General features: G+C 73.8%; 87 protein-coding genes, 1 tRNA gene and 2 pseudogenes (1 of these 90 only partly in view). 34 read left to right on the forward strand and 56 right to left on the reverse strand.

What is annotated here, in order from left to right:
• Positions 1 to 154: 154 nt before the first annotated feature.
• Positions 155 to 370, forward strand: a complete 216-nt coding sequence (locus ACH4C6_RS08095; protein WP_398107680.1) for a dodecin — start codon at positions 155 to 157, stop codon at positions 368 to 370.
• Positions 371 to 409: 39 nt separating this feature from the next.
• On the opposite strand, the gene ACH4C6_RS08100 is transcribed toward ACH4C6_RS08095, so the two are convergent.
• Complete coding sequence (locus tag ACH4C6_RS08100; protein WP_398107681.1) at positions 410 to 904, reverse strand: hypothetical protein; 495 nt, start codon at positions 902 to 904, stop codon at positions 410 to 412.
• Positions 905 to 1,023: 119 nt separating this feature from the next.
• Between ACH4C6_RS08100 and rpmF the strand changes: the two genes are divergently transcribed.
• The 3 genes from rpmF (at position 1,024) to ACH4C6_RS08115 (ending at position 4,655) form a co-directional block, all read left to right on the forward strand.
• The gene (rpmF, locus tag ACH4C6_RS08105) at positions 1,024 to 1,194 is read left to right on the forward strand and encodes a 50S ribosomal protein L32 (protein WP_398107682.1); all 171 of its coding nucleotides are present in this window, start codon (positions 1,024 to 1,026) and stop codon (positions 1,192 to 1,194) included.
• A gap of 67 nt (positions 1,195 to 1,261) precedes the next feature.
• Positions 1,262 to 2,260, forward strand: coding sequence for an LLM class flavin-dependent oxidoreductase (locus tag ACH4C6_RS08110; RefSeq protein WP_398107683.1), 999 nt, complete (start codon positions 1,262 to 1,264; stop codon positions 2,258 to 2,260).
• Positions 2,261 to 2,270: 10 nt separating this feature from the next.
• Positions 2,271 to 4,655: an ATP-binding cassette domain-containing protein gene (locus ACH4C6_RS08115; protein WP_398107684.1), complete on the forward strand. Its 2,385-nt coding sequence runs from the start codon at positions 2,271 to 2,273 to the stop codon at positions 4,653 to 4,655.
• Positions 4,656 to 4,671: 16 nt separating this feature from the next.
• On the opposite strand, the gene ACH4C6_RS08120 is transcribed toward ACH4C6_RS08115, so the two are convergent.
• Both ACH4C6_RS08120 and ACH4C6_RS08125 read right to left on the reverse strand, forming a co-directional pair.
• On the reverse strand, positions 4,672 to 5,487 hold the full coding sequence (locus tag ACH4C6_RS08120) for a lysophospholipid acyltransferase family protein (RefSeq protein ID WP_398107685.1): 816 nt from the start codon (positions 5,485 to 5,487) through the stop codon (positions 4,672 to 4,674).
• Positions 5,484 to 6,251, reverse strand: a complete 768-nt coding sequence (locus ACH4C6_RS08125; protein WP_398107686.1) for a GNAT family N-acetyltransferase — start codon at positions 6,249 to 6,251, stop codon at positions 5,484 to 5,486. Before ACH4C6_RS08125 ends, ACH4C6_RS08120 begins: the two co-directional genes overlap by 4 nt.
• A gap of 193 nt (positions 6,252 to 6,444) precedes the next feature.
• Between ACH4C6_RS08125 and ACH4C6_RS08130 the strand changes: the two genes are divergently transcribed.
• Positions 6,445 to 6,765, forward strand: a complete 321-nt coding sequence (locus ACH4C6_RS08130; protein ID WP_398107687.1) for a gas vesicle protein — start codon at positions 6,445 to 6,447, stop codon at positions 6,763 to 6,765.
• Positions 6,766 to 6,945: 180 nt separating this feature from the next.
• Here ACH4C6_RS08130 and ACH4C6_RS08135 read toward each other — a convergent pair whose 3' ends face one another.
• Genes ACH4C6_RS08135 through ACH4C6_RS08145 form a run of 3 tightly spaced genes read right to left on the reverse strand, consistent with a single transcriptional unit; the run spans position 6,946 to position 10,308 of the window.
• Entirely contained in the window at positions 6,946 to 7,692 is a 747-nt protein-coding gene (locus ACH4C6_RS08135) for a succinate dehydrogenase/fumarate reductase iron-sulfur subunit (RefSeq protein WP_398107688.1), read from the reverse strand.
• Positions 7,689 to 9,638, reverse strand: coding sequence for a fumarate reductase/succinate dehydrogenase flavoprotein subunit (locus tag ACH4C6_RS08140; RefSeq protein ID WP_398107689.1), 1,950 nt, complete (start codon positions 9,636 to 9,638; stop codon positions 7,689 to 7,691). Before ACH4C6_RS08140 ends, ACH4C6_RS08135 begins: the two co-directional genes overlap by 4 nt.
• Position 9,639: 1 nt before the next feature.
• Positions 9,640 to 10,308: a succinate dehydrogenase gene (locus tag ACH4C6_RS08145; RefSeq protein ID WP_398107937.1), complete on the reverse strand. Its 669-nt coding sequence runs from the start codon at positions 10,306 to 10,308 to the stop codon at positions 9,640 to 9,642.
• 130 nt (positions 10,309 to 10,438) lie between these two features.
• Here ACH4C6_RS08145 and ACH4C6_RS08150 point away from each other — a divergent pair, with 130 nt between their 5' ends.
• Positions 10,439 to 11,323 (forward strand): LysR family transcriptional regulator, encoded by an 885-nt coding sequence (locus tag ACH4C6_RS08150; RefSeq protein WP_398107690.1) that lies wholly within the window; start codon positions 10,439 to 10,441, stop codon positions 11,321 to 11,323.
• 120 nt (positions 11,324 to 11,443) lie between these two features.
• Here ACH4C6_RS08150 and ACH4C6_RS08155 read toward each other — a convergent pair whose 3' ends face one another.
• The 3 genes from ACH4C6_RS08155 to ACH4C6_RS08165 form a co-directional block, all read right to left on the reverse strand.
• The gene (locus ACH4C6_RS08155) at positions 11,444 to 13,585 is read right to left on the reverse strand and encodes a putative bifunctional diguanylate cyclase/phosphodiesterase (protein ID WP_398107691.1); all 2,142 of its coding nucleotides are present in this window, start codon (positions 13,583 to 13,585) and stop codon (positions 11,444 to 11,446) included.
• The gene (locus ACH4C6_RS08160) at positions 13,582 to 14,394 is read right to left on the reverse strand and encodes an SAM-dependent methyltransferase (protein ID WP_398107692.1); all 813 of its coding nucleotides are present in this window, start codon (positions 14,392 to 14,394) and stop codon (positions 13,582 to 13,584) included. The genes ACH4C6_RS08155 and ACH4C6_RS08160 overlap by 4 nt, the downstream gene beginning before the upstream one ends.
• Before the next feature lie 274 nt (positions 14,395 to 14,668).
• Complete coding sequence (locus ACH4C6_RS08165; protein ID WP_398107693.1) at positions 14,669 to 15,649, reverse strand: SCO0930 family lipoprotein; 981 nt, start codon at positions 15,647 to 15,649, stop codon at positions 14,669 to 14,671.
• A gap of 851 nt (positions 15,650 to 16,500) precedes the next feature.
• Between ACH4C6_RS08165 and ACH4C6_RS08170 the strand changes: the two genes are divergently transcribed.
• The 3 genes from ACH4C6_RS08170 to ACH4C6_RS08180 all read left to right on the forward strand — a co-directional run bounded on the left by ACH4C6_RS08170 (position 16,501) and on the right by ACH4C6_RS08180 (position 18,179).
• On the forward strand, positions 16,501 to 16,632 hold the full coding sequence (locus ACH4C6_RS08170; RefSeq protein WP_333936356.1) for a hypothetical protein: 132 nt from the start codon (positions 16,501 to 16,503) through the stop codon (positions 16,630 to 16,632).
• A 21-nt stretch (positions 16,633 to 16,653) separates the two neighbouring features.
• Entirely contained in the window at positions 16,654 to 17,418 is a 765-nt protein-coding gene (locus ACH4C6_RS08175) for a DUF4239 domain-containing protein (RefSeq protein WP_398107694.1), read from the forward strand.
• 227 nt (positions 17,419 to 17,645) lie between these two features.
• Positions 17,646 to 18,179, forward strand: coding sequence for a hypothetical protein (locus tag ACH4C6_RS08180; RefSeq protein ID WP_398107695.1), 534 nt, complete (start codon positions 17,646 to 17,648; stop codon positions 18,177 to 18,179).
• 110 nt (positions 18,180 to 18,289) lie between these two features.
• On the opposite strand, the gene ACH4C6_RS08185 is transcribed toward ACH4C6_RS08180, so the two are convergent.
• Positions 18,290 to 18,949 carry a hypothetical protein gene (locus ACH4C6_RS08185; protein WP_398107696.1) on the reverse strand — a complete coding sequence of 220 codons (660 nt, stop codon included), beginning with the start codon at positions 18,947 to 18,949 and terminating at the stop codon, positions 18,290 to 18,292.
• A 353-nt stretch (positions 18,950 to 19,302) separates the two neighbouring features.
• On the opposite strand from ACH4C6_RS08185, the gene ACH4C6_RS08190 reads away from it, so the two are divergent.
• The gene (locus ACH4C6_RS08190; protein WP_398107697.1) at positions 19,303 to 19,971 is read left to right on the forward strand and encodes a class F sortase; all 669 of its coding nucleotides are present in this window, start codon (positions 19,303 to 19,305) and stop codon (positions 19,969 to 19,971) included.
• A 36-nt stretch (positions 19,972 to 20,007) separates the two neighbouring features.
• On the opposite strand, the gene ACH4C6_RS08195 is transcribed toward ACH4C6_RS08190, so the two are convergent.
• The gene (locus tag ACH4C6_RS08195; protein WP_398107698.1) at positions 20,008 to 20,853 is read right to left on the reverse strand and encodes a polysaccharide deacetylase family protein; all 846 of its coding nucleotides are present in this window, start codon (positions 20,851 to 20,853) and stop codon (positions 20,008 to 20,010) included.
• Positions 20,854 to 20,942: 89 nt separating this feature from the next.
• Positions 20,943 to 24,227, reverse strand: coding sequence for a bifunctional lysylphosphatidylglycerol synthetase/lysine--tRNA ligase LysX (gene lysX, locus ACH4C6_RS08200; RefSeq protein ID WP_398107699.1), 3,285 nt, complete (start codon positions 24,225 to 24,227; stop codon positions 20,943 to 20,945).
• A 109-nt stretch (positions 24,228 to 24,336) separates the two neighbouring features.
• Here lysX and ACH4C6_RS08205 point away from each other — a divergent pair, with 109 nt between their 5' ends.
• On the forward strand, positions 24,337 to 24,801 hold the full coding sequence (locus ACH4C6_RS08205; protein ID WP_369199112.1) for a universal stress protein: 465 nt from the start codon (positions 24,337 to 24,339) through the stop codon (positions 24,799 to 24,801).
• Between the two features lie 107 nt (positions 24,802 to 24,908).
• Positions 24,909 to 26,354, forward strand: coding sequence for an amino acid permease (locus tag ACH4C6_RS08210; protein ID WP_398107700.1), 1,446 nt, complete (start codon positions 24,909 to 24,911; stop codon positions 26,352 to 26,354).
• On the opposite strand, the gene ACH4C6_RS08215 is transcribed toward ACH4C6_RS08210, so the two are convergent.
• Complete coding sequence (locus ACH4C6_RS08215; protein WP_398107701.1) at positions 26,351 to 27,502, reverse strand: CapA family protein; 1,152 nt, start codon at positions 27,500 to 27,502, stop codon at positions 26,351 to 26,353. The two genes, ACH4C6_RS08210 and ACH4C6_RS08215, sit on opposite strands and share 4 nt — an antisense overlap.
• 222 nt (positions 27,503 to 27,724) lie before the next feature.
• Here ACH4C6_RS08215 and ACH4C6_RS08220 point away from each other — a divergent pair, with 222 nt between their 5' ends.
• From ACH4C6_RS08220 to ACH4C6_RS08235, 4 genes are all read left to right on the forward strand, one after another.
• Positions 27,725 to 28,273 (forward strand): sigma-70 family RNA polymerase sigma factor, encoded by a 549-nt coding sequence (locus ACH4C6_RS08220; RefSeq protein ID WP_398107702.1) that lies wholly within the window; start codon positions 27,725 to 27,727, stop codon positions 28,271 to 28,273.
• Positions 28,274 to 28,424: 151 nt separating this feature from the next.
• Entirely contained in the window at positions 28,425 to 28,937 is a 513-nt protein-coding gene (locus ACH4C6_RS08225) for a hypothetical protein (RefSeq protein WP_398107703.1), read from the forward strand.
• A 151-nt stretch (positions 28,938 to 29,088) separates the two neighbouring features.
• The gene (locus tag ACH4C6_RS08230) at positions 29,089 to 29,742 is read left to right on the forward strand and encodes a zf-HC2 domain-containing protein (RefSeq protein WP_398107704.1); all 654 of its coding nucleotides are present in this window, start codon (positions 29,089 to 29,091) and stop codon (positions 29,740 to 29,742) included.
• A gap of 107 nt (positions 29,743 to 29,849) precedes the next feature.
• On the forward strand, positions 29,850 to 31,031 hold the full coding sequence (locus ACH4C6_RS08235; RefSeq protein ID WP_398107705.1) for a PP2C family protein-serine/threonine phosphatase: 1,182 nt from the start codon (positions 29,850 to 29,852) through the stop codon (positions 31,029 to 31,031).
• 10 nt (positions 31,032 to 31,041) lie between these two features.
• Here the strand turns inward: ACH4C6_RS08235 and ACH4C6_RS08240 are convergent, their stop codons facing one another.
• Entirely contained in the window at positions 31,042 to 31,905 is an 864-nt protein-coding gene (locus tag ACH4C6_RS08240) for an Fpg/Nei family DNA glycosylase (RefSeq protein WP_398107706.1), read from the reverse strand.
• Positions 31,906 to 31,927: 22 nt separating this feature from the next.
• A complete protein-coding gene (locus ACH4C6_RS08245) occupies positions 31,928 to 34,018 on the reverse strand; it encodes a SpoIIE family protein phosphatase (RefSeq protein ID WP_398107707.1) in 2,091 nt (696 codons plus the stop codon).
• Between the two features lie 180 nt (positions 34,019 to 34,198).
• On the opposite strand from ACH4C6_RS08245, the gene ACH4C6_RS08250 reads away from it, so the two are divergent.
• A complete protein-coding gene (locus tag ACH4C6_RS08250; RefSeq protein ID WP_398107708.1) occupies positions 34,199 to 35,620 on the forward strand; it encodes a lipase maturation factor family protein in 1,422 nt (473 codons plus the stop codon).
• A gap of 25 nt (positions 35,621 to 35,645) precedes the next feature.
• On the opposite strand, the gene ACH4C6_RS08255 is transcribed toward ACH4C6_RS08250, so the two are convergent.
• The 7 genes from ACH4C6_RS08255 to ACH4C6_RS08285 all read right to left on the reverse strand — a co-directional run bounded on the left by ACH4C6_RS08255 (position 35,646) and on the right by ACH4C6_RS08285 (position 46,273).
• Positions 35,646 to 36,680, reverse strand: coding sequence for an aldo/keto reductase (locus ACH4C6_RS08255; protein WP_398107709.1), 1,035 nt, complete (start codon positions 36,678 to 36,680; stop codon positions 35,646 to 35,648).
• A 174-nt stretch (positions 36,681 to 36,854) separates the two neighbouring features.
• Complete coding sequence (locus ACH4C6_RS08260; RefSeq protein WP_398107710.1) at positions 36,855 to 39,869, reverse strand: alpha-mannosidase; 3,015 nt, start codon at positions 39,867 to 39,869, stop codon at positions 36,855 to 36,857.
• Positions 39,870 to 39,895: 26 nt separating this feature from the next.
• Entirely contained in the window at positions 39,896 to 41,899 is a 2,004-nt protein-coding gene (locus ACH4C6_RS08265) for an endo-beta-N-acetylglucosaminidase (RefSeq protein ID WP_398107711.1), read from the reverse strand.
• Positions 41,896 to 43,143, reverse strand: a complete 1,248-nt coding sequence (locus tag ACH4C6_RS08270) for a glycosyl hydrolase (protein WP_398107712.1) — start codon at positions 43,141 to 43,143, stop codon at positions 41,896 to 41,898. Before ACH4C6_RS08270 ends, ACH4C6_RS08265 begins: the two co-directional genes overlap by 4 nt.
• 35 nt (positions 43,144 to 43,178) lie before the next feature.
• The gene (locus ACH4C6_RS08275; RefSeq protein ID WP_398107713.1) at positions 43,179 to 44,087 is read right to left on the reverse strand and encodes a carbohydrate ABC transporter permease; all 909 of its coding nucleotides are present in this window, start codon (positions 44,085 to 44,087) and stop codon (positions 43,179 to 43,181) included.
• Complete coding sequence (locus ACH4C6_RS08280) at positions 44,084 to 44,977, reverse strand: carbohydrate ABC transporter permease (RefSeq protein ID WP_398107714.1); 894 nt, start codon at positions 44,975 to 44,977, stop codon at positions 44,084 to 44,086. The genes ACH4C6_RS08275 and ACH4C6_RS08280 overlap by 4 nt, the downstream gene beginning before the upstream one ends.
• Before the next feature lie 6 nt (positions 44,978 to 44,983).
• Entirely contained in the window at positions 44,984 to 46,273 is a 1,290-nt protein-coding gene (locus ACH4C6_RS08285; RefSeq protein WP_398107715.1) for an ABC transporter substrate-binding protein, read from the reverse strand.
• A 277-nt stretch (positions 46,274 to 46,550) separates the two neighbouring features.
• On the opposite strand from ACH4C6_RS08285, the gene ACH4C6_RS08290 reads away from it, so the two are divergent.
• The 4 genes from ACH4C6_RS08290 to ACH4C6_RS08305 all read left to right on the forward strand — a co-directional run bounded on the left by ACH4C6_RS08290 (position 46,551) and on the right by ACH4C6_RS08305 (position 50,753).
• Positions 46,551 to 47,564, forward strand: a complete 1,014-nt coding sequence (locus ACH4C6_RS08290) for a LacI family DNA-binding transcriptional regulator (protein WP_398107938.1) — start codon at positions 46,551 to 46,553, stop codon at positions 47,562 to 47,564.
• 90 nt (positions 47,565 to 47,654) lie between these two features.
• The gene (locus tag ACH4C6_RS08295; RefSeq protein WP_398107716.1) at positions 47,655 to 48,686 is read left to right on the forward strand and encodes an alpha/beta hydrolase family protein; all 1,032 of its coding nucleotides are present in this window, start codon (positions 47,655 to 47,657) and stop codon (positions 48,684 to 48,686) included.
• A gap of 109 nt (positions 48,687 to 48,795) precedes the next feature.
• On the forward strand, positions 48,796 to 50,130 hold the full coding sequence (locus tag ACH4C6_RS08300) for an amidase (RefSeq protein ID WP_398107717.1): 1,335 nt from the start codon (positions 48,796 to 48,798) through the stop codon (positions 50,128 to 50,130).
• A 215-nt stretch (positions 50,131 to 50,345) separates the two neighbouring features.
• Complete coding sequence (locus ACH4C6_RS08305) at positions 50,346 to 50,753, forward strand: VOC family protein (RefSeq protein ID WP_398107718.1); 408 nt, start codon at positions 50,346 to 50,348, stop codon at positions 50,751 to 50,753.
• A gap of 38 nt (positions 50,754 to 50,791) precedes the next feature.
• Here ACH4C6_RS08305 and ACH4C6_RS08310 read toward each other — a convergent pair whose 3' ends face one another.
• From ACH4C6_RS08310 to ACH4C6_RS08345, 8 genes are all read right to left on the reverse strand, one after another.
• Positions 50,792 to 51,274, reverse strand: coding sequence for a GNAT family N-acetyltransferase (locus ACH4C6_RS08310; protein ID WP_398107719.1), 483 nt, complete (start codon positions 51,272 to 51,274; stop codon positions 50,792 to 50,794).
• Positions 51,275 to 51,330: 56 nt separating this feature from the next.
• Entirely contained in the window at positions 51,331 to 51,504 is a 174-nt protein-coding gene (locus ACH4C6_RS08315; RefSeq protein ID WP_333936385.1) for a hypothetical protein, read from the reverse strand.
• A gap of 450 nt (positions 51,505 to 51,954) precedes the next feature.
• Positions 51,955 to 53,457 carry an SDR family NAD(P)-dependent oxidoreductase gene (locus ACH4C6_RS08320; protein ID WP_398107720.1) on the reverse strand — a complete coding sequence of 501 codons (1,503 nt, stop codon included), beginning with the start codon at positions 53,455 to 53,457 and terminating at the stop codon, positions 51,955 to 51,957.
• Positions 53,458 to 53,562: 105 nt separating this feature from the next.
• Positions 53,563 to 54,906, reverse strand: coding sequence for a wax ester/triacylglycerol synthase family O-acyltransferase (locus tag ACH4C6_RS08325; RefSeq protein ID WP_398107721.1), 1,344 nt, complete (start codon positions 54,904 to 54,906; stop codon positions 53,563 to 53,565).
• 143 nt (positions 54,907 to 55,049) lie between these two features.
• Positions 55,050 to 57,668 carry a PA14 domain-containing protein gene (locus ACH4C6_RS08330; RefSeq protein ID WP_398107722.1) on the reverse strand — a complete coding sequence of 873 codons (2,619 nt, stop codon included), beginning with the start codon at positions 57,666 to 57,668 and terminating at the stop codon, positions 55,050 to 55,052.
• 100 nt (positions 57,669 to 57,768) lie between these two features.
• The gene (gene glgC / locus ACH4C6_RS08335; protein WP_333936389.1) at positions 57,769 to 58,992 is read right to left on the reverse strand and encodes a glucose-1-phosphate adenylyltransferase; all 1,224 of its coding nucleotides are present in this window, start codon (positions 58,990 to 58,992) and stop codon (positions 57,769 to 57,771) included.
• Positions 58,993 to 59,044: 52 nt separating this feature from the next.
• Positions 59,045 to 60,196 (reverse strand): glycogen synthase, encoded by a 1,152-nt coding sequence (gene glgA / locus ACH4C6_RS08340; protein WP_398107723.1) that lies wholly within the window; start codon positions 60,194 to 60,196, stop codon positions 59,045 to 59,047.
• 39 nt (positions 60,197 to 60,235) lie between these two features.
• Positions 60,236 to 60,991, reverse strand: a complete 756-nt coding sequence (locus ACH4C6_RS08345) for a (2Fe-2S)-binding protein (protein WP_398107724.1) — start codon at positions 60,989 to 60,991, stop codon at positions 60,236 to 60,238.
• 210 nt (positions 60,992 to 61,201) lie between these two features.
• On the opposite strand from ACH4C6_RS08345, the gene ACH4C6_RS08350 reads away from it, so the two are divergent.
• Positions 61,202 to 62,473: a DMT family transporter gene (locus tag ACH4C6_RS08350; protein WP_398107725.1), complete on the forward strand. Its 1,272-nt coding sequence runs from the start codon at positions 61,202 to 61,204 to the stop codon at positions 62,471 to 62,473.
• On the opposite strand, the pseudogene ACH4C6_RS08355 reads toward ACH4C6_RS08350, so the two are convergent.
• Positions 62,463 to 63,248, reverse strand: a pseudogene (locus ACH4C6_RS08355) (peptidoglycan DD-metalloendopeptidase family protein); the annotation flags it as partial. The gene ACH4C6_RS08350 and the pseudogene ACH4C6_RS08355 sit on opposite strands and share 11 nt — an antisense overlap.
• Positions 63,249 to 63,437: 189 nt before the next feature.
• Positions 63,438 to 63,728: pseudogene (locus ACH4C6_RS08360) on the reverse strand (transglycosylase family protein); the annotation flags it as partial.
• Between the two features lie 348 nt (positions 63,729 to 64,076).
• On the opposite strand from ACH4C6_RS08360, the gene gndA reads away from it, so the two are divergent.
• Complete coding sequence (gene gndA, locus ACH4C6_RS08365) at positions 64,077 to 65,516, forward strand: NADP-dependent phosphogluconate dehydrogenase (RefSeq protein WP_398107726.1); 1,440 nt, start codon at positions 64,077 to 64,079, stop codon at positions 65,514 to 65,516.
• A 482-nt stretch (positions 65,517 to 65,998) separates the two neighbouring features.
• Here the strand turns inward: gndA and ACH4C6_RS08370 are convergent, their stop codons facing one another.
• The 6 genes from ACH4C6_RS08370 to ACH4C6_RS08395 all read right to left on the reverse strand — a co-directional run bounded on the left by ACH4C6_RS08370 (position 65,999) and on the right by ACH4C6_RS08395 (position 68,688).
• Positions 65,999 to 66,199, reverse strand: a complete 201-nt coding sequence (locus ACH4C6_RS08370; RefSeq protein WP_398107727.1) for a hypothetical protein — start codon at positions 66,197 to 66,199, stop codon at positions 65,999 to 66,001.
• A 247-nt stretch (positions 66,200 to 66,446) separates the two neighbouring features.
• The gene (locus ACH4C6_RS08375; RefSeq protein WP_398107728.1) at positions 66,447 to 66,791 is read right to left on the reverse strand and encodes a GNAT family N-acetyltransferase; all 345 of its coding nucleotides are present in this window, start codon (positions 66,789 to 66,791) and stop codon (positions 66,447 to 66,449) included.
• 25 nt (positions 66,792 to 66,816) lie between these two features.
• The gene (panD, locus tag ACH4C6_RS08380) at positions 66,817 to 67,236 is read right to left on the reverse strand and encodes an aspartate 1-decarboxylase (RefSeq protein ID WP_398107729.1); all 420 of its coding nucleotides are present in this window, start codon (positions 67,234 to 67,236) and stop codon (positions 66,817 to 66,819) included.
• A 134-nt stretch (positions 67,237 to 67,370) separates the two neighbouring features.
• Positions 67,371 to 67,577: a hypothetical protein gene (locus ACH4C6_RS08385; protein ID WP_398107730.1), complete on the reverse strand. Its 207-nt coding sequence runs from the start codon at positions 67,575 to 67,577 to the stop codon at positions 67,371 to 67,373.
• 40 nt (positions 67,578 to 67,617) lie between these two features.
• Entirely contained in the window at positions 67,618 to 68,466 is an 849-nt protein-coding gene (locus tag ACH4C6_RS08390; RefSeq protein WP_398107731.1) for a serine hydrolase domain-containing protein, read from the reverse strand.
• A gap of 21 nt (positions 68,467 to 68,487) precedes the next feature.
• Positions 68,488 to 68,688, reverse strand: coding sequence for a hypothetical protein (locus ACH4C6_RS08395; protein ID WP_398107732.1), 201 nt, complete (start codon positions 68,686 to 68,688; stop codon positions 68,488 to 68,490).
• Between the two features lie 720 nt (positions 68,689 to 69,408).
• Here ACH4C6_RS08395 and ACH4C6_RS08400 point away from each other — a divergent pair.
• Entirely contained in the window at positions 69,409 to 71,412 is a 2,004-nt protein-coding gene (locus tag ACH4C6_RS08400) for a serine/threonine-protein kinase (RefSeq protein ID WP_398107733.1), read from the forward strand.
• 14 nt (positions 71,413 to 71,426) lie between these two features.
• Here the strand turns inward: ACH4C6_RS08400 and ACH4C6_RS08405 are convergent, their stop codons facing one another.
• From ACH4C6_RS08405 to ACH4C6_RS08415, 3 genes are all read right to left on the reverse strand, one after another.
• Positions 71,427 to 71,750 (reverse strand): deoxyxylulose-5-phosphate synthase, encoded by a 324-nt coding sequence (locus ACH4C6_RS08405; RefSeq protein ID WP_398107734.1) that lies wholly within the window; start codon positions 71,748 to 71,750, stop codon positions 71,427 to 71,429.
• Between the two features lie 89 nt (positions 71,751 to 71,839).
• The gene (locus ACH4C6_RS08410) at positions 71,840 to 73,408 is read right to left on the reverse strand and encodes an amidohydrolase (RefSeq protein WP_398107735.1); all 1,569 of its coding nucleotides are present in this window, start codon (positions 73,406 to 73,408) and stop codon (positions 71,840 to 71,842) included.
• Between the two features lie 7 nt (positions 73,409 to 73,415).
• On the reverse strand, positions 73,416 to 73,628 hold the full coding sequence (locus ACH4C6_RS08415; RefSeq protein WP_398107736.1) for an MbtH family protein: 213 nt from the start codon (positions 73,626 to 73,628) through the stop codon (positions 73,416 to 73,418).
• 93 nt (positions 73,629 to 73,721) lie between these two features.
• On the opposite strand from ACH4C6_RS08415, the gene ACH4C6_RS08420 reads away from it, so the two are divergent.
• Entirely contained in the window at positions 73,722 to 74,828 is a 1,107-nt protein-coding gene (locus ACH4C6_RS08420) for an alpha/beta hydrolase-fold protein (RefSeq protein ID WP_398107737.1), read from the forward strand.
• 51 nt (positions 74,829 to 74,879) lie between these two features.
• Here the strand turns inward: ACH4C6_RS08420 and ACH4C6_RS08425 are convergent, their stop codons facing one another.
• The 4 genes from ACH4C6_RS08425 to ACH4C6_RS08440 all read right to left on the reverse strand — a co-directional run bounded on the left by ACH4C6_RS08425 (position 74,880) and on the right by ACH4C6_RS08440 (position 90,836).
• Positions 74,880 to 76,580 (reverse strand): ABC transporter ATP-binding protein, encoded by a 1,701-nt coding sequence (locus tag ACH4C6_RS08425; RefSeq protein WP_398107738.1) that lies wholly within the window; start codon positions 76,578 to 76,580, stop codon positions 74,880 to 74,882.
• Positions 76,570 to 87,474 (reverse strand): amino acid adenylation domain-containing protein, encoded by a 10,905-nt coding sequence (locus tag ACH4C6_RS08430; protein ID WP_398107739.1) that lies wholly within the window; start codon positions 87,472 to 87,474, stop codon positions 76,570 to 76,572. The genes ACH4C6_RS08425 and ACH4C6_RS08430 overlap by 11 nt, the downstream gene beginning before the upstream one ends.
• Positions 87,471 to 89,264 (reverse strand): ABC transporter ATP-binding protein, encoded by a 1,794-nt coding sequence (locus ACH4C6_RS08435; RefSeq protein WP_398107740.1) that lies wholly within the window; start codon positions 89,262 to 89,264, stop codon positions 87,471 to 87,473. The genes ACH4C6_RS08430 and ACH4C6_RS08435 overlap by 4 nt, the downstream gene beginning before the upstream one ends.
• A 216-nt stretch (positions 89,265 to 89,480) precedes the next feature.
• A complete protein-coding gene (locus tag ACH4C6_RS08440; protein WP_398107741.1) occupies positions 89,481 to 90,836 on the reverse strand; it encodes a lysine N(6)-hydroxylase/L-ornithine N(5)-oxygenase family protein in 1,356 nt (451 codons plus the stop codon).
• 255 nt (positions 90,837 to 91,091) lie between these two features.
• On the opposite strand from ACH4C6_RS08440, the gene ACH4C6_RS08445 reads away from it, so the two are divergent.
• Positions 91,092 to 92,039 carry a methionyl-tRNA formyltransferase gene (locus tag ACH4C6_RS08445; RefSeq protein ID WP_398107742.1) on the forward strand — a complete coding sequence of 316 codons (948 nt, stop codon included), beginning with the start codon at positions 91,092 to 91,094 and terminating at the stop codon, positions 92,037 to 92,039.
• Positions 92,040 to 92,065: 26 nt separating this feature from the next.
• Here the strand turns inward: ACH4C6_RS08445 and ACH4C6_RS08450 are convergent, their stop codons facing one another.
• Entirely contained in the window at positions 92,066 to 92,767 is a 702-nt protein-coding gene (locus ACH4C6_RS08450; RefSeq protein ID WP_398107939.1) for a response regulator, read from the reverse strand.
• Positions 92,768 to 92,915: 148 nt separating this feature from the next.
• Positions 92,916 to 94,814 (reverse strand): ABC transporter ATP-binding protein, encoded by a 1,899-nt coding sequence (locus tag ACH4C6_RS08455; protein WP_398107940.1) that lies wholly within the window; start codon positions 94,812 to 94,814, stop codon positions 92,916 to 92,918.
• Positions 94,815 to 95,030: 216 nt separating this feature from the next.
• On the opposite strand from ACH4C6_RS08455, the gene ACH4C6_RS08460 reads away from it, so the two are divergent.
• The 4 genes from ACH4C6_RS08460 to ACH4C6_RS08475 all read left to right on the forward strand — a co-directional run bounded on the left by ACH4C6_RS08460 (position 95,031) and on the right by ACH4C6_RS08475 (position 100,809).
• Positions 95,031 to 96,014 (forward strand): YbhN family protein, encoded by a 984-nt coding sequence (locus tag ACH4C6_RS08460; RefSeq protein WP_398107743.1) that lies wholly within the window; start codon positions 95,031 to 95,033, stop codon positions 96,012 to 96,014.
• Positions 96,015 to 96,256: 242 nt separating this feature from the next.
• Complete coding sequence (locus tag ACH4C6_RS08465; protein WP_398107744.1) at positions 96,257 to 97,354, forward strand: mechanosensitive ion channel family protein; 1,098 nt, start codon at positions 96,257 to 96,259, stop codon at positions 97,352 to 97,354.
• 296 nt (positions 97,355 to 97,650) lie between these two features.
• The gene (locus tag ACH4C6_RS08470; RefSeq protein ID WP_398107745.1) at positions 97,651 to 99,870 is read left to right on the forward strand and encodes an NADP-dependent isocitrate dehydrogenase; all 2,220 of its coding nucleotides are present in this window, start codon (positions 97,651 to 97,653) and stop codon (positions 99,868 to 99,870) included.
• A gap of 135 nt (positions 99,871 to 100,005) precedes the next feature.
• Positions 100,006 to 100,809, forward strand: a complete 804-nt coding sequence (locus ACH4C6_RS08475; RefSeq protein ID WP_398107746.1) for an N-formylglutamate amidohydrolase — start codon at positions 100,006 to 100,008, stop codon at positions 100,807 to 100,809.
• A gap of 33 nt (positions 100,810 to 100,842) precedes the next feature.
• On the opposite strand, the gene ACH4C6_RS08480 is transcribed toward ACH4C6_RS08475, so the two are convergent.
• The 3 genes from ACH4C6_RS08480 to ACH4C6_RS08490 form a co-directional block, all read right to left on the reverse strand.
• Positions 100,843 to 101,331, reverse strand: a complete 489-nt coding sequence (locus ACH4C6_RS08480) for a hypothetical protein (RefSeq protein ID WP_398107747.1) — start codon at positions 101,329 to 101,331, stop codon at positions 100,843 to 100,845.
• The gene (locus ACH4C6_RS08485) at positions 101,328 to 101,903 is read right to left on the reverse strand and encodes an RNA polymerase sigma factor (protein ID WP_398107748.1); all 576 of its coding nucleotides are present in this window, start codon (positions 101,901 to 101,903) and stop codon (positions 101,328 to 101,330) included. Before ACH4C6_RS08485 ends, ACH4C6_RS08480 begins: the two co-directional genes overlap by 4 nt.
• Before the next feature lie 74 nt (positions 101,904 to 101,977).
• Positions 101,978 to 103,408 (reverse strand): S8/S53 family peptidase, encoded by a 1,431-nt coding sequence (locus ACH4C6_RS08490; protein ID WP_398107749.1) that lies wholly within the window; start codon positions 103,406 to 103,408, stop codon positions 101,978 to 101,980.
• Positions 103,409 to 103,547: 139 nt separating this feature from the next.
• Here ACH4C6_RS08490 and ACH4C6_RS08495 point away from each other — a divergent pair, with 139 nt between their 5' ends.
• Positions 103,548 to 106,154, forward strand: coding sequence for a CHAT domain-containing protein (locus tag ACH4C6_RS08495; RefSeq protein WP_398107750.1), 2,607 nt, complete (start codon positions 103,548 to 103,550; stop codon positions 106,152 to 106,154).
• 792 nt (positions 106,155 to 106,946) lie between these two features.
• Here ACH4C6_RS08495 and ACH4C6_RS08500 read toward each other — a convergent pair.
• Positions 106,947 to 108,659: a LuxR C-terminal-related transcriptional regulator gene (locus ACH4C6_RS08500; RefSeq protein WP_398107751.1), complete on the reverse strand. Its 1,713-nt coding sequence runs from the start codon at positions 108,657 to 108,659 to the stop codon at positions 106,947 to 106,949.
• 415 nt (positions 108,660 to 109,074) lie between these two features.
• On the opposite strand from ACH4C6_RS08500, the gene ACH4C6_RS08505 reads away from it, so the two are divergent.
• Entirely contained in the window at positions 109,075 to 110,787 is a 1,713-nt protein-coding gene (locus ACH4C6_RS08505; protein WP_398107752.1) for an FAD-dependent monooxygenase, read from the forward strand.
• Between the two features lie 112 nt (positions 110,788 to 110,899).
• Here ACH4C6_RS08505 and ACH4C6_RS08510 read toward each other — a convergent pair.
• Both ACH4C6_RS08510 and ACH4C6_RS08515 read right to left on the reverse strand, forming a co-directional pair.
• Positions 110,900 to 110,973 (reverse strand) — tRNA-Pro (locus ACH4C6_RS08510).
• A 42-nt stretch (positions 110,974 to 111,015) separates the two neighbouring features.
• A complete protein-coding gene (locus ACH4C6_RS08515) occupies positions 111,016 to 111,318 on the reverse strand; it encodes a hypothetical protein (RefSeq protein ID WP_398107753.1) in 303 nt (100 codons plus the stop codon).
• A 258-nt stretch (positions 111,319 to 111,576) separates the two neighbouring features.
• Between ACH4C6_RS08515 and ACH4C6_RS08520 the strand changes: the two genes are divergently transcribed.
• Positions 111,577 to 111,921, forward strand: coding sequence for a cupin domain-containing protein (locus tag ACH4C6_RS08520; protein ID WP_398107754.1), 345 nt, complete (start codon positions 111,577 to 111,579; stop codon positions 111,919 to 111,921).
• Here ACH4C6_RS08520 and ACH4C6_RS08525 read toward each other — a convergent pair.
• Entirely contained in the window at positions 111,911 to 112,942 is a 1,032-nt protein-coding gene (locus ACH4C6_RS08525) for a LacI family DNA-binding transcriptional regulator (protein WP_398107755.1), read from the reverse strand. The genes ACH4C6_RS08520 and ACH4C6_RS08525 overlap by 11 nt on opposite strands.
• 111 nt (positions 112,943 to 113,053) lie before the next feature.
• On the opposite strand from ACH4C6_RS08525, the gene ACH4C6_RS08530 reads away from it, so the two are divergent.
• Positions 113,054 to 114,217 carry a Gfo/Idh/MocA family protein gene (locus tag ACH4C6_RS08530; protein WP_398107756.1) on the forward strand — a complete coding sequence of 388 codons (1,164 nt, stop codon included), beginning with the start codon at positions 113,054 to 113,056 and terminating at the stop codon, positions 114,215 to 114,217.
• Positions 114,218 to 114,254: 37 nt separating this feature from the next.
• Here ACH4C6_RS08530 and ACH4C6_RS08535 read toward each other — a convergent pair whose 3' ends face one another.
• Together ACH4C6_RS08535 and ACH4C6_RS08540 are read right to left on the reverse strand one after the other, a co-directional pair.
• The gene (locus ACH4C6_RS08535; RefSeq protein WP_398107757.1) at positions 114,255 to 114,866 is read right to left on the reverse strand and encodes a TMEM175 family protein; all 612 of its coding nucleotides are present in this window, start codon (positions 114,864 to 114,866) and stop codon (positions 114,255 to 114,257) included.
• 65 nt (positions 114,867 to 114,931) lie between these two features.
• Positions 114,932 to 115,343 carry the end of a LacI family DNA-binding transcriptional regulator gene (locus ACH4C6_RS08540; RefSeq protein WP_398107758.1) on the reverse strand. The gene runs 617 nt beyond the window's last position, so only the last 412 of its 1,029 coding nucleotides appear in the window; its start codon lies beyond the right edge, outside the window; its stop codon occupies positions 114,932 to 114,934.

A 115,343-nucleotide genomic window follows, 5' to 3' on the forward strand; every position in this document is an offset into this window, starting at 1 on the left:
GGGGGGTCGCCCGCTCCCCCCGCCCCCGCCCCGCTCCCCCCCGCGGGCCCGGGGGCGGGGGGCTCCGGGGGGCCCCCCGCCCCGCCCCCCCCCGCCGCGTGGGGCACGGTGGTGTGACGCGTGGCACACCCGTCACTGGAAGAGGAGCAGCGGCATGTCGCACCACACCTACCGGGTCACCGAGATCGTCGGCACCTCGCACGAGGGCGTCGACCAGGCCATCCGCAACGGCGTCGAGCGGGCGTCGCAGACCCTGCGCAACCTGGACTGGTTCGAGGTGACCCAGGTGCGCGGCCAGCTCGAGGAGGGGCGGATCGCGCACTGGCAGGTGGGCCTCAAGGTGGGCTTCCGCCTGGAGGACTCGGAGTAGTCCGCCCCCGCGGGGGCCCGTGCGCTCCCGCGGGGGCCGTCAGGTGCGTCCCTCCTGCTCCTGGGCCGCCTTCATCTCGGCGGAGCGGGCCGCCCAGTCGGCCCGCAGGACGGTGAAGCCGGCACGCCGGGCGTCCTCGCAGACCAGTTCGTCGTCGTCGACGAGTACGCGGATCTCGCGGGTGCGGGCCAGCCGCCGCAGGGTCTGCAGCTTGGTGAACCGGGCGGGCCTGCGGTCGGCGTCCCCGCGCATGTGGAGCCGCCCCTCGGGCAGTCCCTGGGCGGCCAGCCAGTCCAGCGTGTCCTGCCGGCAGCGCTCGGGCCGCCCCGTGAGGTAGACGATCTCGCACTGGCGCACGTACTCCGCGACCAGCGCGATGCCCTCCATGAGCGGCCCGTCCTGCGGCGCCGCCGAGAAGAAGCCGTCCCAGTCCTTGGGGCGGCTCTCCAGGAAGTGCTGCCGGTGCGCGGTGTCGGCGAGGGTGTTGTCGAGATCGAACACGGCCAAGGGGCTCTTGCGGGGGGCGTCGTTCACACGCCCACCTTAGGACTGCGGCCGGGGGACGCACATCGACCTCTTTTTGCTCATGGGATTCATTTTCAGGTAGTGTCTCGGCGGGCCGCCCGCCCGGGCGGTGTCCGAGGAGGAGTCCCATGGCTGTCCCGAAGCGGAAGACGTCCCGCAGCAACACCCGCCACCGCCGCGCCCGGTGGAAGGCCACCGCCCCCACGCTGGTGCCGGTCACCGTCGACGGGGTCCGCCACCTCGTCCCGCAACACCTTCTCCGGGCGTACGAGCGCGGGCTGCTGCGCCCCGAGGGCTGACCCGCCCCGGGAGCGACCGTCGGGGCGGAGCCGGGAATGCCGCGGGCCCGGAGGCGTTGACACTCGTGTGAGCTCCCTGATCGCCTCGGCCCGCTTCTCCGTCCTGGACCGCTCCCGCACCCGGGAGGGGCACACCCACCCCGAAGCGCTGCGGGACACGGTGCGGTTCGCGCGCGAGGTGGAACGGCTCGGCTACCACCGGTTCTGGGTGTCGGAGCACCACGGGGTGCCCGGGGTCGCCGGATCGGCGCCGACCGTCCTGGCCGCGGCCGTCGCGGGCGCCACCCGGACCATCCGGGTCGGCACCGGCGGGGTGATGCTGCCCAACCACAGGCCCCTGGTCGTCGCCGAGCAGTTCGGCGCGCTGGAGTCGCTGTACCCCGGGCGCATCGACATGGGCCTCGGCCGCTCCGTCGGGTTCACGGACGGGGTGCGCAGGGCCCTGGGCCGCGGCAAGGACGACGCCGAGGACTTCGAGGGGCAGGTGCGGGAGCTGCTCGGCTGGTTCCGGGGCACCTCCCCCACAAGCGTGCACGCCCGCCCGGCCGAAGGGCTGGCCGTGCCGCCGTTCGTCCTGGCCATGGGTGAGGGCGCCGCCGTCGCCGCCCGGCTCGGGCTGCCCATGGTGATCGGCGACCTGCGCAACCGGGACAGGATGCGGCGCGGCATCGACCACTACCGGGCCCACTTCCGCCCCTCCCCCTGGGCGGCCGAGCCCTACGTGGTCGTCTCCGGGACGGTGGCCGTGGCCGCGACCCCGGAGGAGGCCCGGCGGCTGCTGGTCCCCGAGGCCTGGTCGATGGCGTACTCCCGCACGCACGGCACCTTCCCGCCGCTGCCGCCCGCCGAGCGCGTCGAGGCGCGCAGCATGACCGCCAAGGAGCGCGACCTGTACGAGTCCGGCCTGACCGGTCACCTCGCCGGCACGCAGGAGCAGGTCGCGCACGAACTGGAGTCGGTGCTGAAGGAGACCGGCGCCCAGGAGGTCCTGGTCACCACCAGCACCCACGATCGCGACGCCCTGCTGGACTCCTACCGGCGGCTGGCCGCGATCACCTCGGGCTAGAGTCGCGGACATGCACGACCCCGACCGCCCCCACGTCCCCCACGCCCCCGACGTCCTCGACGTCCCCCACGATCCGTTCGTCCGTGTGCGGGGGGCACGCGAGCACAACCTGCGGGGGGTGGACGTGGACATCCCGCGGGACGTGCTGGCCGTGTTCACCGGCGTGTCCGGCTCGGGGAAGTCGTCGCTGGCGTTCGGCACGATCTACGCGGAAGCGCAGCGCCGGTACTTCGAGTCGGTCGCCCCGTACGCGCGCCGGCTGATCCACCAGGTGGGCGCGCCGAAGGTCGCGGAGATCACCGGTCTGCCGCCCGCCGTGTCGCTCCAGCAGCGCCGCGCCGCCCCCACCTCGCGCTCCTCGGTCGGCACCGTCACCAACCTCTCCAACTCCCTGCGCATGCTGTTCTCCCGCGCCGGCAGCTACCCGCCCGGGGCCGAGCGGCTCGACTCCGACGCGTTCTCGCCCAACACGGCCGCCGGCGCCTGCCCGGAGTGCCACGGTCTGGGGCGGGTGCACCGGACGAGCGAGGACCTGCTCGTCCCCGACCCGTCGCTGTCGATCCGCGAGGGCGCGATCGCCGCCTGGCCGGGCGCCTGGCAGGGCAAGAACCTGCGGGACATCCTCGACGCGCTCGGCCACGACGTGGACCGGCCGTGGCGGGAGCTGCCCGCGCAGGCCCGGCGGTGGATCCTGTTCACGGACGAGCAGCCGGTGGTGACCGTGCACCCGGTCCGGGACGCCGACCGCATCCAACGGCCGTACCAGGGCACCTACATGAGCGCCCACCGGTACGTGATGAAGACCTTCTCGGACTCCCGGAGCCCGGCCCTGCGGGCGAAGGCCGAGCGGTTCCTGACCAGTGCGCCCTGCCCGGCCTGCGGCGGGAGCCGGCTGCGGCCCGAGGCGCTCGCGGTGACGGTCGGCGGACGGACCATCGCCGAGCTGGCGGCCCTGCCCCTGGTGGAACTGGCCGCCGCACTCGACGCGCGTTCCGAGGCGGGCAAGGTCCTCACCGACGACCTGCGCTCCCGGATCGCACCCGTCGTCGAACTCGGCCTCGGCTACCTCAGCCTGGACCGGGCCACCCCGACGCTGTCCGCCGGCGAGCTGCAACGCCTGCGCCTGGCCACCCAGTTGCGCTCCGGCCTGTTCGGTGTCGTGTACGTCCTCGACGAGCCGTCGGCCGGGCTGCACCCGGCCGACACCGAGGCGCTGATCACCGTGCTGGAACGGCTGAAGGCCGCCGGGAACTCGGTGTTCGTGGTGGAGCACCACCTCGACGTCGTGCGGGGCGCCGACTGGCTGGTGGACGTCGGGCCGCGGGCGGGCGAGCACGGCGGGCGGGTCCTGCACAGCGGTCCCGTCGCCGGGCTGGCCGCCGTGGCCGAGTCGGCGACGGCCCGCTACCTCTTCGACCGCTCCCCCGTTCCCGCCCGGCCGGTCCGTACCCCGAGCGGCCTGCTGACGATCGGGCCGGTCACACGGCACAACCTGCGGGGCGTGACAGCCGAGTTCCCCCTCGGCGTGTTCACCGCGGTCACCGGTGTGTCCGGCTCGGGCAAGTCCACCCTCATCGGCGAGATCGGCGAGGACACCGAGGGAGTGGGCCGGCTGGTGTCGGTCGACCAGAAGCCGATCGGCCGCACCCCGCGCTCCAACCTCGCCACCTACACCGGCCTGTTCGACGTCGTGCGCAAGGTGTTCGCGGCCACCGACGAGGCACGGGCCCGGGGGTACGGTGTCGGCCGGTTCTCCTTCAACGTCGCGGGCGGGCGCTGCGAGACCTGCCAGGGCGAGGGGTTCGTCAGCGTGGAGCTGCTCTTCCTGCCCAGCACGTACGCACCCTGCCCGGACTGCGCGGGTGCGCGGTACAACCCCCCGACCCTGGAGGTGACGTACCGGGGACGCAGCATCGCGCAGGTGCTGGATCTGACGGTGGAGGGCGCCGCGGAGTTCTTCGCGGACACCCCGGCCGTGGCCAGGAGTCTTCGCACCCTGCTCGACGTGGGGCTGGGCTATCTGCGCCTCGGGCAGCCCGCGACCGAGCTGTCCGGCGGTGAGGCGCAGCGCATCAAGCTGGCGAGCGAACTCCAGCGCGGCAGGCGCGGCCACACGCTCTACCTGCTCGACGAGCCCACCACGGGCCTGCACCCGGCCGATGTGGACGTCCTGATGCGCCAGTTGCACGGCCTGGTCGACGCCGGGAACACCGTGATCGTCGTGGAGCACGACATGTCCGTCGTGGCGGGCGCGGACTGGGTGGTCGACCTGGGTCCGGGCGGCGGCGACGCGGGCGGGCGGATCGTGGCGGCCGGGCCGCCGTCGCGGGTGGCGGCCGCGCCGGGCAGCCGGACCGCCCCGTACCTGTCCCGCACGCTGTCGGGCACCCCGTAGCCGGGCCGGTCCTTCCCTACGCGACGAGCACCGCATGCGTCCCGGCGGGTGCCGGCCCGGGGTGCTGCTGCGCCGCGCGGGCGAGTGCGCGGCGGTCGGGAACACCGCCCGGGGGGATCGCGGGCCGCACCTCGACCTCCGCGACCAGGCCGCGGGAGGTCAGCACCCGCCACACGGAGGCGATCAGCGTGTCGTCGCCGACGAACGCGGGGGCGGTGCAGGCCGTCGCGGGACCGAGCCGGTAGGCGATCCGTACCGGCTGGACGGGTACACCGGCGTCCAGGGCCGCCTGGAAGACGGCCCGGCGGAAGGGGCCCTGGGCCCGGCCGCACCAGGTGCTGCCCTCGGGGAAGGCCGCGATCGCGGCGCCCTCGCGCAGCGCGCCGGCGATGCGGGCGACGGTGTCCGGCAGGGCGCGCAGCCGGTCCCGGTCGATGAACAGGGTGCCGCCGCGCGCGGCCAGCGCACCGGCGAGGGGCCAGTGCCGCACCTCCGTCTTGGCCAGCATCCGGGCGGGGCGGACCGCGGCCAGCAGCGGGACATCCAGCCAGGAGATGTGGTTGGCGACCAGCAGCAACCCCCCGGCGGGGGCGGGGCCGCCGGTGATGCGGACCCGTACCCCCGCGGCCCGCACGATCCACCGGCACCACCGCCGCACGGCGGCCTCCGGCAGCCGCGCGGCGAGCGGGGACAGGGCCGCACCGGCCAGGAGCAGCAGGGCCACGCCGGTCAGCCGCAGCACGGCGCGCGGGACGGCCCGGGCGGCCGCCGGCGTCGTCTCCACGCAGGTCCGGGGCGAGCAGGGCGCGGTGGGCAGCCAGGCGCTCGTCACGCGGGGGCGAGGGAGAGGAAGTGCTTCAGGTAGCGGGGGTCGACCCGGCTCATCGGCAGCAGCACGAACAGGTCGGCCACGCCGAAGTCCGGGTCGTGGGCGGGCGCGCCGCACACCCAGGCGCCGAGGCGCAGGTATCCGCGCAGCAGGGCGGGGAGTTCGACCCGGTCGGCCGGTGCCGGGCCGGGCGTCCAGGGCAGCAGCGGACGGACCCGCAGCTCGGGCGGCGACAGGTGCCTGGTGCTCACCCGGTCCCAGGCGGCGGAGGCGAGCGTGCCGCCGTCGGCCAGCGGGACGGAGCAGCACCCGGCGAGCCACTCGTGGCCCCGGTCGGTCATGTAGCGGGCGATGCCGGCCCAGATGAGACCGATGACGGCGCCGCCGCGGTGGTCCGGGTGCACGCAGGAGCGGCCGACCTCGACCAGCTGCGACCGTATGCCGTCCAGTGCGGCGAGGTCGAACTCGCCCTCGCCGTACAGCCGTCCGGCGACGGCCGCGCGCTCCGGCGGCAGCAGCCGGTAGGTGCCGACGACCTGCCCGGTCGTCTCCTCGCGCACGAGGAGGTGGTCGCAGTAGGCGTCGAACGCGTCGGTGTCCAGGCCGGGTTGCGGGCCGGGAAGCAGCGCGCCCAGCTCCCCGGCGAAGACGTCGTGCCGCAGCCGCTGGGCGGCGCGCACGTCGTCCTCGGTCCGGGCGAGACGGACGGTGTAGCGGGCGGGGGCCGTGGGCTGGGCGGGGCGTTCGACGGTCAGTGCGCCGGTCATGGCTTCTCCTGGTCACGGGCCGGGGGCGGCGGGCGGTGCCGCCGTTCCCTGTTGTCCCGATCCAGGCTGACCGCCGCGTGTCGCGGGCGGGGAGCGGGGATGTGGGGTTGCTGAACGGCTCACCTCCGCGGGCGGGGCCCGGATGGCCCAGCAGCACACGCGCGCGTGCGCCGCCCGGGCGAGAGTGGGGCACATGACAGAACCCAAGGGCCGGAAGCGGGAGGGCGGTTCGCCGTCCGCCGGGCGTCGGCCGGCCGTGCGCGGGGCCGGGGACGCCGCCCGGCGTGCCGCCCGGGCGCTGACCGAACTGATCGGCCGGCGCCTGGAAGGAGTCTCCGCGGTGCGCCCCGGCGAGGACGGCGGCTGGATCGTCGACGTCGACGTGCTGGAACTGGCGCGCGTCCCCGACACCACCAGTCTGCTCGCCACGTACCGGGTGGAGCTGGACCGGGAGGGTGAGCTGGTGCAGTACCGCCGGGTCGCGCGCTACTGGCGCGGCGCCCGGGACCGGTGACGGCCGGGCCCGGGACCGGTGACGGCCGGGCCCGGGACCGGTGACGGCCGGCCGGCCGGAAGGGCCGCCTGCACCGCGGCCGCCGCACGACCGGCCCCGGTCACGAGACGGGACCGGGAGGAGCACCTCTCCCGGTCCCGCCCGTCCGCACTCACCGGCGAACGTCTCGATGCCGTCCCGCTACCGCTTCACCTTGCGCGCGGCCCGCAGCCACTCCTTGTTCATGCTGGTGATGGACATGAGCGGAATCCCCTTGGGGCAGGCGGTGGCGCACTCCCCGGCGAGGGTGCAGCCGCCGAACCCCTCGTCGTCCATCTGCTCCACCATGTCCAGCACCCGCGTCTCGCGCTCGGGCGCCCCCTGCGGCAGCACGTTGAGATGGTTGATCTTGGCGGAGGTGAAGAGCATGGCCGCGCCGTTGGGGCAGGCCGCCACGCACGCCCCGCAGCCGATGCACTCGGCGTGCTCGAAGGCGAGGTCGGCGTCGGGCTTGGGCACGGGCGTGGCGTGGGCCTCGGGTGCCGAGCCGGTCGGGGCGGTGATGTATCCCCCGGCCTGGATGATCCGGTCGAGGGCCGACCGGTCCACGACGAGGTCCTTGATCACCGGGAAGGCGGACGCCCGCCACGGCTCGACGTCGATGGTGTCGCCGTCCCGGAAGGACCGCATGTGCAGCTGGCAGGTGGTGGTGCGCTCGGGTCCGTGCGCGTCGCCGTTGATGACGAGCGAGCACGCGCCGCAGATGCCCTCGCGGCAGTCGTGGTCGAAGGCGACGGGGTCCTCGCCCTGGACGATGAGTTCCTCGTTGAGCGTGTCGAGCATCTCCAGGAAGGACATGTCGGGCGAGATCCCGTCCACCTCGTACGTGGACATCGTGCCGTCGGCGTCGGCGTTCTTCTGCCGCCAGACGCGCAGGGTGAGCTTCATGCGTAGCTCCGCTGGGTGGGGTGGACGTACTCGAAGACCAGGTCTTCCTTGTGCAGGACCGGTGCCTCGCCGGTGCCGGTGAACTCCCAGGCGGCCGCGTACGCGAACTCCTCGTCCCGGCGGGCGGCCTCGCCGTCGGGTGTCTGGGACTCCTCGCGGAAGTGGCCGCCGCAGGACTCCTCGCGGTGCAGGGCGTCGAGGCACATCAGCTCGGCCAGTTCCAGGTAGTCGACGATGCGGTTGGCCTTCTCCAGCGACTGGTTGAACTCCTCGCCGGTGCCGGGGACCCTGATGCGCCGCCAGAACTCCTCGCGGATCTGCGGGATGCGCTCCAGGGCCTTGCGCAGGCCCGCGTCGCTGCGCGCCATGCCGCAGAACTCCCACATCAGTTCGCCCAGTTCGCGGTGGAAGGAGTCGGGGGTGCGGTCGCCCTCGACGGACAGCAGCAGGTTCAGCCGGTCCTGGGTCTCGGCCAGCGCCTCCTGGACGACGGGGTGTTCGTCGTCCACCGTGTCGTGGTGGGGGTTGCGGGCCAGGTAGTCGTTGATGGTCGCCGGCAGCACGAAGTAGCCGTCGGCCAGGCCCTGCATCAGGGCCGAGGCGCCGAGCCGGTTGGCCCCGTGGTCGGAGAAGTTGGCCTCGCCGATGGCGAACAGCCCGGGGACCGTGGTCTGCAGGTCGTAGTCGACCCACAGTCCGCCCATCGTGTAGTGCACGGCCGGGTAGATCCGCATGGGCACCCGGTACGGATCCTCGTCGGTGATCCGCTGGTACATGTCGAAGAGGTTGCCGTACTTGGCCTCGACGGCCTGGCGGCCCATGCGGGCGATGGCGTCGGCGAAGTCGAGGTAGACGCCCTGCCCGCCGGGGCCGACGCCGCGTCCCTCGTCGCAGACGTTCTTCGCGGCGCGGGAGGCGATGTCGCGCGGCACGAGGTTGCCGAAGGACGGGTAGATGCGCTCCAGGTAGTAGTCGCGCTCGTCCTCGGGGATCTCGGCCGGCGGCCGATCGTCGCCCTTGGCCTTCGGCACCCAGATGCGGCCGTCGTTGCGCAGCGACTCGCTCATCAGCGTCAGCTTGGACTGGTGGTCGCCGGTGCGCGGGATGCAGGTGGGGTGGATCTGTGTGAAGCAGGGGTTGGCGAAGTGGGCGCCGCGCCGGTGGGCCCGCCAGATCGCGGTGGCGTTGGAGTTCATGGCGTTCGTCGACAGGTAGAAGACGTTGCCGTAACCGCCGGAGGCCAGCACCACCGCGTCCGCGAAGTAGGTGTCGATCTTCCCGGTGATCAGGTCCCTGGCCACGATGCCGCGCGCCCGCCCGTCGACGACGATCAGGTCGAGCATCTCGGTGCGGGGGTGCATCTCCACGTTGCCCGCGGCGATCTGCCGGCTGAGGGCCTGGTAGGCGCCGAGGAGGAGCTGCTGGCCCGTCTGGCCGCGGGCGTAGAAGGTGCGGGACACCTGCACGCCGCCGAACGAGCGGGTGTCGAGCAGTCCGCCGTACTCGCGGGCGAAGGGCACGCCCTGGGCGACGCACTGGTCGATGATCTCGACCGAGATCTGGGCGAGGCGGTGCACGTTGGACTCGCGGGCGCGGAAGTCGCCGCCCTTGACGGTGTCGTAGAACAGCCGGTGGACGGAGTCGCCGTCGTTGCGGTAGTTCTTCGCGGCGTTGATGCCGCCCTGTGCGGCGATGGAGTGGGCGCGGCGGGGCGAGTCCTGGTAGCAGAACTGGACGACGTGGTAGCCCTGTTCGGCGAGGGTGGCCCCGGCGGAGCCGCCGGCGAGACCGGTGCCCACGACGATCACGGTGTGCTTGCGCCGGTTGGCGGGGTTGACCAGCTTCGCCTCGAAGCGGCGCCTGTCCCAGCGTTCGTGGACGGGGCCGGCCGGGGCCTTGGTGTCGGTGACCGGCTCCCCGGTCGTGTAGTCGGCGTAGGAAGTCATGTCAGCTCACCACTCCGGTCATGACGCCCACGGGGACGGCGATGAAGCCGGCCGTGAGCAGCAGCGCGAGGACGTCGGCAGCGGCCTTCAGGGCACGGTCGCGGGTGCGGCTGCCGGCGCCGAGGGTCTGTGCGGCGCTCCAGAAGCCGTGCCGCACGTGCAGGCCGAGCGCGAGCATCGCGACGATGTAGACGACGTTGCCGTACCAGGTGGAGAAGGTGTCCACGACGTTCTGGTACGGATGGCCGGGCCGGAACCCGGGGTGCACCGTGCCGGTCGTCAGGTCGAGCAGGTGCCAGACGATGAACAGCCCGAGGATGACCCCGCCCCACCGCATGGTGCGGGTGGCGTAGGAGGCCCGCGGTTTCCGGTGCGCGTACTTGCTCGGCCGGGCCCGGATGTCGCGGCGGCTGAGCTGGTACGCGCACACCGCATGGGCCACGACGGCGATCACCAGGACGACGCGGATCAGCCAGAGCGTCCACTCGTAGTGCATGAACGGCTCGCCGACGGTGCGCAGCCAGTGGGCGTAGTGGTCGAACTCGCCGGCCCCGAAGAAGATCTTCAGGTTTCCGATCATGTGGGCGACCAGGTACAGCAGCATGATCAGGCCGCTGACCGCCATCACGGTCTTCTTGCCGACGGTGGAGTCCCACACGGTGCGTGCCAAGGACGTCCGCCGGTCCGTCCGCGTTGCCAGTGCCATGGCAGGCACGTTAGGCGGACGCATGGGGATCGGTCCAAGACATGGTCCGGCTGGTTTCGATAGCTGGCACCTATCGTGCGTCTATGCTGGGCGTATGCAGTTCCAGCAGCTCCAGTACTTCGTCGCCGTCGCGGAGACCCGGCACTTCACGCGCGCGGCCGATCTGGTCCACGTGGCGCAGCCGTCGCTGTCGCAGCAGATCAAGGCACTGGAGCGGGAACTGGGCGCCGATCTGTTCCTGCGGGCGCGGGGCAACATCACGCTGACGGACGCCGGTGAGGCGCTGCTGCCGCTGGCCCGGCGCATCCTCGCCGACGCGGACACGGCCCGGCACGAGGTGCAGGAGCTGGTGCAGCTGCGCCGGGGCCGGGTCCGGCTCGGGGCCACGCCGAGCCTGTGCACGGGTCTGCTCCCGGACGTGCTGCGGGCCTTCCACGACCGCTACCCCGGCATCCGGCTGCTGATCGAGGAGGGCGGCTCGCACGACCTGGTGCGGGAGCTGGCGCGGGGCGCGCTGGACCTGGCGCTGGTCGTCCTGCCCCTGCCCACGCCCTCCCCCGCCCTGACCACGGTGGAGCTGCTGCGCGAGGACCTGGTGGTGGTCTCCTCACCGGACACGCCCGGGCCCGCGCGAGGCCGGCGCACCGTGCGGATCGCCGACCTGGAGGGCGAGCGTCTGGTGATGTTCCGGCACGGCTACGACCTGCGCGAACTGACCGTGGCCGCATGCCGCGCCGAGGGCTTCGAGCCGGACTTCGCGGTGGAGGGCGGCGAGATGGACGCGGTCCTGGGCTTCGTCCGGGCCGGGCTCGGCGCCGCCGTGGTGCCCCGGATGGTGGCGGCCCGCTCCGGTGGCGGCCTCAGGGTGACCCCGCTGGCCCGGCCGGGCCTGCACCGGACGATCGCGCTCGCCCACCGCAGCGACGTGGCCCCGCCCCGGGCGGCGCGGGAGCTTCAGCGGGTGCTGCTGGAGCGGTGAGGCGGTCGCGCCCGGGAGCGCCGCGGTGGTGAACGCCATGAGGGGGTGCGGGACCGTCGTGGTGGTTCGCGCAGTTCCCCGCGCCCCCGAAGGCGCGGTTCCCGCGCCCCCCGGGGGCGCTCATCCCGTCGCGTCCACCAGCGCCAGGTCGTGCAGCCGCTCGGGCGGGCCCGGGCGGGCGTAGTACCAGCCCTGGGCCGTGTCGCAGCCGAGGACGCGGAGCTGCTCGGCCTGGGCTCCCGTCTCCACCCCCTCCACCGTCACCGCGAGGTCCAGGCTGTGCGCCAGCGAGACGATCCCCTCGACGATCTTGAGGTCGACGGGGTCCGCGGGGAACTGCTGCATGCTCTGCGTGAAGGACCGGTCGAGCTTCAGGATGCTGACCGGCAGGCGGCGGAGGTTGGCGAGGTTGGAGTAGCCCGTACCGAAGTCGTCCAGGGCGATGTCGACGCCCATCTCGGCCAGCCGCCGCAGCGGCTTCAGCAGGTCGTCGTCCGCCCCGATGAGCGCCGACTCGGTGACCTCCAGGCAGAGCGCGTCCGGGGCGACACCGGTGCGCTCCAGGATGTCGACGGTGTCCTGCACCAGCGCCGGGTGGGTCAGCTGGCACGGCGAGAGGTTGACGTTGATCCGCAGCGGCCCGGCGTCCTCGCCGCCGTGCAGTTCCCGCCACTCCCGTGCCTGCCGCACCGACTGCTCCAGCACCCAGCGCCCCAGCGGCACGATCAGCCCGGTGTGCTCGGCGAGCGGGATGAACCGGTCCGGCCCGAGCACCCCGTGCTGCGGGTGCAGCCAGCGCACCAGCGCCTCCGCGCCCCGCACGCTGCCGTCGCCGAGGTGCACCAGCGGCTGGTACTCGATGAAGAACTCGCCGCGCTCCAGCGCCGTCGGCAGTGCCGTGGTCAGCCCGTGCCGGGTGATGGCGCGGGCGTCGGCCTCCGGGTCGGCCAGCTCCCAGCGGTTGCCGCCCGCCGACTTGGCCCGGTACATGGTGATGTCCGCGCTGCGCAGCACCTCTGCCGGGCTGCGCTCGCCGGCCGGGCCCTCGACGATGCCGATGCTGCCCCGCACGGTCAGCTCGCGGCCGTCGACACTGATCGGCGCGAGGAGCGCGTTCATGATGCGCCCGGCGAGCTCGTCGACCTCGCGCTGGGTGTCGGGGCCGGTGGTCAGGGCGACGAACTCGTCGCCGCCCAGCCGTGCGACCATCTCGCCGGGGGCCGTGACACAGGACTGCAGCCGATCGGCGACCTCCACCAGCAGCCGGTCGCCGGCGGCGTGCCCGAGGCTGTCGTTGACGGTCTTGAACCCGTCCAGGTCGAGGTAGCACAGCCCGAACCGCTGGCCCGCCCCGGCGCCCAGTGCCTTCTCCAGGCGCTCGAAGAAGAACGTGCGGTTCGGCAGCCCGGTCAGCGCGTCGTGGGTCGCCTCGTAGCGCAGCCGCAGGTTCAGCAGCCGGCGCTCGGTGGTGTCCTCCATGAGGGCGAGCTGGTACTGCGGGCTGCCGTCGGCGTCGCGCAGCAGGGAGACCGTCAGGTTGGTCCACAGGACCGTGCCGTCGGGGCGGTAGAACGCCTTCTCCAGGTGGTAGTGCTCCCGTTCGCCGCGGACGAGTTCGTCGTACAGGCGCCAGGTCTGGGGGGCGTCGTCGGGGTGGGTCCACTCCTTGACGCTGCGGGTGCGCAGGACGTGCTCGGAGACGCCGAACATGCGCAGCAGCGCACCGTTGACCTGGAGGATGTTCCCGTCGAGGTCGGCGATGCCGATGCCTATGGCCGCGCCCTCGAACACGGCACGGAACCGCGCCTCGCTCGCGTGCAGGGCCTGCGCCACCACGCCCTGCGCCTCCAGGGCCGCCTGGGCGATGGACTCCTGCTCCGCCAGGGTCCGTTCGCGCAGGGCCCGCGCGAAGCCGGCCGCCATCGCGTGCTGCAAGCGGGAGCACCTGGCCCGCAGGTCCTCCTGGTCGCCGTCGCCGCCGCAGTACAGGACGAGGTAGGCGTCCACGCAGTCCAGGGTGCGGCTGAGCGCCTCGGGGTCGGTGCAGTGCGCGTGCACGAGCTCCGCGCCGACGCTGCGGCCCGCCTCCGCGTCGAAGGCCCGGGCCCGCAGGGCCTCGCTCAACGTCCGCGCCAGCGGCAGCAGGTGCGCCTCGAACTCGGTCCGGGTCGACGACGTCGAGGTGACGGGAAAGACCGCTCGGCTCCAGATCGTCGCGAACCGGCGGAGTCTGTCCTCCGGCCCGTCCGGTTCCGCGGTCACGCCGTACGCCCCACGCCCGCGAACCCGGAGAACGCGTACGGATCCTCGTCCTCCGGTGCGGTGTCGGGCCGCCAGCGCGGCATCGCCACCAGTCCGGGTTCCACCATGTCGTACCCTTCGAAGAACCGCGCGATCTCCTCGCGCGAGCGCATGATCAGCGGGTTGCGGATGTCCTCGTACACGTCCACCGCGCCCCCGGCCCGCTCCGGCGGCAAGGGGACCCCCTCGTAGGAGGCGTGGGTGAGCACGAGCATGCTGCCGGGCGCGAGCGCCTCGGTCAGTTCGCGCACCGCCCCGTACGGGTCGTCCTCGTCCTCCACGAAATGCAGTATGGCAACGAGGAGCAGCGCCACTGGCCGATTCAGGTCGATCAGCCGCTCCACCTCGGTACTGCGCAGGATCTCCTGCGGCTTGAGGAGGTCCGCGGCGACGACGCCCGCGTCCTCGTTGCCCTCCAGGACCGCCTGGCTGTGCGCCACGGCCACCGGGTCGTGGTCGAAGTACACCACGCGGGCGCCCGGGCGGGCGGCCTGCGCCACCTCGTGCACGTTGCCGAAGGTGGGGATGCCGGAGCCGATGTCCAGGAACTGGCCGATGCCCTCGGCGGCCGCGTGGCGCACGGCGCGGCGCATGAACGCCCGGTTCGCCTGCATGATCTTGGGGAGCCCCGGCATGAACTCCATGGCCCTGCGGGCCGCTTCCCGGTCGACCTCGAAGTTGTGTGATCCGCCCAGGTAGTAGTCGTACATCCGGGAGACGCTGGGCACCGAGATGTCGATGCTCCGTGGGGCCCAGGCGGGACGCTCCATCTATCTCTCCAAGGCGTAGGCGATCCGGTGTTCGAGCAGAGGCTACTGATCGCCCGCCAATGGAGCGACCCGAAACGGAAATTGACCATCCGTTCCCGGTCACTGCCTGCGGCACGTGCCGAATTGATACCCGTCCGCATGCCCCATGAACATATGACGCCGCGCGCCCGGAAGATCCCCGGCACGGCAGAAAGGTCCGCCTCTCCGTGGGGTACGGAGAGGCGGACCGGGTCGGCACCCCAGGTGGACGACGAGCAACCCTGGGGAGGTTTCGCTACTTCGCCGGGGCGCCGACCGGCTTCCCGTCGGGCCGGACGGCGTACCAGGTGCCGCCCACCCCCTGGCCGTTGGTGTCACCAGGTGCCTTGTCCCCGGCGAAGGTGTAGATCGGCGAGCAGTTGATCGTCTGCTGCTTGCCCTTGCCGTCGGCCCGGTCGAAGATCATGTAGCCCTTCTTCTGGATGCCCTTGGTGTCGGCGAAGTCGACGGGCTCCACCAGCGGCCACTTCTCCAGGCACGCGCCCTCGCAGTTCGACACGGGCTTGGGCCAGGCCTCGTCCTTCATGAAGCGGTAGACGGTCATGCCGTTCTTGTCGACGACGATCTCGCCGAGCTCGGAGTCCTTGCGGGTGGACAGGCCGGCCAGGTCGCCGGCCCCGCTCCCGCCGTCGCCGGCCCCGCTCCCGCCGCCCTGCGCCTTCTTGCCGTCGGGGGCGAGGGCGTACCACTTGCCGCCCACACCCTGGCCCTTGACGTCACCGGCGTTGACGTCCTTGGCGTAGCGGTAGGCGGGCCAGCCGCCGACCGTGAGCTGCTTGGTGCCGTCGGCACGGGTGACCGAGCCGAGCAGCGACTTGGCGATTCCCTCGCCGGCCTCGGCGTCGTCCGCCGGCACGGGCGGCCACGTCTTGGCGCAGTCGCCGTCGCAGTTCGACTTGGGCGGCTTGTCGGCGTCCTGGTCGAAGCGGTACAGGGTGAGGCCGAGGCTGTCGGTGACGACCTTGCCGATCTCGTCGGCGGTGGAGACCGACAGCTTGCCCGCGGGGTTCGACAGGCCGGACGGGCTGGGCGCGGCCGGCTGGGGGCTCGCGCTGCCGCCCGCGCCGGCGCCGATGCTGCCGTAGTCTCCGGGCGCGGCCGTGGCGCCCACGTTCTGGCTGGCCGCCGGTGGGCTGTCCTGACCGCACGCCGTCGTCAGCGCCAGGACCGCCGCGGCGCTCGCCACGAGTGAGGCGCTCCGCCAGGAGGTCTTCATCGTCAACTCCCCAAGATCACAAGGGTGTTGCAGCGCCCTGCTGCGCCGCCGCACGGCCATGAGTACGCACGGGGGCAGCGGGTGTGTTCAACGGCGGGCCGAAATTCTTTCCGCGGCCCCCGGAGAACCCGGCACACGCCCCCCGGACAACCCGGCACACACCCCCGGAAAACCCCGGCACACTCCCGCGGACATCCGCACACACCTGCGAGCCCCACCGCACACCCGTGCGTCCCGGACGCCGTACGAGGGACGGCCGATCAAACCGATGCGCCACGGATGTCCTCCTTTCGGGGCAATCCCCTTGCGCCCCGGCGCGTCCCGGCGGCACAGGGCTCATGATCTTCGACGTGCATGGATCCCTCTCGAACCAACCCGCCCTTGCCGCACGGGCCTTGGCGGTGGTGACGCTGACCTGGACGCTCGTGGGCGCACCGGCCGGCGTGGCGGAGGCAGACGCCTGCGCGTACGCCTCGACGGGACCGGACGGCGTCGAGGCGGTGGCGATCGCCGGCAGCCGGACCTGGCCGTGTCCCACACCCACCCCGCCCCCGCCGCCTCCTCCCCCTCCCCCCTGCGAACCGACGCCCACGCCCACGCCGACGCCCCCTCCGCCGAAGCCGACTCCCACGCCGACGCCGCGCCCCACCCCGCCGCCGTCGCCGAAGCCGCCCCCGGTGCCGCCTCCCCCGCCCCCGAAGCCCACGGCGAAGCCCGTACCGCCGCCCGCGCCCGCGCCGCCTCCCGAGGCGCCACCGCCCCGGCCGGCCCCGCGACCGGTGCCGCCGCCACCCGCTCCCCCGGCGCCGGCCCCGTCGGCCACCCCGGCCCCGGCTCCGTCCGCGGCGCCGGTGCACTACCCGCGCTACCGCGCCGCCCCGCCGCGACCCCGGCCCGCGAACGGCGCCATGTCGCCGCTCACCTTCGTCCTGCTCGTCACGGTGCCCGCGGTGGTCGCCGTCGCCGCGCTCCGCGCGCGCTGATCCCGAACCTGGAGGCACCCCTTGCCGGAATGGCTTGTTCTCACCCTCGCGATGCTGGCCGCCGGTGCCGTGGTGGTCGTCATCACCCTCGTCCGGCACCGCAGGGCGGCCGAGGACGAGGACCCCAGCGAGACCCCGGACGTCATCGAGTACATGACGATGTGGATCGGCGTGGTCTACGCCATCGTCCTGGGACTGGCGATCGCCGGTGTCTGGGAGGGCCGCAGTGCCGCCCAGGACCACGTCCAGGCCGAGGCGACCGCACTGCACGAGATCTCCGAGCGCGTCCGGGTCTACCCGCCCGAGGAGCGCGACCGCATCCGGGAGGACGTCCAGGCCTATGTCAGCCACGTCGTCACCACGGAGTGGGACGCCATGGCCGACCGGGGCGAGGTCACCGAGCGCGGCGACGAGCTGTTCGCGCGGATCCGCCAGGACGTCACGGACTACGAACCGGCGACGGACTTCGAGGCGCAGGCCTACCAGCCGCTCGTCGACCAGGTGACCGCGGCCAGCCAGGCGCGGATCTCCCGGGCGGAGTCGACCGGGGAGACCATGCCGGGCGTGGTGTGGTTCGGGCTGGTCGCCGGAGCCGTCGTCACCATCGGGATGATCTTCGTCCTGCAGATCCGCAGAACGGCGCGCGAGCTGATCCTCGCCGGGCTGTTCTCCGCGCTGATCGCCTTCCTGCTGTTCCTGATCTGGGACTTCGACAGCCCGTACAGCAGGGGGGTCGCGGCCTCGGCGGAGCCCTTCCTGAACCTCTTCCCGGGGGCGGGGGACTGACGGCTCCTCCCCCACCACGCGCACCGGCCGGGGGGCGCGCGACACGCCGTCGCCGTCCCCCGGCCGTACGCGCGGCGTTCCCCCGTACGGCCCACACCGTTCCCCCGTTCGCACTACGGGGATCGCGCACCCGTCCGTGCCTTCCTAGCGTTTCGGGCATCGAGGTGCAGGTGTGACATGAGCGGAACCGGTCCGCGGCTGCGCTTCGAGGACCCGGAGGGAACACCATGCGCGCGATACACGTCGCTTCGGCCGTACTGCTGGGCGCCGGCGCCCTGACCTCCTGCATGCCTCCCGCGGACGCGGCCATGCGGCCCGACTTCCGCTTCGGCGTGGAGCCGTCGGTGGTCGAACCGGGCGGCCGGGTCACCGTGTACGTCGAGCGCAACCACGCCTGCCGGGGGGAGGCGGCGGTCAACTCGCCGGTCTTCGACCTGGTGACCATCCCGCGGCACGAGTCACGGGCCAGGGCCGTGGTCGACCGGGACGCCAGGCCCGGCGCGATCTACGACGTGGAGTTCGCGTGCGACGAGTCGAGCGGCACGGCGCGCCTGATCATCGCCGGGGGCCGTCCGACGCACCACCCCACCGAGCACCCCACTCACCACTCGCGCCACCCGAAGGGCGTGCACGCGGGTGAGGGCGGCACCGTCGCCGGGTTCGACGTCCGGAACATCGGCCTGGGCGCGGCGCTGATCGCCGGATCGCTGGGGGCCGCCTACCACTTCTCCCGCCGGCGCACGGACGAGGACGCGGGCTGAGCGAGGTGCGCGTGCCGCGCGGAACGCCGCCCCGGGACCTCCCGGCGAGGGGGGCCCGGGGCGGCGACCGTTCACGTGCGCGCCTCGTGGCGGGGACGGACGCCGAGGCGTCAGGCGTGCCGCTCGGCCCGGCGGCGCATCCAGAAGACACCGCCGCCGACGACCGCCGCGGCCACCAGGCCGCCGCCGATGGCCATGTCGGTCGGGGTCGCACCGGTGGTGCTGCTGCCGCCGATGCCGCCGCGGACGCCGCCGATGACGGTGAAGGCCTGCGGCTTGGTTAGCGTCCGGCCGTTGCAGGTCACGGTGATGTCGTACGAGCCCGGGCGGGCGTTGCTGTTGATGATGGCGGTGCCCCGCGCGGTGTCGTTGCCGCCGCCGGTGCCCCGCCCGTCGCCATTGCCGCCGGTGCCCCGACCGTCCCCGTTGCCGCCGGTGCCCCGTCCGTCCCCGTTGCCGCCAGAGCCCTGACCGTCGCCGTTGCCGCCGGTGCCCCGACCGTCCCCGTTGCCACCGCCGCTCCGGTCGCTCTCGTTCCCCTTGCCGCCGTGGTGGACGGGCGACAGCCGGGTCGGCGCGAACGCGTTGGAGGTCGCCGTACCGCCGTTGCGGCAGCCGTCGACGGTGATGGTCAGCTGCCCGCCCCGGGCGATGACGCCGGGCAGGGCGACGATGTTGCTGGGGGTGTCCCACGCCATGGCCGCGGGAGCCGACAGACCGAGGGCGGCCACTGCCGCGCCGGCCACCGCCAGAGCACGAGTGTTACGCATGTGATCCTCCGCGGAAGACGCCCCGGGACCCGTTCCCCGGTAGATCGGCGAGAAAGCGCCTCCCAGAAAGACAGTCAGTTGCCGCGCCCCGAGCCGCATTTCGGGAATGGTCCGTCCTGGTGAGCGAAGGCGTCGCCGGACCACCACGCGGAGGGACATCACCGCAGGTCACAGCGCGTTGGAAATTCTCTCGCCGCGGCAACTCGGATGGCGCACCTCAGCGTGCCGGGACGCCTCCCGCACGGCGCGGCCACCCGTTCGCCGTCGCCCCGTCGCCGGTTTCCGGCGCGGCACTTAGCGTGCTGGATATGCGCGATTGACCCGGCGACGGCCGCGTCGAGAGGGGATGGCCCATGTCTGCGTCCGAGCTGGCCGCGGCGGAAGAGGAGGCCCGGCGGAAGAAGCGCGCCCCGTGGGGCGTGATAGCGCTTGTTCTGCTCACCGGCCTCGCGCTCATTCGGAATGGTTCGGGAGAGTTCGACGAGGGGCCGCCCCAGCCGGCCACGGCGGCCGCCGCCGACACCCGGGTGCCCGGGGACACCTTCGCGGGGACCGTGAAGCCCCTGCCCTACGCCGTCCCGGCCCGGGTCGGCATCCCGGCCATCCAGGTCGACGCGCCGATCATCCCGGTGGGTCTGGACGCCGACGGCTGGGTCGGCGCGCCCCCGCCCGAGGACCCCAACCTGGCCGGCTGGTTCACCGGCGCCGTCACCCCCGGCGAGAAGGGCACGGCGGTCGTCGTGGGCCACGTCGACAACCAGCAGGGCCCCGCCGTGTTCTACGGGCTGGGGGCGCTGAAGAAGGGCAACCGCGTCGAGATCGCCCGGCAGGACGGCAGGACGGCCGTGTTCGAGATCTACGGCGTCGAGGTGTTCGCGAAGGACGACTTCCCCGGCGACCGGGTCTACGGCTCCAAGGGCGCCGCGGAACTGCGGGTCATCACCTGCGGGGGCGGCTTCACCGAGCAGGACGGCTACGCGGGCAACGTCGTGGCCTTCGCCCGCATGGTCGAGGTGCGCTGAGCGCACCCCGCCGGGCGGGCGAAGGCCCGTGCCGCGCTAGGCGTAGTGCCGCCGCGGCACGGTGACGTGGTAGCCGGAGTCGAGCAGTTGGGGCAGGTAGCGCCGCAGGGCGCGGACACTCTGGGAGCGGTCGCCCCCGGCGTCGTGGGAGAGCACCACGACGCCGGGGGCGGCGCCCTTCTCGACGCGCTGCACGATGGAGGGGGTGCCGGGGGTGGTCCAGTCGAGCGTGTCGACGGTCCACGCGAGCGGTTCCATGCCGAGGTCGGCGCCGAGTTGGAAGGCAGCGCGGTTCCAGGCGCCGTAGGGGGCGCGGAACCACTCGGGGCGGTCCCCGCAGGCGTTCGCGATGACGTCGCTGGTGCGTTCCATCTCGGAGCGGATCTGCCGGCGGGTGAGCCCGGTCAGCAGGGGGTGGGACCAGGTGTGGTTGCCGACGACGTGCCCCTCGTCGCTCATCCGCGCGAGCAGCTTCTTGTTGTCCACGGCCATCTCGCCGCACACGAAGAACATCGCGCGCACGTCGTACTCGGCGAGGGTGTCCAGGATGTGGGGGGTGTAGCGGGGGTCGGGGCCGTCGTCGAAGGTCAGCACCATGGTGCGGCCGCGTCCGGACACGCGCAGCATCGGTTCGCGGCGTACCAGGGTCCGGCGGGGCGCGGCGCGCGGGGGGCCGTAGCCGGTGAGCGGCTGGAGGCGGTACGCGGAGGAGTGGGGAGCCCGGCGGGCCGGGGGCCCCGCGGCCGGGGCGGATCCGGTGGGCGGGTCCCCGGTGACCGCCGTGAACACCCCGGCGGTGGCGGCCGCTCCCACGGCTCCGGCGCCCGCGATCAACGCCCGGCGCCGGGTGAGCAGCCGGGAGAGCAACTGATCCTTCTTCATGACGTATCAGTCGCCCGGCCGAAGGCCGACGCACCTGCGCAACACCGGTGTGGCGGCACGGTTTCACCCGTCCGGCCCACGCAGTCGGGTCAGCGCCGGCGCACCAGCGGGAAGGGCAGGGTCTCGCGGATCGTGAGGCCGGTGAGGAACATGACGAGCCGGTCGACGCCGATGCCGAGTCCGCCGGTGGGCGGCATCGCGTACTCCAGGGCGTCGAGGAAGTCCTCGTCGAGCTCCATGGCCTCGGGGTCGCCCCCGGCGGCGAGCAGCGACTGGGCGGTGAGGCGGCGGCGCTGCTCGACCGGGTCGGTGAGTTCCGAGTAGGCGGTGCCCAGTTCCGTGCCGAAGGCGACCAGGTCCCAGCGTTCGGCCAGGCGCGGGTCGGTGCGGTGCTGCCGGGTCAGCGGGGAGACCTCGGTCGGGAAGTCCTTGTAGAAGGTGGGCAGCCCGGTCCGCTCCTCCACCAGCCGCTCGTACATCTCCAGGACGATGTCGCCGTGGCCGTCGTCGGCGACGTACGGCACCCCGGCGCCGTCGCACAGGCGCTTGAGGGTCTCGACGCCGGTGCCGGGGTGGATCTCCTCGCCGAGGGCCTCGCTGACGGCGCCGTAGACGGTCTTGACGGGCCACGGGCCGGAGATGTCGTACTCCCGGCCGTCCTTGCGGGCGACGGGCCTGCCGAAGGCGGCGGTGGCGGCCTCCTGGATCAGCTCGCGCACGAGGTCGAGCATCACGTCGTAGTCGGCGTACGCCTGGTAGGCCTCCAGGATGGTGAACTCGGGGTTGTGCTTGTAGTCCGTGCCCTCGTTGCGGAAGGTGCGGCCCATCTCGAAGACCTTCTCCATGCCGCCCACGCACAGCCGCTTGAGGTACAGCTCGGGGGCGATGCGCAGGTAGAGGTCGAGGTCGTAGGCGTTGATGTGGGTAGTGAAGGGGCGGGCGTTGGCGCCGCCGTGGATCTGCTGGAGCACCGGGGTCTCGACCTCGAGGTAGCCGCGTGCCAGCAGGCCCTGGCGCACCGCCTGGACGGCGGTGGAGCGGGCGCGGACCACGTCGCGGGCGGCGGGGCTGGCGGCGAGGTCCAGGTAGCGCATGCGGACCTTGGCCTCGGGGTCGGCCAGGCCGCGGCGCTTGTCGGGCAGCGGGCGCAGGCACTTGCCGGTGAGCTGCCAGGAGGTGACGAAGACGGTGGGTTCGCCGTGGTCGCTGACGCCGGCGTGGCCGGTGGCGGTGATGTGGTCGCCGATGTCGGTGTCGGCGGTGAAGCGGTCCAGGGCGGGGCCGGAGCGGTCGCGGGTGAGGGCGAGCTGGTGGTCGCCGGACCAGTCGCGCAGGACGGCGAAGACGATGCCGCCGAAGTCGCGGACCAGCATGATGCGCCCGGCGACGGTGACGTCTTGGCCCGGCTCCACCTCGGCGAGGGTGTGGGTGCGGGCGGGGATGTCCACCGGGTAGGGGTCGGTGCCGTCGGCGCGCAGCCGGTCGAGCTTGCGGTGGCGGACGCGGACCTGGTCGGGCAGGGCGTCCTGGGGGTCGGCGGGCCCGGTCCCGTCCCCTCCGTCGAGACCGAGCGCCGCCAGCGACGGCAGCCCTTCGGTCGTGGCGGGCCGCTGCCCGTTCCTCGGGTGCCCCTTTCCCCACAGCTTGCGCATCGACGGTACGGAGACGAACCCCTCGGCGATGCCGGAGGCGAGGCCGACCTTCGCGAGGGAGGCGGCCTCCGCGTAGCACAGGAAGCGGGGGTACCACTCGGGGCGGTACTTGGCGTTGGAGCGGTACAGGGCCTCCAGCTGCCACCACTTGGAGAAGAACAGCAGCAGTCTGCGCCACAGTCGGAGCACCGGCCCCGCCCCGATGCGGGCGCCCTCCTCGAACACCGAGCGGAACACGGCGAAGTTCAGGGAGACCTTGCGCACGCCCAGCTTGGGGGCGGCGGCGCACAGTTCGGCGACCATGAACTCCATGACGCCGTTGGGGGCCTCCCGGTCACGGCGCATCAGGTCCAGGGAGACGCCGTCCCTGCCCCAGGGGACGAAGGACTGGATGGCGAGGAGGCGCCCATGCTCGTCCATCGCCTCGGCGAGCAGGCAGTCGCCGTCGGCGGGGTCGCCGAGGCGGTCCAGGGCCATGGAGAAGCCGCGCTCGGTCTCGGTGTCGCGCCAGGCGTCGGCCCGTTCGACGAGCTGCCGCATCTCCTCCTCGGTGAGGGTGGAGTGGCGGCGGACGCGGCAGGTCACGCCGAGGCGGCGGACGCGGTTGACGGCCTGGCGGGTGACGCGCATGTCGCGGCCGTCGAGGTCGAAGTCGAGGACGTGCAGGATCGCCTCGTCACCGAGTTGCAGGGCGCCGAGCCCGGCGCGGACGAAGGCCCGGGCGCCCTCCTCGGAGGCGCCCATGACGGCCGGGACCCAGGCGTGGCGGCGGGCCACGTCCTGCCAGGCGGCGATCGCGTGCGGCCAGGCCTCCCGGTCGCCCACCGGGTCGCCGCTGGCCAGGCACACGCCGGCCTCGACGCGGTAGGTGACGGCGGCCTTGCCGCTGGGTGAGAAGACGACGGCCTTGTCGCGGCGGGTGGCGAAGTAGCCGAGGGAGTCCTGGTCGCCGTAGCGGGCGAGGAGGGCGCGGATGCGGGCCTCCTCGTCGTCGTGCAGGGCGGCTTCCAGGCGCTGGGAGCGGAACAGGGTGGCCGCCGCGTTCAGCAGGGCCAGCGCGCCGAACAGGCCGAGGAGGAAGGACAGGGCGTGCGGCGGGCGGCCGTCGAAGCTCCCGGCGGGGACGAGTCCGCCGCAGACGCGGTTCGCGGCCCACGCCAGCCGCTGCCCGCTGGGCAGGGTGCCGGGAAAGGCCTCCACCAGGCCCCAGCCGACGAGGGTCGCCACGGCGAGGCCGGCGACCAGGACGGCGAGGGCCCGGCGGACGGCGGCGCGGCGTGAGGCGGCGTAGAACTCGCGGCGGGCGACGATCAGCAGGACGAGGGCCAGGCCGCACACCACGAAGGAGGGGACGGACTCGGCGAACTCGCCGACGGCCATGCCGAGGATGTCGGTGAGGACCAGCAGGCCGAGGTAGACCACCACCAGCCACCAGGCGACCTTCTTGCGCGCCCCGGTGGCGGCGGCGAGCAGGAAGAGGAAGACCGCGTAGGCGAGGTTGGCGCTGACCGGGACGAGCAGCAGGTCCAGGAAGTGCACCAGGGGGCGCAGCGCGGCGCGCAGCGGCGGGATGACGGCGAGCAGGGCGCACAGCAGGCCGAGTGCGCCGAAGCAGACCGCGAAGCCCTGGGGTACCCGGCTGAGGAGGCCGTGGGCCCGGTGGGGCGGGCGTATCGGACCGGTGGTGTCCTCGGCCGTCCCGGTGTCCGCGATGACGCTCATGCTTTCGACTGTAGGAACACCCGGGCGACCTCGCCCCTCGAGAGCGGTGCGTGCCCCTCAGCGGCTCCCGCCTGCCGGTGCCGGATACGCCCTTCGATAGCCTCGCCACGTGACGGAACAGCAGCACTCCTCTCGGTTCGAGCGGGGCACGGACGGGCCGAAGGTCATCGTGGTCGGGGTGGACGGCTCCGACTCCTCCCTGCGGGCCGCCGCCTACGCCGGTGGCCTGGCACGGCGGCAGAACGCTCTGCTCGCGGTGGTGTACGTGCAGCCGGTGCTGGCGGCGGGGGCCGCGCTCGGCGCGCCGGTGGCCGAGACGACCGACGAGATCGCCGAGGAGCTGGTGGCGCACATCCGGGAGGCCGCCGAACGGCTCAAGGGGATATTCGAGGTCCGCTGGGAGTTCCACACCTTCCGCGGCGATCCCTACAACGGTCTGGTGAAGGCGGCCGACGAGCTGAAGGCGGACGCCGTGGTGGTGGGCGCCTCGGAGCAGGCGGGCCACCGCATCGTGGGCTCGGTGGCGGTCCGTCTGGTGAAGGCGGGACGCTGGCCGGTGACGGTGGTGCCGTAAGGACCCGCCCGCGGGATCCGCCTGCGCGTGGTGTCTTCCGTCGGGCGTCCTGCTGGGCCATCATGATCCGCCGTCAGCCGATTGCCGCGCGCGAAGAGGTGAGGCACATGGCCGGGATCCGGATGGGTGAGGGGATTCTCCGCCGCAAACCGATCGAGCGGATCGAGGAGACGGAGTCCGCCGGGGGGCCGCAGCTGGAGCGGTCGCTGGGGCTGTGGCAGCTGACGGCCATCGGGGTCGGCGGGATCATCGGCGCGGGCATCTTCACGCTGGCCGGCACGGTGGCCAACGGCACCGCGGGCCCGGCCGTCCTGGTGTCGTTCCTCATCGCGGGCGTCGCCAGCGCCGCGGCCGCCCTGTCCTACGCGGAGTTCGCCGGGCTGATCCCGAAGGCCGGTTCGGCGTACACGTACGGGTACGCGGTGCTCGGCGAGCTGGCGGGCTGGTTCATCGGGTGGGACCTGCTGCTGGAGTACACGGCGATCGTCGCGGTGGTCGCCATCGGCATCTCCGGCTACTTCAGCTTCCTGGTGGGCGAGATGGGCGCGGACCTGCCCGCGTGGATGCTGGGGGCGCCCGGGACCGGTGACGGGCACCGGGTCGACCTGTTCGCGGCGCTGCTGTGCCTGCTGATCGCCTACCTGCTCACCCTCGGCATCCGGAACGCGGCCCGGTTCGAGACGGTCGTGGTCGTGCTGAAGGTCCTGGTGGTCCTGCTGGTGATCGGGGTCGGCGTCTTCCACATCGACACGGCGAACTACGACCCGTTCTTCCCCTACGGCGTGGGCGGCGCGTTCACCGGCGCGGCGACGGTGTTCTTCGCGGTGTTCGGCTACGACGCGATGTCGACGGCGGCGGAGGAGTCCAAGGACGCGCAGCGGCACATGCCGAAGGCGATCATCTACTCGCTGGTGATCTCGATGGTGCTGTACGTGGCGGCGTGCCTGGTCCTGACCGGCATGCAGAACTACAAGGACATCGACCCGGAGAGCGGCTTCTCGACGGCCTTCAAGTCGGTGGGGCTGAGCGGGCTGGCGGACGTGATCGCGGTGGGTGCGATCATCGGCATCCTCACGGTGATGTTCACGTTCATGCTGGGCGTCACCCGGGTGTGGTTCTCGATGTCGCGGGACGGGCTGCTGCCGAAGTGGTTCGCGAAGACGGACCCGAAGCGCCACGTGCCCACGCGCGTCACCTGGATCGTGGGGGTGGCCTCGGCCGCCATCGCCGGGTTCCTGCCGATCGGCGAGGCGGCCGAGCTGACCAACATCGGGATCCTGCTGGCGTTCGTGGTGGTGTGCGCGGCGGTGATCGTGCTGCGGTACCGGCAGCCCGAGCTGCCGCGCAGCTTCCGCACGCCGTGGATGCCGGTCGTGCCGGCGGTGGGCATCGTGTTCTCGATCTGGCTGATCACGTTCCTGCAGTGGCAGACCTGGGTGCGCTTCGCCGTCTGGTTCGCCGTCGGTCTGGTGATCTACTTCGGCTACTCCTACCGGCGCTCCGAGCTGGCGCGGACGGCGGTGGACCGGACGGAGGGCTCCCAGAAGCCCTAGCTGCCCATCACCAGCCCGTCCCCGGCGGCGCCGCGGCTGAGGGCGACGTCCCGGATGCGGTCGCGGACGGCGCGGACGTCGGCGCCCTGGGCCAGTGCCCGGTTGAGGTTCACGACCCGCCCGGCGTCGACGTCGAAGAGCTGCGGGACGAACTCCGCCTTGGTCACCTCCCAGCGGCCGCCCGGGGTCGCGGGCGGGGCGAAGGTGAAGCGGCCGAGGGTCGACTGGTTGCCGCGGGGGTCGGGGGTGCCGTCGGGCCCGGTCATCTCGCCGGCGATCTGGTCGCCCATGCCGTAGACGACCCAGGTGCCGTTGACCTTCTCGTAGGCCTGCGGGACGTGGGCGTGGGTGCCGAGGATCAGGTCGATGGCGGGGTGGTCCCCGCTGCGGGCGGCGGTGAGGCTCCGGGCGAGGGCCAGCTGCCGCTCGTCGGGGGCGTCCTGCCACTCGGTGCCCCAGTGCATCGACACGACGACCACGTCGGCGCCCGCGGCCCGCGCGGCCCGGGCGTCCTCGATGATCTTCGCCTCGTCGATGAGGTTCACGGCCCAGGGCTGCCCGGGCGGCAGGGGCCGGCCGTTGGTGTCGTAGCTGTAGGCGAGGTGGGCGACCTCGGCCGGGCCGGCCCGCAGGACGGTGACCGTGCCGGCCTCCTGCTCGGAGCGGGCGGACCCGGCGTGCCGCACGCCCGCGCGGTCGAGGGCGTCGAGGGTGCGCCGGATGCCGTCGGCACCGTCGTCGAGGCTGTGGTTGGAGGCGGTGGAGCAGCCGTCGTAGCCCGTGGCGGCGAGGGCCGGGGCCACCTCGGGCGGCGACTTGAAGGCCGGGTAGCCGGTGTAGGCGCCGTTCTCTCCGTAGACCGTCTCCATGTGGCACAGGGCGAGGTCGGCGCGGGAGACGACGGGGCGGATGCCGGACAGCATCGGCCGGAAGTCGTAGCCGGTGCCGCCCGCGTCGAAGCGGGCCCGGTCGATGATCGAGTCGTGCGGCAGGACGTCGCCGGAGGCGACGAGGGTGAAGCCGCGCGGGCCGGCGGCCGGGGCCGGGCGCCCGGGGCGGGGAGGTTCGTGGTCGCGGGCCTGGCAGGCGGCGCCTGCGGCGAGGACGACGGTCAGGAAGAGGGCCACCTGTCTACTGCGTGCGAGCATCCATTCACCCCACTGTGGGCGTTGTGGTCGTATTTACACACCATCAGGAAAGAAGGCACACGGCGTCCCACCCGGCTGCGACACGCCCACGCGCCCCTCCGGCACCCGCATGGCCGGGCGGGCCGACCGTTCGTCGAACCGTTCGTCGACGCGATCGACCGTCCGCCGCACAGCGCGGTACGTGCCCTGTGCCCCTGCCGCGCCCTGCGGTGGCATACGGCCATGACGGCCGGAACCACGCTCACGAACGGGACGACGACCGCCGAGCACGAGCTCGCCGCACTCCAGCGCGAGCACGGCAGGCCCCTCTTCGCACTCCTGCTCCGGCTCTGCGACGGGGACCGCCAGCGCGCGGAGGACCTGGTCCAGGAGACGCTGGTGCGCGCCTGGCAGCACCCCGAGGCCCTGCGCGCCGACGACTTCGACTCCGTGCGGCCCTGGCTGATGACCGTCGGGCGGCGGCTTGCGATCGACGCCCGGCGCGCCCGGCAGGCCCGCCCGCCCGAGGTGGGCGACGCGGTGCTGGAGAACGCGCGGGTCGGCTCCGACCACGCCGAGCGGGCCGCCGCGACGCTCGACGTCCGGCGCGCTGTGAAGACACTCACGCGCGAGCACCGTGAAGTCCTGGTGCTCGTGTACTTCCAGGGGGCGAGTGTGGCGGAAGCGGCGGCGGCCCTCGGGATCCCGCCCGGTACCGTGAAGTCCCGCGCGTACTACGCGCTGCGCGCCCTTCGCCGGGTGCTTCCGGGATACGCCGCCGACCTGCGGTGAAACCGGCCGCTGAGTCAAACCTCCGTAAAGCGCCTTGCTGAGGACCCCGGTTGAGCAGTCGGGTGTTCTCATCCGTGTTCCGGATGGGGCCGACCGCGCCCCGGGATCCGGTGTCGGGCGACGCGCAGGTACCGGAGGAAGGCAGGAAGGGATGCTGGACAGAGGTCACGAGAGCACGGACGGCGGCGAGGGTGAACTGACCGTCCCCATGGCGTGGTTGTACGCCGAGTACATCGCCGACGAGCTGCTGCGGACGGGCGATCTGATGCCGCCGACGTCCTTCGAGTTCCGCGCCGGGCGCGATGCCCTGGCGCTGACCGTCTTCCTCTCCGACACCGACGGGGAGCTGTCCGGCATCCGGGTCGTCACCCAGCTGGAGACGTGGCTGTCGCTGACCGCCTACGACATGCCCTGGCAGGAGTGGGTGCGCGAGCGCCTGGCCGAGCTGGCCGCCGGCGCCGCCCGCACGGGGCGGCCCGCGCCGGACCTGGAACTGGCGCAGGAGGCCTGGCGCTGGCTCCAGGAGACGGAGCTGCTCGCTCCCGATCTGAACGCCGTGCCGGGCGGGGTCCCGGTGACCGGGGAGGACGACGGACCGAAGGTCTGGACGCCCGCCTGGCAGCTCGGGCTGCCCCTGGGGCACCTGGCGATCCACCTGTTCTGAGAAATCCGCGGCCCGGACCAATCCGCGGGCCGCAGGGCTCCGAATCCTTTGGTTGCGATTGTGTCACCGGCTTGAGTGATTCCGCTGCCTGGTCCGTACCGGTGGGAGCAAGGAGTAACCCCACCCGCACCCAACGGCACGAGGATTCGGCATGAGGTCCCTGGAAAGGCATCGCGACGTCGGCGCCTACGCGCTCGGCGTGCTGGACGAGGCGGAGGCCTTCCGCTTCGAGGACCACCTCATGGAGTGCCCTCGGTGCGCTGCAGAGGTGACGGAGTTCGGCCCGGTCACACGGCAGATGATGCTGTACCGGCGGGCGACGCCGCGGTTCGTGCACCCGATGGCCCAGCCCGGCCCGCAGCTGCTGGACCGGCTGCTGGCCGAGGTGGCGACCCGCCGCCGGACCGGCCGCAGGCGCGTGCTGTTCGCGCTGGCCGCGTCGGTGGCGTTCGCGGTGTCGGTGCCGGGTGTCGCGATGATGGCCCAGGGCAGCGACGAGGGACCGCGGACGGTGGCGGCGACCGACACGCGCACCGGGGTGTGGGCGCAGGTCACGACGGAGGACGGGGCCTCCGGCAGCCAGGTCGAGCTGAAGGTGCGGGACGGCGCGGGCTCGCGCGCCTGCCACCTGGTCATCGTGGGCCACGACGGCACCGAGGAGACCGCGGCCAGCTGGCACGCCCCCGGGCACGACGACCGGCCCAGCACCATGATGGCGAGTTCGTCGATGCACGCCTCCCAGATCGCCCGCTACGAGATCCGCTCGGCGGCCGGGGACGTCCTGGTCCGGCTCCGGCCGGGCTGACCGGCCCGGGGGTCCGTCGTCCGTCCGCCCCCGTCGCCGGGCGGGGCGCGCGTGCCGGTGTGAGACTGCTGGACGACACACCCGGCAGTGCGGTGAGGGGAGACGACGTGGCGACGGCGGACACCGGCGACGGCCGCCTGGAGGAGTTCCTCGCCGACCCGGAGACGGCGACGCTGGACCTGTTCACCGCCGCGGCCCGGTGCACCACGGCCCTCGGGATCCCGCACTCCGTGGTCTACCTGACCGACATCCAGCAGCGCCGGCTCGTGCCGCTCACGGACACCACCCCGGCCCTGCCCGTCGACGACTCCCTCGCCGGCTGGACCTACCGCACCCAGTCGCTGCGCGTCGCGGAGTCCGACACCGGCGGCATGACGGCCTGGCTGCCCCTGGTGGACGGGGCGGAACGCCTCGGCGTGCTGGCCGTGCACGCGCCCGCGCTGACACCGGCCGTGCTGCGCAGCGCCCGGGCCCTGGCCACCCTCGTGGCCATGATGATCACGACGAGCAGGGCGTACGAGGACTCCTACGTCCGGCGTACCCGCACCGACCGGATGCGCCTGCCCGCCGAGATGCTGCGCGCGTTCCTGCCGCCCCGCACGATCGGCACCGCGCGCGTGGTGTCCACGGCCGTGCTGGAACCCGCCTACGAGATCGGCGGGGACGCCTTCGACCACTCCCTGACCGAGACGACCCTGCACGTCACCGTGCTCGACGCCATGGGCCACGACCTGGCCTCCGGGCTCACCACGGCCGTGTCGCTGGCCGCGTGCCGCAACTCCCGGCGCACCGGGGCCGATCTGCCGGACCTCGTGCAGTGCGTGGACGACGCGCTCGCACAGTGGCTGCCCGACCAGTTCTGCACCGGGGTCCTGGCCCAGCTGGACCTGGCCTCGGGGGTGCTGCGGTGGATCAACTGCGGCCACCCCACCCCGCTGCTGATCCGCGACCGGCGGCTGCTCGTCGACGCCATGCTCCGCGAGCCCGACCCGCCGATGGGGCTGCCGTCCCTGCTCGCCGGGCGGAAGCGGGCGGTGCACGAGACGGCACTGAAGCCCGGGGACCGCGTGCTGATGTACACCGACGGGGTCACCGAGGCGCGGTCCGCGGACGGCGGCGAGTTCGGCCTGGAGCAGTTCGCCGACTACATCATCCGGGCCACGGCCGCGGGCGAGCTGGCGTCCGAGACGCTGCGCCGGCTCATCCACTCCATCCTCGACTCCTCCGCGAGCCGGCTGCGGGACGACGCGACCATCCTGATGTTCGAGTGGTGGCCGCCGTCCGGGTGAGGCCGCAGGGTCACTTCAGCAGCCGCGACATCCTGCGGTCCGCCAGCGGCTTGCCGCCCGTCTGACAGGTCGGGCAGTACTGGAGCGAGGAGTCGCTGAAGGACACCTCGCGGATGGTGTCGCCGCACACCGGGCACGCCTCGCCGGTGCGCCCGTGGACGCGCAGCCCGCTCTTCTTCTCCGCCTTCAGCCGGCCCGCCGCCACACCCCGGGAGCGCTCGACGGCCTCGGTGAGCGTCTCGCGCAGGGCCGCGTGGAGCCGGTCGGTCTCCTCCTCGGTGAGGGAGGCGGCGAGCTTGAACGGGGACATCTTCGCCGCGTGCAGGATCTCGTCGCTGTAGGCGTTGCCCACCCCGGCGATCAGGCTCTGGTCGCGCAGCGCGCCCTTGAGCTGCCGCCGTTCCCCGGCCAGCAGCCGCGCCAGCCTGTTCCGGTCGAAGTCGTCGGCCAGGGGGTCGGGGCCCAGCCGGGCCACGCCGGGCACCTCCTGCGGGTCGGCCACCACGTACACGGCGAGCCGCTTCTGCGTACCGGCTTCGGTCAGGTCGAACCCGGCTCCGGTCTCCAGCGCCACCCGCAGCGCGAGCGGGCCCTTGCCCGGGCGGGGCGGGCCGTCGGGGAGGCGGTCCTTCCAGTGCAGCCAGCCCGCCCGGGCCAGGTGCGTCACCAGGTGGGGTCCGTCCCCGGTCGCCACGTCGAGGAACTTGCCGTACCGATGCACGGCGGTGACCTCGTGGCCCTCCAGCGCGGACAGGGGCGGCTCGTACGTCTTCAGGACGCTGATCGCGACGGGCAGCACGCGTACGATCTCGCGGCCGACGAGGTGCTCGGTCAGGAAGTCCCTGAGCGCCTCGACCTCGGGAAGTTCCGGCATGGCTCCAGGGTGCCACGCGCGGTCAGTCGCGGCCGGGCACCACGAACTCGCACCACACGGCCTTGCCGCCGCCGCGGGCCTCCACGCCCCACACGTCGGTGAGCAGCTCGACCAGCAGCAGGCCGCGCCCGGAGACACCCGACTCGCCCGCTTCCCGGCGGCGCGGCAGGGCGCTGGAGGTGTCCTCGACCTCCACGCGCAGGCGGCGCTCGGCGCCGGTGAGGACCCGCAGGGTGACGGTCGCGGCGCCCTCGGTGTGCATCAGGGCGTTGGTGATGAGCTCGTCGGCGGCCAGCTCGATCTCGTCGGCCCGGTCGCCGGCCCCCCACGCGGCGACCGCGGTGCGGATCATGCGCCGGGCCTCGGTCAGGGCCGCCGGGTCGCCCGGAGCCACGTGCCGCTGGATGCGGCGGCCGGACCGGTACCCCTCGGGGCCGCGCCGGCGCAGCAGGAGCAGCGCCACGTCGTCGTCCCCGCCCCGCTCGTCGGCCACCTCGATGAGCCGGTCGGCCAGCTCCCGTACGTCGTCGGGGCCGGTCTCGACGAGGGCGGTGAGGGTGCCCATGCCGTCGTCGAGGTCGGCGCCGGGCTGCTCGACGAGGCCGTCGGTGCACAGCAGCAGGGTGTCGCCGGCGTCGAGTTCCACGGTGCCCACCGGGTAGTCGAGGCGGCCGAACTCGGCGGACAGGCCGAGCGGCAGCCCGCCGGCCACGGTGATCCGGCGGCAGGCTCCGCCGGTGTGGCGGATCAGCGGGTCGATGTGGCCGGCGCGCACGATCTGCAGCACGCCCGTGGTCAGGTCCGCTTCGGCGTACAGGCAGGTGGCGGAGCGGTCGGTGTCCAGTTCGTGCAGGAAGACGGAGGCGCGCGCCATGACCGTGGCCGGCGGGTGCCCCTCCGCCGCGTAGGCCCGCAGCACGATGCGCAGCTGGCCCATGACGGCGGCCGCGTGCGTGTCGTGGCCCTGGACGTCGCCGATCACGGCGCCGACCCGGCCGCCCGGCAGCGGGATCAGGTCGTACCAGTCGCCGCCGATGTCCCGGCCGACGGCGCCGCCGAGGGTGGCGGCCCGGTAGCGCACGGCCACGTCGGCGCCGGGCACGCTCGGGATGGTGCGGGGCAGCATCGCCTGTTGCAGGCCCTGGGCCAGGTCCATCTCCTGCTCGTAGAACATGGCCCGTTGCAGGCTCTGGGCGATGCTGCTGCCGAGGGCGACGAGGACGTTGCGCTCCTCGGCGGTGAAGCCGCGCCGGTCGCTGTAGAGCAGGCCCATGGCGCCGATGGGCCGGGCCTGGACGATGAGCGGCAGGTAGGCGGCCGAGGTGATGTTCAGGCCCGTGATGTGCGGCCACAGGATCGGGTAGCGCTGGGCGAACTCCTCGGGCGACTCGATGAACCGCGGCCCGAGGGTCCGTACGGCCTCGCTCATCGGGTACGGGTCGTCGATGCGGGTGATGCGGGTGCCGGGCACGGAGCTCTCCGTGGGGCCCTCGGCGATCAGCCGGATCCGGCCGGCCTCGACCAGGCCCATGACGAGGCTGGTGGCGCCCAGGTGGACGAGGCCGTGGGTGTCCGTGAGGACGTCGATGACGTCCTGGACCGTGCGGGCGTGGGCGAGGGCGGCCGTGGTGAGTTCGACGACGCTGGTCTGCTGGCGGCGCGCCTCGTCCCGGGCGGCCTGCTCGCGGCGGACGCCGATCTCGCCGAGCTCCTGGGTGGCGTCGCGGACGATGCCGATGATGCGGCGGGGCCGTCCCGTCCCGTCGCGGCGGATGTAGCCCTGGGTGTGGGTCCAGCGCAGGGTGCCGTCGCGGCGGCGCAGGCGGAAGTAGGCGCCGTAGTTCTCGCTGCCGTCCTTCAGGGCCTGGGACACGACCGTGTCCAGGCGCAGCGCCTCGGCGGGCGGGACGCGTGCGGACAGGGTGGCGGGGTCGCCGGCGTACTCGTCGGGGCGCACGTCGAAGACGTCGTGGGCCTGGGCGTCCATCTGCATCAGGCCGGTGTCCAGATCCCAGTCGAAGCTGCCCATCCGGTTGAGCGCGAGAATCGGATCCGGGTGGGCGGGCCAGTCGTCCGGGAGAGACAGGGCGGCGCTCGCTCCCCGATCAGCCATGCGCCCACCTTGCCAGCATTTGTCCGATTCTTCGACCGGATGGGTCGAACGCGTTCGACCGGACGGGTCGGGGGGCCGGACCGGGCCGGTGTTCGCCGGGCGGGCGGCGGGGTAGCCGCATAGTGTTCTTCACCGAGCGTGACGGTGGGACCGGGCGCGGCACGGGAGGAGCGCACGGCTGTGGACTGGTTCACCGCATCCGACTACTGGCTGACCCGCCTGGTCTTCCAGCGGGCCCTGGCCGCCGTGTACCTGGTGGCGTTCCTGACGGCGGCGCTGCAGTTCCGCCCGCTGATCGGGCGGCGGGGCATGCTGCCGGTGCCGCGGTTCGTGTCGCGGGTGCCGTTCGGGCGGGCGCCGAGCCTGTTCCAGCTGCACTACTCCGACCGCTTCTTCGCCCTGTGCGCGTGGGCGGGGTGCGCCGTGTCGGCGGGCCTGCTGGCCGGGCTGGACTCCCTGCTGCCGCTGTGGGGCGGCATGCTGCTGTGGCTGGTGCCGTGGGCGCTGTACCTGTCGATCGTCAACGTGGGGCAGACCTGGTACTCGTTCGGCTGGGAGTCGCTGCTGCTGGAGGTGGGCTTCCTCGCCGTGTTCCTCGGCAACGACGAGGTGGCGCCGCCGCTCGTGGTGCTGTTCCTGCTGCGGTGGATCCTGTTCCGGGTGGAGTTCGGCGCCGGGCTGATCAAGATGCGCGGCGACGAGTGCTGGCGCCGGCTCACCTGTCTGGAGCACCACCACGAGACCCAGCCGATGCCGGGCCCGCTCAGCTGGTTCTTCCACCGGCTGCCCCGGCCGCTGCACAAGGCCGAGGCCGCCGCGAACCACGTCACCCAACTCGTGGTCCCCTTCCTGTTGTTCACTCCGCAGCCGGTCGCCACGGCCGCCGCGGCGCTGATGATCGTCACCCAGCTGTGGCTGGTGCTGTCGGGCAACTTCTCGTGGCTGAACTGGATCACCATCGTGCTGGCGCTGTCGGCGGTGCGGTTCCCTGCCGACCCGCCCGACGTGCCGGACGCCCCGCTGTGGTTCGCCGTCGTCGTGCTGACCGTGTGCGCCGTGCTGCTGGCCCTGAGCGCGCGGCCGGTGCGCAACATGCTGTCCCGCCGCCAGGTGATGAACCGCTCCTTCGACCCGCTGCACCTGGTGAACACCTACGGGGCCTTCGGCAGTGTGAGCCGGGTGCGCTACGAGGTGGTGGTGGAGGGCACCGCGGACACCGCGCCGCGGCCGGACTCCGGCTGGCGGGAGTACGAGTTCCGCGGCAAGCCCGGGGACCCGCGGCGCTGGCCGCGGCAGTTCGCTCCCTACCATCTGCGCCTGGACTGGCTGATGTGGTTCGCGGCCCTCTCCCCCGCCTACGCCGAGCCATGGTTCGGGACGTTCGTGGAGCGGCTGCTGGAGGGCGACCGGGACACCTTGAGGCTGCTGCGCCGCTCCCCCTTCCCGCCGGACGCGCCCCCGCGGTACGTGCGCGCCCGGCTGTTCCGCTACCGCTTCACGACCTGGCGTGAGCTGCGGGAGACGGGCGCGTGCTGGGAGCGCACGTACGTGCGGGAGTTCCTGCCCCCGACGCGGCTGGCGAAGCCGGTGCACCGGCCGTGACCCCGTCCGCCGGGGCCCTCGCCGGTCAGGACGGCCGCCGCGGCGGGTGCTCGTCCGGTACGGGGGCCCGGCCCGGCGCCGGGGCCTCGTCCGGTACGGGGGCCTCGGCGGGCAGGAGGCCCTCGGTGCGCAGCTCCTGCCAGAACGCCTGCGGCACCCGGGTGGCGAACTGGTCGGCGCAGTCGTGCACTTCGCGGGCCGAGCGGGCTCCGACGAGGACGGTGGCGACCGCCGGGTGCGCGGCGCAGAAGGCCAGGGCGGCGGCGCGCAGCGTGGTGCCGTGGCGGTCGGCGAGCGCCTTCAGCCGCAGCGCCCGCCGCACCAGCTCCGGGGGCGCGTCGGTGTAGTCGTACCGCGCGCCCGGCCTCGGGTCGGCCAGCAGACCGGAGTTGAAGGCGCCGCCGATGACGACGGACCTGCCGCGCGCGTGTGCCGTGGGCAGCAGGTCGCGCAGCGCGCTCTGGTCGAGCAGGGTGTAGCGGCCGGCGCACAGCACCACGTCGACGTCGGTCTCGCGGACGAAGCGGGTGAGCATCTCCGCCTGGTTCATGCCGGCGCCGATCGCGCGGACCACGCCCTGCGAGCGGAGCTCCTCCAGCGCCGGGTACCCCTCGCGGAACGCCTGGCCCGCGTGCTCGTCCGGGTCGTGGAGGTAGACGACGTCGACGCGGTCGAGGCCCAGCCGTTCGAGGCCGGCCTCCAGCGTGCGGCGGATCCCGTCGGCGCTGAAGTCCCACACCCGGCGGTGGGTGGCGGGCACGGCGAAGCCGCTCGCGAGGTCGTCACCGCGGCCGTCGGCGCTCTCCAGGCGGCGGCCCACCTTGGTGGAGACCGTGTACTGGTCGCGGGGCCTGCCGCGCAGGGCCGCGCCCAGGCGGCGCTCGGACAGGCCGAGGCCGTAGTGCGGGGCCGTGTCGAAGGAGCGGATGCCCCGGTGCCAGGCGGCCTCCACGGCCTCCTGCGCCTCCTCCTCGCCGACCTCGGTGTACAGGTTGCCGATGGCGGCGGCGCCGAAGGACAGGGCCCCGACCCGGACGCCGCTGCCGCCGAGCCGGTTCACCGGGCCACCCCACGCGTCCCCGGGCCCCGCCTGCTCCACCGCGGGCCCGCACGGCCCTCGTCGTCGCTCATCCTCACGGCTCCTTCCTCGTCCGGCTCCGGCACCGCGGTGGCCCGGAGGTCCCGCCGTTGATCCGGCTCGTCCACGGACGTGACCTGCTTCTTCCCGCGACCGTCAGGCGCGCCGCAGCCGCAGCGTCACCAGCTCGAACGGGCGCAGCCGCACCGCGATCCGGCCGCCGTCCGCCTCCGGTGCCGGTGCGCCGGCCAGGGGGCGTTCCAGCAGGTCCGTCACCGCGACGCCCGCCACCTCGAATCCGGCGGTGAGCGTGGCGCGCGCCCGGCCGCCGAACGCCTCGTGGAAGCGGACGACGACGTCACCGCTGCCGTCGTCGGCCAGCTTGACCGCCGTGACGACCACGGCGTCCTGGTCGGACGCCACCAGCGGCGCGACCTCGCCGGCGCCGGACAGCCGCCGTTCGGGCTGGTTGATCCGCCAGCCCTCGCGGACCGCGTCACCGATGCCGGCGCCGGGCACCAGCGCGTGCCGGAAGCGGTGCACGCCCTGGTCGGTCTCCGGGTCGGGGAAGCGCGGAGCGCGCAGCAGGGACACGCGGACGGTGGTGGTCGTGCCGCCGTCGCCGTCGGTGCGGACGGTGCGCGTCACGTCGTGGCCGTACGTGGAGTCGTTGACGACCGCGACGCCCCAGCCCGGTTCCTCCAGGTGGACGAACCGGTGGGCGCACGCCTCGAACTTGGCCGCCTCCCAGGAGGTGTTGGTGTGGGTGGGCCGGTGGAAGTGCCCGAACTGGGTCTCCGACGCGTACCGTTCGGCATGCACGTCGAGCGGGAAGGCGAGCTTGAGGAACTTCTCCGTCTCGTGCCAGTCGACCTCCGTGTCCACGACCAGCCGCCGCTCCCCCGGAGCCAGGGACAGCAGCTGGGTGACGCGGGAGGCGCCGAAGGACCGGACGACCCGCACGCCCTCGCCGTCGGGGGCGACCTCCTCGGCGTCGGTCAGGTCGGTGACCGTGTTGCGGTAGAACTCGTCGACGTCCCAGGCGTCCCACATGTTCGGGAAGTCGGGGTGCAGCTGGAGCAGGTTCGCGGCCCGGCCGGGGGCGATGGTCTCCCGGTCGGCCTCGACGTCGTACGCGGACACCACGAGCCCCCGGGCGTCGATCTCGACCCGGAGCAGGCCGTTGTCCAGGACGTGCCCGCCCCCGGGCCGGTCGGTGCGGGCCGTGCGCGCCGGCTCGGCCGGGGTGCGCGCACCCCCGGCCGGGACGCCGGCCCGGGTGTGCGGGGCGGCGTTGAAGACCAGCGGAATCCGCCCCTCGCCCGCGAGGGCGCGCTGGGCGGCGTCGATGATCCGCTCCAGTTCCTCGGCCACCTGCTCGTAGGTCCGGCGGGCCTCGCGGTGCACCCAGGCGATGGACGAGCCGGGCAGGATGTCGTGGAACTGGTGCAGCAGCACCGTCTTCCAGATGCGGTCCAGGTCCTCGTAGGGGTAGGGGAACCCGGTGCGCACGGCCGCCGTGGCGGCCCACAGTTCGGCCTCCCGGAGCAGGTGCTCGCTGCGGCGGTTGCCCTGCTTGGTCTTCGCCTGGCTGGTGAGGGTGGCGCGGTGCAGCTCCAGGTAGAGCTCACCGACCCAGACGGGCGGTTCGGGGTACTCGGCGGCGGCCTTCTCGAAGAAGGCCCGCGGGGTCTCCCAGGTGACCGTGGCCGAACCCTCCAGATCGCGCAGCCGGGCCGCCTTGGCGACCATCTCGCGGGTGGTGCCGCCGCCTCCGTCGCCCCAGCCGGTCGGGGCGAGGGAGTGGCGGGCGACGCCCTTGTCCTTGAAGTTGCGGGCGGCGTGGGCGATCTCGCTGCCCCTCATGGAGCAGTTGTAGGTGTCGACGGGCGGGAAGTGGGTGAAGATCCGTGTGCCGTCGATGCCTTCCCACTGGAAGGTGTGGTGGGGGAACTTGTTCGTCTGCGACCAGGAGATCTTCTGCGTCAGCAGGTACTTCGCGCCGGCGGCCTTGATGATCTGGGGCAGGCCCGCGGCGAAGCCGAACGTGTCCGGCAGCCACGCCTCGTCGTTCTCGATGCCGAACTCGTCGAGGAAGAAGCGCTTGCCGTGCACGAACTGCCGGGCCATCGCCTCGGAGCCGGGCATGTTGGTGTCGGACTCCACCCACATGCCGCCGGCCGGCACGAACCGCCCGTCCGCCACGGCCTTCTTCACCCGGGCCCACACCTCGGGCCGGTGGTCGCGCACCCACGCCCATTGCTGGGCCTGCGACATGGCGAAGACGAACTCCGGCTCGTCGTCGAGAAGCGCGGTCATGTTGGAGGTGGTGCGGGCCACCTTGCGCACGGTCTCGCGCAGCGGCCACAGCCACGCCGAGTCGATGTGGGCGTGCCCGACGGCGCTGATGCGGTGGGCGGAGGGGGCCGCGGGCGTGGCGAGGACGTCGGCGAGCCGCGAACGGGCGGCTGCGGCGGTGCCGTTGACGTCCTGGAGGTCCAGGGCGTCGAGTGCCTTGTCGACCGCCCGGAGGATCTCCCAGCGGCGGGCGGACTCCGCGGGCAGTTCGGCCATCAGCTCGCCGAGCACCTCCAGGTCGATCGCCAGCTGCCACACCGTCTCGTCGAAGACGGCGAGGTCCATGCGGGCGAGGGTGTACTGCGGTTCGCTGCCCGCGGTCTCCTTGTCGCCGAGCTGCGTGGGCAGGAAGGGGTGGTAGTCGAGGATGACGGGGTTGGACGCGGCCTCGACGTGCAGGCACACCTGCTCACCGCCCTCGGCGGGGGCGGCGACGCGTACCCACTGGTTGCGCGGGTTGAGGCCCTTCACGGGCGTGCCGTCGGGCCGGTACACCAGGCCCTCGCACTGGAAGCCGGGCATGTTCTCGTCGAAGCCGAGGTCGAGGATCGCCTCGACGGTCCGGCCGGCCCAGGCCTGGGGAACCGTGCCGGTGACGCGGAACCAGCTGGTGCCCCAGGGAGCACCCCAGCGGGCGCCCGTCTCGATCGGCTCGGGCTCCGCCGCGAGACCCTCGGCGACGGGGACGGGCTCGCCCGGGGCGTGCCACACGGCGACCTGGAGCGGCACGGACTCGGGGTACACGGCGGGGCGGACGCGCTCGTCGAGGACGCGCTTGAGGCGGGCTTCGACCAGGCTGCGGTCGTCATGCATACGGGATGCTCCCTAGAGGGGGGTGGTTACCAGGCGTGGGTCAGGGTCACGGGTGCCGACGAGGTGTAGAGCTCCCCCACGGCCCGCAGTTCGAACCGTGCGGCCCGCTCGCCCTGCTCGGGTTCCAGCCCGGCGACGAAGAACGCCCGCTGGCAGGTGCCGCCGAGGAAGCGGCGGGTGCCGTCGGGGAGCCGGCGGTGCAGGGTGTAGTGGCGGACGGCACCGCGGGCCGGGTTCCACAGCAGGCGCAGGTCCCCGCCGGACGCGGCGGCGACGCGCAGGCCGGTGGGCGCGGCCGGGGTGGCCCGGGAGGCGGTCCGCACGGCGAGTGCGCCGAGCCGCCACCGTACGGGGCCGCCGGGGTCCAGGGGGGTGAGCCGGACACCGAGTGCCCGGACGGTCCCGGGCGGACCGGTGAGCCGCACGGTCGAGGTGTGCCAGGCGTCCGAGGCCCGTACGGGGACGTACCGGTACGGCGGTGCGGCGCCCGGGGTGTCCGGTTCGCCGGTGGCGACGGCCAGTTCGACGCGGACCCGGCCGGAGTCGGTGCGGTGGGTCAGCTCGACGACCGTGCCCGCGGTGCGGGGCAGCCGGGTGGCGTACAGGTCGAGGACGGCCGGTTCGGTGAGCTCGCCGTCGACGAGGACACTGCTGCCGCCGCGCCAGGCGTCCTCGAAGTCGAAGGACACCGCGGGGCGGCTGCCCTCGGTGTGCACCACCCAGCGCCGGGAGGGCAGCCGGTCCTGAAGGCCGAGATGGTTCCAGGGGGTGTCGGAGGTGATCACGCCGTCCTCGAACCAGCGCAGTCCGTGCCCGGTGTTGAAGGAGCTGGCGAACGGTACCGAGGTGACGGTCGAGCGGTCGGCGACGGTCACGGCGGGTGCCCGCCAGGGGTCCGTGCCGTCCGGGCGCGAGGGATCGAGGGAGCGGCCGGTCCAGAAGCGGTCGTCCGCGGCGTGGAAGGAGGCCGGGTCCCGCCGGTCGGCGGGCAGGTGGTTGCGGGTCCACTCGGGCCGGTAGAGGCCGATCGAGGCGAGGTGGGCCCCGTCCCGCGGCACGATCGCGTCCCACCGCACCGGGGTGTTCCAGCCGCCGGCCTCGACGTCCACGCCCGCCCACAGGTCGTAGCGGCTGCGGCCCAGTTGCTCGGCCCTGCTCGCGGAGGAGACCAGGCTGTTCGCGCTCCAGCGGAAGTCGACGAACATGTCGTCGGAGGTCCGGAAGAACGGTTCGTTCTGCCCGTCGAGGGCGCCCTGCCAGCTGACCGTGCCGTTCACCGTCATGGCGTCGTACCAGGTGACGCGCTGCCCCTTGGCCGCCGCGCGGGTCTTCAGCTCCCGCAGGAAGCTCAGCATGTCGGCGCCGAGGGCGGCATCCCCTCCCCCGGTCTCGGCGTTGACGAACCAGCCGTCGAACCCGTGGGCCTCGGCGACCGCGACCAGCCGTTCGGCGAGCGGGTGGCCTCCGGCGGCGTCCTTCTGCACCAGGTCGCGGGTCCAGCGCAGTTGCCCGCCGTAGGCGACGGGTGGCAGGAAGACGTTGCCGAGGACGGGCACGCCGTGCCGGTGGGCGGCGTCCACGATCGGCGCGTTCGGGGCGAGGATCAGCCCTTCGCCCGACGACCCGCCCCAGAAGACCAGTTCGTCGATGTAGGCCCAGTGGGACAGGGCGTAGAAGTCGGCGGTGGGGGCTCCCTGGGAGGGGTTGCCCGCCGTGGGGCCGAAGGAGACCAGCGACTGGATGCGGGCCTGGCCGGCGCGGGCGGTGGCGTTGGCGGGTGCCGGGGTGAATCGGGCGGCCAGCGGCACGGACGACGCGTTGAAGGCGAGATCCGGGTCGTCCTCGGCGCGCCAGGACTTCAGGCTGCGCCAGGTGATGCCGGGGCCGGGGGTGCCTTCGGGGAGGGAGTCCGGGTACCAGTAGGACGCGAACGGCGGGGTGGCGGCCCGCGGGGCCGCCGTCGCGGGCAGGGCGGGGACGAGCGCGGCCGCGGCGCCGGCGAGCAGCACGGTGCGTCGGGTGGGGGTCACGGGCGGGTGCCTCCTTCGAGGACCTGGTCGGCGGTGACGGTCTCGGTGATGCCGCGTGCGGACAGGTGCTCCCGGTCGGTGGTCCGGGTGTCGAGGACGGTGGTGGGGCGCGCCCCGTCGGCGACCAGCCGGAAGAAGGCCTCGAAGACGGGCCCGCCGGGCGCGCACCGTGACCGGGCGGACGGGTCGGCGGGGACCACGAGCGCGGTGGTGCGGGCCGCCGGTGCGGACGGCGCCGAGCGCGCGGCCCGCGCCAGCACCAGGGCGGTGTCCTTCGGCTTGCGGTCGTTGGTCATGAGGCCCAGTCCGTACTCCAGGTCGGGGAAGTCGGCGAGGCCGCGGGAGACGTCGTGGGAGCACCACCAGGTGACGCCCCACAGGTCCGGGCAGTCCAGGGCGTGCGCGACGGTCGCCTCGGTGAAGGCGGCGGCGTGCTCGGGCGGGACCAGGGGCGCGGGGGCGCCGACCTCCTGGAGCCAGACCGGCCGGCGCGGGTCGCCGGCCCAGGCCTTGCTCAGCTCGACCAGGTAGGCCGCGTGGTGCTCGCTCGGCACGGAGGTGCGGCCGTGGCGCTGGGCGGTGCCGTTGAACACCCAGGAGTGCACGGCCGTGACGGCGCCGTGCCGGGCGGCCTGGCCCGGGGTGAAGGGCTGGTCGTCCTGGTACCAGGTGGCGTCGTACTCGGCGTGCAGGTGCAGCCGGCCCGGGGCGCCCTCCTCGCAGGCGGCGAGCATCCGGGTGAGCCAGGTGTCGATCTCGCCGGGTGTGGCCCGGTCCGGGTCGGGGTGGGGTCCGGCGGAGAACTGGTTGACCTCGTTGCCGAGGGTCATGCCGATGAAGTTGGGCCGGTCGGCGAGGGCGGCGGCGAGGGTGCGCAGCAGGGCGGCTTGGCCGTCGAGCACGTCGGGGTCGGTGAACAGGTTGCGCCGGTGCCAGGTCCGGGTCCAGGCGGGCAGGAAGTCGAAGCTGCTCAAGTGACCCTGCAGACCGTCCACGTTGACGTCCAGGCCGCGTTCGGCGGCGGCGTCGGCGAGCGCGACGAGCTGCTCCACGGCCCGCGGGCGGATCAGGCTGCGGTTGGGCTGGAAGTACGGCCACAGCGGGAAGACGCGGACGTGGTCGAGGCCGAGCGCGGCGATCGAGTCGAGGTCGGCGCGCACGGAGTCGAGGTCGAAGTCGAGCCAGTGGTGGAACCACCCTTCGCTGGGCGTGTAGTTGACGCCGAAGCGCACGGCTTGAGGCATGCGGGTCCCTTGCGACGGAGGACGGAGGTACGGGGTCAGCCCTTGACGGCGCCCTCGCCGACGCCGCGGAAGAAGTACCGCTGGAGGCAGGCGAAGAGGGCGATCAGCGGTGCGACGGCGATGATCGTGCCCGCGGCGACGAGGCGTTCGTCGTTGGCGAAGGTGCCGTGCAGGTAGTCGAGGCCGATGGTGAGGGTGAACTTGGAGGGGTCGCTCAGCACGATGAGCGGCCACAGGAAGTCGTCCCAGGCGCCCATGAAGGCGAAGATCGCGACGACGGCGAGGGTGCCCTTGACCGAGGGCAGGGCGATGCGCAGGAAGCGCTGCCACACGTCGGCGCCGTCGACGAAGGCCGCCTCCTCGATCTCGTAGGGCAGGTTGAGGAAGGCGTTGCGCATCAGCAGGACGTTCATGGCGCCGATGCAGCCCGGCAGGACCACGCCGACCAGGGTGTTGTTGAGGCCGAGCTCCCGCATGGTGGTGAACTGGGCGATGATGATGCCCTCGACGGGGACGAGCATCGCCAGGACGAAGGCCAGGGTGGCGGCGCGGCGGCCGCGGTAGCGCAGACGGGCCAGGGCGTAGCCGGCGAGGGCCGAGCCGGCGCAGTTGGTGACGACGTTGGCGGTGGCGACCTTCAGGGAGTTGAGGGCGTAGTCCCACACGGGGATGGTGTCGGCGACCCGCTCGTAGTTGTGCAGGGTGGGGTCGCCCGGCAGGAACGCCGGAGGGGAGCTGTAGATGTCCTCGGTGGGGCCCTTGAGGGAGGTGGACAGCTGCCACAGGAACGGGCCGATGGTCAGGGCGAGGACGGCGAGCAGCAGGACGTAGCGCAGGGCGAGTTCCCACACCCGGACGCGGCGGCCGTGCTCGTCGGTGATCCGCGGTTCGCGGGCCGCGGCGGGCGCCTTCCGCCCGGGAGGTGCCTTCCGGAGGACGCTCACGAGTCCTCCTTCCTGTCGGCGCGCAGCACGAGCAGCATCAGGGCCACGGTGACGGCGAAGACGACGACGGAGAGGGCGGAGGCGTAGCCGACCCGGCCGCTCAGGCCGGTGCCGGTGCGCTGGACGAGCATGACGAGGGTGGTGTCCTCGCCGGCCGGGCCGCCGCTCGGGCCGGCCAGCAGGTACACCTCGGAGAACACCTTGAACGCGGCGACCGAGGAGAGCGCCGCGACGAGCACCATGGTGGAGCGGACGGCGGGCACGGTCACGGTCAGGAACCGGCGCACGGCGCCCGCCCCGTCGACGGCGGCCGCCTCGTGCAGTTCGCGCGGCACGTTCCCGAGCGCCGCCAGGTAGATGATCATGTAGTAGCCGAGGCCCTTCCACACCGTGACGGCCATGGCGCTCAGCAGCAGCAGCCACTGGTCGCTGAGGAAGGCGACCTTGTCCGCACCGGCCGCCTCCAGCATCGCGTTGACCAGTCCGCGGTCGTCGAGGAGCCACACCCAGATCAGGCCGACGACGACGATCGAGGCGACGACGGGGGTGTAGAACGCGGACCGGAAGAAGGTGATGCCGGGGATGTTCCTCTGCACCAGCAGCGCCAGCAGCAGCGGCAGGACGACCAGCAGGGGCACGACTCCGACGACGTAGAGGGTGCTGTTGCGCAGCCCGATCCAGAACATGTCGTCGTGCAGCAGCTCGCGGAAGTTGGCGAGCCCCACGAACGTCCCGGGGATCAGGGTGCGGCGGTCGGTGAAGGAGTTCACCAGCGTGGAGAGGAACGGGTAGAGCACGAACGCGCCGGTGACGAGCAGTCCGGGGGCGGCGAACAGCCAGGGGCTGGTCGGCAGTTGACGCCGCACCCGGGGGATGCCGGAGGAGGCCATGACGGGTCAGCCCTGCTGCTTCAGGAGCCGGTCGCACTCCTTGACAGCGTTGTCGAGGGCTTCCTTCGGGCTCTGCTTGCCCTGGAGCGCCTTGGCGACCTGGTTGCGCAGCGCGATCTTCATCTGCTCGCTGAACAGCACCGGCGTGTAGTTCACGGCCGTCTTCAGCGACTTGGCGGCGGCGACGCGGACGCGGGTCTCGTCGGTGCCGTCCTGCTTCGTGAAGTACGGGTCGTCCAGCGAACCGGCGGTGCTGGGGAAGATGGCGACCTTCTTGGCGAAGGACATCTGGTGCGCCGCGTCGGTCACGAAGTGCGCGAAGGCGACCGCCGCGGGCTTGCGCTTCGACTGGGAGTTCACCATCACGCCCATCACGTACATGTTGACGTGCCCGGTGCTGGTGATCTGGTCGGTGATGCCGATGTTCCTGTACAAGCTCGGCGCCTGCTTCTTGAAGTTCCCGAGGTCGAGGGCGCTGCCGGGGTTCATGGCGACGGCCCCGGTGAGGAACTTCTTGCCGGAGGACTCGGGCGTGGCGGTCAGGGCCTGCCGGTCGAGGGCCTTGGCGTCGTACAACTCCTTGTACTTGGTGAGGAGTTCCACGCCCTTGGCGTCGTCGAAGGTGAAGGCGGTGCCTTCCTTGTTCATCAGCGGGACGCCGTAGCGGCCGAAGTCCTCGATGGTGGGCACGTTGGCGAGGGTGGCGACCTTCCCGTCGCTCCTGTCCGCCATGCGCAGGGCGTCGGCGAAGAGGTCGTCGTAGGTCCTCGGCGGCTTCTGCGGGTCGAGCCCCGCCTGCTCGAACAGGGTCTTGTTGTAGAACAGCGGGCCGGTGTTGAGGTACCAGGGGAAGGCGTACGTGCCGGTCATGCCCGGTATCCGGTGGCCGGCCCAGGCGCCGGGCAGGTACTCCTTCTCGTACTGCGGCGCGGCCTTGTCCAGGTCGAGGGCCAGTCCGGCCTTGGCGAGGGGCGCCACGAGGTCGGGCGAGACGTTGACGACGTCGGGCAGGGTGCCGCCGGCGGCGTCGGCGCTGATCTTGTCGGCGTAGCCCTCGGCGGGCTGGTCGACCCACTTCACGTCGGTGCCCGGGTGCTTCTTCTCGAACTCGGCGATCAGGCCCTCGAAGTAGGGCTTGAAGTTGGCGCGCAGGTTCCAGGTCTGGAAGGTGATGTCGCCCTCGACCTTGCCCGAGGCGTCACCCGACCCGCCCCCGCCGTCCCCGGAACCGCAGGCACTGAGGGGCAGCAGGACGGCGACGGCAGCGGCGGCGAAGGCTCTGCGGGGGATGCGCACAGGGACCGGCTCCTTCGGGGGGAACGGGGCGGGGGCGGCGGAGATGACGCCGGGGCAGACATTGCATCGTCGTCTTCGGCGAAGTCAATGGATTCCGCTCGACTAAAGTCATTAGTTGGGCATTCATGCAGGTCAGGCGGGCTTCACGGCGGCTCTTGCACTAGATCACTAATGCGCTTTAGGGTGTTGGCACTCAAGCGCATTAGTGCACATGCCGTGTCGCACCGAACGGAGAGCAAGGGTGACGGAAAAGCGCTCACCGGCCCGCCGGCCGACGATGAAGGACATCGCCCGGCGGGCCGGGGTCTCCGAGAGCGCGGTCTCCTTCGCGCTGAACGGCAGGCCCGGTGTCTCCGAGGTCACCCGGGACCGGGTGCGCCGGGTCGCCGAGCAGCTGGGCTGGCGGCCCAGCACGGCGGCGCGCGCCCTGTCCGGCGAGGGGGCCGCGACCGTCGGCTTCGTCCTGGCCCGTGCGGCGGGGACGCTGGGCGTGGACTCGTTCTTCCTCCAGCTCGTCTCCGGCATCCAGGAGGTCCTCGCCGAACGGCATCTGGGGCTGCTGTTCCAGATCGCCGAGGACATCGACGACGAGTGCGCGGTGTACCGGCGGTGGTGGGCCGAGCACCGGGTCGACGGAGTCCTCGTGGTCGACCCCCGCACCGACGACCCCCGGCCCGCCCTGCTCGACGAACTGGGGCTGCCCGGCGTGGTGATCGGCGGTGACCCCGAGGAGCGGCACCCGGGGCTGTCGACGGTGTGGGCGGACGACGCGGGCGCCATGGCGGCGGTGGTGGACGGGTTGTACGCGCTCGGCCACCGGCGGATCGCGCACATCGCGGGGCTGCCCGGGCTGGCCCACACCGAGCGCCGGATCCGCACACTGCGGGCCGAGGCGCAGCGGCGGGGCCTGTCCGCCGTGCAGTCGGTGCCGACCGACTACTCGGACGAGGCGGGGGCGGCCGTCACCCGCCGGGTGCTGAGCGGTCCGGACGCCCCCACGGCCCTGATCTACGACAACGACGTGATGGCCGTCGCGGGCGTCGCCGCCGCGGCCGACCTGGGCTTCGCCGTGCCGGCCGACGTGTCCGTGGTGGCCTGGGAGGACTCCGCGCTGTGCCGTCTGGTCAAGCCGTGGCTGTCGGCGCTGTCCCGGGACAGCGTGGAGTTCGGCCGCACGGCGGCCCGCGAGCTGACCGCCCTCCTGGACGGCGGTCCGGCCCGGACCGTGCGGGTGCCGGTGCCGGAGCTGATCGAGCGCAACAGCACGGGGCCGTCCCGGGTCACGCCGTAGGGCCCGCCCCGCGGGGCGGCACGGCCGGCGCGGGTCACGCCCCGGCCGGGACCGTGCACCGCACTCCCGTGTCGGGCCACAATGGGCGGTATGCGCCCCCGCGGCACCGCCTGTGCCGCCGCCGGGCTGCTGCTGGCCGTCGCGGGCGGCTGCACCGGCGGTGACGGTTCCGCCGCGCCCGCGACCGGCACCGTGACCACGCGCGCGGCGGGGGAACGGAGCCCGAGCAGCGCCTCCCCCTCCCCCGACCGGGTCGACCCCGTCTCCCTCCCGGCGCTGATGCGGCGCGAGCACACCGGCTCGGACCTCCGGCTCGGCGACGTGCTCGACCGCACCTCCGCCTACACCCGCTACGCGGTCACCTACGAGGCGAACGGCCTGACCATCTCGGGGATCATGAACGTCCCCGAGGGCGAGGGGCCGTTCCCGGCGCTGGTCCTGGCTCACGGCTACATCGACCCGGACGTCTACGTCAGCGGCCAGGGCATGCCGCGCGAGCAGGACCGCCTGGCCCGCGAGGGCTACGTCGTCCTGCACACCGACTACCGCAACCACGCCCGCTCCGACGACGACCCGGACAACGACGTGAACCTGCGCCTCGGCTACACCGAGGACGTCATCGGGGCCGCCCTGGCCCTGCGCGACTCCGGGCGCCCGGAGATCGACGGCGACCGCATCGGGCTGTTCGGCCGGTCCATGGGCGGCGGGGTCGTGTACAACACACTGGTCGTGGCGCCCGGCCTGTTCGACGCCGCCGTGGCGTACGCCCCGGTGAGCGCGCGCCCGGAGGAGAACATCGACCACTTCCAGCGGCCCGACGGCGACCCGGTCGTCGCCGAGATCGAGGACGCGCACGGCACTCCCGGGGAGAACCCGGCGTTCTGGCGCGGCATCTCACCCCTCACCTACGCCGACCGCGTGACCGAGCCGCTGCTGATCCAGCACGGCACCGCGGACGAGACCTGCCCACCGGCCTGGTCCCGGGAGGCCGCCGCCGTGTTCGACGCGGCGGGCAAGGACGTGGAGCTGCGCACGGTCCCCGGCGAGGGCCACACCTTCGGTCCCCGCTGGGCCGCCGAGATGGACGCCACCGAGGCCTTCCTCGCACGCCATCTGCGCTGAGGGCGGCCTCCGGTCCGCCCGGTGGCCTCGACGCGCACGGACCACCGGGTGCACAGTTCTCCTTGCGTACTCGTCAGTAAGTCCGTGTCGATCCCTTCGAGGAGCCGCTGTGACCACCTGGGCCGGCCGCACCGCCGCCGAGATATCCGCCGCCGTCCGCGACAAGCGGGTCACGCCCCGCGAGGTGGTGGCCGAGCACCTCGCCCGGATCGAGCGGCTCGACGGCCGGGTCGGCGCGTTCCGTGCGGTGCGCGGCCGTGCGGCGCTGGCCGAGGCGGACGAGGTGGCGGCCCGCGGCGACTTCGCGGAACTGCCCCTGGCCGGGGTGCCCGTCGCGGTCAAGGACAACCTGCCGGTGCGCGGCGAGTCCACCCGCATCGGCTCGGCCGCGACGCCCGACACACCGGCCCAGCGCGACCATGTGACGGTCGCCCGGCTGCGGGCGGCCGGAGCGGTGGTCGTGGGACTGACGCACGTGCCGGAGCTGTGCGTCTTCGGCACGACGGACGGCGTGCTGGGCGTGACCCGCAACCCCTGGGACCCCTCGCGCTCGGCGGGCGGTTCGTCGGGCGGCAGCGCCGCCGCCGTCGCCGCCGGGATGGTTCCCGTCGCCCTCGGCAACGACGGCATGGGCTCCCTGCGCATACCGGCCGCCAACTGCGGCCTCGTCACCGTCAAGCCGGGCCGCGGCGTGGTGCCGACGGGCGACGGCGGCACCTGGTTCGGCATGGCCGAGCACGGCCCGCTCGCCACCACCGTCGAGGACGCCCGGCTGGTGCTGTCGGTCCTCGCCGGGACGGAGTTCGGGCCCGGCCCCGGCACGCTGCGGGTGGCGGTGTCGCTGCGCAGCCCACTGGCCGGGACCGTCGTCAGCCGCCCCTACGCGGCGGCCGCCCGGGACGCGGCCGGCGTGCTGATGCGGGCGGGCCACCAGGTCCGCCGCGCCGACCCGCCCTACCCCCTGTCCCTGGCGGCGACCTCGCTGACCCACTGGACGGCGGGCACGGCCGCCGACGCCCGGGCCCTCGACCCGGGCCGGCTGACCCGGCGCACCCGGGTCCACGCGCGCATCGGCCGCCCCTTCGTCCCGTCGGCGGCCTCCGGCGCGGGACGCGAGAAGCTCCGGCAGCGACTGGAGCCGTTCTTCGCGGAGCACGACGTGCTGCTCACACCCGCGCTCGCCCGCCGCTCCCCCCAGGCCGGGCCGTGGCACGAACGCGGCTGGCTGCGCAACCTGCTGGCCAACACCGCGTACTCGCCTCTGACCCCGCCGTGGAACCTGACCGGCTGGCCCGCGATGGCGGTTCCCTTCGGCACGCTCCCCTCCGGCGCCCCCTGCTCGGTGCAGCTGGTGGGACTGCCGGGCTCGGAGTCCCGACTCCTCGCGCTCGCGGAGCAGTTGGAGACCCGAAAGCCGTGGCGGCGCACCGCGCCGGTCGACTAGAGTCGGCCGGGTGACTGCCGGGTCGGCCGTAGGCCATGCACGAGTGAGGCGCCCGGCCTCGGAGTGAGCCCGGCGGGGACGGCCCCGCCCCGGCCCCTCCGAGCGCCGGAGAGGGCACGCGCCCCGCCTCATGTCTCCGCGTTCTCGTTCCCGCGCCGTTCAGCGGCGCCTCGTCACGGACCCCGACACCCGGAGAGCATCCACCCTTGTCCCCCATGCCCCGCACCGAGTTGCCGACCACGGTCGCCCGCCTCGACCACACCGCCGTCTACGCCTCCGACCGCCACCTGTCGGCGGAGTTCCTCGCGGCCGTCCTGGGTCTGGAGGTCGGCGCCCCGTTCGGCCCGTTCCTCCCGGTCGACCTGGGCAACGGCGTGACCCTCGACTACTACGAGAAGCGCGACGAGCCCGTCCAGCCCCAGCACTACGCGTTCCTGGTGCCCGAGGAGCAGTTCGACACGATGATCGCCCGGCTGGAGGCGCTCGGCGTCCCCTACTACGCCGACCCGGGCCACACCGAACCGGGCCGGGTGAACGGCCTGTTCGGCGGCCGGGGCGCCTACTTCGACGACCCGGACGGCCACAACATGGAGATCATGACCCGGCCGTACGCCCGGCCCTGACGGCCGCGGACGGCCGCGGCCGGTCCGGCCCCGGACGCCTACAGCGCCCGGTACATGATGTGCAGTCCGACGAGGCCGTGCCGGGGATGCTCGAAGGCGTCCGGGACCGTGCCGAGGACGGTGAAACCGAGCGAGGTCCACAGGCGCACGGCCGGGTTGGTCTCGACGACGGCGTTGAACACCATCCCCCGGTACCCGGCGGCCCGGGCCTCGGCCAGCAGGTGCTCCGCCAGGGCCCTGCCGTGGCCCCGGCCGCCCCGGTCGGGGTCGACCATGAAGCCGGCGTTGGCGATCCGGGCGGCGGGACCGCCGTAGTTGGGGGTGAGGTAGGCGGAGGCGACGACGGTGCCGCCGTCGTCCTCGACGACCCAGACGCGCTTCGCCGGGTTCATCCACAGGACCCGGGCCTCCTCCTCGGAGGTTCCCGGGTCCCATGCGTAGGTCTCGCCCGCGGCGACGATGCGGTGCCAGAACGGCCAGATGCGAGGCCAGTCGTCAGCCGTTGCTTCCCTGATCAGCATGGGTGCGAGTGTGGCACGCCCATGCGTTCGCAGAGCGCGGTGGGGGCCCGCCCGTGTCAGTCGACGCTGGGCAGGATGTGGGGCTCGGCGAGGTCGTCCTCGTAGCCCGCGAGGCGGATCGGGGCCGAACGGGCCCACACGTCGAGGCTGCCGAGCTCGTCGGCCCGTCGGCCGGCGCGCTCGCCGAGTTCCTTGGGGCGCTGATCGCGCTTCGTCTTCTCCGGTGTCACCGCGCACTCCTTATGTGTCGGTCACCCTGGGGACGTACGCGCCGGTCCAGCTGCGCCTGACGCCCCCTCGGGGTTGCGTGTCATGTGCAGTTCGGACGCGGTGGCGCCGGTCGACTCACGGGAGAGCAGCCGTGGTGAACCGGCTTGTCCCAGACGGACCGTGGGTGTGGGTAGGACCCGTGCTGCTGTCCGTCCGCCTCAGGTTAACCACATGAGCGGGCACCCGCTCGATGGGGCTGAAAACAAGCGGTAACGATCGCGCGTCATCTGGCGTTCACCGGGGGTTTTCGCCCCGTTTTGTCACCCAATAGGCGTTTCACAAATCACTCGTTCGGCGTAGGTGCGCGACGACCCTTTCGAGACACGCCGCAGTGATCACGCCCTTCCGGCTCCCCCGGCGCGGCCGGGCGGGAACCGGCACTCCGTCACCGGCCCGCCGCCCGGGGCGCCCTACCACTTCCCGGGCGCGTAGTCCTTCAGGAAGACGCCGTACAGGTCCTCGCCGGCCTCGCCCCGCACGATCGGGTCGTACACCCGGGCCGCGCCGTCGACCAGGTCGAGCGGTGCGTGGAAACCGGCCTCGGCGAGCCGCAGCTTGTCGTAGTGCGGCCGCTCGTCGGTGATCCAGCCCGTGTCGACCGAGGTCATCAGGATGCCGTCGGACTGGAACATCTCCTGGGCACTGGTGCGCGTGACCATGTTCATCGCGGCCTTGGCGGCGTTGGTGTTGGGGTGCCCCGCGCCCTTGTAGCCGCGGCCGAACACTCCCTCCATCGCCGACACGTTGACGACGTACGCGCGCCCGCTCTCCGCCTTCTTCGCCGCCTCGGCCATCGCGGGGCGCAGCTTGCTGATGAGGATGAACGGCGCCGTGTAGTTGCACAGCTGGGTCTCCAGCAGCTCCACCGGGGAGATCTGCTCGATGGTCTGCACCCAGGTGTTGGTGTCGACGACGTCGGGGACGAGGCCGCCCGCGTCGATCGCCGTGCCGTCCAGGTGCCGTTCCACGCTGGCGTTGCCCGCGACCAGGGCGAGGTCGGCGACCTTCTGCGCGTCCAGGCCGCTGGTGCCGAGCGGCAGCGCGGCGAGGCCGTCGACCGCGCCGGAGTTGAACGCGCCGATGACGTGGTGGGCGGGCAGTTCACCGGCGGGCAGCGGCGCGCTCTCGCCCTCGACGAGGGCGGCATAGGCCGACGGCAGCCGGCGGACCGTCTGGGTCGCGTTGTTGACGAGGATGTCGAGCGGGCCCGCCTCGGCGACCTGCTCGGCGAGGGCCACCGCCTGGGCCGGGTCGCGCAGGTCGATCCCCACGACCTCGAGCCGGTGCATCCATTCCGCGGAGTCGTCCATGGCCTTGAAGCGGCGGATGGCGTCCTTGGGGAAGCGCGTGGTGATCGTGGTGTGGGCACCGTCGCGCAGCAGCCTGAGCGCGATGTACATGCCGATCTTGGCCCGGCCGCCGGTGAGCAGGGCGCGCTTGCCGGACAGGTCGGCCCGGACGTCGCGCTTCTCGCGGTTGACGCGGGCGCAGTCCGGACAGAGCTGGTGGTAGAAGTAGTCGACCTCCACGTAGCGCGACTTGCAGGTGTAGCAGGAGCGCGGGCGCTGGAGTATCCCCGCGATCCGGCCCTCCTCGGTGCGCGAGGAGGGCAGCAGGCCCTCGGTCTCGTCGTCGATGCGCTGGGCCGAGCCGGTCGCCGTGGCCTCCGTGACCGCCTTGTCGTGGGCGGTCTTGGCGGCCCGGCGCTCCTGGCGGCGGCGCTGCTTGACCGTGCGGTAGACGCCCGCGGTGGCCCGGCGCACGGCGATCGCGTCCGGGTGGTCGACCTCGAGCTTGTCGAGTTCCTCGAGCACGCTGAGACAGACGGCCAGGCGCTCGGGGTCGATACCGGGTCCGTACGGGAGCCCGCTCGCCTCGTTGATGGCCTGCGGGCCGTCCTCTGTCACCGTCATCGCCGCTGCGTTCCCTGCTCTGCCGTCGTGGCGCGCCGGTCGCGCCCGCATTCGAACGGCGAATTTTACTTCAGCGCCGGGCCGCTCCGCCAAACCCGTGCCCGTTCAGGGCCGGCACACCTCGGTCAGCTCCGCCACCTCCCGGGAGACGGCGTCGGCGAACAGGCCGAGGTCGGGTACCGCCTCGCCGTCCGCGACCAGCCCGTAGTGGACGCTGCCCCGGTAGGTGGAGACGGCGACCGCCAGGGAGTGGCCGGGGGCCAGCGGGGCCAGCGGGAAGACGGCGGTGAGCGGGTGGCCGCCGAGCCTCAGGCCGAGGCTGGGCAGCGGCACGCTGGTCACGAGCAGGTCGAACCAGAGCCGTGCCGCCTGCCCGACGACGGGTCCGCCCAGCCGGTGGACCAGGGCGGGGACGTGGTCGGCGAGCAGGGCGACGGCGCCCGCGCCCCGGTGGGGGCCGGCGTCCTTGTTGCGGTCCATGGCCTCCCGGACCGAGGCCAGGCGGGCCAGCGGGTCCGGGTCCTCCACGGGAAGCCGTATCAGGTACCCGGAGAGCCGGTTGCCCTGCGGGTGCGCGGTGCGCGGACGGCGCCGGGAGACGGGGATCAGGGCCCGGGGTGCGACGCCCTCGCTGCCGTCGCCGCGTTCGTCGAGCCAGCGGCGCAGGGCGCCGGCGACGACGGCGATGAGCACGTCGTTGACCGTGCCGCCGACGCTCTTGCGGATCCGGTGCACGTCGTCGAGGTCCAGCACCACCCCGGCGGTACGACGGGTGCCGCTCGGCTCGCAGCCGAGCGCCGGGGCGGAGCGCACGTCGAGGGAGGAGCGGGCGACGGCGGAGCCGATGTCCAGGGCGCGGCCCACGTCGGACAGGGCGCCGCGCACCATCCCGGGCAGGTCGCGCACGTCCGGGAGGAGGGGGCGCGGGGGCGCGGCGGGGCGGGGGCGGGACGCGGGCAGGTCCATCGGGTCCATGACGCCCGCGGCGAGGGTCAGCGCCCGCAGCCCGTCGGCCAGGGCGTGGTGGAACTTGAACAGCACCGCGAAGCAGTCGCCGTCCGCGCCCGGCAGCACATGGGCCTCCCAGGGCGGCCGGCCCCGCTCCAGCGGGCGTCCCATGAGGCGTCCCGCCGCCGCGTGGAAGTCGGCGGCGGGGGCGTGCAGCCGGACGTGGTGCACGGGGTCGAAGTCCGGGTCCGGTTCGCGGGCGGCGCCGCCGAAGGAGAAGGGGCTGCGCAGGGCGGCGGGCAGCGGCTGCCACACGTCGCGGATCCGCATGCGCAGCCCGGGGACGCCGGCCGCGCGGGCCGCGAGGAGGTCCGCCGCGTGGGCGCCCGCGGTGGGCGAGTGCGCGGTGAAGATCCCGAGGGCGCCGAGGTGCATCGGGTGGTCCGCGGACTCGAGGTTCCAGAACGCCAGGTCCAGAGGAGCGAGCAGATCAGCAGTCAAGGGCTTGCCTCGGTCGACGACGGATGAGCCGGCAGTCAATCGCTCCCAGCCGATTACGGTCAAGCATGATCAAGCTACGTACAGTACACAGCGGGTCGAGTCCCGCCCCGGTGACAGGGGCGGGACTCATGGTGCAGGTGCCGCTAGTCCAGCACAGGTTGCGGCGCCGGGCACCCCGTGGGAGTCACCCGGGAGGCGTCACGGATCAGCGCCTCGTGCGCGGCCTTCAGCCGGGCCGTGTCGGGTTTGAGCACCGCACGGTCGTAGGTGAGCAGACCGTTCAGCTCGCCCTCGACATCCGCGATCTGGGTGTACACGGCGCCGTTGCCGCCCTTGCAGGCCAGTGCCCGGACCTCGTCCAGCTTCTCGAGGTAGTCCTCGGTGTAGCGGGCCGGGTCGACGTCGACGTACGACTGCTGCACCGACCAGGCGTGGCCGGGCACCGCCAGGCCCAGTCCGCCGTACTCACCGCTGACCAGGGCGCGCTCCCCGTCGGGGCGGGGCGGCAGGGCGGGGCTCGGGTAGCCGTGCTCGTCCATGATGTCGCCGGCGTTGCCGTCGGCCCCGAGGTTCAGGCCGGACTGGTTGTTGACGAGGCGGGTGGGGTCCCAGGCCTTGGCCTGCTCGGCGACCCGGCCCACGTCGTACTGGCCCCAGCCCTCGTTGAAGGTCACCCACATGACGACCGACGGGCTGCTGACGTGCTCGTCGATCATCTCCTTCAGCTCCCGCTCGTAGCGGGCGCGGGCGGAGGCGCTCGGGTTCACCCCGGCGGTCATCGCCGGCATGTCCTGCCAGACCAGCAGTCCGAGCCGGTCGGCCCAGTAGAACCAGCGGTCGGGCTCCACCTTGATGTGCTTGCGCACCGCGTTGTAGCCGAGCTGCTTGTGCACCTTCAGGTCGTAGGCCAGGGCCTCGTCGGTGGGCGCGGTGTGCAGGCCGTCCGGCCAGAAGCCCTGGTCGAGGGTGGCCATCATGAAGACGGGCTCACCGTTGAGGAGTGTGCGCGGCACGCCGTTCACCTTCTCGACGGCGACGGAGCGCATCCCGAAGTAGCTGCCGACCCGGTCGGCGCCGGCCTTCACCTCGAGCCGGTAGAGGAAGGGGTCGTCCGGCGACCACAGGTGCGGGTCCTCGACGGTCAGGGTCAGCGGCCCGCCGGTGCGGCCGCGGGCCGTGGCCACCTTGCGCCGGCCCTCGTACGCCGTCGCCATGACCGGTACGCCGTCGCGGACGCCCCGGGCCTCGACGGTGACCTTCTCCCCGGCGACGTCGGGTGTGATCTTGAGGGAGTCGACGTGGTCGCGGGCGACCGGCTCCAGCCACACCGTCTGCCAGATGCCGGAGGACGGGGTGTACCAGATGCCGCTGGGGTCCAGGCGCTGCTTGCCGAGCGGCGGGTTCTCGCCGGAGGCGGCGTCGGTCGGGTCGTAGACGCCGACGATCAGCTCCTGGGTGCGGCCGGGCTTCAGCGCGTCGGTGACGTCGGCGGCGAACTTGTCGTAGCCGCCCTCGTGCGTGGCGACCTTCGTGCCGTTGACGTAGACCTCGGAGCGCCAGTCGACGGCCCCGAAGTTGAGCTTGAGCCGCCGGGCGGAGCCGATGTGCCAGTCGCGCGGGACGGTGAAGGTGCGGCGGTACCACATGCGGTCCTCGTGCCGTTCGATCCCGGAGAGCTGGGACTCCACCGGGTAGGGCACGAGGATGCGCTCCTTCAGCGTCCTGCCGACGGGCGGCTGCTCGCCCGGCTCGGCGGCGGCGAACTGCCAGCGGCCGTTCAGGTTGCGCCAGTCGGCCCGGGTCAGCTGCGGCCGCGGGTACTCGGGCAGGGCGTCGTCCGGTCCGACCTCGTCGGCCCAGCGGGTGCGCAGCTGATGCGTCGAGTGGTTGGGGCCGCTCGTCCAGAAGGCACTGACAACGTTGCCGTCGGCGTCGGAGAGGCCGCCCTCGCCGTCGTAGCGGACGTCGGCGGAGCCCTTGGCCGTGCCGGTCCTGTTGCCGACGACGGGCTCGTCGAGTGCGACCAGGAGGGCGGCGGGGTCGGAGGGGTCGACCCGGACGGCGCCCAGCGGCCAGACGGCACCGCCGATCACCGCCGTGAGGTGCTCGGTGAAGCCGGCCGGGGGCGCGGCGACCGGCCGGGCGAAGTCGAGCTTCAGGGTGCGGCCGCTGCTCTGCACAGTGGCGGAGAGGGCCCCGTCGTAGTCGAAGCCGTCGGGGAGGAGGAAGGCCGACTGCGGGACGGGCTGCTTGGCGGCCCCGGGCTGCGTCCAGCGCAGGTGGAGGTTGGAGCCGCCGTAGTGCTCGAAGTACTCGACCTTGATGTCGTACGGCGTTCCGGCGGTCAGCTCGATCGGCGCCGAGGTCTGCTCACGGTCCCAGTCGTCGACCCAGTGGTCGATGGCGAGGGAGCCGTCGATCCAGAGGCGGAAGCCGTTGTCGGCGGAGAGGGAGAAGGTGTGCGCACCGGTGCGCTCCGGGACGATCCTGCCGGTCCAGCGGACGCTGACGTCGTCGGAGCGGCCGGTGGTGAAGTTCAGGCGCGGTTCGAGGTTGTCGAAGTCGAGGTTCTTCTCGAAGGTCGTCGCCTTGAGGGTGTGGAAGTCGAAGGCACCGGGGGCGGAGTGGGTGTAGTACTCGCCCTTGAGGCCGTGGATCTCGGCGGGTTCGTCCGCGAGGGCGGGCGCGGACGCCAGGCCGGTCAGGGCGAGGAGCGCGGCGAGCAGTAACGTGAGGCGGCTTCTGAGGCGTCGGGGACGCACGGAACCTCCATGCCAACGTTGTCATGTACAAGACGTTGGCATGACAACACGGATCCGGGGCTTCGTCCAGAGGCAGGACAAAGTCCCGTCCGCCGTCTCGTCAGGTGACCAGCTGCCCCTTGCCCAGGGCGATGACGCCGCCCTTGGAGACCGTGTACAGCTCCGCGTCCCGCTCGGGGTTGACGCCGATGGTCGCGCCCGGCGGGACCTCCACGTTCTTGTCGAGGACGGCGCCGCGCACCACCGCGCCCCGCCCCACGTGCACGTTGTCGTGCAGCACCGAGCCCTGCACCACCGCACCCGGGTCGACCACCACGCCCGGCGACAGCACCGACCGCGTCACCTGGCCGCGGACCAGGCAGCCCGCGCTGATGATGGACTCGCTGGCGATGCCGCCGGCGTTGAACCGGGCCGGCGAGAGCTGGTACGAGTGCGTGTAGATGGGCCAGCTGCGGTTGTACAGGTTGAAGGCGGGCCGCTCGGCGATCAGGTCCATGTGCGCCTCGTAGTAGGCGTCCAGCGTGCCGACGTCCCGCCAGTAGCCCTGGTCCCGGCTCGTCTCGCCGGGGACGTGGTTGGCGCTGAAGTCGTAGAGGGCGGCCTCGCCCCGGTCGGTGAGCTGGGGCAGGATCGAGCCGCCCATGTCGTGCACGGAGGACTCGTCCTCCGCGTCCCGCTTGAGCGCCTCGATGAGGGCCTTGGTGGTGAAGATGTAGTTGCCCATGGAGGCGAACACGCAGTTCGGGTCGTCCGCCAGGCCGGGCGGGGCCGTGGGCTTCTCCAGGAAGCGCTCCACCGTCTGCCCGTCCGAGCCGGGCGTGATCACGCCGAACGAGGAGGACTCGGTGCGCGGCACCCGGATGCCGGCCACCGTCACGCCCGCCCCGCTGTCGATGTGCTGGGTCAGCATCTGGCGCGGATCCATGCGGTAGACGTGGTCGGCGCCGAAGACGGCCACGTACTCGGGGCGCTCGTCGTAGATCAGGTTCAGCGACTGCAGGATCGCGTCGGCGCTGCCCAGGTACCAGCGGGGGCCCAGGCGCTGCTGGGCGGGGACCGGCGTGACGTAGTTGCCCAGCAGGTTGGACATCCGCCAGGTGGTGGTGATGTGCCGGTCCAGCGAGTGCGACTTGTACTGCGTCAGGACGCAGATGCGCAGGATGCCGGCGTTGACGAGGTTGGACAGGACGAAGTCGACCAGGCGGTACGTGCCGCCGAAGGTCACCGCCGGTTTGGCGCGGTCCGTGGTCAGGGGCATCAGCCGCTTGCCCTCACCGCCCGCCAGCACGATCCCCAGGACCGAAGGACCACCACCACCACGCATGGCCGCTCCCCTCACGCCGATTTCCCCGATGCCTGCCCCTGACCAGTACCCACTAAGCCTGTTTGACGATCTCCTCGTACAGCCGCACCGTGCGGCGGGCCACCGCGTCCCAGCCGAACTCGCCGACCGCCCGCTCCCGCCCGGCCTCGCCCATGCCCCGCGCCGCCTGCGGATCGGCCAGGACGGTGTCCATGGCCCGGGCGAGCCCGGCCTCGAACCCCTCGCCGGCCGGGACGAGCAGACCCGTCACGCCGTCGTCGACGACCTCCGGGATACCGCCGACCGCCGACGCGACCACGGGCGTGCCGCAGGCCATCGCCTCCAGGTTCACGATGCCGAGCGGCTCGTACACCGAGGGGCAGACGAAGAGCGCCGCGTGCGTCAGGAGCTGGATCACCTCCGGGCGGGGCAGCATCTTCGGGATCCAGAACACGCCGTCGCGGACCGCGCTCAGCTCCGCGAACAGCTCACGGAACTCCTGGTCGATCTCCGGGGTGTCCGGGGCACCCGCGCACAGCACGACCTGCGCGGCCGGGTCGATGTCGCGCACCGCGCGCAGCAGGTGCGGCACGCCCTTCTGCCGGGTGATGCGCCCGACGAACAGCACGTACGGGCGGGAGCGGTCCAGGCCGATCCGGTCGAGGGCGTCCGTGCCGGGGTCGGGCCGGTACAGGGTGGTGTCGATGCCGTTGTGCACCACGTGCACGCGCCCCGGGTCCAGCGCCGGGTAGCAGCCCAGGATGTCCTCGCGCATGGCCCCCGAGACGGCGACGACCGCGTCGGCGGCCTCGATCGCCGTGCGCTCGGCCCAGCTGGACAGCTCGTAGCCGCCGCCGAGCTGCTCGGCCTTCCAGGGGCGCAGGGGCTCCAGGGAATGGGCGGTCATCACGTGCGGGATGCCGTACAGCAGCTTGGCGAGATGACCGCCGAGGTTGGCGTACCAGGTGTGCGAGTGGACCAGTTCGCGGCCTTCCAGGGCGGCGGCCATCGCCAGGTCCACCGAGAAGGTGCGCAGTGCGTCGTTGGCCCCGTCCAGCGCGGACCAGGAGCGGTGCCGCCGTACGCCGTCGGCGCGGCCCTCGCCCCAGCAGTGCACGTCGAGATCGACCAGCGGTCTCAGTTCCCGGGCGAGGAACTCCACATGGACGCCCGCACCGCCGTACACATCCGGCGGGTACTCCCGGGTCAGCAGTCCCACTCGCACCCGCAACTCCCTGCTCTCAGCGGCCGTTCCCTTTCATGGTCACCCACAAGCGCCGCGGGCGGAAGAGCGGGGCGGCCTCGGGAAGCAGCAGTCGCCGCAGACGCCCCCGCCGGGGACCCGGTAGTACAGGCAGCAGCTGCGCCGCCGGAAGGCCGTGCCGGTGAGCGTTCCGGCTCCCGCGAGCGCGGGACGGCCGAGGAGTTCGGCGGCCAGCGAGCCGGCCCGGGCGGACACGTCGGCACGGCCGTGCCGCCGGGCCCAGCGGTCGAGCTCGCGGGCCGCTCCGGCCAGCGCGGAGGCGGCGTTGCCGCGCAGCAGGCCCGGGGCGAGGCGCCCGTGGGCGGCCAGGGCCGTCGCCAGGGGGTCCAGATGCCCGCGCAGGACGACGTCCTCGACCGTCGCCGCGTCCGCGGGCAACGCCCGTACGCCGGCCAGCCGCAGGTCGTCGGGGGCGCCGGCGTCGGGGTCCCAGCGCAGGGCCCCGGCGTCCAGTACCGGCACGGCGCCGTAGAGCACGGCGCTGCCGAGGGCGACGGACCAGAGCCGGGCGGCCAGTCCCTGATGGGTCACGGACGCGGCGACGCGCATCTCGCGGGTGCCCAGGGCGGCGGCGACCTTCCGCAGCCGAGAAAGCAGGGGATTTCCGGGCAGATCGGGTGCCGTGACGGCGTATGCCTGTGCCAGAGTGGGAAGGGAGTCCGCTCGTGCTCCGTCCGTGCGCAGCACGAAGAAGCCGCCGAGCGGGCGGAGCGCGGCGAGGTCGGGGTCGAGGTCCACGAAGAGCAGTAGTACCAAGGCCCCTCAGGGACGCTGCCCGGGGACCCCCTACCCGGGGCGCCCACCCAGGGGATGACGGGGCCAGGCCCCTACTCCATCGGCAGTAGGACCCAATGAGTGCTCAGGGACGACGACGGGAAGACCCGGACACGGCAGGGTGTTGGACATGAAAGCCGACCATTCGCCGCGCCGGGCCGAGCGCCCCCGCCTCACGCAGAGGAGCAGCCGATGAGCGCCCTCGCGTTGTCCGTCCTGCTGTCGCTGGTGTCCGCGTTCGCCTACGCGGGCGGGGCGATCGTGCAGGAGCGGGTGGCGGAGTCCTCGCCGGGCGAGCAGTACGCTCCGCTGCGCCGGCCGGGATGGTGGGCGGCGGTCGCGCTGAACGGCCTGGGCGGTCTGCTGCACGTGGTGGCGCTGGCCTACGGCCCGCTGAGCCTGGTGCAGCCGCTGGGCGCGCTGACCATCGTGGTGGCGCTGCCGATGGCGGCGCTGTTCGTCGGCCGCAGGGCGGGGGCCACGGCGTGGCGGGGCGCGATCATGGCGACGGTCGGGCTCGCCGGTCTGCTGTCCCTGGTCGCCGCGTCCGACGCGCAGTCGCTGAGCGGGGCGGAGCGGGTGGCCGTCGCCCTCGTGACCGCGGGCGTGGTCGTGGCGCTGATGGTCGCGGCCCGGACCGCGCACCGGCACCCGGCGGTGCGGAGCATGCTGCTGGCGACCGCTTCCGGCATCGCCTTCGGCATGTCCTCGGTGTTCACCAAGACCGTCGCGGTCGACTGGACGGGCGGCGTCTCGGCGGCGGACGTGCCGTCCCTCGCGGTGATCGGCGTCCTGGCGACGGCCGGCATGCTGCTCTCCCAGGCCTCCTACCGGGGTGCCGGGCTCGCGGCCCCGCTGGCCACCCTGACGGTCGTCAACCCCGTGGTGGCGGCCGCGGTCGGCATCACGATGTTCGGCGAGAGCTTCCGCTACGGCACGACCGGCACGGCGCTCGCGCTGAGCTGCGGTGTGGTGGCGGCGGGTGGTCTGATCCTGCTGACGACGGAGCGGCTGGCGCAGGAGCAGCCGGAGCCGGTCGCCGTGGGCGGCGTGGGCGGCGTGCCCGAGCGTGTCGGCGGTGGCGGGGTGCCTGACAGTCCCGCCGACCTGCCGGAGCCGGTCGCCGTGGGCGGCGTGCCCGACAGCCCCGCGGACCTGACCGAGCCGGTCGGGGTGGGCGGGGTGCCCGAGCGTGTCGGCGGTGGCGGGCTGAGGAAGAGCGGGAGCGGGGCGGTCGGCGCGGCCGGGGTGGAAGACAGGCGCGCGGCGGGGCCGTTGCTCGTCGAGGACGTACTGGTGCCGGGCCCCGCGGCCCCGCGGGCCTCCCCCGACGCGGCGCCCGGGAGCGGGCAGCCGCCGGCGGAGCCCGACGACGAACGCCCGCTGCCCTACGCCCCGTTCTACGGCATCCCGTACGTCCCGCTGCCGGTGCTCGACCGGCACCGCACGCGCGTCAGATCGTGACGCCGCCGGCCCTGAGGTACGCCACGGGGTCGACGTCCGAACCGAAACCGGGCCCCGTCCGCACCTCGAAGTGCAGATGCGGGCCCGAGCTGTTGCCCGTGGAACCGGAGCGGCCGATGCGCTGGCCGGCACTCACCGACTGCCCGTCGCGCACGGAGATCGCCGACAGGTGCGCGTACTGGCTGTAGCGGCCGTCGGAGTGCCGGATGACGACCTGGTAGCCGTACGAGCCGCCCCACCCGGCGCTGACCACGCTGCCCGCCGCGACGGACTTGACGGTCGTACCCGTGGGGACGGGGAAGTCGACACCGGTGTGGTAGCCCTTCGACCAGGCGGAACCCGCCTTGCGGTAGGGCGTGCCAGGGGAGGCGCCGACCGGGGCGACGAGGCCGTGGCGGGTGCCGTTGGACCGTGCGGCGCGTTCCTTGCCCGCCTCCTTGTGCCGGTCCTGGGCCCTGTCCTGCTTCTTCGCCCCGTCCCGTGCCCGCTCCTTCGCCGGCTTCGCCGGCTTCTGGGGCGCGGGGTGCGCCTTCTCGGCCGGCCGCGGCACGGGCCGCGTCCGCGTCGCGCCCTCGCCGCGCAGCGCGAGCCGCTGGCCCGGCACGATCAGGTCGGGGTCGTCGCCCACGGTCGCGCGGTTGGCGGTGTACAGCCCGCGCCAGCCGCCCCGCACCTCGTGCTCGCCGGCGATGCCGGAGAGGGTGTCGCCGCGGACCACCGTGTACATCTCGGCGTTGCCCGCGCGGGACTGCGGCGTCGCCTGCGGCCGGACGTCCTCGATGGACGTCTTCTTCCGCGTCTCCTGCCGCGTCTCCTTCCGCTGGGCGTCCTTGTGCTGCGCGCGCCCGGCGGCCGGGCGGATGTCGGGCTCGCCTCCGCCCCGGGTCAGTCCGGCGCGGACCGAGCAGGCCGGCCAGGCACCCGGCCCCTGCCCGTCCAGCACCTTCTCCGCGACGGCGATCTGCTGGTCCTTGGAGGCCAGGTCCGCGCGGGCCGCGTAGGTCCGGCCTCCGTAGGCCTCCCACGTGGACTGCGTGAACTGCAGCCCGCCGTAGAAGCCGTTGCCGGTGTTGATGCTCCAGTTGCCGCTGGACTCGCAGGCGGCGACCTTGTTCCAGGTGCTGACGTCCGCCGCCTGGGCTGCCGACGCGCCCATGAACGGCAGCGCCATGCCGGCGCCGCCTGCCGTGACGGTGAGCGAGGCGCGGTTGATCCTGTTCGGCTGATACCGGCGGTGCCGGCCGCGTACGGCCATCGGGAGCCCCCCTAGACATGCGTCAGGAGGGGCAAAAGTAAGCGCTGCGAACCGGCCGGAACAAGACGCCAATCGGCCGCGCGGAGGCCCGAATGGCCGATATGCGGCCCCAGTTGCGCGACGCGCGCCCCGGCCGTGCACCCCCTGCGGCACGCGGTGCGCGGGTGCGGCGCGCGCGGGTGCGCGTACGACCGCTGAGTACCGCGGGGCCCCTCGTGCGTATCTGCCTGCGCGGCTCGTGCGACCCGCGCGTGCGGACGGCACAGCGGCACGTCAGGATGGTCGGACGGACCAGGCCGGCGGGCACCACCGGCGGCACCGACACCTAGGTCTTCAGGAGCGAACCGAATGAGCAGTACAGCGCAGATCGGCGTCACGGGCCTCGCGGTCATGGGCCGCAACCTCGCCCGCAACTTCGCCCGCAACGGCTACACGGTCGCGGTGCACAACCGGACGCCCTCGCGCACCCACGCCCTGGTCGAGGAGTTCGGCGGCGAGGGCGATTTCGTCGCGTGCGAGAGCGCGAAGGACTTCGTGGCGGCGCTGGAGCGGCCCCGGCGGCTGGTCGTCATGGTCAAGGCCGGTGACCCCACGGACGCGGTGATCCAGGAGTTCGCGCCGCTGCTGGAGCCCGGCGACATGATCATCGACGGTGGCAACGCGCACTTCGCGGACACCCGGCGCCGTGAGCGGGACCTGCGCGAGCAGGGCATCCACTTCGTCGGCATGGGCGTCTCCGGCGGCGAGGAGGGCGCGCTGAACGGCCCGAGCATCATGCCGGGCGGCCCGAAGGAGTCCTACGACTCGCTCGGGCCGATGCTGGAGAAGATCTCGGCCAAGGCGGCCGACGGCACACCGTGTGTCTCCCACGTCGGGCCGGACGGTGCCGGGCACTTCGTGAAGATGGTGCACAACGGCATCGAGTACGCGGACATGCAGCTGATCGGCGAGGCCTACCAGCTGCTGCGCGACGTCGCCGGGTACTCGCCCGCCGAGATCGCGGACATCTTCCGCACCTGGAACACCGGCCGCCTGGACTCCTACCTGATCGAGATCACCGCCGAGGTCCTGTCGCACGTCGACGCGGAGACGGGCAAGCCGTTCGTGGACGTCGTGGTGGACCAGGCCGAGCAGAAGGGCACCGGCCGCTGGACCGTCCAGATCGCCCTGGACCTGGGCGTGCCGGTGTCGGGCATCGCCGAGGCGGTGTTCGCCCGGTCGCTGTCGGGCCACGCGGCGCTGCGCGAGGCCTCGCGCGGGCTGGCCGGCCCGCAGGCGCAGCCGATGGGCGAGGCGGAGGCGCGGGCGTTCGCGGACCGGGTCGAGCAGGCGCTGTACGCCTCGAAGATCGTCTCGTACACGCAGGGCTTCCACGAGATCGCCGCCGGCAGCCAGGAGTACGACTGGGACATCGACCTCGGCGCGGTGTCCGCGCTGTGGCGGGGCGGCTGCATCATCCGCGCGGCGTTCCTGGACCGGATCCGCGCGGCGTACGACGCGCGGCCGGACCTGCCGAGCCTGCTGTCGGACGAGACGTTCGCCCGGGAGATCGCGGACGCCCAGGACGACTGGCGCGAGGTGCTGGTCGCCGCGACCCGCCAGGGCGTGCCCACGCCCGGCTTCGCGGCGGCGCTCGCCTACTACGACGCGCTGCGGGCGGAGCGGCTGCCGGCGGCGCTGACGCAGGGGCAGCGGGACTTCTTCGGCGCGCACACCTACCGCCGGGTGGACCGGGAAGGGTCGTTCCACACGCTGTGGGGCGGGGACCGGTCGGAAGTCACGGCGTAGCGGCCGGAGCCGCCGCACGGGCACCGGCGAGGGGCCGGTGGACCGCCCTGCCGACGGGCGTCCACCGGCCCCTTCGCGTGCCGTGCCCTGTGCCGTGCCCGGGGTATCCGACGTGCCGATGTGCCGCGGGCTGTGCCTCAGGACAGGGGCGGGCCGGGCTCGGGGCTGGGTACGGGCTCCGGTCCCGGGGGGATCGGGGACGGGTCGGGCCCGGGCACCGGGTCGGGCCCCGGGGGTCCCGGCGGCGTCGGCCCCGGCGGCGGGGTGGGCGACGGCGGGGGCGGCGTCGGCTCGGGGCCGGGCGGCGGCTGCGGGTCGGGCACGGGGTCGGGGCCCGGGGGATCCGGCTGCTGCGGATCCGGGCCCGGGGTCGGTGCGGGGGGCACCGGATCGGGATACGGGTTCGTCATCTGGTCCTCCAGCCACTGGCTCGACTCCGGCTCTGGACTACTCCCCCGCCTACCCGGCACCGCGGTGCGCAGTCACTCGCCAGCGGGACGGGGAGGCGACCAGGTGGGGTAGCGGCGGGGGCGGAGAGTGCGGTCGCGGGAGGCGGCGCGGACGCCGAGCGCGGTCGCCGGACGCGGCGCGGACGGCAGGCCGGCGGGAGCGGCCGGGGCGATGGGCGCGACCGCCGCGACGGACACGGTCACCGCGACGGGCACGACAGCGGTGTGGGACACAGCCGGACACGACAGCGGTGCCGGACACGACAGCGGTGCCGGACGCGACCGCGGCGGGAGGCGACCGCGGCGCCGGGTGCTCCAACCGGCGATGCCTCCGGTGGCTGGCGAGAGTGCTCGACCCGGCGACCGCCCCGGTGACCGGCGAGGGTGCTCGACCTGGCGACCGTCCGGTGGCCGGTGTCCGGTGACCGGTGAGGCCCTGCCGGGACTCCCCGGCGCACCGGCGGGGCGGCCACCGCGCGTGTCAGAAGCGGTCCGGGTGGGCGCGCAGCCAGTCCTTCGCGGCATCGAGCAGCTCCGGACGGGCCGCGGGGGCCTCGTCGGGGTGGCGCTCGGCCCACTTGGCGACGTAGGAGCACAGCGGGGCGACCGCGCTGTGCTCGCGTCCGGCGAGGGCGTAGAGCTCGCGGGCCAGTGCCCCCGCGATGCCCTGCCCCTCGTGCGCCGGCTCCACGACGGTGTGCACGGGCACGAGGGCGCGCTCGGGGCGGTCCAGTTCGAAGTACTCGATGCGGCCCACGACTTCACCGTCGACGAGGGCCTCCAGCCGGCCCGCCGGGCGGTCGTCGCGGATCTCCGGCTCGCTCATGGACACGCCTCTCCTTCGGGTGCCCTCAGGCGCCGACCGCGTGCGGGCTGCGCCGCTGGTCCGAGTCCGGCACGGGCGCGGAGGGGTCGGCGCCGAGGGTCACGATCCTGTTCCGGCCGTCCACGTGGACGACCTTGGGGACGAGTGCCCGCGCCTCGGCGTCCGTCACCTGGGCGTAGCTGATCAGGATGACCAGGTCGCCGGGGTGGACGAGGTGGGCGGCGGCCCCGTTGATCCCGATGACCCCGGATCCGCGCTCGCCCTCGATGACGTACGTCTCCAGCCGGGCGCCGTTGGTGATGTCGACGATGTGCACGAGCTCGCCGGGCAGCAGGTCGGCGGCATCGAGCAGATCGGCGTCGATGGTCACGGAACCGACGTAGTGCAGGTCGGCCTGGGTGACGGTGGCGCGGTGGATCTTGGACTTGAACATGGTGCGCAGCATGGAGGAACTCCCGGTTCGTCTGCTCCCTGCTTGCTGTCTGCAAGTCAAGGGCGGTCGTCGAACAGTACTCACGACTCGCTTGTTCGACCAGGCCTCCGAGCCGGCCCCCGGCGTCCGTCATGAGCGTCCTTCTCTCAGTGGAAGGCCAGCCATCCGATGCCCAGGGCGCAGGTGAGGCCGACGGCGGCCATGGCGGCGGGCCGGTTGCGGTGCAGCGCGAACCAGAACAGCGCGGCGGTCACCAGTACCGCGCCCGTTCCGATCGAGGCGCGCAACGGCCCGTCGCTGTAGCCGTATTCGTCGGCATGCTGTGCCGGCCAGGCGAACCAGACGATCCTCATGACGTCTCTCGTGGCCCTCTCGTGGTGGTGGTGTCGGTGTTCAGGCGCCGTGCGGCGCGGGAGCTGCGAGGAGGATCTCCCCGGCGAGGCGGTCGGTGCGGTCCGCGCCGCCCAGGCGGTGCAGGACGATCCAGCGGCCGTCGTCGTGCGCGGCGGCCACGACGGACGATCCGCGCGTGGCGCCGTTGTGCCACGTGATCGGGGCGCTCCGCTGCCAGCTGGGGGCGGGCGGGCCCAGCCGTTGTTCGACGAGCAGTCCGACCACGACGTCGGACAGGGTTCGGCAGGTGGACCACAGCCCGCCGGCCGGCAGGATCGGCCCGGTCAACGTCCAGAGGGGGCGGGGCCGGCCGAACAGCCCCCGTGGGACGAGCCGCTTTTCCTGCGGGGGCAGCGCGGTCACGGCACCCGCGTCGAGACCCAGCGGGAGCAGGACGTGATCGTCCACGAGTTGCTGGTACGAGCGTCCCGTGACCGTCGTGAGGGCGTGCCCGAGGACGGCGTACCCCAGGTTGGAGTATTCCTCCGTGCCCAGCGGGCCCGTGGCCACCCTGTCCAGCTCGCGCAGCGAGGCGCGCAGAGCCTGTTCGGTGAAGGTGGCGTACGGGTCGTCGGGCGGACCGGCGGGACCGGGCGGCAGACGCGGCAGGCCCGAGGTGTGCTCGGCGAGGTGCCGGAGGGTGATGCCCGTCCCGGCGGGCACCTCCTCCAGGCACTCCTCCAGCGGAGTGTCGAGGCCGACGACCCCTTCCCTCGCCAGTTGGGCCAGGACGGTTCCCGTGAACACCTTGCTGAGAGAACCGATTTCCACGAACCGGTCCCGGTCGTGGCCGTGGGCGGCCCGGTCCTCGACACCGGCACCGCCCAACAGGCAGAGAGGGGTGGGCATGCTGTCTGTCGCTCCTGTCGGTCAGACGAGTTCGGCTTGGGGCGTGGTCGGCTGCGTCGTGTCCGCCCGAGACGTCCGGCCCGACCGGGACGCCCGGGACCCGGGGATCCTGCCCCGGACCCACAGCAGCGCACGGTCGAGTGCGCCGGACAGGAAGACCAGATCGCACGCGATCATCGTCAGGGCGAAGCCGGTCAGCCCCATGAAGTACGCGATCGACACGAAACTGGTGGGGCAGGCCCACGTGTTGTGCGGATGGCGGCACAACAGGTCAAAGCGGGCACGCCGGCAGCGGTGGTCAATCGCGGCGTCGACGCGTCACCCGCATCATTTCGTTACTCGCGAGTTTAGTGTCGTGAGCTGGCCGGAGGGCCCTTCCCGTGACTCGAATCACAAGCAACTTCGTTGCGACGTAAACCATTTGGCGTCACCCGAAGGTTCTCACGCAACGTCGAGTGACACCGACGTACCCCGTGCTCGCACGGGCATCCGCGAACGGCGCAGTTATGAGGTACGGCCCGCCGTTGATCCGCACTGGCAGGCAGGTAGCCGACTCTTTGAGCACTCGATGCTGCGCGCGTCCTGGTACGAGAGGCCGCCGCTACGCGAAGGCACAGTTCCGGCCACCTCCGGGCGGAAAGCCGCATAGGCTCACCTCGCACACGTCGAGGGCCGGGGAGGGACCACGATGCGACGGGGCAGTGCCGTGTACGAGCAGCCGTTGGACGCCATGACCGGGATGCCGCAGGGGTGGAAGGCGCGCGCTACGGGCGGTTGAGCACGGCCGTACCGAACCCGTGCCCCCCAGGGCCCGCACCGAACAGGGCGCATGGCGCCCAACCCATGCGTTTAACCGGCGTGCGCGCAGGCCCGTTTGCCCGGACCGGACCGTCGTCGCCTCTCCCCCGGTCCGGATCGTCTCTTCGTCGCAAGGAAGTGTTCGTGAGCGCAATCGGCTCCGGCGGAAGGGTGCAGCCGGCTCGTCCGGGTGACCCGGTCCGCATCGGCCCCTACCGCATCGTCGGCCGTCTCGGTGCGGGCGGCATGGGTACCGTCCACGCCGGCGTCGCCCCGGACGGGCTGCGCGTCGCGGTCAAGGTGATCCACCCGGAGCAGGCCCAGGATCCGGAGTTCCGGGCCCGGTTCCGGCGCGAGGTCGAGCTGTCCTCGCGTGTCACCGGACCGCACGTGGTTCCCCTGCTGGCCGCCGATCCGGACGCGCCGACGCCGTGGCTCGCGACCGCCTACGTCCCGGGGCCGACGCTGACGGAGCACGTGCACGCGCACGGGCCGCTGACGGACGGAGGCCCGTACGCCTTCGCGGCCGCCACCGCGCAGGCCCTCGCCGCCATCCACGCCGCGGGGGTGGTGCACCGCGACGTGAAGCCGCAGAACGTGCTGCTCACGCCCGCCGGGCCCCGGCTGCTGGACTTCGGCATCGCGCACGCCGCGGACGGGACCAGTCTCACCCGGACGGGGGTGATGACCGGCACCCCCGGCTGGATCAGCCCCGAGCAGTACCGGCAGGGCAGCGCCGGTCCGGCGGGTGACATGTTCGCGTGGGCGGCGCTGGTCGCCTACGCGGCCACCGGGCGGCTGCCGTTCGGGGCCGGTGCACCCGATGTGGTCGCCTTCCGTGTGATGTCCGGCGAGGCCGACCTCGACGGTGTCCCCGTGCTCCTGCGCCGCGTCGTGGAGAAGGCGCTCGTCCAGGAGCCCGGTGACCGTCCGGCAGCGGTCGAGGCCGCCGAGGAGTGTGCGGCGCTGCTGGCCTCCCAGGTCACCCAGGCCGCCGGTGCGGGTGCGGCCCCGGCGCCCGGCGACATGATCACGGCCGCGTGGGAGATACCCCCCGCCGACGACCCCACCTGGCAGGTTCCGTCGGACCCGCGCCGGTCCCGCAAGCGGGTGCTGGCCACCGTCGCCCTCGCGGCGGGTGTCGTCGGCGGGCTGGCCGGCGGGGTCGCGGCGCTGCTGCCCGGCGACAGCGGCGGCGACCGTCGCTCGTCCGCGGCCTCGGCCTCGCCGCCGACGACCGCCGGGGCCGGACGGGCCACGGGGAACACCGCGCAGGGGAACGGCAAGGCGAGACAGCAGGACGAGGGCACCGGTTCGGCGAACGCGGCGAGCTGGGACCGGGCGCGGGCGGCTCAGGGCGCGGCGGAACACGACGTGGCGCGCGCGGTGCTGCACGACCAGGGGGTCGAGGCGGAACAGCTCGGTGACGGCGTCGACTTCGCTCCGGGGGCCGTGCGCTTCGACGCGTCACGCCGCGAGGTCTACCTCTCCTACCGGCTCTCCTCCGACGAGCAGGGGACGCTGCTCGCGGAGACGGAGATCGCCGGGTCGCTGTGCCTGACCCTGCGCGACGTCGTCCTGGGGCAGCACCCGGACCTCCCGTACCGCACGTACGTCATGGTCGAGGAGGAGCAGGGCCGCGAGCCGCGGGTGACCTGGCAGGACGGCTTCGGCAACGGCACGGCGTGTCCGGCGGCCGGCGGCGACGAGACGGGCGGGGCCGGTGACGGCGCGCAGGCCTGGCAGCCCAGTCAGGAAGGGCTCGGGCAGGCGATGATCCCCAGCAGCGACGACGCGGAGATCCGGGTCGCGGACGCCACCGCCAAGGAGATCATCGCGGGGACCAACAGGAGGCGCGGGACGCTGGGCACGGACCGGGTGCTGGGCCACGACCACATCAAGGTCGGCTTCGATCCCGGCAGTTCGGCGATGTACGTCTGGTCCGAGTACCTGCAGTGGAACCAGAGTCAGGTCGAGGCCTGGGCGGCGCCGGCCGCCGGCGTGGCGTGCCGGGCCCTGGTCGGCGAACGGGAGAGGGCCGGGAGCGCTTGGCCGTACTCCCGTTACGCCGTGGCCGAGATCGGCGCGTCCGGATATCTGATGGTCCGCTGGGGCACGGCCACCACGCGGGGCGACTGCCCGTCCTGAGCGGATCTCCTCGGTCAGAGGAGCCGGACGAGAGCCCGTGCGAAGGGCTCCCCCGTGCGCGCGGCGTGGGTCATCCGCTCCCGCACCTCCCTCGGTGTGCGGGGCCGGTAACCGGGCCCGCCGCAGCAGCTCTTGTGGAAGCGGACGCCGGCGTGCAGCAGCACGGAGAGCGTGCGCCAGGCCGCGGTGTCGCGGCGGCGGGGTGCGGCGAAGGCGGAGCCCACGTGGACCAGGAGCCGCGCGCAGCGAGGGCACGGCCGCGCCCTGTCCGGGTCGTACGGCTGCTTGTACGACGCCCGGCAGGGAAGGCAGACGTAGGAGGTCTTCGCGTGGCCCATGGCGGCAGCCTAGCCAGGGGAAACGGCGGGTTCGAACTCTTTTCATCAGCCGGCCCCGCCCGGGGGGCGAGGCGGACCCGGGGATTGCCCTACGGGCCCGCCGGGCGGCCGTCGACCCAGGTCTGCACGACCTCGATCCCGCCGATGCGCGAGGGGTCGACGCGGGTCGGGTCGTCGCCGAGGACGGCGAGGTCGGCGCGTTTGCCCGGGGTGAGGCTGCCCAGGGTGTGCTCCCAGTGGCAGGCACGGGCCCCGGCGACGGTGTAGGCGTGCAGGGCCTCGTCCACGGTGATGCCCTCGTCCGGGCCGATGAGCCGGCCGGACGTGGAGGCCCGTTCGACCATGAACTGGACGGCGCGCAGGGGTGATCCGTCGGCGACGGGCCGGTCCGAGCTGCCCACCAGGGGGATGCCGTGGTCCAGGAACGCCCTGCCCCGGTAGAGCCAGGGGGCCCGCTCCTCGCCCATGATCGTGGCGTAGTCGTCGCCGAAGTACCGCAGGAAGGCCGGCTGGACGACGGCCGTGACGCCGAGGCGTGCGAAGCGCGGCAGCTGGTCGGGGCGGATCAGCCCGGCGTGCTCGATGCGGTGCCGGGCGCCGGGCCGGGGGCGGAGCCGCTGGGCGTGTTCGATGGCGTCCAGGGCGAGGTCGGCGGCGCGGTCGCCGATCGCGTGCACGGCGAGCTGCCAGCCGGCGAGGTGCCCGTCGACGACGAGCCCCGTGAGGGCGTCCGGGTCGTCCTGCAACTGGCCGGCGTGGCCGAGCCCTTCGTAGGGGGTCGTCAGCGCGGCCGTCCGGGCCATCATGCCGCCGTCGGTGTAGATCTTCAGGGCGCCGACGGAGAGCCGGTCGTCGCCGAAGCCGGTGCGCAGCCCGAGGTCGAGGGCGGCGGGGATGCCGTCGTCCTCGTGCGCGGCGACGGGGCGCAGCCGGTCCGCGGACACCATGAGCTGGACGCGCAGCGGCAACAGCCCTTCGTCCCGCGCCAGTTGGTAGGCGCCGAGCTCGACGGGGCTGTGGCCGAACAGGGTGCCGCCGATGCCGGCCTCGGCGCATGCGGTGATGCCCTCGGCCAGGCAGGTGCGGGCGGCGCGGCCGATCGCGTCGGCCAGGTCCCGCTGGGACCAGGGCGGGCGCAGGGCGCGGGCGGCGCCCATGGCCTGTTCGGCGAGGAAGCCGTCGTCGTGCGGGACGTCGGCGGGCAGCAGGTCCAGGACGGCGCTGTTGACGACGCAGCCGTGCCCGGAGTCGTGCAGCACGTAGAGCTTGCGCCCGTCGCTGACCCGGTCGAGCTCGGCGGCGGTCAGGTGGCGGCCCAGGGCCCGCTGGTCGTAGCCGGCGATGCTCACCCAGTCGCCGGGGCCCCGGCTGCGGGCCACGGCCTCGGCCACGTCGGCGAGGACGTCGTCGACGCGGGTGCGGCCGGCGATGCTCGGGGTGGTCTGCTTCAGGCCCGTCCAGGCCAGGTGCACATGGGCGTCGACGAAGCCGGGCAGGACCGTGGCGCCCTGCAGGTCGATCACCTCGCGGGCGGGCAGCGAGGTCACGGCCTCGTCGAGTCCCACGATCCGGCCCCGCCAGACGCCCAGGTCGTGGGCGACCGGGTGGTCCGGATCCATGGTGAGGAAACGGGCGTTGGTCAGCCGGGTGCAGAGCACCGGCGGGTCAGGCGTCCTGCGACGCGGCGAGGGAACGGGGGCGCAGATCCGTCCAGTGCGTCTCGACGTACGCGAGGCACGCGTCGCGGGTGTTCTCGGCGAAGGCGACCGTCCATCCGCCGGGCACCTCGGCGAAGGCGGGCCAGAGGGAGTGCTGGCCCTCGTCGTTCACCAGGACCAGGAACCGTCCTTCGGTGTCGTCGAAGGGGTTGGTGCTCATCGCGGTGCCTCCTCGAAGGGGTCAACATTAGGTTAGGCTCGCCTAATTGACGGAGCCTAACCTGTGCCCCTCCGGCTCACAAGGAGACGTTCCATGCGCGTGGCCGCGGTCGACGGGAAGGACGCCTTCGCCGCGTTCGGGTTGCCGGGCCCACCCGGCAGTACGGCCTTCTGGGCGGCGGCGGGCGCCCCCGCGGCGGTGCCGGACGGGGCCGGCGGCTGGGTGACCCTGTTCCTGTGGCGCGGGCCCGGTCCGGTGACGGCGGAGTTCGAGAGCTGGTCGGATCCCGTCCCGCTGGAGCGGTGGGAGGACTCGGACTGCTGGTACGCCGCGGTGCGGATGCCGGCGCGCCTGCGGGTGACCTACCGGTTCGTGACGCCGGACGCGTCGTACGCCGACCCCCTGAACCCGGCCGGTGCGGGCGGTGAGCGGTCCGTCGCGGCGACGCCCGACGCCCCGCAGCAGCCGCACTGGCCCGTCGTCGCAGCCGACGCGGTCCTGCCCCTGCCGCGCACGCGGATCCGGTGGGCGAGCGAACGGCTCGGGGGGCGGCGGACCGTCCGGGTCCATCCGGCGGGCGGGGGCGGACCGTTGGTGCTGCTGCTCGACGGGGACGACTGGCTGTATCTGCATCCGGCCGTGACCGCCTTCGACTCGGCCGTGGCGGCGGGTGGACTGCCGCCGGTCACCCTGGTCTTCCTGCCGGTCAGGGACAGAGCGGCCGAGTTCGGGTGCCGGCCCGAGCTGTGGCAGGCGGTGCGCGACGAACTGCTGCCGCTGGTCGCCGAGTCGGGCGTGCCCGCCGAGGTGGCGCGACTGGTGGTCGCGGGGCAGAGTCTGGGCGGGCTGAGCGCGCTGTACGCGGCTGCGGAGTTCCCGGAGTTGGTGTCGCGGGTCGCGTGTCAGTCCGGGTCGTTCTGGTGGACGGCCGATGCGTCGCGGCGGGCGGATCCGCTGGCCGGCCCGGCCGGCGGTGCGATCGCCGAGCGACTGCGCCGGGGTGCGGACCTGTCGGGGCTGCGGGTGGCGTTCGACGTCGGGGAGCACGAGAGGCGGATGCTGCCTCACTGCGCGGTGGTGGAGGAACTGGCCGAACGGGCCGGGGCGACCGTGCGGGTGTCCCGGTCGCCGTCCGGCCACGACCGGGCCGGGTGGCGGCACGCGCTGCTCAGGGACGTCGGCTGGGCCCTCGGTGGGTGACCCGCCCCGGATTCCGCGGGGCCCTGGCCGGCAGTCCCGCCGCACGAGCGATCAGCGGGCCACCGCCGTGCGGTAACCCCGTTCGTTCGCCAGCAGGTTGCGGTGGGTGTCCTCCGCCGTGACGACCCCTCCGTCCAGGACCAGCACCCGGTCCGCCGCGTCGAGGAATGCCGGGCTGCTGGTGATGACGATCGTCGTGCGGCCCCTGCGCAGCTCGGACACGTTGCGGGCGATGAGCTGCTCCGTGACCGCGTCCACCGCCGTCGTCGGGTCGTGCAGCACCAGGATCTCCGTGTCGGCGGCCAGCGCGCGGGCCAGGGACAGCCGTTGGCGCTGGCCGCCGGAGAGGTTGGCGCCCCGGTCGCGGACGGGGTGGTCGAGGCCCTCGGGGTGCAGGGCGACGACGTCGGTGAGCAGCGACGCCTCGACGGCCTCGGCCACCGTGCCGCTCGACCCCGTGGGGTCGATGTTGGTGCGCAGGGTGCCGGCGAAGATCTCGCCGTCGTACGGGTTCACCAGCAGGTGCGCGCGGACGGCCTCGACGGACAGCTCCGCCAGGTCCTGCCCGCCGATGCGGACCGTCCCCTCGTAGGCGGCGGGCGGGACGGCGACCGCCAGTACGGCGGCGAGATCCGCCGCGGCGCGCGGCTGGTAGGGGGCGACGGCGACGAACTCGCCCGCCTTCACCTTGACGGTGAGGCCGTCGAGCGTGCCGTGGCGGACGCCGTCGATCTCCAGGCCACCGCCCGGGGCGGGGCGGCCGGTGCCGGGGGTCATGACCGGCGGCGCCGCCAGGACCAGGGCCATGCGCTCCGCCGACGCCCGGGCGAGCATCACGTACTTGGGCATCTCCGAGAACAGTTTCAGCGGCTCCATGATGAACTGCGCGAGGCCGACGGCCATGACGAGTTCCCCGATGGTGATGCGCCCCTCGAAGGCGAGCAGACCCGCCAGCAGGGTGACGGCTCCGGCGAGGACCGCGTTGAGGGCGAGCGCGGTGCCCGCGTAGACGCCGTTCACCCGGGCGACGGTGATCGACTGCCGGCGCGCCTCGGTGCTGACCTCGCGGTAGGACCGGAACGCGGCGTGGTTGCCGCCGAAGCCGTGCAGCGGGCGCAGGCCCGTGATCAGGTCGGCGACCTTGGCCCCGGCCCGGGCCACGCGTGCCTGCTGCTCCTGGGTGCTGGAGCCGATCCGCCGGGACATCACGCTGAGCACCGACAGGATCGCCACGGTGCCCGCGATCACGAGCAGTCCGAGCCGCGGGTCGGCCAGCCCCAGCGCGACCGCGGCGACGAGCACCGCGACGAGCGAGCTGACCAGCAACGGCACCACCTCGATGATGTCGGCGGTCTGGTCGGCGTCCTCGGTGGCGATGGTCAGCACCTCGCCCGACTTGAGGTCGACGTCCCGTGCCACCGGCTGCAGTCCGCAGCCGGCGACCTGCACCCGCCAGCGGTGCGCCTCGGTCGTGTTGGCCTTCTGAAGAATCCGCATGCCGAACCGCCACGACAACGACACCGTCGTGATGATCACGGCCAGGGCGCCGATCGACAGGGCGAGCGCGCCGAGGCCGCGATCGCCGCGCAGGGCGTGCTCGACGATCAGGCCCAGCGCGATGGGGAAGGCCGTCTCACCGGCCTGGTAGAGGCCCATGAGCAGGGTGCCCCAGGCCATCGCGCCGAGGTTGCGGCGCAGGGCGGTGCGGAGGATGGCGGCCCCCTGGCGGGGCCGCTGTGCGTCAGTGGTCATCGAGGTGGCGGGCAATCGCTTCCGGGGTGCGCAGGGTGAACAGGTCACGGATGGTGATCACGGGACCGTACTCGCGGCGGAGCAGCCCGGCCAGCCGCACCGCCAGCATGGAGTGTCCGCCGAGGGACACGAAGTCGCTCACCGCGCTCACCTCGTCGTCGTCCAGGTCCAGTGCCTCGGCGAACATCTCGCACACCGTGGTCTCGGTCTCCGTCAGCGGGCCCCGCTCCCCTGCCGTGGTCAGGGCGCCCAGCGGCCGGGCCTCGGGAAGCGCCTTGGTGTCGGCCTTCCCGTTCACCGTCAGCGGGAGGGCGTCGACCCGCGCGTAGTGCGTGGGGCGCAGGAAGTCCGGCAGGGCGGCACCGACCTCGGTGGCGACGTCCGCCAGCTCCGCCCCGTCCAGCACCAGGTAGGCGGCCAGCCGGTGGGCGCCGTCGACCTGCGGGTCGGGCTGGGCGACGGCCGCCACGAACCGCACCGCCGGGTGCGCCGCGAACGCGGCCTCGACCTCCCCCGGTTCGACCCGGTGGCCGCGGATCTTGACCTGCTGGTCGGTGCGGCCGAGGTAGGCCAGGTGGCCGTCGGGCCGGCGCACGACCAGGTCGCCGGTGCGGTACATGCGCTCCCCGGGTGCCGCGAAGGGGCAGGCGACGAAGCGGTGCGCGGTCTGGCCGGGCTGCCCGAGGTAGCCGCGCGCGATGCCCACGCCCGACACGTACAGCTCGCCGGGCACCCCGTCGGGCAGGGGCCGCAGCCACGGGTCGAGGACGTACACGTCGGTGTTGTCGATGGCGACGCCCACCACGGGGTCCGCGCACTCGAAGGTGCCGACCCCGAGGGTGTTGATGGTGTACTCGGTGGGTCCGTACAGGTTGTAGCCGACCGTGCCCTCGGTCCGGGCCAGGCGCTGCCACAGCGCCGGGGTGACGGCCTCACCGCCGAGCAGGACCAGCGCCGGCCGCCTCGCGGGGTCGTCCAGCAGTCCCTCGGCGAGGAGTTGCTGCGCGTAGGTCGGGGTGACGTTGACGACGTCGATGCCGTGCTCCAGGCAGTAGGCGACCAGCCGTGGGGCGTCGCGGCGCAACTCCTCGTCGCAGATGTGCACTTCGTGTCCGTCGGCCAGCCACAGCAGCTCTTCCCAGGACATGTCGAAGGCGAACGACACGGTGTGCGCGATGCGCAGGACCCGGTGGCCGTGGCGGGCCAGCACCGGCTCGAAGATGCGGCGCTGATGGTTGATCAGCATGTTGGTCAGGCCGGCGTACTCGGTGACGACGCCCTTGGGCCTGCCGGTCGAGCCGGAGGTGTAGATGGTGTAGGCGGGATGGCGCAGCCGGCCGGGGTCGTGCGGGTCGAACGTCGTGTACGGCGCGGCCTCGTCGAGCGGCCGGTCGAGTGCGATGAGGTCGCCGGTGAGCCGGTGCGCGACCGCGCTCACGGTGAGGGTCACCTCGGGCCGGGCGTCGTCCATGACGGCGGCGATCCGCTCGTCCGGGTGGTCCAGTTCCAGTGGGACGTAGGCGGCGCCGGTGCGCAGGACCGCGAACAGCGCCACGATGGAGTCGAGGGAGCGCGGGATCGCGAGCCCGACGGTGGTCTCGGGGCCGATGCCGCGCGCGACGAGCACTCCGGCGATCCGGCGGCTGCGGTCCCGGAGTTCGGCGAAGGTCAGTGTCGCGCCGTGGGCGACGAGGGCCACCCGTCCGGGGGTCCGGTCGGCGGCCCGGTCGAACCGGTCGACGACGGTGTCGGTGCCGATGGCGGTGCGCTCCCCCGCGCCCGGAACCGGTGCGAGGCCCGGCAGGGCGCCGACCGGGCCGGTCGCGCGGGACAGGTGCTCCAGGACGCCCAGGTAGTCGTCGAGGAGGCGGCGGGCGCCGGCCGTGTCGCCGTCGCGGTACTCCAGCTTGACGGTGAGCCGGTCGCCGGGGGTGACCACCCAGGTGAACGGGTAGTGGGTGGAGTCGTCGGCCCGCACCGAGGTGATGCCGTGCCGGGCGTTCATCTCGGCGAACGCGTCCATGTCCAGGAAGTTCTGGAGCACGAACAGGTTGTCGAACAGGGTGTCGTGCCCGCCGGCCCGCTGGATCTCGCCGAGCCCGAGGTGCTCGTGCTCCATCGCCTCGACCCGGGCCGCCTGCACGGCCGTCAGGTACGCGCGGACCGAGTCGTCCGGGCGGGCCCGGGTCCACGTCGGCACGGTGTTGAGCAGCACCCCGACGACGCCGGACAGTCCCTCGCCCTCGCGGCCGGAGACCGTGACACCGAACACCGCGTCGCCGCGGCCGGTGCGTGCCCCGAGCAGCAGGCCGAACGCGCCGGTCAGCACCGCGTTGAGGGTGACGCCGTGGGTCCTGGCCGCCTCCCGGACCAGGTCGGACCGCTCGGCGGACAGGGTGTGCACGAGGGCCTTCGGCAGGTCGTCGGGGAAGGAGGGCGCGGGTCCGGCCAGCAGGGTCGGGCCGGGCAGGCCGGCGAGGTGGTCCGTCCAGAAGCGCTCGGCCGGGCCGGGGTCCCGGGCGGCGAGCGCCCGGGCGTACTCCTCGAAGCCCGGGACGGCCGGTGCCGGGTCGAGGGGCTCGCCGGCGAGGACGGCGCGGTAGGCGTCGAAGAGGTCCCGCAGGACGATCTCGCGGGACCAGCCGTCCCACAGGATCAGGTGGTAGCTCAGGAGCAGCCCGTCGCGGTCGCCCGGCAGCCGCACCACGGTCATGCGCATCAGCGGCGGCTCGCCCGGGTCGAACCCGGTGGCGCGGTCCCGGGCGCGCAGCTCGTCGGCCTCCGCCTGGGAGGCGAGCTCGACCGTGCGGACGCCGACGCGCCGGCCGGCCCGCAGGACCTGGACCGGATTGCCGTCGTCGTCGGTGGTGAACCCGGCGCCCACCACCGGGTGCCGTGCCATCACGTACGCCATCGCCTCGGCCAGCGCGCCGGCGTCCAGGCGCCGGTCGAAGGTGAACCAGTTCTGGGCGACGTAGTGGCCGGCCGGGCCGCCCAGCTGGGCCTGGAAGTACAGGCCGCGCTGGAGCGGGGTGACCGGCGCCGTGCGCTCGGCGGTCACGGCGGCTTCCGTGACGTGGTGCAGGGCGTCGCGCCAGTACTCGGTGATCTCGTCCGGCACTCCGTCGGCCAGGACGAACTCGGCCAGCAGGCTGCCGGTGGCGTCGTCGGTCCAGGCGTTCACCTCGACGGCGTACGGGCTGGGCTGCTGCCCCGCGCTCAGGTGCAGGGCACGGGACTCGCCGCCCCGGCCGAGGTAGTTGAACAGGACCTGCGGGCGGCCGGTGAGCAGGGGCGCGGTCTGCGGGTCGAGGTACCTCAGCTGCCCGTAGGCGAGGTGCCCGGACTCGTCCGGCTGGCGCGCGGCGAGTTCGCGGGCCGCGGCGACGGGGTCGGTGTGCGGGGTGAGCCGGACCGGCGCGATGGCGGTGAACCAGCCGACGGTGCGGGTGTAGTCGTGGTGCGGGAGCACCGGGACCCGGCCGTGCCGCTCCAGGTCGACGGCGAGGTCGGTGGGCTCGGGCTGGACGCGGGTGAGGGCGGTGCGCAGGGCCCCGCAGAGCAGTTCGGTGAGGCCGACGCCGAGCGCGGCGGGGGCGGTGCGGGTGAGCCGGTCGCTCACGTCGGGGGCGACGACGACGGTCGTCTCGCGCAACGGCCCGCCGCAGGGCAGCGGTCGCGGTGCCCGCAGGGTGTTCACCCAGTGGTCCAGGCTGTCGGCGCCGGTGGCCGACCGGAGGGTGAGGGCCTCGGCGTACTCGGCGTAGGACGTCGTCGGCGGGGCGAGGGACGCGCCGCTGAGGGCCGCCGTGAGGTCGTCGAGCAGGATCAGCCAGGAGACCGCGTCGACGGCGAGGTGGTGCACGGTCACGACCAGGGTCCTGCTCGCCTCCAGCCAGGCGAAGGCGATCAGGTCGCCGGTCGTGGGGTCGAGCCGTCCGGCGGCCTCGTCGGCGACGGCCGTCGCGTCGGTGGTGTCCGGCCGTGCGACGGTGATCTCGCGCGCGGGCTCGGTGCGCAGGGTCCACACGCCGTGTGCGGTGCCGAGGCGCAGCCGGAGGGCCGGGTGCGCGGCGAGGACGGCCCGTGCGGCCCGTACGGCGTCGGCGTGGGTGGCGCCTGCGGGCGCCGGGAGGGCGCGGGCCTGGGCGAAGCGGGCCAGGGGGCCGCCGAGTTCGCGCCGGCGGAGGATGATCGGGGTGGGGGGCAGCGGTCCGTCCTCGCGGTGGGCCCTCTCGGGCGCGGGGGTGGCGGCCGTGCCGCTGCGCAGGTGTCCGGCCAGGGCGCGGGGTGTCTTGAGCAGGAAGACGTCGCGAGGGGTGAGGGGCAGGCCCTGCGCCCGGGCCCGGTTCACGACCGTGATGGCGACGATGCTGTCGCCTCCGGCGCGGAAGAAGTCGGTGTCCGCGGTCATGTCCGCTCCGGGCAGCGCCCGGGCGAAGACGTCCACCAGCGCGGTGACGGCCGCGTGTTGGTCCGCGGCCGTTTCCGGGTCCGCCGCCTGGTTCCCGTCGGTCTCGAGGGGGCGTTCGGTCAGGGCGCGCCGGTCGAGCTTGCCGTTGACCGTCAGCGGCAGGGCCTCGATCGGGAGCACCCGGCGCGGGACCATGTGGGCGGGCAGCCTCTCCGCCAGCCGGTCCTCCAGGTCGGCGGGAGCGTCGCCCACCACGTGCGCCACCAGGTGGTCACCGGTGTCCGACACCGTCACGGCCGCGTCCCGCACGCCGTCCAGGTCCCTGAGCGCGGCCTCGACCTCGCCCGGCTCGATGCGGAACCCGTTCAGTTGTACCTGGTCGTCGGCGCGGCCGACGAACCGCAGTTCGCCGTCGAGGGTGCGGACGGCGAGGTCGCCCGCGTGGTACATGCGCGAGCCGTCGGCCGCGAACGGGTCGGCGACGAACCGTCCGGCGGTGAGCCCGGGCCTGCCCAGGTAGCCGAGGGACAACTGGTCGCCGGCGACGTAGATCGCGCCCACCCGGCCGGGCGGGACGGGCCGGAGCCGTTCGTCGAGGAGGTGGGTGACCAGGCCGGGGATCGGGCCGCCGATCGGGCTCGTGCCCGCCTCGCCGGTGAGGTCCTCCTCGCGCAGCACCCGGTGGGTGACGTGGACGGTGGTCTCGGTGATGCCGTACATGTTGACCAGCTCCGGCGCGGCCGTGCCGTGCCGTTCGACCCAGTCGCGCAGCCGGCCCGGGTCCAGGGCCTCGCCGCCGAAGATCACCCGGCGCAGCGCGGGCAGCGGTTCGCCGGCGGCCCGGTCGGCCTCGATGAACCGGTGGAAGGCGGACGGCGTCTGGTTCAGCACGGTGACGCCTCGTTCGCGCACCAGCCGGTGGAAGTCGACCGGTGAGCGGGTCAGCGCGTGGTCGGGGACCAGCAGTTCACCGCCGTGGGCCAGTGCGCCCCACAGCTCCCAGACGGCGAAGTCGAAGGAGAAGGAGTGGAACTGCACCCAGACGTCGTCCGGGCCGAAGCCCATGTCCGGTTGGGTGCGGGCCAGCAGCGTCACCACGCTGGAGTGCGGGACGACGACGCCCTTGGGCCGGCCGGTCGAACCGGACGTGTAGATCACGTACGCGGGGTCGCGCCAGTCGGGCCCGGGCCCCGGCCGGGCGGGGGCGGCCGGTGGTGTCTCACCCGGCACGAGGACGTGGGCCGGCACGTCGGCCCGGCTCACCAGGGCCGTGAGACGGTCGTGGTGCTCGCGGTCGACGAGGACGACCTGCGGGGCCGCGTCGGCGAGGACGTACTCCAGCCGCTCGTCGGGGTAGGCCACGTCCAGAGGTACGTAGGCGCCGCCGGCGCGGACGATCGCGACGAGGGCGACGACCTGTTCGACCGACCGCGGGACGGCGACGGCCACCCGTGTGCCCGGTCCTACCCCGGCGGCGCGCAGGACGGACGCCAACTCGTCCCTGAGGCGTGCGAGTTCGCCGTAGGTGACGGATCGCGTGGTGCCGTCGAGGCCGCACTGGGTGACGGCGGTCGCGGCCGGGTCACGGCGGGCGGCCGCGTCGAAAAGGGCGTCCAGGGTGGCGGGGGCGACCGGGGCGGGCCGTCGGCCGCCGTCCCGTGCCAGGTCGGCGGCCGGGGTGCCGGGGCGGGTGAGCAGACCGGTGAGGGTCCGGGTGAAGGTGTGCAGCAGCGTCCGGGCCGTGGCCCGGTGCAGGAACGCGCCGTCGTGGACCAGGTTGAAGCGGGGGCGGCCGTCGGGGGCGCGTTCGACCACGAGGGTCAACGGGTAGTGCGGGGCGCCCTCGTTGACGATGCCGGTGACCCTCAGTGTGTCGCCGGGGCGCCCCAGGGCGGTCGGGTCGGTGGCCACGTCGAACACCACCAGCGTGTCGAAGAGGGGCCCGGTGCCGGCCCGGCGGCCGATGCGGGCCAGGGAGACGTGCTGGTGCGGCCGGACGCGGGTCTGGTGGTCGCGGACCGCGGTGAGCAGGTCGGCCGCCGTGGTGTCCGCTGTCCAGCGGACCCGCACGGGGACGGTGTTGATGAACAGGCCCACCATGTCCTGGATGCCGGGCACGTCGGCGTCGCGGCCGGAGACCGTGGAGCCGAACACCACGTCGTCGCGCTGGAGGACGCCGCCCAGGGTGAGGGCCCAGGCGGCGTGCACGGCCACGCTCAGCGGGACGCCGGCCTCGCGCGCGGCGGTGTCGAGGTCGTCCTGGGGGTGCACCACGGCGTCGGTGAACCGGTCGGACGGGGTGTGGCCCTCGGCGACGAGGCAGGGACCGGGCAGTCCGGCCAGTTCCCCGTGCCAGACCCGGTCGCTCTCCTCGGTGTCCCGGCCGGCGAGCCAGTGCAGGTAGTCGGTGAAGCCGCCGGCCGGGTGGACCGTGCCCGGTGCGTGGTACTCGGCGAGCAGCGCGCGGAGCATCGGCGGGACCGACCAGCCGTCGGCGATGATGTGGTGGACGGTCTGCACCAGCACGTCGCGGCCCGCTCCGGCCCGGATCAGGGTGGAGCGCATCAACGGGCCGGTGGCGAGGTCGAAGCCGGCCCGGCGGTCGCGCTCGGCGAGGTCGCGTATCTCCTCGTCGGTGATGCCGGGGCGGTCGAGCGTGGTGAAGGGTGCCGGCACGCCGTCCTCCAGCACGGACACCACGCGGCCGTCGGCCAGGGCCGTGAAGCGGGCGGCCAGGTTGGGGAAGAGGGTGAGCAGCCGGGTCGCCGCCGCGGCGAGCCGGTCCGTGTCCATCTCGCCGTCCAGGGTGAGCAGTTGCTGCTCCACGTAGGCCCCGGCGGAGTCGTCGTCGAAGACGGAGTGGAAGTACAGGCCCTCCTGGAGCGGGGTGAGCGGCAGGACGTCCCGCAGGGCCGGCCCGTCCAGGGCGTCCACGTCGGCCTGGGTGAGCGGCACCAGGGGGAAGTCGCCGGGGGTGTGCCCGCCCCGGTCGAGGGCGGCCAGTGCCTCCAGTGCCGTGCGGAAGTAGCCGGCGAGGGCGGTGATGTCCGCGTCGGTGAACATGCCGTCGGGCCAGGAGACGGTCGTGACCAGTTCGTACGCGCCGCGGGCGGCGGGTTCGGCGATGGCGTTGAACTCCAGGGCGCGCGGCAGACGCATGCCCGGGTCGCGCTTCTCGCCCAGTTGTCCGGTGGTGCCCGCGAGTTGCCAGTCACCGGGGGCGCCGGCGGCGAAACGGCCGAGGTAGTTGAAGAGGACCTGCGGCGCGGGTGCGTCGAACTCCACGTCGGCGAGGTAGCGCAGGGCGCCGTAGGAGACGCCGTGGTCGGGCACCCGGGCGAGGTCCTCCTTGACCGCCTTGAGGGCGACGGTCAGGTAGCCGGGATCGGTGGGGTCGGCCGCCGGGCCGGGGTCGACGGTGACCGGGCAGAGGGTGGTGAACCAGCCGACGGTCCGCGACAGGTCCGGCTCGAACCCGGCCGGGCCGGCGACGCACTGCGGTTCGCGGCCGTGGCCCTCCAGCTCGATGTACGCGAATGTCTGGTCCTGGCCCAGGTCGCGGCGCCACCGGGCGAGGGCGACGGCGAGGGCGGTGAGCAGCACGGCGTCGACCCCGGTGTGGAACTTCGCGGGGATCTCGCCCAGCAGCGCGGCGGTGGCCTCGGGGCCGACCGAGACGGTGTGCAGGCGTTCGCGTGCGACGGTGTCCGTCGCGGCCAGGGGGCGCCGGCCCAGCGGCAGGTCCTCCCCCGGCAGCGGGCGGCGGTGGTACGAGCTGTCGGCGTCGAACGCGGCGCGTTCCAGCAGCTGGGTCCAGCGCCGGAACGAGGTGCCCTCCGGGGCCGGTTCGACGGGGGCTCCCGCACCGTACCGGCGCCACGCGGTGGCCAGGTCCTCCATCAGTACGCGCCAGGACACCCCGTCGATCACCACGTGGTGGGCGACGAGCACGAGTTGGCGTGCCGCGCGGCGCAGGACGGCGCTCAGCATGACACCGCCCTCGGGGTCCACGCCCTCGGTGGCGAGGGCGACGCAGGCGTCGAGCGGCAGGTCGCTCTCGCGCCACCGGGCCCGGCCCCGGCCGGCCTCGGGGATGTCGAAGCCCCAGCGCTCCCCGCGCACCAGGCGGGCGCGCAGCATGGGGTGCGTGTCGAGGAGGGCGGTGAGCAGCGTGCCGAGGACGTCCGCGGTGAGCTCGGCGGGGGTGTTCAGCACGACCGACTGGACGAACCCGTCGACGGCGTCGGTGGTCTCGCCGAGCCACTGCACGATGGGCGAGCCGACGACCGTGCCGGTGGCGACGTCGGCGTGGTCCACGGTCCGCACGGCCTCCCGGCTCGCGACCGCCGCGAGCGCGCCCGCCGTGGGGTGCGCGAAGATCTGCCGTGCCGTGACGTGCAGCCCCCGCTCCCGCAGCGCGCTCAGCAGGGAGATGGCGAGGATGCTGTCGCCGCCGAGCTGGAAGAAGTCCTGGTCGACGCCGGCCTCGTCGAGCCGCAGCACCTCCGCGACGGCGTCGCACACGGCGCGTTCGTCGTCGGTGACGGGCCGCACGAGACAGGGCGCGCCGACGGCGGGCTCGGGCAGGGCGTTGCGGTCGAGCTTGCCGTTGGCGGTGAGCGGGAACTCCGCCAGGACGACGACGTGGGCGGGCACCATGTACGCGACCATGTGCGCGGTGGCCCACGCCTTGACGTCCTCCGCCCGCAGGTCCTCGCTCCCCGCGGCCGGGATGACGTAGCCGACGAGGTACGTGCCGCCCGCCGCGTTCTGCTTCGCGACGACGCAGGTGTGCCGTACGGCGGGGTGTTCCGCGAGGCCGATCTCGACGTCCTCGATCTCCAGCCGCATGCCGCGGATCTTGATCTGGTTGTCGGCGCGGCCGAGGAAGTCCAGGGAGCCGTCCGGGGCGAAGCGGGCGAGGTCGCCGGTGCGGTAGAGGCGGGAGCCGTCGGCCGCGAAGGGGTTGGCGACGAACCGGGAGGCCGTCAGGCCGGGGGCGCCGACGTAGCCGCGGCCGAGGAGGAACCCGCCGACGTACAGTTCGCCGCCGACGCCGACCGGGACGGGGCGCAGCTCCTCGTCCAGGACGTACAGCTGGGTGTTGGGGTTGGCGCGGCCGATGGAGGTCGACAGGCGTTCGGCGGCGCCGCGGTAGACGACGTGGGAGACGCCGATGGTCGTCTCGGCCGGGCCGTACCCGTGGTACATGGGGATGTCGAGCTTGGTGCGGAACCGTTCGTACAGCTCGGGGGTGAGCACCTCGCCGCCGCACCACACGTGCCGCAGGCTGTCCAGGCTCCCGGAGTCGCCGGCCATCTCCAGCAGCACGTCCAGCATGGACGACACCAGGTACGTGAAGGTGACGCGCTGCTCGGCGATGACGCCCAGCAGATGCTGCGGGTCCCGTTCGCCGCCGGGCCGCAGGACGACGAGCCGGCCGCCCGAGACCAGGGGCAGGAGGATCTCGTTGACGGAGATGTCGAACGACAGCGGCGCCTTGAACAGCGAGGCGTCGTCATGGCCGAAGCCCAGGATCTCGTTCACCTGCCACAGCAGGCGTTCGCTGATGGCCTCGTGCCGGATCATGGCGCCCTTGGGCCGCCCGGTCGAACCGGACGTGAAGATGACGTAGGCCAGGGCGTCACCGGGGACGGTGACGCCGGTGCCGTCCTCGGGGTACGCCTCGTAGCGCCAGTCGCCGAGGTCGACGGCGACGGCGTCCGGTTCGGCCGGGTCGTGCTCGCCGGAGGCGTTGAGCTGGAGGACGACCCGGGCGTCCTCGACGACGACGGCCCGGCGCGCCGCGGGCCACTGCGGATCGAGCGGGACGAAGGCGCACCCGGCCTGGAGGACGGCGAGCAGGCCGATCACCATGTCGGCGGAGCGGTCGAGGGAGATGCCGACAACCTGTTCGGGCCGCAGCCCGCGCTCCACGAGGAGGTGGGCCAACTGCGCCGACAGCGCCGCGGCCTGACGGTAGGTCAGTGAGCGGTGTTCGTCGACGACGGCGACCGCGTCCGGTCTGGCCAGCGCCTGGGCCCGGAACATCTCGACGACGCAGGGGCGGTCCCGGTCGGCCCGGTTGTCGTTCCACTCGGCCAGGGTGGCGAGCCGGGCGGCCACGCTGGACGGGCCGACGGATCCCAGAGGCCGGTCGGGGAAGTCGGCCAGGTCGTCCAGGGCGAGCTGGGCGTCGGCGGTGTCGACGCCGTCGGGCAGGGTGATGCCGAGACCGTCGGCCGAGACGTGCCAACCGCCGGTCGTGGCACCGCCGTTGGCGGTCCAGCCGAGGACGTCGGCGAAGAGGGTGCCGGGCGTGAGGTCGAGGCCCTCCGGACTGCGGCCGGTCGCCCAGTAGGCCAGGGAGATCGCGCAGGCCTCGGCGATGGTCCGGTCCGGGTGGTCGCCGATCCGGGGGCGGACACCGGCCAGTGCCGGGGTGGAAAGACGTACGAGACGAGCGCCCGACTGCTTCATGCGTGACTACCCTCTCTCCAGGCCCGCCACAGCCGTGCGTACCGGCCGCCCTGAGCCACCAGTTCCTCGTGCGTGCCCTGCTCCACGACGCGTCCCGCCTCCAGCACGGCGATCCGGTCGGCGGCCATGGCCTGGGAGAGCCGGTGCGCCACGAACAGCGTGGTCCGGCCCTCGCACGCGGCCCGTACGGCCCGTTCCAGCTCCGCGGCTCCCTCGCTGCCGGCCTCCGCGGTCGACTCGTCGAGCACCACCACCGGGGCCCGGCCCAGCACCAGCCGGGCCAGGGCGATCTGGGCGACCTTCGTGACGTCCAGCCGCTCACCGCCCTCGCCGACCGGCGTGCACAGCCCCTCGGGCAGGGCGTCGGCCCACTCGCCGGCCCCCACGGTGCGCAGGGCGGCGCGCAGTTCGGCGTCGCTCGCGCCGGGCGCGGACAGCCGCAGGTCGTCGGCGAGCGGGCCGGAGAAGACGTGGGTCTCCTGGGTGAGGATGCTGACCAGGGCCCGTGCCCCCGCCTCGTCGAGATCGGCGAGGTCCCTGGTGCCGATGCGCACCGTGCCGGCCTCCGGGGTGCCGATGCCGGCGATCAGCGCGGCCAGGGTCGTCTTGCCCGCACCGGTCGCGCCCACCAGCGCGAGCGAACTCCCGGCCGGGATGGACAGGTCGACGTCCCGCAGCACCGGTTCGGCGGCGCCCGGGTAGCGGAATGTCAGACCCCGCACCGTCACCGCGTACGCCCCGGGCTCCGCGGCGGTGACGGACGCGTCGCCGACCAGCCGCTCCCCGGACGACTCCCCGAGCACCCCGACCAGGCGGGTCAGGCTCGCGCCCGACTTCTGCGCCTCGTCGAAGGTGAACATGATGGCGCCCAGCGGGGTGAACAGCCGGTGGAACAGCAGCGGAGCCGCCGCCACCTCGCCGAGGGTGGCGGCGTCCGCCTCCAGCAGGGCGTAGCCGACCAGGAGGATCAGGACCAGCCCGATGAACTCGGCGCGGTTCTCGCGGCCGACGAACCGGCCGAAGAAGCGGAACACCTCGACGCCGAGGTCGCGCACCCGCCACGACTCGTCGGTGACCTTCTGGCGGAAGGCACCTTCCAGGCGGTACGCCCGGACGGTGTCGATGCCGTTCAGGCCGCTGATGAACGCCTGCGCGCGGTCGGCCTGAGCCGTCCGCTGCCGGCGGTACAGGGGCGCGGACCGGGGCAGGTACCAGCGCAGGGCGAGCGCGTAGGCGGGCAGCGCGCCCGCGCCGGCGAGGCCGAGGCGCCAGTCGAGCCCGAACATGCCGAGGGTGGCGACGACCACCAGCACCCCCGCCGAGAACACGGTGGGGACGGCGGTGCGGATCCCCTTGGAGATGACGGCCACGTCGTCGCCGACCCGGGAGAGCACATCGCCCCGGCCGACCTGTTCGACGCGGGCGCTCGGCATGCCGAGGACCGCGCGGACGGCGCCTTCGCGCAGGCGCGCGAGGAGGTCGGCGCCCAGCCGGCCGATGAGGTAGGTCGACACCGCGGTGGCCGCGGCGCCGAGCAGCGCGGCGACGCCGATCAGGACGCCCACGGTGACCAGGACCGACCGGTCCTCGCCCCCGACGACCCCGTCGACCACGCGGCCGAGCAGCAGCACCGGCAGGACCTGGAGGGCCGCCCCCGCGATCGTGGTGAGCACAGTCGCGGCGGTCAGCCAGGGCGTCTCGCGGCAGTGTGCGGCGACCCAGCGGCCGGCTTCCCGGCCGGTCGTGGTGCGCAGGGCCGATGGGGCGGCGCGCGTGTCGGTGGCGCTCACTCCTGCCCGACCGGGTCGACGGGTCCGGCGACCGCGTACGGCACCGCCGACGACCCTCGCCGGAGCCGTCCGGCCTTTGTTCGGTGCAGGAGCATCGACGTCCCTTTGCTCTCGTGTCCGGTACGCCGCGCCCTCGGTTCGAGGGCGGGCGGCACCCTGGCGTGAAGTGAGGCAAGCCTAAGTCGCTCGGGCGGGGTGGCCCGTCTGCGCCGCCCGTCAGCGGGCGGTGCTGCCCGTGCCGTCGGTGAGGGTCCGCATCGGGCCGGCTTCGGATCCGGGCCCGCGGCCCAGGAGGGAGTCGAGGATCTCGCCCACCCTGACGGCCGTGTTGGACAGCAGGGAGGAGGTGATGCCGTGCGTGTGCTCCGTGCCACCCTGGAGGTAGATGCCGCACCGCAGGGCGGGATCGGTGGCGATGCGGTAGTCCCGCTCGACGCGGACCCGTCCCTCGTCGTCGCGCAGGCAGCGGTCGGCGACCTCGCCGAGGAGGCCGGTGGGGTCGGCCGGGGCGTAACCGGTGGCCAGGACCACGACGTCCGCGTCGAGGTCGGTCTCCTCCCCGCTGACCAGGGACTGCACCGTGCACCGGACCCCGGAGGGCGACTCCTTGACGCCGGTGAGCCGGGAGACGTTGAGGAAGCGCAGCCGTTCGGCTCCGAGCACCTTCTCCTGGTACGCCTGCCGGTAGAGGTCGTCGATGAGGTCGATGTCCACCACGGAGTAGTTGGTGTTGCCGTGGTAGTCCATCAGGCGGCGTTTGACGTCCTCCGGGGCCGCGAAGTACTCGTCGACCGCCTGCGGGTCGAAGATGCGGTTGGCGAAGGCGCTGTCGTCGGCGGGGCTGTAGCCGTAGCGCGAGAACACCGCGCAGACCTCGGCGCCGGGGAAGCGGCGGTGCAGGTAGGCGACGTTCTCGGCGGCGCTCTGCCCGGCGCCGACGACGACGAAGCGTGTGGGTGAAGTGCCCGCCAACTCGTCTACCTTGGCGAGCAGTTCGGAGTTGTGCCAGACGCGGTCGCCGCGCTCGACGCCGTCCGGCAGCAGGGGGCGCAGCCCGGTGCCGATGACGAGGTTGCGGGCCCGGTGGACCTCCAGGCCGCCGCCGGAGCGGACGGTCACCTCCAGGTGCTCCACGACGCCGTCCCGGCCGACGGGCGCGACCCCGACGACCTCGTGGCCGTAGGAGACCATGTCGTCGACCCGGGACGCCGCCCACTCGAAGTAGTCGTGGAACTCCACGCGCAGCGGGAACAGGTTCTTGTGGTTGATGAAGTCGATCAGCCGGCCCCGGCTCTGCAGGTAGCACAGGAAGCTGTACTCGCTGGCCGGGTTGCGCAGCGTCACCAGGTCCTTGAGGAAGGAGACCTGCATGGTGGCGTCGTCGATGAGCATGCCGCGGTGCCAGCCGAAGCGGGGCTGCTGCTCGAAGAAGCGAGCGGTGACCGCCTCCTGCCCGCCGACGTGTGCGTTGTGCTCGCGGAGTGCGATAGCCATGGCCACGTTGGACGGGCCGAAGCCGATTCCGATGAGGTCGTGGACCGGTGGTGCGTCATCAGGAGGAACCTGCGACATGTCACTCCCATCGTGCGGGGCAGCCGCGTGTCGGGTGGGGAGGGAACGGGAGACGGGCATGCCGGTTGGAGACCGGCACCCCTCGTAAAACTTAGGTGAGCCTAAGCTAAACCGTCAGGACGTGTCGACAGGACAAAACAGACAGCCCGTCACCTGACGCTTCGCCAACTCCTGGCACCGGAGGCCCCGTTGTGAACTAAGGCAAGCCTTGCTTTACTTGCCTCGGCCATCGCCCTGCACCTGAGGAGGAACCCCATGCGGGTCGTCATGTTCGGTTACCAGACCTGGGGCCACCGCACCCTGCAAGCCCTCCTGGAGTCCGAGCACGACGTCGTGCTGGTCGTCACCCACCCCAAGAGCGAGCACGCCTACGAGAAGATCTGGAGCGACTCCGTCGCCGACCTCGCCGAGGAACACGGCGTCCCGGTGCTCATCCGCAACCGCCCCGACGACGAGGAGCTGTTCGCCCGCCTGAAGGCGGCCGATCCGGACGTCATCGTGGCCAACAACTGGCGTACGTGGATCCCGCCGCGCATCTTCGCCCTGCCGCGCCACGGCACGTTGAACGTGCACGACTCGCTGCTGCCGAAGTACGCCGGCTTCTCGCCCCTGATCTGGGCCCTGATCAACGGCGAGTCCGAAGTGGGCGTCACCGCGCACATGATGAACGACGAACTGGACGCGGGTGACATCGTCCGGCAGGAAGCCGTGCCGGTCGGCCCGGCGGACACGGCGACGGACCTGTTCCACAAGACGGTCGACCTCATCGCCCCGGTCACCATCGGCGCCCTCGCCCTGATCGCCTCCGGGCGGACGGAGTTCACCCCGCAGGACCGCTCGCAGGCGTCCTTCTTCCACAAGCGCTCCGACGAGGACGGCCGCATCGACTGGTCCTGGCCCGCGGAGGACCTGGAGCGTCTGGTGCGCGCCCAGTCCGAGCCGTACCCGAGCGCCTACACCTTCCACCGGGGCCGGCGCCTGGACGTCCTGGCCTCGTTCGTGTCCGAGGGCCGCTACGGCGGCACCCCCGGCCGCATCTTCTACCGCGAGGGCGACGGCGTGGTGATCGTCGCCGGGGCCGACGCCCGCACCGGGCGCAACCACGGCCTGGCCCTCACCCGGGTGCGCACCGCGGACGGCCGGGAACTGCCCGCGGCCGAGTACTTCACCTCCATGGGCGGCTACCTCACCGACCGCCCCTGACCCGCCCGGCCGGACGGCCCCGCCGCTCAGGCCCGCCAGGCGTACCGGCGTTCGGGCCGTCCGGTGGCTCCGTAGCGCAGCGTCACGTCCGCGCTCGCGATGCTGTGGAAGTACTCCAGGTAGCGGCGGGCGCTCACCCGGGAGAGGCCGGTGAGGGCCGCGCACTCGGTGGCGGACAGGGAGCCGTCCGCGTCGCGCAGGGCGCGCTCCACCAGCCCGGCGGTCTCCACGCTCATGCCCTTGGGCAGGGTGGGGGCCGGTGCCGGTGCGAACGCGCCGGCCAGGACGCGGTCCACGTCCGCCTGGCCCCGGACGACCGTGCTCAGCAGCCTGCCCCGCTGGGTGGCGTAGCGCTCCAGGCGGGAGCGCAGGTCCGTGAACCCGAAGGGTTTCAGCAGGTAGTCCACCACTCCCCGGCGCACCGCGCCGCGCACCGTCTCCGCCTCCTGCGCCGCGCTGATGACCATGACGTCGCAGTCGTGCCCGGCGGTGCGCAGCCGGGGGATGACGTCGAGACCGAACAGGTCGGGCAGGTACAGATCGAGCAGGACGAGGTCGGGGCGCAGCGCCCCGACGGCCTCGATGGCCTGGCCGCCGCTGTGGGCCTCGCCGACGACGCGGAACGGCTCGACGCGTTCGACGTACCGGCGGTGGACCCGGGCCACCATGAAGTCGTCGTCGACCACGAGCACGTCGATGGTCCCCGGCTTGTCGCCGTCCGCGCCCATGGCGCCGCTCCTTTTCGCCTCCGTGCCGGTGAGGTGGCCGACGGCCGTGCGTCCGGTGCAGGCGGCGCCGTTGCCGAGTCGTCCCATCATGACGCCCACCAGCGGAAATCGGAAGTGAGGTGTCAGGAGGCCCGGCAGGGCCGGGGGCCTAGACGACGGCGGGCTGTTCCGGGTCCTGCGCGGGGGCGGGGCGCGCGCCTTCGAACTGGGTGCGGTACAGCTCGGCGTACCGCCCCTGCGCGGCGAGCAGTTCCTCGTGGGTGCCCTGCTCCACGATCCGCCCGGCCTCGACGACGAGGATCCGGTCGGCGGAGCGGACCGTGGACAGGCGGTGGGCGATCACGACCGCCGTTCGGCCGGCGAGGGCCTCGGCGAGGGCCTCCTGCACGGCGGCCTCGGAGGTGTTGTCGAGGTGGGCGGTGGCCTCGTCCAGGATGACGACGCGCTGGCGGGCCAGCAGCAGCCGGGCGATGGTCATGCGCTGCCGCTCCCCGCCGGACAGGCGGTATCCGCGCTCTCCCACGACGGTGTCCAGTCCGTCGGGCAGGGACCGCACGAGCTCCTCCAGCCGGGCCCGGCGCAGGGCGTCCCACAGCTCGTCCTCGCCGGCCCCGGGCCGGGCCAGCAGGAGGTTGGCGCGGACGGTGTCGTGGAAGAGGTGCCCGTCCTGGGTGACCATGCCCACGGTCTCGCGCAGGGACCGCGTCGACAGGTCCCGGACGTCGACGCCGCCGATGCGCACCGCTCCCCCGTCGGCGTCGTACAGGCGCGGCAGCAGCTGGGCGATGGTGGACTTGCCGGCGCCGGAGGACCCCACGAGCGCCACGGTCCGGCCGGCCTCCGCACGGAACGAGACACCGCGCAGCACCTGTTCGCCGCCCCGCTCGTCCAGGGCGGCGACCTCCTCGAGGGAGGCCAGGGAGACCTTGCCGGCGGCCGGGTAGCCGAAGCGCACGTCGTCGAACTCGACCGCCACGGGCCCCTCGGGCACCGGACGGGCGCCGGGCCGGTCCTCGATGAGCGGCTTCAGGTCGAGCACCTCGAAGACCCGCTCGAAGCTGACCAGGGCGCTCATCACCTCGACCCGTGCCCCGGCGAGCGCGGTCAGCGGTGCGTACAGCCGCGTCAGCAGCAGCGCCAGCGCGACGACCGCACCGGGCTCCAGGGTGCCGCGCAGGGCCAGGTAGCCGCCGAGGCCGTAGACCAGGGCCAGGGCGAGGGCGGAGACGAGGGTGAGGGCGGTGATGAACGCCGCCTGGGCCGTGGCCGTGCGCACCCCGACGTCCGCCACCAGGCGGGCGCGTTCGGCGAACTCCCGGGACTCCTCCTCGGGCCGTCCGAAGAGCTTGACGAGGGTGGCGCCGGGTGCGGAGAACCGCTCGGTCATGCGGGTCCCCATCGCCGCGTTCAGCGTGGCCGCCTCCCGCTGCATCCGGGCCATACGGCTGCCCATGCGGCGTGCCGGAAGCACGAACACCGGCAGCAGCACCAGCGCGAGCAGGGTGATCTGCCAGGAGAGGGTCAGCATCACGGCCAGCGTGAGCAGGAGGGTGACGAGGTTGCTGACCACTCCGGACAGGGTGTTGCTGAACGCGCGCTGGGCGCCGATGACGTCGTTGTTGAGACGGGAGACCAGGGCGCCCGTACGAGTGCGTGTGAAGAACGCCACCGGCATGCGCTGCACGTGGTCGAAGACGGCCGTGCGCAGATCCAGGATGAGGTGCTCCCCGAGCGTCGCCGAGAGCCTGCGCCCGAGGACGCCCAGCACCGCCTCGGCGACCGCGATCACCGCGATGAGCAGGGCCAGGCGTACGACGGCCGCCTCGTCGCCGTCCGACACGATGGTGTCCACGACACTGCCGGCCAGCACCGGCGTGGCCACCGCGAGCAGCGCGGTGCCCACGCCCAGCAGGACGAACAGGACGATCCGGCGCCGGTGCGGACGGGCGAAGGCGCCGACGCGGCGCAGTGTCGCCAGGGCGAAGGGGCGGCGCTCCTGCTGGGCGTTCATGACGCTGTACAGCTGCGTCCACGCCGTGGTCTCCATGCTCATGGGTGGGAACGTAGGACCTCAAGCGGCGTTGAGGTCAAGGAGCTCGCGCAACAGCCCCGACATCCCGCACAATCGGCCCGATCCCCCTCTTCCCCGACCCACCGCGCAAAGGTCCCGATGACGCTTCCCACGCAGCCGCTTCCCGCGCGCCATCCGCAGGCTCCGCTTCCGCAACCCGCCGTTGGCGCGGGGTGGGAAGCCTCGTCCGATGTGACAGCGGTTCGGCTTCCCGACGTCCGGCCGGCCCGGCTCCCCCGTCGCGTCCCGGCCCGCCGCGTGCGGCAACTCCTGTGCCTGCTGCCGCTGCTGGCGGTCACCGTGGTCGCGGTGCGGCACCGCTCGGTGCTCGCCGAGGGCTTCGCGCACCTGCGCACCGCCGAGTGGCCGTGGCTGCTGGCCGCGACCGGGGCGACCTGTCTGACCTGGGTCGCCGCCTCCTGCACCCGGCAGGGCGCGGTCGTCGAGCGCCTCCCCCGACGGCGGCTGCTGGCCACGCAGTTCGCGGCCGGCGCCGCCAACCACATGCTGCCGACCGGGCTGGGCGCGAGCGCGGTCAACCTGCGCTTCCTGTCGGTGTGCGGGCTGCCGCTGGCCCGCTCCTCGGCCGCCCTCGCGCTGTACCTGCTGGCGGAGAGCGTCGGCCGGGTGGCCCTGCTGGGCGCTCTGCTCCTGGCGTTCCCCGGTGCGTTGCGGCTGGGCGCGCTCGTCCCGGAGGCGGCGTTCGGGCCGCTGCTGGCGGGGGCGGGCGCGGTGCTGGTGATCGCCGTGCTGGTCCTCGGCCTGGTGCGGCGGCTGCGTGCGGCGCTGGTGTCCTTCCTGCGCACGGCGCTCGGTGAGGCGCGCCGGGTGCACACCCGCCCGGCGCGGGCGCTGGCGCTGTGGGGCGGCGCGCTCGCGTTCCCGGCGTTGCAGGCGTCCGTACTGGTGCTGGTGGGACGGGCGTTGGGGCTGGACGTGCCGGCCGGCCACATGGCGGTGGCCTATCTGGCGGCGACGGTCGCGGTGGCGCTGGTGCCGACCCCGGGCGGGATCGGGTCGGTGGAGGCGGCGCTGGTCATGGCGCTGGTGGCGGCGGGCGGCCCGGCCGCGGTGGCCACGGCCGTGGTGCTGGCCTTCCGGGTCGTCACCGTGTGGCTGCCGCTGGTGCCCGGGGCGCTGACGCTGGCGGCGCTGGTGCGGACGAAGGTGATCTGACCCGGCGCCTCCGGCGTGCGTGACGGTGCGTCATGTGCCCCGGGTCACCCTCCGCTCACCCCGGTCCGCGGTACGGAACCCCGTGCGGGATGCGGCAGGATGAACGACCGTGCCGACCGCCGGGCCGGGTGGCCGGACACCATCGGACATCACGCAGAACGAGCAGGTGACGACGTGACGACACTTCACATCCGACCGCCGCGGACGGCGTTCGCGGCGCTTCGCCTCCCCGGAGGTGAGCGGTGAACCGGGCCCTCACCCTGGACGATCTGCTGTTCGCGGGCATCGCCCTGGCCTCGGGCCTGCTGGCGGCGTTCGCGCTGCGGGTGCTGCTGCGCTGGCTGGGCGGGCACGCGGACCGGACCCGCTGGAGCGGGGACGATGTCATCGTGCACGCGCTGCGGGCCGTGGTGCCGTGGGCCGCGGTGGTCGGCGGCGTGGCGGGCGCGGCGGCGGTGCTCCCGTTGACCCGGGCGGTGCAGCACACCACCAACCAGGTGCTCACCGTGCTGCTGATCTTCGTCGCGACGGTGTCGGCGGCCCGGGTGGTGACCGGGTTGGTGCGCTCGGTCACCCAGTCCCGGTCGGGGGTCGCCGGTTCGGCCACGATCTTCGTGAACATCACCCGGATCCTGGTCCTGGCGATCGGCTTCCTGGTGGTGCTCCAGACCCTGGGCATCTCCATAGCGCCCCTGCTCACCGCCCTCGGCGTCGGTGGCCTCGCGGTGGCGCTGGCCCTTCAGGACACCCTGGCCAACCTGTTCGCAGGCATCCACATCCTCGCCTCCAGGACCGTCCAGCCCGGCGACTACATCCGGCTCAGCAGCGGCGAGGAGGGCTACGTCGAGGACATCAACTGGCGGCAGACCACCGTCCGGAACCTGTCCAACAACCTCGTCGTGATCCCCAACGGCCAGCTCGCCAAGGCGAACATGACGAACTTCATGCGCCCCGAGGAGCAGCTGACCATCCTGGTCCAGGTCGGGGTTGCCTACGACAGCGACCTGGAGCACGTGGAGCGGGTGACCAACGAGGTCGTCGCCGAGACCATGGCCGAGGTCGAGGGGGCCGTGCCGGACCACGAGCCGATCATCCGGTTCCACACCTTCGGCGACTCCCGCATCGGCTTCACGGTGATCCTGGGCGTGGGCGAGTTCAGCGACCAGTACCGGATCAAGCACGAGTTCATCAAGCGGCTGCACCGGCGCTACCGGGCGGAGGGCATCCGCATCCCCGCCCCGGCCCGGACCGTGGCACTCCAGCAGGGCGCGGTGGTCATCCCGCAACAGCGCACCGGCGCGATCGAGCCGGGCGCGCTGCCGGTCGCCGGCTTCGACTGAGCCCGTCCGCGGGCCGGGGCGCCCGGGTTACGGCCGGGAGCGGACGCGCTCCGCGTCCGGCCGGTCGCCCGCCGTCACCCGCACCGGCTCCGGGGCCGTGGGCGTCGGGCCGGACGGCGGCGCACCGGCCCCGCATCGCCGTCCGCGGGCCGGGGCGCCCGGCCCCGCGCCGACCTGGGCCTTCGCAGGCGGCGGGCCGGATGGCGGGAAACTGGGCGCGGACCCCTGTCGAGACCGGGTCGATCACGAGATATCTTGATGTCGAGCAATGTTGCAGACGTGGAGCGGAGCACCCGGTGACTGACTCGACCATCATCTATACGCACACTGACGAGGCCCCCGCCCTGGCGACGTATTCCTTCCTGCCGGTGGTCCGGGCGTACGCCTCGCAGGCGGGTGTCCCGGTGGAGACCCGCGACATCTCGCTGGCCGGGCGCATCATCGCCGTCTTCCCGGAGTACCTGGCCGAGGACCAGCGCATCCCGGACGCCCTGGCGGAGCTGGGCGAGCTGGCCAAGACGCCCGCCGCCAACATCATCAAGCTGCCGAACATCTCGGCGTCCATCCCGCAGCTCAAGGCCGCGATCGCCGAGCTGCAGGGCCAGGGCTACGCGCTGCCGGACTACCCGGACGACCCCAAGAGCGACGAGGAGCGCGAGATCCGCGCCCGCTACGACAAGGTCAAGGGTTCCGCCGTGAACCCGGTCCTGCGTGAGGGCAACTCGGACCGCCGCGCCCCCGCCTCGGTCAAGAACTACGCCAAGTCCCACCCGCACCGCATGGGCGCCTGGACCTCCGAGTCCAGGACGAACGTGGCGACCATGGGCGAGAACGACTTCCGCTCCACCGAGAAGTCCGTGGTGATCGCCGAGGACGGCACGCTGCGCATCGAGCTCGTCGGCGACGACGGCTCCACCACGGTGCTGCGCGAGTCCGTACCCGTCCTCGCCGGTGAGGTCGTCGACGCCTCCGTGATGCGCGTCGCCGCCCTGCGCGAGTTCCTGACCGCGCAGGTCGCCCGCGCCAAGGCCGAGGGCATCCTGTACTCGGTGCACCTGAAGGCCACGATGATGAAGGTCTCCGACCCCATCGTCTTCGGCCACGTGGTGCGTGCCTTCTTCCCGAAGACCTTCGCGCAGTACGGCGAGAAGCTGGCCGCGGCCGGCCTGAGCCCCAACGACGGCCTGGGCGGCATCTACAAGGGCCTGGAGGCCCTGCCGGAGGGCGCCGAGATCAAGGCCTCCTTCGACGCCGAGCTCGCCGAGGGCCCGGAGCTGGCGATGGTCGACTCCGACAAGGGCATCACCAACCTGCACGTGCCCTCGGACGTCATCATCGACGCGTCCATGCCGGCCATGATCCGCACCTCCGGCCACATGTGGGGCCCGGACGGGCAGGAGCACGACGCCCTGGCGGTCATCCCCGACTCCTCCTACGCGGGCGTCTACCAGGCCGTGATCGACGACTGCCGCGCCAACGGCGCCTTCGACCCGTCCACCATGGGCACGGTCCCGAACGTCGGCCTCATGGCGCAGAAGGCCGAGGAGTACGGCAGCCACGACAAGACCTTCGAGATCCCGGTCACCGGCACGGTCCGCCTGGTCGACGCCGACGGCACCGCGCTCATCGAGCAGGCCGTCTCGGCCGGCGACATCTTCCGCGCCTGCCAGACCAAGGACGCGCCGATCAAGGACTGGGTGAAGCTGGCCGTCACCCGCGCCCGCGCCACCGGCGACCCGGCGGTGTTCTGGCTGGACGAGACCCGCGCGCACGACGCCAACCTGATCGCCAAGGTCAACACGTACCTGGCGGAGCACGACACCGAGGGCCTGGACATCCGGATCCTCAACCCGGTCGAGGCGACGAAGCTGTCCGTGGAGCGCATCCGCCGCGGTGAGAACACCATCTCCGTCACCGGCAACGTGCTGCGCGACTACCTGACCGACCTGTTCCCGATCCTGGAGCTGGGCACCAGCGCCAAGATGCTGTCGGTCGTCCCGCTGATGGCGGGCGGCGGCCTGTTCGAGACGGGCGCGGGCGGCTCCGCCCCGAAGCACGTGCAGCAGCTGGTCAAGGAGAACTACCTGCGCTGGGACTCCCTCGGCGAGTTCTTCGCCCTGGTGCCCTCCTTCGAGCAGTACGCCAAGGTGACGGGCAACGCCCGCGCCCAGGTGCTGGCCGACACCCTGGACCGCGCCACGGCGACCTTCCTCAACGAGGACAAGTCCCCGACCCGCCGCGTCGGCGGCATCGACAACCGCGGCAGCCACTTCTACCTGTCCCTGTACTGGGCGCAGGAGCTGGCGCGGCAGACCGAGGACGCCGACCTGGCGAAGGCGTTCGCGCCGCTGGCCGAGACGCTCGCCGAGAACGAGCAGAAGATCGTCGACGAGCTGGTCTCCGCCCAGGGCAAGCCCGTCGACATCGGCGGCTACTACCAGCCGGATGCGGCGAAGGCCGCCGAGGCCATGCGCCCGTCCACCACGTGGAACGAGGCCCTGGCGTCGCTGAGCTGACGCCCAGGACCGACCGGTCCACCCGCTCCGCCCCGGCCGCGCTCCGCCCCGGCCGGGGCGGAGCCCTGTGCGCGGCCGCGCCCGGTACGACGGGCACGCCGCACGACGGACGACACCCCGCCCCGGAGCCGCCCCGTGACCGACACCGCGCCGTCCTTCGCCCTGCTGCCGGGGGCCGCCGCCTCCCCGGTGATCCTCCATGTGCCGCACGCCGCCCGCGCCGTCCCGCCCGCCGTACGGGCCGGTATCGCGCTCGGCGACGAGGAACTGGCGCGCGAGCTGGACCACATCACGGACGCGCACACCGACCGGATCGCCGAGAGGGCGGCCGGGCTGGCCGGCGTCACGCCGTGGCGGTTCGTGAACCGCCTGTCGCGACTGGTCGTCGACCCGGAGCGGTTCCCCGACGAGCGGGAGGAGATGCTGGCCGTCGGCATGGGCGCGGTGTACACGCGCACCACGCACGGTGCGGCGCTGCGGCCCCCGGGCGCCGACACCGGGCCGCTCATCGAGCGGTACTTCCTGCCGTACGCGCGGGCCATGGCAAACGCCGTGGCGGACCGGCTGGCGGCCTGCGGCCGGGCCGTGATCATCGACGTGCACTCGTACCCGAGCCGGCCGCTCCCCTACGAGCTGCACGGAGAGGGGCCCCGCCCGCCCGTCTGCCTCGGCACCGATCCCTTCCACACCCCGGCGGCGCTCTTGGACGCCGCCCGGCGGGCGTTCGGCGAGACCGGGCTCGACAGCCCGTTCAGCGGGACCTATGTGCCCCTGGAGTTCCACGGGACCCGGCCCGAGGTGAGCGCGCTGATGGTGGAGATCCGCCGCGACACCTACATGAGCGAGCCGGGCGGCCCCGCCGGACCCGGACTGGACCGGCTCGCGGGCGCGCTGGCCCGGCTCACCGACGCCGTGTCCGGCCCGGCCGCCACCGGCTGAGGCGGTTCGGACGCCGGCCGGCGGGCGCGCCCGTCAGGCCCGCAGCCACTCCGTCACCACCACGTCCCCGCCCGTCCGCAACCGCAGGGCGAAGGGGCCGGACGGCGGCGGGCCGCCCGAGAAACGCCCGAGGTCGTCGGCGGTCAGCGGGGTGCCCGGCCGGGGTCCGCCCAGGACCTCCACGCGCGCCGGCTGCGGCGGCAGCACCTGCCCCATCAGGCCGTGCGCGCCGACCTCGACGTCGACGCTCACCTCGCCCGCCTGGAAGGTCAGCATGCGGGGCGCGTCGGTGACCCCCCGCACCGGGAGTGCGTCGACCAGCGAGTCGAAGGTGAGCTCGGCCACCCGCGCGCCGGGGTCGTGCAACGCGTAGGCGTCCAGGGCGATCTGGTGCAGTTCCGACGGCACGGGGTCGAGCACGGCGGCGGCCTGCCGCAGCTCCTCCTCCAGCAGCTCGTCGTCGAACTCCCGGTCGTCGAAGTCCTCCTCGCCGAAGAGGTCGTCGTCCCGCATGCCGCTCATGCCGCCCCCCGTGCCTCGAGCCGGGCCCGCAGGCGCCGCAGACAGCGCTGGCGCAGCGGTCCGATGCTGCCCACCGCGATCCCGAGCGCGGCGGACACGTCCTGGTAGCTCGGCGGCGGTGTCGCCATCAGCACGCGCAGCAACTGCCTGCACCGCTCGCCCAGTTGCTCGAACTCCCGCCACAGGCTGCGCACCCGCTCGCTCTGCTCGGCGGCCTCCTCGGCGTCGAGCAGCGACTGCTCCGGCGTCCCGTCCTCGCTGGGCCGGTCCAGCAGGCCCGGATCGTCGGTCAGGGTCAGCCGCTGCGCGCTCCTGATCACCTTGAGGCACTCGTGGCGCGCGGTACTGGCCAGCCAGGCGCCCGCCTTGCCGGGTTCACGGATCCGCCCGAGGTGCTGGGCGAAGCGGAACCAGGTGGTCTGGTAGACCTCGTGGGCGTCGGCGTCGGAGAGCCGGTGGGCCCGGACGACGGACCAGACCAGGGGGCCGAGCCCCTCCACGAGCGCCTTCCAGGCAGCCGCGTCGCCCTCGGCCGCGGCCTGGACGAGCGCGCCGGCATCAGTACGGTCCACGGCAGCCCCACCCCTCGAGTACGGCACGTCATCGTACGCCGTGGAGGGGGCTGTTCCGGTCCGCGCGGTGGTCCTCACCGTCCCGGGGCCGGCTGCAGGACCGGGACCGGGCGCCAGGTCGGCGGACGCAGGGCCGCGACGGCCGCCCCGCGCACCTGCGCCGACCCGGCGTCGGAGGCGAGCAGGTCCCGTCGGGCGGCCCGCGGGTCGCGCTCCTCGTGCGCGGTCATGCGGGCGGCGACGAGGCCCGCGGTGACGGGGGTGGCGAAGGAGGTGCCGCTCCACTGCGCGTAGCCCTCGAACATCACCTGGTCCGGCTTGGCCGCCGCGCCCTCGTCGCTCAGCACCCCGCTGTGACCGGGGGTCTGGCAGGTGCAGCCGTAGCCGGAGCCGTAGCGGCACGCGTCGTACGTGGAGTGCTGGTACACGTACGGGACGGGCGAGTCGAAGCCGGTGAGGGGGGCGGTGAGGCGCTCGCCGGGGGCGTAGACCTTCACCCAGGGGCCGTGGTTGGTGAAACAGGCGCCGCCCTCGCCGTCGCTGCGCAGGGCGCCGACCGACAGCACGCAGTCCTCCCAGCCGGGCAGGCCGGCGTAGGCGGCGGGCCAGAAGGGGTTGCCGCTGCCGTTGTTGCCGGCGGCGGCGACCAGCAGGGTGCGCTGGTCGCGCAGTTCCCGCATGAAGTTCTCGACGCCGAGCAGGCCGTCGGTGCGGCCGTTGGAGGTGCCCGCGGACAGACTGAGGATGTCGGGCCAGCCGCTCGCGTCGACGGCCTCGAACAGCTTGTCCCCGAACTCCGACTCCAGCACGGCACCGGCGTCGTCGAGGCTGCCGCGCACGGTGATGTCGGTGTTGGGCGCGACGGCGGCGACCAGCCCGGCGATGAACGTGCCGTGCCCCACGTACTGCTGGAGGATCCCCCGCTCGTCGCGCTCGCGGACCTGGGCGTCACCGACGGTGTGGGCGAGCAGGCCGCAGGAGCGGTGGTCGTGCATCAGGCCGGTGTCGACGACGAGGACGCCGACGGCGGTGGCCGGGTCGTGGGGGGTGCCCGCGGCGGCCGGGTTGGGCGGCTCGCTGAGCGGGGCGGGGACCGGTTCGTCGCCGGGGCAGGCGTTGACCGCGATGTGCACCACGTGGTTGCGGGCGGCCATCCGGCGTCCCGCCCGGGACTCGTGTTCCCGTACCGAGCGCAGGGCGTGGACGACCGCGCGGTCGGCGTCCCGGCCGCCCTCGCCCGGGTCGCCGACGCGGATCCGGGTGATGCCGCTGCGGTTGGTGAGCGGCCCGGCCCGGCGCACCTGCTCCTGGTCGAGATCGGGTGCCGCCGTGAAGTGGGCCCGCACGGCGTCCTCGACGACCCGGGCCTCCTCGCCGTCGCGGACGAGGACGACGCCCTTCTCGTACATGAACTCCGCCGCATCGTCCGGTCCCATCGCCAGGGGGACGTCCGGCATCGAGCGCTGGATCTGGTCGAACTGCTCGTGGAAGCGCTGAGGTGCCATGCGGGTCCTCTCGGGGGGCGACGGCGTCGGTCGGTGCCGCGGAGCGGGCATCGATTCTCTTCGACTGGAGCCGCCGTGCGCCTTCTTGATACACCGCCGCCCTGTGGGGCGCGGGCCTGCGGCCACTACCATCCGAGGAGTGACGGCGGGAAGCGAGTCGGTTGCGGAGCTGCTGCCCCTGGTGTTCGCCGACCCGGGCGAGGCCCTGGCGAAGGCGCGGGCGCTGCTGGACACCGGTCCGGGCCCGCTGGAGGCGTCCGTCGCCCACCAGGTGATCGGCATCTGGCAGCGGGACTTCGGCGATCTGCGGCTCGCGATCGGCCACCTGCGGCGGGCCCGGGCGTGCGCCGCGCGCGCCGGCTCGGCCGACCGGGAGGCGGATGTGCTGGCCACCCTGGGCGTGGCCCTGGTCCACGCGGGGCGCACCCGGGACGGGCTGGCCGCGTTCGAGCGGGGGGTGGCGCGGGGCACCGGGCACACCCGGGCGCGGGTGCTGTTCCGGCGGGCGTACGTGTGGTGGGTGCTCGGGCACCACCGTGAGGCGCTGGAGGACGTGCGCCGGGCCGTGCCCGTGCTGCGGCAGGCGCGGGACGTGATCTGGACGGCACGGGCGCTGACCCTGCGGGCGACGGTGCACCTGGCGCTCGGCGCGGTGGAGCGGGCCGAGGCGGACTTCACCGCGGCCGAGGCGCTGTGGGAGACCACCGGGCAGGAGCACGACAAGGCGGACGCGGTGGAGAGCCGCGGGCTGGCCGCGTTCCGTTCCGGGGACGTGCCGGCGGCCCTGCGGCTGCTGGACGAGGCCCAGGAGCGCTACGCCCGGCTCGGCACACCGACGTTCATGCTGGTCATCCGGCGCTGCGAGGTGCTGATGGCGGCCGGGCTGGCACCCGAGGCGCTGGCCGAGGCGGACACGGCGATCGGCCGGCTCGACGGCATCGGCGGGCAGTCCACCCGCAAGGCGGAGCTGCTCCTGGTCGCCGCGCGGGCCGCCCGGCTGGCCGGGGACCCGCAGACGGCGATCGCCCGCGCCGCCGTCGCGGTCCGGCTGTTCGCGAGACAGCGGCGCACCTGGTGGGAGACGCACGCCCGGTTGGTGCTGACCGAGGCGCGGCACGCGGCCGGGCGCGGTTCGGGCCGGCTCGTCGCGGACGCGGCGGCGCTGGCGCAGCGGCTGGCGGCCTTCGGCGCTCCCGCGGCGCCGGAGGCCTCGCTGCTCGCGGGCCGGATCGCCCTGGACCTGGGGTGGACGGCCGACGCCGAGCGGCACCTGGCGCTGGCCGCGCGCAGCCGGCACAGCGGCCCGCCGCTGGCGCGGCTGACGGGCTGGTCCGCGCAGGCGCTGCGGGCGCGGGCGGCCGGGTCGGCGCGGGGGGTGCTGGAGGCGTGCCGGCGCGGTCTGGACGTCCTCGACGACCACCGGACGACGCTGGGCGCCTCGGAGCTGCGGGCCCGGGCCACCGCACAGGGCGCCGAGCTGGCCGCGCTGGCGCAGCGGGCCAGTCTGGTCTCCGGCGGGCCGCGGCGGCTGCTCGTGTGGAGCGAGCGCTGGCGGGCCACCGTGCTGGCGGCCCCGCCGACCCGACCGCCCGCCGACCCCGTGCTGCTGAGCGGCATGACGGCGTTCCGGGAGATCGCGGCGCGCGCGGAGGCCGCCCGGATGGAGGGCCGGCCGGTGGTGGCGCTGGAGCGCGAACAGCGGCGCCTGGAGCGGGAGATCCGCTCCCGCACCCTGCACATCCGGGGTGCGGCACCGGGCGAGGGGAACCGGTTCGACGTGGAGCGGCTCCTGGAGCGGCTGGGCGACGAGGTGCTGCTGGTCGAGCTGGCCGTGCTCGACGGACGCGTGCAGGTGCTGCTGTGCGGGCGGGGCCGGGTGCGGAGGTTCGAGGCGGGGTCGCCCGCCGAGGCGGAGAGGGAGGCCGAGCACGTGCAGGCGGGGCTGCGGCGGCTGGCCCACCCGGGGGCGGACGCCCGGCTGCCGGTGGTGGAGGCGGCGGGGCGGCGGCTGGAGGACCTGCTGCTGGGCCCGGCGGCGGCACAGCTGGGCCGCGGGCCGGTGGTGATCGTGCCGCCGGGGCGGCTGCACCGGGTGCCGTGGGCGCTGCTGCCGTCGCTGCGGGAGCGGGTGCTCAGCGTCTCGCCGTCGGCGGCGAGTTGGCTGCGGGCCCGGGACACCGCGCCGCCGGCGGACGGCCGGGCCGTACTGGTCCGCGGCCCGGGTCTGGCCGGCGCGGGCGCGGAGGTGACGGAGCTGGCCGGGCGGTACGGCGGGGCGACGGTCCTGGAGGGCGGCGGCGCGCGGGTGTCGCGGGTGCTTCGCGAGCTGGACGGGGCGGGGCTGGCGCACATCGCCGCGCACGGCACGTTCCGCGCGGACAGTCCGCTCTTCTCCTCGTTGCGGATGGCCGACGGCCCGATCGTCGTGCACGACTTCGAGCGGCTGGACCGCAGCCCGTACCGGATCATCCTGTCCTGCTGCGACACCGCGCGCCTCGCGTCGGTCGGGGCGGACGAACTGCTGGGCCTGGTCACGGCGTTGCTGCCGCTCGGCACGGCGGGGGTGGTGGCGTGCAGCGCCCCCGTGAACGACGCCGCGGTCGTGCCGCTGATGCTCGCGCTGCACAAGGGCCTGGACTCCGGGCTGTCCCTGGCGGAGGCACTCCGCGACGCCCGAGCCGCCCTGCCCGGCGACGCCCTGCACCAGGCCACGGGCTGGGCCTTCTCGGCCTTCGGCGCGGCCTGACCCGTCCCTTGCGGGTCGGGCCACCTGGTCGGTGAGCGGCCATGGTTACGGGCGCCCCCGCACACACCGGGCCCCGGGATGGAGCTCCCGGCCCGGGGGGGGGGGGGGGCGCCCCCCCCCCCGGCGGGGGGGGGGGGGGGGGGGCCCGCCCCCCCCCCCCCCCCCCCGGGGGGGGGGGGGGGCCGCCCCCCCGGGACCCCAGGCGCGGACCGACCGGCCCCCCGGGGACCGACGGGACGGCGAACTCCGACACAACACGAGCTCGCGAACCCGACCCAAGGCCGACCCGGGCCGTACCCGGCCCCGGGCCGCACTCCCGGCCCTCGGTCGGCGGACGACCGAACCGCAGGCGCGGGCCAACCGGCCCCCGGAGACCGACAAGACCCGAGCCTGCGCGGCCGAGCCGGGGCGGACTCCGGCCCCCCGGCTCAACTCCCGCAGCACGGGCGGCCTGGCCCGTCCCCTGCGCGGGTCAGACCGCCCGTCGGCGGACGGCCGGGCCACAGAAGCGGGCCGACCGGCCCCGGAAGACCGACGGGACGGCGACGCCCGAAACAACGCCGTACCCAGGCCCCGGGCCGAACTCCCGGCCGCCGGTCGGCAGAACGACCGGACCGCACGGCGCGGGTCGACCGACCCCCGGGACCGACAAGACCCGGGCCTGCGTGGCCGAACCGGGGCGGACTCCGGGCCCCCGGCTCAACCCCCGCAGTACGGGCGGCCTGACCCGTCCCCTGCGCGGGTCAGACCGCCGGTCGGTGGGTGGGTGGGCGGGACGCCGGGTGGGGGTGTTCAGGCCGGTTGTGCCTCCAAGGGTTCCGCCAGGCGCGGCAGGGCCGTGCGGTCGACGGCGCCGAGGCGGGTGTAGGCGCCGTACAGGTGGTTGCCGACGGTGCGGATCGACAGGGTCAGGCGTTCGGCGATCTGGCGGTTGCTCAGCCCCGCCGCGGCGAGGGTCACGATCTGCCGCTGCCGGGCGGTGAGTTCACCGAGGGCCAGTCCGGACAGCGCGGGTGTCCGGGCGTCCTGGCAGCGCCGGGCCAGGGCGACGGCCCGGGTCCGGGCGTGCCGGGCGGCGCGCGGATCGCGGTGCACCGCGACCGCCTGGGCGTACGCCTCGGCGGCGAACAGGATGAAGCCCCGCTCGGCCAGTTCCTCCGCCGCCGCGTCCAGGGCGGGACCGTCGGCACGGGCGAGTGCGTCGGCGTGCCGGGCGAACACACCTCTCAGCCGGCGGCCGGCCGCCTCCCCGGGAGTGCCGAGCCGGACCGCGTCGTAGGGCTCGCGGAGCGTGGGGCGGGGGGACCCGAGCCCGGTGGCGCGGTCGAGTTCGTCCCGGCAGGTCACGTCCCCCGGGTCGGCCCGCAGCCCCTCCCCGGCCCAGGCGGCCGCGGTCCTCGGCTCCCCCCGCAGCCGGGCGAACCGGGCCCGTACGGCGGCGTACGCCCCCGGCACGGGCCCGCCCTCGGTGACCAGGAAGTCGCCCACGGGGGTGGGCATCGCCGTGACGTCGTCCCCGTCGATCCGGCGGGCCAGTGCGGACGCCTCGGCGTCGAGGGCGGCGGCGTACGCCTCCGGGCCGGGCGACAGCCTGCGCGCCCGGAGCCTGCCCGCCGCCGCCCGCAGGACGGGGCCGTGGAGGGGGTGGGTGAAGCGGACGCCGCCCCGCGGCCCGACCTCGATCACCCCGTCGGACTCGAGGGCTTCGAGGGCGGCGAGGTCGAGGCCGTCCACGGTGGGTTCCAGGGGCTCGCCGAAGGCGAGGCGGTCGAGGGTCTCGCGTTCGCGCGGGCAGTCGTGGCCGAGGACGGGGGCGGCGTACGCCCGGACGGCCGCGGTCAGCGGGACCGGCCCCCGCCAGCCGCGCTCGCCGCTGTCCGGACCGGCGGCGAGCAAGGGCCCCACGGCGTGCAGCAGTTCGCGCAGCAACCGCAGGTCGCCCCGGCCGAGCCGCAGCAGCCGCCCGGCGGTCAGCGGGTCGAGAGGGCCGGCGCCCGCCGTGAGGAGCCGGGCGGTCTCCTCGTCCGGCAGTGGCTCCAGCGCCAGCCGCGGCAGGAGTTCCCCGGTCCACAGCCGGGTGATCGCCCCCGGCGTCGCGGAGCCGTCCGGGGCGGCCACCAGCAGGCGGGCGCGGCCGTGCACGGCGAGCTGGTGGACGAGGGCGGCCGAGGCGTCGTCGAGCAGATGCGCGTCGTCGACGACCACGGTGCCCGCCCCGGACAGCAGGTGGACCGCGCGGGGCAGGGTGACCGCCTCGGGCAGCACATGGGCGAACGCGGCGAAGGGCATCGCCCGGCTCTCGGGCGTACCGGCCGCCCGTACGCAGCCGCCGCCACGGACCGCCTCGGCGAGCAGGCGGGTCTTCCCGCAGCCCGCCGGGCCCGTCACCACGATCCCGCGCCGGTCGCCGGTCAGGGACCGCCGCACCAGGTCCAGTTCGTCCTCCCGCGCGGTGAACGGCCAGGGCGGCACCGGCGTCGTCGTGTCCTTCTCATAGGTCGTCACATCCTCATGAGCGCGACTGCTCACGTTTGATACAGGGCGAGTTGAGCAGATCCCGACTCATGTGCCCGGCCGGAGCGGCGGGCAGGATGGGGCACCGTCGGCGTCGCCGGCGGGCTCCTCGGGGAGCGGGGCGACGGGGGACCCCACTGCCTCGGCGTCGCCCCGCCGGCGTCCGTCCGCACTCCGTCCGGGTTCCCGGCGGACGGCGGTGGCGTGTGTTCAGGGCACGACACCGCCACGCGGCACCCGAGCCATGGTCCGGCGCCGGGGGAACGGCCGGGTACGTCACCCATGGGGGTGAGTGACGTACCCGGCCGCGCCGTGTCCGGGGCCCGGGGCGTCCGACTCGCAGGCTGCCCCCGGGCGGTGGACGATGGAGGCGGAGCTGCAGGGGGGCTCTCGGCGGGAGACCTCCGTGGTGGACACAGACGTGCTGATCGTGGGCGCCGGACCGGTCGGGCTGACCGCCGCCGGGGAACTGCGGCGGCAGGGCGTCACCTGCCGCCTCGTCGACCGGCTGCCGGCCCGGCTGCCGTACGCGAAGGCGGTCGGTGTGCAGCCGCGCACCCTGGAGATGTGGGACCGGATGGGCCTGGTGCGTGCCGTGCTGGAGGCCGCCGTGCCGATGCGGGGGCAGGTGACGTACTCCGACGGCGTGGAGCAGGACCGCCTCGAGCTGCGGCTTCCGCCCGAGGTTCCCTACGCGTTCGCGGCGCTGCCGCAGTACGAGACCGAACGGATCCTGGAGGAGCACCTGGCCCGCTTCGGCACGGGGATCGAGCGGGAGACCGAGCTGGTGGACTTCGCCCAGGACGCGGACGGGGTGGTCAGCCGCCTGGTCACGGCGTCGGGCGAGGAGCAGGAGGTGCGGTCGCGGTTCCTGATCGGCTGCGACGGGGCGCACAGCACGGTCCGCAAGAAGCTGGGTCTCGCCTTCGAGGGGGACAGGTTCCCCGAGGAGTACATGCTCGCCGACGTGGAGGTCGACTGGAGCCTGCCGCAGGGCTACAGCGTGCGGGCCTCCCACCACGACCCCGAGGGCCGCATCGACGACCTGCTGGTCTGCATCCCGCTGCCCGGGGACCGCCGCTACCGCATGTCGATGCTGGTGCCGCCGGAGCTGTCCGCCGCCCCCGAGGGCGGGCCGGACGCGGTGGCGCACGGGCTGGAGAGCGGACGCGCGCCGGGACTCGGGCACGTCCAGGCGGTGCTCGACCGGATGTCGCCCGAGCCCACGACGGTGTCGGCGCTGCGCTGGTCGTCGGTCTTCCGCATCAGCCACCGCCTGGTCGACCGGTACGCCGTCGGCCGGGTCCTCGTCGCCGGGGACGCCGCACACATCCACCCCCCGACCGGGGCCCAGGGCATGAACACCGGCATCCAGGACGCCTGCAACCTGGCGTGGAAACTGGCCCTCGCGCTGGACGGCGGCGCCCCTTCGCCACTGCTGGCCGGCTATCACGCCGAGCGCCACCCCGTCGGGGAGGAGGTGGTGGGGCGCACCGTGCGCAACGCGGCGCGGGACGGGGTCCGGGCCGCACCCGGCGACCTGACGACGGTCCTGCTGCGGGAGGCCCAGTTGCTCGTCGGCTACCCGGACAGTCCCCTGGTCGTGCCGGACGGGGCCGCCGCGGACGGTGCCGGGGTGCCGGGGCCGCTGCCCGGCGAGCGGGTTCCCGACTGCCGCGGCCTGACCGCGCGCCTGGCCGTGACACCGCTGCGCCTGTACGACCTGCTGCGCGAGCGTGGGCACGTCCTCGTCCTCTACGCCGACCGTGCCGAGGCGCTCCACGGGTGCGGCGAGGCGGCCGCCGGGGTCCACCGGCTGACCGGCGGCAGGGTGCCGGCGTTCGTCGTCGCCGGGCGTGGCGTGGACGGCCCGGAGGCGGCCCGGGGGCAGCTGGACGGACACGGGGCCGGGGACGGGGAGGGCGGGGACGGTCGGGCGCTGCCGGTCTTCCGGGACGACGACGGCGACTTCGCCCGGCAGTACGGCGGGGACGCCGCGGCCTTCCTGGTGCGCCCGGACGGCTACCTCGCCGCCCGGCAGTCCCCGCCCGCCGCACCGGGCCCGGGATCGGCTCTGGCGGAAGCGGTGGAGCGGGTGTTCGGCAAGCGGGCCGGCTGAGGGCCGGGGAGAGTGCCGGGTGAGGCGCCGAACGGGCGCCGGGGCGGGCCGCGAACGCGCCGGAGGCCGGCCCGGATCGCTCCGGCCGGCCTCCGACCTGCTGCCTTGTACGTCGGGACGACAGGATTTGAACCTGCGACCCCTTGACCCCCAGTCAAGTGCGCTACCAAGCTGCGCCACGTCCCGATGCGCACCACCCGGACGAACGGGTGATCGCGCAGGTCAACCCTACCGCATACGGAGCGGGGCCCCGGTGTCGCGGCGGAGGGGGGCGGGCGGAGGGAGCGGGTCGGGGGCGGGCATGTGGGCGCCGGAACCGAAGAGTTCGTCCCGGGGTGCGGGCCCGCGGCCGATACGGGCCCCGGTCCAGCCCGCCAGGCCGGCCGTGGAGACCACGACGGCGAGGACGGCCCACCAGGGCAGGCCCGTCTTGGTCGCGTGCCCGGCACAGGCCGCGACGGCCAGGAGCGCCGTGACGGCGCCCCCCGCCGGCCCGGCGCGCCGGGCGGACCGGTGCCGTGTCTCGTCCACGTCCTGCTCCCCCGTTCTCCCGTGCGTGTGCGCCCTGTTCGACGGGCGCGGTCGCACCCGGACCGCAACCGCACCGCAGGGGCATATGCCGCAAACAATACGCCAAACGGCGGGAACTCCCGACCAGCGCATAGGGGTTGAGACGGACATCGCGCCCGACCCTCCGGGTCCGGACGGGACGGAGTGTCCGCCCCGCGCCGTGGACACCCCACACTCTGTCCAGGCCGCCGCCCGCCCGGCCGCGGCTAGGGTCGCCGCATGACGCACAGCTTCGCACTGCACATCCCCGACGCCGAGCTCGTCCCCGAGCTCCTCGCGCCCGAGCAGATCCTGGCCGGGGAACCCGAGGTGACCGGGAAGGTGGTCTGGGAGTCGGAGGACGGCCGGCAGGTGCGGGGCATCTGGCAGATCACGCCCGGCGTGGTCACCGACACCGAGGCCGACGAACTGTTCGTGGTGGTCAGCGGGTCGGCGACGATCGAGGTGGAGGGCGGGCCCACGCTCACGGTCGGCCCCGGTGACATGGCCGTGCTGCGCGAGGGCGACCGGACGACGTGGACGGTGCACGAGACCCTGCGCAAGGCGTACGCGATCAACCTGTGAGCGGGCGGGACGCCGTCAGCGCGGGTGGTGCAGCCGTCGTCCCCCTGATCTCCAGGGCGGGCGCGACGAGTTGCTCGCGGCCGGGGGCCGCGGGGTCGTCGAAGCGGTCCAGCAGGCAGCGGGCCGCGCGGCGGCCGACCTCGTGGCCGGCGTGGTCGACCGTGGTCAGCCACACGTGCCGCAGCCGGGCGATGCTGGTGTTGTCGTAGCCCACCACGGACAGGTCGCGCGGGACGCGGAGCCCCAGTTCCTCGGCCGCCGAGAGCACACCGACGGCGGTGATGTCGTTGACGGCAAGGACGGCCGTCGGCCGGTCGGGGCGGCTGAGCAGCCGGACGGTGGCGCGGTAGCCGCCCTCCTCGGTCATGTCGCCCGGTTCCACCACCGCCAGGTCCGCGAGGCCGTGCCCGCGCATGGTCGCCGCGAAGCTCCGGCTGCGCAGCCCGCCCACCGCTCCGTACCCGGCGATGTGCGCGATGCGGCGGTGGCCGAGACCGATCAGGTGCTCGGTGGCCAGCCGGGCGCCCTGTTCGTCGTCGCCCGCCACGACGTCGGCGCCCGGCGGCGCGGGCTCGCGGGAGCCGGCCAGGACGACCGGGATGCGCCCGGCCACCTCCTCGAGCGCCGCCGGGTCGGGCAGGGTCCCGACCACGACCAGTCCGTCGACCCGCAGGTCCAGCAGCGGGTCGGCCGGGTCCTGGCCGGCACGGCGGTTGAGACGGGCGTCGGCGAGCAGCATGCGCAGGCCGTTCGCGTGCAGCAGGGGGTTCAGGCCGTCCAGGAGGTCGACGAACCAGGGGTTGCGCAAGTCGTTCAGCAGGACGCCGATGGTGCGGGTCCGCTGTTCGCTCAGACTGCGGGCGGCCGCGTTGGGCCGGTAGCCCAGCTCGCGGGCGGCCCGCAGGACCGCTTCCCGCTTCTCGGGGCGGACCTGGTCGGAGCCGCGCAGCGCGAGGGAGACCAGCGACTTGGAGACACCGGCCCGCTCGGCGACGTCCCGGATGGTCGGCGGTCTCGTCATGCTGTGGACCGTTCCATGCGGGCCGTGCGCTTGTCAAAGGGTTGACAGGCTGCTCAGGGCCCGCCCAGGGTGGCGTGGACAGGTTCTGGAACGGTCCAAAGAGGGGCTCTCATGGTGGACACGCTCGGCGTCGCCGTCATCGGATTCGGCTGGATGGGGCGGGTGCACACCCAGGCGTACGCGCGGGTGCGCCACCACTATCCGCAGCTGCCCCTCGCCCCCGAGCTGGTGACCGTCGCCGAGGAGGTGCCCGGCCGGGCGGAGGAGGCGGCCGCGCAGTTCGGCTTCGCCTCGACGACCCGTGACTGGCGTGAGGTGGCCGCCGACCCCCGGGTGCGGGCGGTGAGCATCACCGCGCCGAACTTCCTGCACCGCGAGATCGGCGTCGCCATGGCCGAGGCGGGCAAGCACATCTGGATCGAGAAGCCGGTGGGCCTGACCGCCGCGGACGCCCGCGCGGTGGCGGACGCGGTCGCCGCGGCGGGTGTGCAGGGCGCGGTGGGCTTCAACTACCGCAACGCGCCCGCCGTCGAGGCGGCCCGCGAGCTGATCGCCTCCGGGGAACTGGGCACGGTCACGCATGTCCGCGTGCGGCTGTTCAGCGACTACGCCGCCCACCCCGAGGGGGCGCTGACCTGGCGCTACGAGCGGCAGCGCGGGGGCAGCGGCGTGCTGGGCGACCTGGCCTCGCACGGCGTCGACCTGGCGCGCTTCCTGCTCGGCGACATCGCGTCCCTCACCGCCGACACGGCGATCTTCCTGCCCGAGCGGGCCCGGCCCACCGGCGCGACGGCGGGCCACGGCCGGGCCGCGGGCGGGGAGCCGGGCCCGGTGGAGAACGAGGACTACGTCAGCTGCCTGCTGCGTTTCGCCTCCGGGGCGCGCGGCGTGCTGGAGGCCTGCCGGGTCTCGGTCGGCGAGCAGAACAACTACGGCTTCGAGGTGCACGGCACGAAGGGGGCGGTCTTCTGGGACTTCCGGCGCATGAACGAGCTGGGTGTCAGCCGCGGCACGACGTACCAGGACCAGTCCGTCACCACGGTGTACGCGGGCCCCGCGCACGGGGAGTTCGCCGCGTTCCAGCCCGGGGCGGCGAACGCCATGGGCTACGACGATCTGAAGGTCGTCGAGGCGTACCGCTTCCTGCGGTCGGTCGCCGAGGGCACTCCGTACGGGGCGACCCTGCGGGACGCCGTGCACAGTGCGGCCGCCCTGGACGCGATGGCCCGGTCGGCGGCCGGCGGTGAGTGGGTGGACGTGTCCGGGCCGCGGTGAGCGCCGCCGGGGGATGCGCTTCACCGCACCCGCGACCTCAGGTCGGGGTGTGGAGTCTGCGGCCCAGGTAGACCTTCACCGGCACGAGGAGCAGCCACACCCACATGATCCGGGGGCCGGCCACGAGGGCGAGCGGGACCGTGGCGGTGAAGACCACCACCGACGTGGCGCTGTCGAGGAGGTAGAGCGGGGTGGCCGCCTCGGAGACGCGGCCGTGGCGCAGCCGGGGGCGCCTGGCCAGGACGGCGGCGACGGCCAGGTGGGCGGCGGCGAGCGCGGCGACCGCGCCGGAGTAGATCGCCACCGACACGGGCTGGGCCCCGTACTCGGCGAGCAGTCTGGTCGGGAACGGGACCAGGGCCGCGACCCCGAGGCCGGCCATGGAGATGCCGATGACCTGCCCGTCGATCTCCCGGACGTCCTGGAAGATGCGGCGGTGGTCGCGCCAGAAGCTGCCCAGCACCGCGACGCTGAGCGCGTAGGCACCGATGTCGGGCAGCAGGTCGCGCAGGGCGGCACGGTAGGCGGCCGGATCGAGGTCCCGGGGCACGGAGAGGTCCAGGACGAGCAGCGTGATGGCGATGGCGAACACGCCGTCGACCAGGGTCACCAGCCGCTCGGGGCCGCCCTCCGGGCGCGAGGTCCACATGGTGCCCGACGGTAGGGCGCGCACCCGGTGTTCAGCCGGACCCACGCCCGGGCCCGGCGGGCGGATCACACGGCCGCCTGCGCGGGCATGTTGTACGGCGTCACCACCTGGATCGCCGACGGCAGCGTGGGGCCCGCGGGCGGCAGGGCGCCGTGCGCGCGCATGACGGTGTGGCACGCCTCGCGCACGTCCTGGCGCAGGTCGTGGTGGAGCACGGCGGACAGGCGGTGCTCGCGCAGCAGGCGGGTGTTGTCGTGGTCGAGGTCGTGTGCGACGAACACGGCGCACTCGCGGCCCAGGTCGTCGAAGGCCCGCAGCGTGGCGATGTTGCCGCCGCCGATGGAGTACACCGCGCGGATGTCCGGGTCGCGTTCCAGCGCGGCGCGCACCAGGTCGTACTGGGTGGCGTCCAGGCCCTGCCCCCCGGCGATCTCGACCAGCGCGCGTTCCGGGTGGCGGGCGCGCATGACGCTGCGG

The sequence above is a fragment of the Streptomyces sp. NPDC017943 genome, from assembly GCF_044328425.1.
Classification (GTDB): Bacteria; Actinomycetota; Actinomycetes; order Streptomycetales; family Streptomycetaceae; genus Streptomyces; species Streptomyces djakartensis_A.

Excerpts from the sequence above, each read along its gene's own strand:
- ACH4C6_RS08095 (WP_398107680.1), top strand. The coding sequence starts at position 155 with ATGTCGCACCACACCTACCGGGTCACCGAGATCGTCGGCACCTCGCAC.
- rpmF (WP_398107682.1), top strand. The coding sequence starts at position 1,024 with ATGGCTGTCCCGAAGCGGAAGACGTCCCGCAGCAACACCCGCCACCGC.
- ACH4C6_RS08115 (WP_398107684.1), top strand. The coding sequence starts at position 2,271 with ATGCACGACCCCGACCGCCCCCACGTCCCCCACGCCCCCGACGTCCTC.
- ACH4C6_RS08125 (WP_398107686.1), bottom strand. The coding sequence starts at position 6,251 with ATGACCGGCGCACTGACCGTCGAACGCCCCGCCCAGCCCACGGCCCCC.
- ACH4C6_RS08130 (WP_398107687.1), top strand. The coding sequence starts at position 6,445 with ATGACAGAACCCAAGGGCCGGAAGCGGGAGGGCGGTTCGCCGTCCGCC.
- ACH4C6_RS08135 (WP_398107688.1), bottom strand. The coding sequence starts at position 7,692 with ATGAAGCTCACCCTGCGCGTCTGGCGGCAGAAGAACGCCGACGCCGAC.
- ACH4C6_RS08140 (WP_398107689.1), bottom strand. The coding sequence starts at position 9,638 with ATGACTTCCTACGCCGACTACACGACCGGGGAGCCGGTCACCGACACC.
- ACH4C6_RS08150 (WP_398107690.1), top strand. The coding sequence starts at position 10,439 with ATGCAGTTCCAGCAGCTCCAGTACTTCGTCGCCGTCGCGGAGACCCGG.
- ACH4C6_RS08160 (WP_398107692.1), bottom strand. The coding sequence starts at position 14,394 with ATGGAGCGTCCCGCCTGGGCCCCACGGAGCATCGACATCTCGGTGCCC.
- ACH4C6_RS08165 (WP_398107693.1), bottom strand. The coding sequence starts at position 15,649 with ATGAAGACCTCCTGGCGGAGCGCCTCACTCGTGGCGAGCGCCGCGGCG.
- ACH4C6_RS08180 (WP_398107695.1), top strand. The coding sequence starts at position 17,646 with ATGCGCGCGATACACGTCGCTTCGGCCGTACTGCTGGGCGCCGGCGCC.
- ACH4C6_RS08185 (WP_398107696.1), bottom strand. The coding sequence starts at position 18,949 with ATGCGTAACACTCGTGCTCTGGCGGTGGCCGGCGCGGCAGTGGCCGCC.
- ACH4C6_RS08190 (WP_398107697.1), top strand. The coding sequence starts at position 19,303 with ATGTCTGCGTCCGAGCTGGCCGCGGCGGAAGAGGAGGCCCGGCGGAAG.
- ACH4C6_RS08195 (WP_398107698.1), bottom strand. The coding sequence starts at position 20,853 with ATGAAGAAGGATCAGTTGCTCTCCCGGCTGCTCACCCGGCGCCGGGCG.
- lysX (WP_398107699.1), bottom strand. The coding sequence starts at position 24,227 with ATGAGCGTCATCGCGGACACCGGGACGGCCGAGGACACCACCGGTCCG.
- ACH4C6_RS08210 (WP_398107700.1), top strand. The coding sequence starts at position 24,909 with ATGGCCGGGATCCGGATGGGTGAGGGGATTCTCCGCCGCAAACCGATC.
- ACH4C6_RS08215 (WP_398107701.1), bottom strand. The coding sequence starts at position 27,502 with ATGCTCGCACGCAGTAGACAGGTGGCCCTCTTCCTGACCGTCGTCCTC.
- ACH4C6_RS08220 (WP_398107702.1), top strand. The coding sequence starts at position 27,725 with ATGACGGCCGGAACCACGCTCACGAACGGGACGACGACCGCCGAGCAC.
- ACH4C6_RS08225 (WP_398107703.1), top strand. The coding sequence starts at position 28,425 with ATGCTGGACAGAGGTCACGAGAGCACGGACGGCGGCGAGGGTGAACTG.
- ACH4C6_RS08230 (WP_398107704.1), top strand. The coding sequence starts at position 29,089 with ATGAGGTCCCTGGAAAGGCATCGCGACGTCGGCGCCTACGCGCTCGGC.
- ACH4C6_RS08240 (WP_398107706.1), bottom strand. The coding sequence starts at position 31,905 with ATGCCGGAACTTCCCGAGGTCGAGGCGCTCAGGGACTTCCTGACCGAG.
- ACH4C6_RS08245 (WP_398107707.1), bottom strand. The coding sequence starts at position 34,018 with ATGGCTGATCGGGGAGCGAGCGCCGCCCTGTCTCTCCCGGACGACTGG.
- ACH4C6_RS08260 (WP_398107710.1), bottom strand. The coding sequence starts at position 39,869 with ATGCATGACGACCGCAGCCTGGTCGAAGCCCGCCTCAAGCGCGTCCTC.
- ACH4C6_RS08270 (WP_398107712.1), bottom strand. The coding sequence starts at position 43,143 with ATGCCTCAAGCCGTGCGCTTCGGCGTCAACTACACGCCCAGCGAAGGG.
- ACH4C6_RS08280 (WP_398107714.1), bottom strand. The coding sequence starts at position 44,977 with ATGGCCTCCTCCGGCATCCCCCGGGTGCGGCGTCAACTGCCGACCAGC.
- ACH4C6_RS08290 (WP_398107938.1), top strand. The coding sequence starts at position 46,551 with ATGAAGGACATCGCCCGGCGGGCCGGGGTCTCCGAGAGCGCGGTCTCC.
- ACH4C6_RS08295 (WP_398107716.1), top strand. The coding sequence starts at position 47,655 with ATGCGCCCCCGCGGCACCGCCTGTGCCGCCGCCGGGCTGCTGCTGGCC.
- ACH4C6_RS08305 (WP_398107718.1), top strand. The coding sequence starts at position 50,346 with ATGCCCCGCACCGAGTTGCCGACCACGGTCGCCCGCCTCGACCACACC.
- ACH4C6_RS08310 (WP_398107719.1), bottom strand. The coding sequence starts at position 51,274 with ATGCTGATCAGGGAAGCAACGGCTGACGACTGGCCTCGCATCTGGCCG.
- ACH4C6_RS08320 (WP_398107720.1), bottom strand. The coding sequence starts at position 53,457 with ATGACGGTGACAGAGGACGGCCCGCAGGCCATCAACGAGGCGAGCGGG.
- glgC (WP_333936389.1), bottom strand. The coding sequence starts at position 58,992 with ATGCGTGGTGGTGGTGGTCCTTCGGTCCTGGGGATCGTGCTGGCGGGC.
- ACH4C6_RS08350 (WP_398107725.1), top strand. The coding sequence starts at position 61,202 with ATGAGCGCCCTCGCGTTGTCCGTCCTGCTGTCGCTGGTGTCCGCGTTC.
- gndA (WP_398107726.1), top strand. The coding sequence starts at position 64,077 with ATGAGCAGTACAGCGCAGATCGGCGTCACGGGCCTCGCGGTCATGGGC.
- ACH4C6_RS08375 (WP_398107728.1), bottom strand. The coding sequence starts at position 66,791 with ATGAGCGAGCCGGAGATCCGCGACGACCGCCCGGCGGGCCGGCTGGAG.
- panD (WP_398107729.1), bottom strand. The coding sequence starts at position 67,236 with ATGCTGCGCACCATGTTCAAGTCCAAGATCCACCGCGCCACCGTCACC.
- ACH4C6_RS08385 (WP_398107730.1), bottom strand. The coding sequence starts at position 67,577 with ATGAGGATCGTCTGGTTCGCCTGGCCGGCACAGCATGCCGACGAATAC.
- ACH4C6_RS08390 (WP_398107731.1), bottom strand. The coding sequence starts at position 68,466 with ATGCCCACCCCTCTCTGCCTGTTGGGCGGTGCCGGTGTCGAGGACCGG.
- ACH4C6_RS08405 (WP_398107734.1), bottom strand. The coding sequence starts at position 71,750 with ATGGGCCACGCGAAGACCTCCTACGTCTGCCTTCCCTGCCGGGCGTCG.
- ACH4C6_RS08415 (WP_398107736.1), bottom strand. The coding sequence starts at position 73,628 with ATGAGCACCAACCCCTTCGACGACACCGAAGGACGGTTCCTGGTCCTG.
- ACH4C6_RS08420 (WP_398107737.1), top strand. The coding sequence starts at position 73,722 with ATGCGCGTGGCCGCGGTCGACGGGAAGGACGCCTTCGCCGCGTTCGGG.
- ACH4C6_RS08425 (WP_398107738.1), bottom strand. The coding sequence starts at position 76,580 with ATGACCACTGACGCACAGCGGCCCCGCCAGGGGGCCGCCATCCTCCGC.
- ACH4C6_RS08430 (WP_398107739.1), bottom strand. The coding sequence starts at position 87,474 with ATGAAGCAGTCGGGCGCTCGTCTCGTACGTCTTTCCACCCCGGCACTG.
- ACH4C6_RS08440 (WP_398107741.1), bottom strand. The coding sequence starts at position 90,836 with ATGTCGCAGGTTCCTCCTGATGACGCACCACCGGTCCACGACCTCATC.
- ACH4C6_RS08445 (WP_398107742.1), top strand. The coding sequence starts at position 91,092 with ATGCGGGTCGTCATGTTCGGTTACCAGACCTGGGGCCACCGCACCCTG.
- ACH4C6_RS08450 (WP_398107939.1), bottom strand. The coding sequence starts at position 92,767 with ATGGGCGCGGACGGCGACAAGCCGGGGACCATCGACGTGCTCGTGGTC.
- ACH4C6_RS08455 (WP_398107940.1), bottom strand. The coding sequence starts at position 94,814 with ATGGAGACCACGGCGTGGACGCAGCTGTACAGCGTCATGAACGCCCAG.
- ACH4C6_RS08480 (WP_398107747.1), bottom strand. The coding sequence starts at position 101,331 with ATGAGCGGCATGCGGGACGACGACCTCTTCGGCGAGGAGGACTTCGAC.
- ACH4C6_RS08490 (WP_398107749.1), bottom strand. The coding sequence starts at position 103,408 with ATGGCACCTCAGCGCTTCCACGAGCAGTTCGACCAGATCCAGCGCTCG.
- ACH4C6_RS08520 (WP_398107754.1), top strand. The coding sequence starts at position 111,577 with ATGACGCACAGCTTCGCACTGCACATCCCCGACGCCGAGCTCGTCCCC.
- ACH4C6_RS08525 (WP_398107755.1), bottom strand. The coding sequence starts at position 112,942 with ATGACGAGACCGCCGACCATCCGGGACGTCGCCGAGCGGGCCGGTGTC.
- ACH4C6_RS08530 (WP_398107756.1), top strand. The coding sequence starts at position 113,054 with ATGGTGGACACGCTCGGCGTCGCCGTCATCGGATTCGGCTGGATGGGG.
- ACH4C6_RS08535 (WP_398107757.1), bottom strand. The coding sequence starts at position 114,866 with ATGTGGACCTCGCGCCCGGAGGGCGGCCCCGAGCGGCTGGTGACCCTG.